Here is a 105169-nt window from a genome sequence, read left to right on the forward strand (position 1 = left end):
GCCTCGTACGCGCCGTCGCGACCGCTCGAGTAGGCGCGGGCGCAGAGGTCGTCGGGCAGCACGCGCAGGTGTGCGCCGTACAGCCTGTGCGCATAGGCGCCCCCGCCGGTCGTGTCGCCCCATCCGGAGACCAGGGCCTGTGTCCCGGGCGTGTAGGCCGGATCGCCCGCACCCGCCATGGCGACGACCGCGCTCTGCGGCAGCGGCTTGGCGAGGGTGAGTACGGCGAAGTCGCCGGCGTTGGTCTCGCTGTTGTACCCGGGATTGATCCGGGCGTCGCGTACGCCGATCTCCTGGCCCTCGCCCGAGAGCAGATCGGTGCGGCCCGCGATGACGCGGAAGTCGCGGACGCGGTTCGCAGGCGCCCCGAGGACGTCCTCGGTCAGGCAGTGGGCCGCGGTGAGCACCGCCGTCGGCGCGACCGCCACTCCGCCGCAGAACTGGCCCGCCCGCGTACCTCCGAACCGGTCACGGCTGGACAGGGCGACCGTCCACGGGGCCTGCGAGACATCGATCGGAAAGCCCCCGACCACCACGTTGCCGGCGGCCGCAGGAACCGCGCCCACCAGGGGTATGGCGGTGATGGCGGCGGCCAGGGCCAGCGGCCTGATCAGGGCCCGCGCAAAGGAACGACGCATGCACACTCCTCACTCTCGGGTGATGCCGGGACACCCAGAGTGATCCACTCGGCCGTCGCGCGCAGCACGAAGGCCCGGCCCTCACGAGGGGAGCCGGGCCTTCGCCGTCGTACGACCGCGACCTAGTCGAGGTAGTCGCGCAGCACCTGGGAACGCGACGGGTGGCGCAGCTTCGACATGGTCTTGGACTCGATCTGGCGGATGCGCTCACGCGTCACGCCGTACACCTTGCCGATCTCGTCGAGAGTCTTCGGCTGACCGTCGGTGAGGCCGAACCGCATGGAGACGACGCCGGCCTCGCGCTCGGACAGGGTGTCCAGAACCGAGTGCAGCTGTTCCTGCAGGAGCGTGAAGCTGACGGCGTCGGCGGGGACGACGGCCTCGGAGTCCTCGATGAGGTCACCGAACTCGCTGTCGCCGTCCTCACCCAGCGGGGTGTGCAGGGAGATGGGCTCGCGGCCGTACTTCTGGACCTCGATGACCTTCTCCGGGGTCATGTCGAGCTCCTTGGCCAGCTCCTCCGGGGTGGGCTCGCGGCCCAGGTCCTGGAGCATCTGGCGCTGCACGCGCGCGAGCTTGTTGATGACCTCGACCATGTGCACCGGGATGCGGATGGTGCGTGCCTGGTCGGCCATGGCGCGGGTGATGGCCTGACGGATCCACCAGGTGGCGTACGTGGAGAACTTGTAGCCCTTGGTGTAGTCGAACTTCTCGACCGCGCGGATCAGACCGAGGTTGCCCTCCTGGATGAGGTCCAGGAAGAGCATGCCGCGGCCGGTGTAGCGCTTGGCCAGGGAGACCACCAGACGGAGGTTGGCCTCCAGGAGGTGGTTCTTGGCGCGGCGGCCGTCCTCGGCGATGATCTCCAGCTCGCGCTTGAGCTTCGGCGCCAGCTTGTCGGCATTGGCCAGCTTGTCCTCGGCGAACAGACCCGCCTCGATGCGCTTGGCCAGCTCGACCTCCTGCTCGGCGTTGAGCAGGGGGACCTTGCCGATCTGCTTCAGGTAGTCCTTGACCGGGTCGGCGGTGGCGCCGGCCGCGGCGACCTGCTGCGCGGGCGCGTCGTCCTCGTCCTCGTCGGAGAGCACGAAGCCCGCGTTCTCGGCGCCTTCGGGCTCGTCGGCGACCTTGGTGTCCTCGAGAACCTCGTCCTCGAGAAGCTCGGCGTCGTCCTTCTTGGCCGTGGTCTTCTTGGCGGCCGTCTTCTTCGCGACGGTCTTCTTGGCGGCCGCCTTCTTGGCGGTCGTCGTCTTCTTGGCCGCGGCCTTCTTGGGTTCGGCTTCCTCGGCGGAATCGGCTGCGGCCGGAGCGATCGGCGCCGCGGGGGCGGCCGTGGTGGCGGTGGCCTTCCTCGTCGTGGTCACCGTCTTCGCCGCGACCGTCTTGGTGGCGGTGCGCTTCGCCGGGCTCTTCGCTGCGACGCTCTTGCGGGTGCGCTTGGGCTCTGCGGCACTGACCATCAGCGTCACACCCTCTTCCTCAAGAATCTGGTTGAGGCTGCGCAGTACGTTCTTCCACTGAGTGGCCGGAATCTGGTCAGCTTCGAAGGCCCGACGCACATCGTCGCCGGCGATCTGCCCCTCAGCCTTTCCCCGCTCAATGAGCGCCATGACAGAGACGGACTCGGCGATCTCCGGCGGGAGCGTACGGGATGTGCTGGCCGACACGAACAACCTCTCGGAACGTTGGAAAACGGCTTCCGGCACCGTCCACTGCGGACAGGAGCCGACCACCGGCCTGGGGATGGGCCGACGGCGCGGGCGGGGGCCGGGAAGATGCACAGCGCCTGTGATGGCGTCCGTATTCCCTCCGCGGCTGTCACCTCTTAGGTCATCGCGCTGTTTCCGCGAGCGTTACGCCCAATCTGCGTGGCCCGAGTCACACCCCGTAAGCGGTCAAAGGCGGTCAGACATGGGCAGAGGAGATCACCATTGTCGCCCTGACCGGTCGCGCCCATGCCCCCGGTGGCCCGTCCCGCCGCTGGACCCCGCCGGACCGCACTGGTCCGGCGGGGTCCAGCGGCGGCCGGCAACGAGCCCGGCGCCGCCACGAGCACCCCGAGGACGCCGCACACGGCGACCGCACCGTCCTGGCCGCGCGAGGTCAGTGCTCGCGCGGGGCGGGCACCACGCGCTCGACCTCGGGGTGGACCGTGAGCAGTTGACGCATGGCCGTCTCGGCGGCCGCGCCGTCGCCGGTGCCGAGGGCGTCGACGATCCGGGCGTGCTGCGCGAGCGACGCCTCGTTCGGCCGGTCGCAACCCGTGACCGGACCGCCCGAGACCTGCAGGGCCGCCGAGACGATCCCGGACAGGTGCTCCAGCATGCGGTTGCCGGCGATCTGGATGAGCAGCGCGTGGAACTCGTTGTCGGCGCGCGAGTACGTCAGCGCGTCGCCCTGTGCCATGGCGTGGCTCATGATCTCGACCATGTCACAGAGTCGCTGCTGTACGTCCTCCCGTCCGTGGCCGGCGGCGAGGCGGGCGGCCAGCGGCTCGATCGTCCAGCGCAGCTCGCTGAGCTCGCGGCGCTGGTCGTCGCGCTGGGGGCCGAACGCCCGCCACTCGATGATGTCCGGATCGAGCAGGTTCCAGTCACTGACGGGACGCACGCGCGTGCCGACGTTCGGGCGGGCGCTGACCAGGCCCTTGGCCTCGAGGACACGGAGGGACTCGCGGACGACGGTGCGGGAGACCTCGAAGCGCTGGCCGATCTCCTCGGGCACGAGCGGACGGTCCGCGCCCAGGTCTCCGGAGACGATCATCTGTCCCAGCTGCTGTACGAGTTGGCCGTGCAGGCCGCGTCCGCGGCTGCCCGCGGCGCGCCGGCCGACGCGGCCCAGGTCCGGGTCCGCGCCCTCCCAGGAGGGTGCTCCGACGCGATCGGCCACCTGGGGCTCTGCGTAGGGGTAGCGGTCGAGTTCGCCCGGGCCGGCCAGACCGGAGTCGGTGGAGCGGGCGGCGGTCATCATGGTGTGCGCAAGGGTACTCACGGATCCTTTGTCGGCGCCGCCTCCAACTCCCTTGAGGTCTTTGGTGAAAAGCACACGAAAGGGTGATCGCTCACCCCGTCGCAATTGACGCCTTATCGGAAAGAAATGGCCTTTCCCCGGGGAGTTGTGCACACTGCGGGATCGGAAGTGGACGCACGCTCCTCACCGGAACCGGGTCCGCAGTGTCGTGAACAGATACGCGCACAGCAACGCCGACAGCGACAACGCCAGTGCGCTGCCCACGGGTTGGGCCAGTACCCGCACGATCCCGAGCAGGTAGCGCTCACCGCCGAAGGGCCACTGCAGCAGGAGGACCTCTCGCATCCGCACCGGGAATCCGGCGTCCATGCGCAGGGCGGGTCCCTCCAGCGCCTTGTGCACGAGGGGGACGACGACAACGGGTACGGCGAGCACCGCGGCCATGCCTCCCGTGGTGGACCGGAACACTCCGGCCGCCAGCACACCGGCCCAGGCGCAGCCGACGAGCAGGCAGAACCAACTCGCGCTCAGCGAGAGCCAGTCCTGGGGAACTTGCGTGAGCTCCCGTCCGTAGACGATGTAGAGCGCTTCGGCATCGCAGCCCACGGTGAGGAACGCGAGCATGGCCGCGGTGGCTCCGGAGACGAGCAGTTTCGCGGTGAGCAGCCCCAGCCGGCGGGGCACGGTGCCGCGGTCCGCCGCCAGGGCGGGGTGGCGGAACTCGTCCCCGAAGGCCAGCGCGCCGAGCAGCCCCGCCGCGAGGGCCGCGGGCGGCAGCGGCAGCTCCCGCGGCCACGCGGCGAACAGCCGCGCCTGCGGGGTGTGCCCGATCCTGGCCAGCAGTACGGCGGTGAGCGCGGACACCACCAGTACGGCACCGCAGGTGAGGAAGCCGACGCCGATGCCGGCGGCGCGCCGGAGCTCGTAGCGAAGAGGGCGGAGGGGGCTGCGGGCGGGACGGACGGAGATGGGCGGCGGGAGGGGGGAGAACGCATCCAGGGCACGTGTACCTTCTGTGCCGACCGCACGACTGGCCTGCGGCTGAGGGGTGCCGGGATTCCTGGCGCCCGGGAGGCGGCTGCGCGGGGCCGAGACGCCCGCTGCGGCGGTGCTCGTGCTGCCGGTCCGCGCTTCCTCGGCGGCCGGGGCCGCATCGAGTCGGGTGTCCGTGGTGGCCGCCGGGTCGGAGGCCCGTCCCCCGCCGGCTGCCGCGAGCGTCTCGGCGGGTGCCGCTTCGGCACCCCCGTCGAGCGAGTCCTCTCCGGCCTGCCGTACATCGCGGAGCGCCGTGGCGCCGGTTCCCGTGGCCGCGTCGTCCGGCGACACATCCCCGACCGGCATGTGCTGGGTGGACTCCGCGTGCCCCACCCCCGGCCGGGCCTCGGGCGTCTCCCTGAGCGACGACTGCTCGCCGCCGAGCGCCTCTGCCCGCTCGGCCTCCGACGCTTCCGCGTCCGTGAAGACACTGGACACAGCCTCGTACGGCGCCGTGTCCGCCGGGGCGTTCTCCCGCTTCTCCACCGAGAAGCCGAACGGCACGCCCCTCCGTTCTCCCCCCGAGGAACCCGACGCCGTGACGCCCGGTGCGCCCGACGAAAGGACGGACGCCACAGGGGCCTGCTCGGACACGGACGCGTCCAACGCCGACGCGCCGGACTCGGCCGCCGACGAACCGGGCGCCGGGACACCGAACGCGGATGCGGCCAGTCCGACCCCCAAGGGGCACGGCTCCACCGTCGGCAGGTCGCACACCGCCGGCTCGGGGTCCATCGGCGACGAACCGGGCGTGGCGTGTTCCAGTTTCGCATGCGGCTCGTTCGCCGCCACCGCGCCCGCCTCCCCAAACGAGGCTTCAGGCGCAGCACCGGGTAGCGGCCCCATGTCGCCGATCTCGTCCGCGAGTTGGTGCACGAGGATTCCGTGGCGAAATGCCGTCTCGCCGACATCGGCGGTCGTGGAGCCGTACACCGAGAGGCGATTGCCTCCCTCCCGCACGACCTCGACGGACCGGCGGGCGGTGCGGGCCTCCTTGGTGAGCAGGGCCGCGAGGCGTGCCGCCTGCGGGCTGCGGACGGCCACGCGTGGCCGCAGCCGGGTCCGGGCGAACTCCCCGGCATCCTGGTCGGCGACGAGTCTGCCGCCGTCGAGGGTCACGACGCGGTCGGCCGTGCGGGCGGCCTCCTTGGAGTCGGCCGTGGTGTACAGAACCGTGCCACCCTGGCCGGCATGGGCGCGCAGCATGCCGTGCAGCCATTGCGCCTCACTGGCGGAGAGACCGTCGGCGGGCTCGTCCAGGACGAGCGTGTGCGGATCGGCCAGCAGAGCGCAGGCCAGACCGAGTCTGCGGTCCAACCCGCGAGAGAGCGTGCCGAGGCGTTCCTCGCGGAAACTGACGAGGCCGACCACTTCGAGCACCTCGTCCGCCCGTCGCGCCGGAACCCCCGAGGCCGCGCACAACATACGCAGGTGCCCGCGGACCGAGCGGGCCGGATGCCCCGGCACATCGCCGAGGAGCACGCCGACCTCCCGTGAGGGATGCGCGATCCGATGCAGTGGCCGCCCTTTGAAGTAGGTGATGCCACGCCCTTCCTGAAGCTCGAGCATGAGTCTGAGCGCCGTCGTCTTGCCCGCGCCCGCGCCGCCGAGGAGCACGGTGACATGTCCCGCGCGCGCTTCGAAGGAGACGTCGTCGACGGCGGGCGGGTGCGCCTTGCGGGGCATGCTGGTCAGTCCGAAGGCTTGGATCACCTGCAGCAAGATAGCGCGCCACGTCCGTTTTTTCGGGTATCGCACGATCTGCTACCACACGTGCTGCCGATCGACCCGGTTCACGTCCGCCGTTCGGGGGAGCCGACGCCCCGCCCGCGCGGTCGGCCCACCTGATCGTCCGGACGGCCGAGCGTGTGTACGCCTCAGACCTCGGGGCGCAGCATCGGCGGGTTCAGCAGGGTGGCGCCGCCCGCCCGGAAGAGCTGTGCCGGCCGACCGCCCTGGCGCGTGGTCGTTCCCCCGGTGGGAACGAGGAAGCCGGGGGTTCCGGTGACCTTGCGGTGGAAGTTGCGCGGATCGAGGGCCACTCCCCACACCGCCTCGTACACCCGGCGCAACTCGCCGACGGTGAACTCGCTCGGGCAGAACGCCGTGGCCAGCGACGAGTACTCGATCTTGGACCGGGCTCGTTCCACCCCGTCGGCGAGGATCTGGTGGTGATCGAAGGCCAGCGGTGCCACAGGCTCGCCGTCGCGGCCGTAACCGCCCTGCTGGAGCAGTTCCTCGACCGGCGCCCAGCGCGCGTTGCTGGCGTCGCCTCCCGCACGCGGAGCGGGCAGGTCGGGCGCGAGCGCGAGGTGCGCGACGCTCACCACGCGCATGCGCGGATCCCGCTTGGGGTCACCGTAGGTGGCGAGCTGCTCGAGATGAGCCCCGTTGTCCTGGGCCGGGGCCGAGGGGTCGTGTGCACGCAGCCCGGTCTCCTCGGCGAGCTCGCGCGCCGCCGCCTGGGAGAGGTCCTCGTCGGCCCGTACGAAACCTCCGGGCAGCGCCCAGCGCCCTTGGAACGGGGGCTCGCCCCTGCGGACCGCCAGCGCACACAGGGCATGGCGGCGCACGGTCAGCACGACCAGGTCCACGGTGACGGCAAAGGGCGGAAAGGCTGACGGGTCGTAGGGCATGCCGCGATCATAGTCGTCTGCCTGACGATAAACACTCCCTTCCCCGGCCGCATCGAGCGCGGTGCCGGTTCGTTGCGGTATGGGACGCAGGAGCGGTTGCTGTTCTTCGCCTCCGTGCGTCGTGCCTGGTCACACTCCCAGTTGCAGGCCGTCCGCCGCCTCCTCGACCATGGCGAGGCCCAGTCGGCTGATGCGCACGGCGAACGGGGCGCCGGCGACCCGCAGCCCGGTCAGGCCGAGTTCGCCGAGCGGGGCACTGCGCACCGGCCGCAGGGTGACCGTGCGGGCGGGGGTGTCGGGGCGGATACCGGCGAGCGAGGTGAGCACCATGATCACGGACGCCGCCGCGGTGGCCGCCGGCCGGCAGGCCGCGGGGTGCGGGAGGGGAGCGCTCCCGGCGGTGCGCTGTTCACCGGCGAACATCTCCGGCAGCCGGTGGCCGAAGTGTTCCGCCGCTTCCAGCAGTCCTTTCAGCAGGCCGCCCGCTTCCTTCTCATAGCCGGCGGCGGCCAGCCCTGCTACGGCGAGTGCGCTGTCATGGACCCGGACGGCTCCCGTGCGGTGGCCGAACGGGTTGTGTCCCGCCTCCCTCACACCAAGACTTCGCAGTCCCCAGCCCGCGTCCATGGCCGGAGCGCCGAGCAGCCGGGCGAGGTGTTGGGTCTGTACGGAATCGAGCAGCCCCGGGGCGATCCGGCCGGAACCGAGCAGGCCGGTGTCGAGAAGGTGGACCACGGCGGAGCTCATGTGTGGCACGGGCCGCCCGTCCGGTGCCAGGGCCGCGACCGGACGTCCGCCGCCGCGGTCCTCCACCCAGAAGTCGGCCCGGAACGCCGCCCGCAAGGCCTGGGCCCACTGGCGTAACTCGGTGGTGCCGGGCCGGTCGTAGACGTCCAGGAGATCGGCACCGAGCAGGGCCGCCCGATACGCGTGGGCCTGTGTCTCGCAGCGGGCCGGGCCCCCGGGCTGGGGGTCTCGGAGGTAGGGGCCGTCACCGGCGGTCGTACGCAGCCAGGTGAGGCACCGCTCTGCCGCGGGCAGCAGGTCCCTCGTCTCCTGCTCGGGCAGTCCCCAGCGGCGGGCCTCGGCGAGCAGGACGGGGAAGAGGAGTGTGGCCTCCGTACCCGTGCAGCCGGGCGGAAGGAGCGGGCCGGCGTCGCGTCGGGGCCCGGGAATCAAGCCGGCCTGTGGGCCGCGGTCCGGGAGCTGGGTGCGGGCCAGAGTACGCAGGGTGCCCGCGGCGAGCCGGGTGCCGAGCGGCAGCGCCATGCGGGCCGCGGCGAGGGCCTCGGCAGGGGCCAATCCGCAGCGCCAGGGCGCGCCCGCAGCCAGATGGGTGTCGGAGGGATGGGCGGGATCCCGCAGGAGCAGCGCGTGGAGATCGGCGACCGCCGAGTCCAGCAGCGGGGCCACCCGGGGGTCGTCGCCGCGCGCCCGGGCAGGGGCGAACGGGCTGGTGGCCTGTCCCGCCGCCCGCAGGGGGCCTGCGCCGTCGAGCCGCACCCTCAGTTCCACGGTTGCCGTACCGCCCGGCGGGAGTTCCAAGTCCCAGCGCAGCAGTCCGGCGGACGCGAGGGCGTCGGAGGGCGGCGGGTCGGCGATCACGGAGGCGGCGGCACCGGCTGTGGCCCAGCGCAGGCCCGAGTCGTGCACAGTGGCCGGGAGTTCGGGGCCTGCCCTGTCGGCGGCGATGGCACCGAGGTCGGCGAGGTCCGTGCCGAGCGCGACCTCGACGGGCAGCCTCAGCGGTCGCACGGTGGCGTTGCGGAGCGTGATCCGTTCGGTTCCGTCGGCACGTCGGTTCCGCTCGACCACGACATCCGGATCGGGACCCGCGGCCGGGGAAGCGCGCAGTGTTCCCACGAAGCGGGCGCTGTCCGCGCCGGTCATCCTGGCCAGCACGGCCAGCGGTTCGCGTCCGGCCACGCGCACCTGGCACCGCGAGAGCAGGCGCCTGCCGGCGCGGTAGTACCCGTCCAGTCCCCGGCCGGACAGCTGCCCGCCGCCGGAGATGGCGAGACCGGGCAGGGCGACACAGATCAAGGCGGTGTGCGTGGGTGGCAACTCGGGCACCGGCCGACTGCCGTGCGACGCGGGCACCGGTGAGGCCGAGGCGGGCCGGCGGCTGCGGGCGGGGACCGGCGCCCACGCCGGTGTCCTGCCCTGGCCTGGGACCGAGGCCGATGCCGATGACCGGCCGTGGCCTGGGACCGAGGCCAGCGTTGTGGACCTGCCGCGGCCTGGGATCGCGCCTGACGCCGATGGCGTGCCCTGGCCTGTCGAGAGGTTCACTCCGAGGTCCTTGTGTGACGGCGGGGCGCCGACGGCCTGCCGTGCGATGACCTCGGCACGGTCCGGCATCGGCCACTCGGCCCTGTCCCAGAGCGGACGTGCCTGGTCTGCGGCGGAGGGCGGAGTCGGCTGCTGGTGCATGGGGTGGCTTCCTCTGCGCTCGCGGCGCCTCGGACATGCTGGGCGATCCGTGGGGCGCCCCGGCGGACAAGGGTCGTACGGCGGCCGGGCCCGTCCGGGCGTTCCGCCACTCAGGTGAACGGAGGGGAACCCGTCCGGGTCACGGCTCGCCTTGCAGAAGCCGGCCGAAAGGCGGCGCAACGCAGGATCCGAGCCGCTCAAGCCGCTCACGAGCCGCTTCCGCCGGCGGGCGGGCGACGGGCCGTCGTGTGCGCACCGAGCAGTCGAGGATGACCGATGGACCCAGCCGGCCACACGGCCAAGGAGTGCTCCACCGCCACGGCTGCCGCTCCGACGCGCGCGAGATCGGTTCCGGAGCGGCCTCCAGGGGCGTGCGCCACATCCGGCGGGTTCCGTTGACACGCCTGGCGTCCCTCTTGGGCAGACCTGCTCGACCGTGTGTCCGTCCCCGCCCGTACTTCCCCGCACAGCGGTCACCCCTCCCCTTCGGGCTTGCGGTGGTCGTTCTTCGGCAGGGCTGTGCCGGTCGTGGTGCCGCCCGGTTCCGCCGCACGCGTGCGCGTACTACCGAGGCCCCGGCTGCCGGGGCGCGAGGGTTCTGCCGCCGACGGGCCGGGGCGGGAACCAGCCGGCCTCCGCCGTCCGCCCGTGGGCCTGGCCACGTGAGAGGCATCGCCGCCGTCGGCCGACCGCACACGGCGCCGTCGGCGCGTGCCCGTCCCTCGGCCCGCTTCGGCAACCTGGTCGTCCGCTCCGGCGCTCGCTCCGTGCGTCGCGTCCCCGGTTTCCGGGACCTCGGCCTGAGCCGGTTTCTTCGCCGCGTGCGGCTGTGAGCCGGTCTCCGCCGGCGTATGCCTCGCGGGGTCCGCACGGTCCGCCCGCAGGCAGCGGCGGATCGCTTCGGGGTCGAGGCCTTCGTTGCAGGCCTGGTGCAGGAGCCGGGCGAACAGATAGTCGGGATCCGCGCCCAGCGCCATGGCCAGCGCCTCACGGGCCTCCAGCTCGTCGCCCGTCGACCAGGCGACCCAGCCGGCCAGGGTCAGCGGGGCCGCGGCGTGCTCGCCGTAGGGTCCGACGCAGCGGCGGCCCAGGGCGCGCCAGAGTCGGAGAGCCGGGCCCGCCTCGTCGCCCTCCATCCACGCGGCCGCCCGGTCGCGGGTCGTGCGGTCCTGGAGCCCGAGGATCAAAGTCGCCGCCTCGTCGTGCGCGAGCAGACGGTCGTCGCGCAGGTCCGCCGGATGCGTGCCGGACACCGGTGCTGCGGCGGCGAAGCGGTGGATGATCCGCTCGGCGAGATCCAGGGTCTCCTGCGCCACTTCCGCACGGGATGCTTCGTCGAGGATGCGGGGCACCAGGGTCATACCGGCCGCGTCCAGGGCGAGCTCCTGCTCCAGGGCCGCGGTCGTCTCCCAGGGCTGCAGCCTGGCGCGCAACTCCCTGAGGGTACCGCGCACTTGGATACCGGCGTAGGTGGCCGCGGCGGCCAGGACGGAGGTGCCGGGGAGGCCCATCGGCGAGCCGTCCTCGGGGCAGCAGCTCTCGATCGGGCAGCAGTACGACCAGAAACGGCCGTCCGAGATGCACAGCGCCTCGATGACCGGCACGTCGAGCTCGCCGCACTGGGTGCGCAGCAGATGGGCCAGCCGCTCGAGCCGTCGTTTGACATCGCGGCCGGACTCCCCCGGGGCCGGTTCCTGGCAGACGTAGGCCACCATCTGTTCGGGCCGGGCGCCCCGCCGTTCGCTGCCGGTCACCAGTCCGTGGGCCAGCTGGCGTGCGGCCGCCTCCCAGTCCTCCTCGCCGGCCGGAATGCCGAGCCGGGCCCGGCCGCCGAACCTGCCCTTGCCTTCGCGGTCGTGCAGCGCCACCAGCACCATGCTGTCCTCCGGCCGGTAGCCGAGGAGGTAGGGCAGGGCGTCGGCCAGCTCGGCCGGGGTGCGCAGTGTGACCTGCGTGTCGTGCGCGGACGGGCCGGTGTACGGCTCCTGTCCTGAGATGCCGCCGTTTTCGAACGGTCCGGTGGTTTCGCTGTGATTCGTCATGCGCAGACGATCTCGCGGATCCTTCGATTCCGGTTGAGCCTGTGGACAAGTCGGATCATGGGCACGACAAGACCGCGGCCGATTGTCCACAGCCCGGCTCAGCGGCTCGCCCGTTCGTCGGTCCCGTCCTGTTGTATGGGACGCATGGAGCACACGAGCAACGCGGATCTCCGGGCAGAGGCGGATGCCGTCCTCGCCCGGCTCGTCGGGGATGCCACGGGCGCGGCCCGCCTGCGCGAGGACCAGTGGCGGGCGATCGAGGCGCTGGTCGCCGAGCGGCGCAGGGCCCTGGTCGTGCAGCGCACGGGGTGGGGCAAGTCCGCGGTGTACTTCGTGGCGACCTCGCTGCTGCGTGCCAGAGGCAGCGGACCGACGGTGATCGTCTCGCCCCTGCTCGCGCTCATGCGCAATCAGGTGGAGGCCGCGGCCCGGGCCGGCATCCACGCCCGCACCATCAACTCCTCCAACACCGAGGAGTGGGACGCCGTCCAGGCCGAGATCGCGGCCGGCCAGGTAGATGTCCTGCTCGTCAGCCCCGAGCGGCTGAACAACCCGGACTTCCGCGACCAGGTTCTGCCCAAGCTCTCCGCCGCGACCGGCCTGCTGGTCGTGGACGAGGCCCACTGCATCTCCGACTGGGGTCACGACTTCCGTCCCGACTACCGTCGGCTGCGCACCATGCTCGGCGACCTCCCGCCCGGTGTCCCCGTGCTGGCCACCACCGCGACGGCCAACGCCCGGGTGACCGCGGATGTCGCCGAGCAGCTGGGCACCGGCGGCACCTCGGACGCCCTGGTGCTGCGCGGGCCGCTGGACCGGGAGAGCCTGAGCCTCGGCGTGCTGCGGCTGCCTGACGCCGCGCACCGGATGGCCTGGCTCGCCGACCACCTCGACGACCTGCCGGGCTCCGGCATCGTCTACACGCTCACCGTCGCCGCCGCCGAGGAGGTCACCGCGTTCCTGCGGCATCGGGGGCACACCGTCGCCTCGTACACGGGCAAGACGGAGAACGCCGAACGGCAGCAGGCCGAGGACGATCTGCTCGCCAACCGGGTCAAGGCGCTGGTCGCCACCTCCGCGCTCGGTATGGGTTTCGACAAGCCGGATCTCGGTTTCGTGGTCCACCTGGGCTCCCCCTCCTCCCCCATCGCCTACTACCAGCAGGTCGGCCGGGCGGGCCGCGGCGTCGAACACGCCGAAGTGCTGCTGCTGCCGGGCAAGGAGGACGAGGCGATCTGGCAGTACTTCGCGTCGCTCGCCTTCCCCTCCGAGGAGCTGGTCCGGCGCACACTGGACGTCCTCGCCCGGGCGGACGGCCCCCTGTCGCTGCCCGCGCTGGAGCCTCTCGTCGAGCTGCGCCGCTCGCGGCTGGAGACCATGCTGAAGGTCCTCGACGTGGACGGAGCGGTCCGACGCGTCAAGGGCGGCTGGATCGCCACCGGGCAGCCCTGGTCGTACGACACCGAGCGCTACGACTGGGTGGCCCGACAGCGGGCGGTCGAACAGGAGGCGATGCGCGCCTACGCGTCCACCACCGAGTGCCGGATGGAGTTCCTGCAGCGGCAGCTGGACGACGAGGGCGCCAAACCCTGCGGACGCTGCGACAACTGTGCCGGCCCTCGTTTCACCGCCGACATGTCCACGGCGGCGGTGGACGCCGCGCGCAGCGACCTGGACAGGGCCGGTGTCGAGGTGGAGCCCCGCCGTATGTGGCCGACGGGCCTGCCGGCCATCGGGATCGACCTCAAGGGACGCATTCCAGCCGGTGAACAGGCCGCCCCGGGACGGGCCCTGGGGCGGTTGTCGGACATCGGCTGGGGCAACCGGCTGCGTCCGCTCCTCGCGCCTCAGGCGCCGGACACCGCCGTACCGGACGATGTGGCGCGGGCCGTGGTCGGTGTCCTGGCCGACTGGGCGAAGGGCCCCTGCGGCTGGGCCCCCGGTGTGGCCGACGCCCAGGCCCGGCCGGTGGGCGTCGTCACCCTCGCCTCGCGAACCCGCCCCTCGCTGATCCGCTCCCTGGGCGCGCGGATCGCCGAGGTCGGCCGGCTGCCCTTGCTCGGCTCCGTGGAGTACGCCGAGGACGTGCCTCGGGTGTCGCGCAGCAACAGCGCGCAACGGCTCAAGGCCCTCGACGGTGCGCTGACGGTACCGCCCGCCCTCGTCTCGGCACTCACGGCGGCCGACGGACCGGTGCTGCTGGTCGACGACTTCACGGAGACGGGCTGGACTCTCGCTGTCGCGGCGCGCCTCCTCAGAAGGTCCGGCGCGCGGGCGGTGTTGCCGCTGGTCCTGGCCGTCCAGGGTTGACCGCGCACCCGCCGCGGCGGCCGCGCGGACACGGCCCGGCACCCGCAGGCGTCATCGGTCGAACCTTTGGGTAGGGATATAAGCCACGCACCACCAGATAACCGTCGGTGGCCCCAATTGCTCGTTGCCGCATCCAAGTTCGGCAGGAAGAATTGAGGTCCGCTCCCCGCGCGGCTCGTCCCGTGATCGGTTGGGCTCTGCTGCGGTGCGCGGTCCCTCTAATCCGACCTCGCCCGTAGTGTGGGCGCGTAGCCGAAGGGAGGAACGTGACCTTCGGATTCGCCTCGTCCTCGGCGGCCTCGTTGTCGACCTCCGCGTCCGCCGCTTCCGCCAGCCGTCTGCTCGAGCCGGCCGAATGGGCCGCCGCCGGAATCCCTCTGCTGCGCAACCCCCGTGAGGTCGTCAGCGGGCTGCACGCCCGCCATCGGCCGAGGCTCTCCACGGCGATCGTGGCAGTGCTCGATCCGGACGAGCGGCTGTGCGCCAGTGCGTCGTTCACACGTCGTCCTGCGCCGGCCGACGGCTGGATGTTCCGCAACGCGCTGCTCGCGCAGCTGCGCCGGGTGATTCCGCACGACCTGAGACGCCGGACCCCGGTGCGCACGGCCATCCTCGTCTACTGCCGTGAGGGAGACGCGCGTTGGACGGAGGAGGACGGCGCGTGGATGTGGGGTCTGCGTGACGCCTGTACGTTGCACGGGCTGCGCTGCGGGGCGTACATCACGCTGACCCAGGACGGCTGGCACGTGCTCGGCGAGGGACGCAGCGGCCGCCGCCCCAACGCCGATTCCGCGCCCATGTCCTTCGCCACGTCCGACACGCCGCCGCTCCCGCCGCGCACCGGCGGCCCGGTCTCCGAGGTCCTGCGCCGCGCGGCGGCCCGCTGAAAGGCTCTGCGGGAGGTCGGTCGGGCCGGCCCTGACCTCTTTCGGCCACCGCCCTGCCCGCAGGCACGGCGAGGCAACCGTCCACCGCCGCGGCGCCACACGAAGCCGTGCCGTGGCCCGCGGAACGCAGGGGCCGCCCCTACCGAAAGCGACGTGAGGGCCCTACCGTGCCGGGGTCGGGAGACAGGGTGTGCCGTGCCGAGTGACCGGCATCCAACCCATCCGGCAGCGGTACGGGCCGTCCGAGAGCCTCACCCAGGTGCCGGCAGCCATGCCCATGCGGGCGGCGGCGTCATGGTCCGGCCCCGGCAGGGCAAACAGCGTGAGCCGGGCCGGGGGGCGATCCCCGCCCCACAACCGCCGCTCGCCACCCGGCGCCTGGGTGCATCGCCGGGACGCCGTGCGCGAGTGAACCTGCCGTCGGTGTGAGCGGGTCGGCCGCCGATCGTACGGGCACGCCATTCGTGCGGGCATGCCAAAGGCCACGCCGTGCGGATTCCACCGGAGCGGTTCCTTCGCCACCCCGGTTCTCGAGGTGCCGGAGGAGGCTCAGACGCCTGCGCCCAGCACCGAGTTGATCTGCTGCGGGTCGCCGCAGACGATCAGCAGGGCACCGGCCCGGGTATGGGCCAGCGAAAGGGCCGAGGCAGCAGCGGAAGCGGGGCCTCCATTGACGGCCACGACGACCACGGGCCGGGACCCGGCGCGTGAGGCGACGGCGGCGTCCGCATAGAAGACGTCGTCACCGGCGTCGTGCTGCGCCCAGTAGGAAGCTTCACCGAAGGACAGCTCGTGCTCCGCCCACGGGTGCTGGGACCCGGTGGTGATCACGAGCACGTCGCCGGGGGCGTGGCCCGAGTCCAGCAGCAGGTCCACCGCCTCGTCGGCGGCGTCGAGCGCACCCTCGGCCGAGGCCGGGATCAGCTGGATCTGCGGGGTGGCCGCCGCGGCGGCAGGAGCGGCCGGGCCGGACTGGCCCGGCTTGGCCGGAGCCACGTCACGCGGCGTGCGCTGCACCGGCGGCGCCGGCCGCGGGGGGCCGGGACGACCGGGGCGGGACGGAGCCGCGGGGCGGGGGCCGGGTACGGGGCGGGGGGTCGGCGCGGTACGGCCGCTGGCCGGAGTGGCGCGCGGACCCTGGGCACTCTCGTGAATCTGAGGCTCCTCGGGAATGAGAGGCATGAGCTGATATTTATCAAACATTGGTGCGGCGTGGGTGACCGGGTGGCACATCAGTGCGAGCGGAACCGTCAGAAATCAAAGCCGAGCTGACCCTCGATTTCCGGAACGCCTCCGTCCACCCAGCTGCGGACCTTCTTGAGGTGCCGCCACTGAGGCAACGCATCAAGATACGCCCACGACAAGCGGTGGAGCGGGGTGGGCCCCCACTCCTCCAGTGCGGCCTTGTGCACGGGCGACGGATACCCGGCGTTGTCCGCAAATCCGAAGTGTGCATGGTCGGCACCCAGTTCGGCCATCATTTTGTCGCGCCGAACCTTGGCGATCACCGACGCCGCCGCGACGGCCACACAGGACTGATCGCCCTTGATCACCGTGCGCACCCTCCATGGCGCGCCGAGATAGTCGTGCTTCCCGTCGAGGATCACGGCGTCGGGGCGGACCGGCAGAGCGTCCAGGGCGCGGACCGCGGCGAGCCGCAGCGCGGCCGTCATTCCCAGGTCGTCGATCTCCTCGGGGGAGGCATGCCCCAGCGCGTAGGCCGTCACCCACGCCTGCAGGACCTCCGCCAGTTCCGTGCGCCGCTTGATCGTCAGCAGCTTGGAGTCGGTCAGCCCCTCGGGTGGGCGGCGGAGTCCGGTGATCGCGGCGCAGACGGTGACAGGTCCGGCCCAGGCGCCGCGCCCCACCTCGTCGACACCGGCAATGATCTTCGCTCCGGTCGTGGCGCGCAGGGAGCGCTCGACGGTGTGAGTAGGCGGTACGTACGGCATGGCGCCCTTAGCGTACGCCGCCGGGATCGCCGGCCGACACCCCGGTCGCCCCCGCGCCCGGCGGATCGCCGGCGTGCGGGATCACCTTCTGTGGGGCCGGAGCAGCGGGAGCATCAACTGGTCGATCATCTCTTCGAGGTCTCGATCGCTCCATTCGCTGGCGCACATTTTTGAGCGATACATCATCATCGCCGGGATGGCATCGAAGACATAGCCGTTGGCCGCGTCCGGACGCACCTCCCCCCGCTCAATTCCGCGAGAAACGACCTCGCGCAGGAGCTTGAGGGTCGGCTCCACCACCCCTCCGACGATCACCTCCTGGAAGCGCTCCACCTGGATCTGGTCGCACTCGTGAATCACCGACCGCAGCGCAACACCGGGGGGCGAGAACATGATCTGCCGCACTTGCCGGCACAGGGCGATGAGGTCCTCGCGCACGCCACCGAGATCCGGGGCCGTCTCCACTTTGGGCAGTCCGGCCACCAGGGCGTCCGCGACAAGGTCCTCCTTGGATGACCAGCGGCGGTACACCGCGGCCTTGCCGGTCTGGGCGCCGGCGGCGACTCCCTCCATGGTCAGCCCTTTCCAGCCGACCTCGCCGAGCTGCTCCAGCGCGGCTTCGAGGATCGCGCGCTCCAGCACCACGCCGCGCCGACGAGGGGAAGCCGCCCGAGCGGGAGCGGCCGTCCAGCGCGAGGTAACCATCTCTGTCTCTCCAACATGCAGGGGAAGCGAGGATTCCGGGGAACGGTGCGCCGCGCTGCAGCAACGGGGGGACGCGAGGCGGCGCGCAAGCTTAAGTGAACGCTTGCGTTCACTGTCGGAGACTCACTACCGTGGACGCGACAGTGGACGCGAGCGTTCACTAACGCCTTCAGGGGGGACCCATAGTGACGACCTCTCAGCTGCTTCAGGAACCAAAGCCGGGCGTGGCCCGCCGGGAGGGGCATCCCGGCATCGCACTCACCGTCATCGCGGCCTGCCAACTCATGGTGGTACTCGACGCGACGATTGTGAACATCGCGCTCCCGCACATTCAAGACGCACTCAAGTTCAGCACCACGGACCTGACTTGGGTGGTCAGCGCTTACACGCTCACCTTCGGTGGCCTGCTGCTGCTCGGTGCGCGGGCCGGTGACATCCTCGGCCGTCGCCGGGTGTTCATGACCGGCATCCTGCTGTTCACGTTCGCCTCCCTGCTGGGCGGTCTCGCCCAGGAGCCCTGGCAGTTGCTGGCCGCCCGGGCCCTGCAGGGCGTCGGCGGCGCCATCGCCTCGCCCACGTCGCTGGCGCTGATCACCACGACCTTCCCCGAAGGGCCCGAGCGCAACCGGGCCTTCGGTGTGTTCGCCGCCGTGTCCGCGGGCGGCGGCGCCATCGGCCTGCTGGCGGGCGGCATGCTCACGGACTGGCTCGACTGGCGGTGGGTGCTGTTCGTCAACGTGCCGATAGGCGTACTGATCGCCTCGCTCGCACCGCTGTACATCAACGAATCCCAGCGGCATCCCGGGCGCTTCGACATCACGGGTGCCCTGACCTCGACGGCGGGCATGGCCTCGCTCGTCTACGGGTTCATCCGCGCCTCGGAGAACGGCTGGCGGGACGGCCTCACCCTCGGCTCGTTCGGTGCGGCCCTCGTGCTGCTGCTCGCCTTCGTCCTCACCGAGGTGCGGGCGAAGGAGCCGATCACGCCGCTCAGGATGTTCGCGGACCGCAACCGCTGGGGCACGTACGTGATCATGTTGAGCCTCGCCGCTGCGATGTTCGGCATGTTCTTCTACATCGTGCTGTTCGTCCAGGACGTACTCGGCTACAGCGCGATCAAGGCCGGTCTGGCCTTCCTCCCCGTGACGGTCGCGATCGCGGTCGGTGCCGGCCTGTCCCAGCGCTTCCTTCCGGCGCTCGGCCCGAGGCCGTTCATGATGGCCGGCACGGGCCTTGTGGTGATCGGGCTGGTCTGGCAGACCTTCATCCGGCCGGACAGCTCCTACCTCGGCGGCGTGCTGGGGCCGATGCTGGTATTCGGTTTCGGCATGGGCCTGAACTTCGTGACGGCCACGGTCACGGCCGTGTCCGGCGTCGCCCAGCACGAGGCGGGTGCCGCCTCCGGACTCCTCAACGCCATGCAGCAGGTGGGAGGTTCGCTCGGCCTGTCCATCCTGACGACCGTGTTCGGCTCGGCCGCCAAGGACGAGACGAAGAAGCAGGTGCCGAGGTTCCTCGCCCATGGCTCGCCGGAGCAGCAGGCCCACTTCGCCAAGACGCACCAGTTGCCCGCGCCGTGGGGACACGAGGTCCTCGCCCACGGCATCTCCACCGCCTTCGTACCGGCTGCCGCGATGGCCGGAGTCGCGTTCCTCACCTCCTGGCTGGTGATCAGGGTCCGCAAGAGCGATCTCGATTCCCTCGCCGGCGTGGCAGGCCCGGGCATCGGCTGATCCGGCCCGAGCCACGCGGAGCCGCGGTCGGCCGGACCGCCCGGGGACGGACGGCGCGCACGACGGTCCGGCCGACCGCGCCGACACCGTCCGCGGCCGCGTGAGAAGCAGGACGGGAACCACCATCACCACCAGCACCATGCAGGCCATATCCACTCCCCCTCCGACCGTCGCACTGCGCCTGTCCGTCGACCTGCCGCCGCAAGCCGCGACGGGACGACGGACATGGAGGGAACGGGCGACGGTCACGGAGAGTTCCCGGCGGCCACGGAGAGTCCTGAGACCGCGCACGCGGAGCGAAGCGCACGGGCGCGGACCGTGAGAACACGGCCGGATGCCCGGGCGGCCACGTCCGCCGGACCGGTCAGAGCCCGGTCGGCACCCAGTCCGGCAGCGCCTCGGAGCGTTCCACCCACTCGGCGGGCGGTGTCCCCGCCTTGCCCGATGCGAGCACACCGCCCACGATCGCGCAGGTGGTGTCCACGTCACCGCCGACCCCGGCCGTCGCCCAGAAGGCCCCCTCGAAGTCCCCCAGGCTCCGCGCGGCCGACCAGAGGGCGAAGGGAACGGTGTCATGGGCGGTCGTACGACGTCCGCAGCCGAGCACCGCCGCGACGGTGCCCGCGTCGCCGTAGTCGAGCATGTCCCGGGCGCGCCGGAGTCCCTGGCCGACGGCGCTCTTCGGCACCAGGGCGATGACGCCGTCGAGGAGCGCCTCGGGACTGGGCGGGCCGTCCGGCGAGCCGGCCAGCGCCGCCGCGGCGGCCACGGCCATGGCGCCGACGACGGCCTCACGGTGCTGGTGGGTGGGGTAGGCCGAGATCTCCGCCTGATGGGTGGCCTGCTCCGGATCGTCCGCATACCAGGCACCCAGGGGCGCGATACGCATCGCCGCTCCGTTGCCCCAGGACCCCTGACCGTTGAACAGTGCGGCGGCCAGTTCACGCCAGTCCTCGCCCTCCCGGACGAGTCTCAGCAGCCGGTTGACCGCGGGGCCGTAGCCCCGGTCGAAGTCGTGGTGCTCGGCGAAGGAGCGGGCCAGCGCGTCCTGGTCGATACGTCCGTGGGCGGCCAGGACGGCGACCACGGAGCAGGCCATCTCGGTGTCGTCCGTCCACTGCCACGGCCCGGCGGGCAGCTCGTGTCGCTTGAGCAGGGGGTAGTTCGCCGGGACGAAGAACTGGGAGCCCAGGGCGTCCCCCACGGCCAATCCGCGCAGGCTCGCCAGCGCGCGCTCCAGGCGCCCGGAGGAAGAGGAGTCAGCGGTCATCGCTCTGCCACTCTATCCGTTCACCCAGTACGGCAGCGGATCCCGCCAGCGCTCGAAAGGCCGGTCGAGCGTGTACTTGCCGTCCTCTCCGAGAACGAGCATCCGCATCTCGGCGTTCCCGGGGTTCGACAGTGACTCGAATTCGGCGACCGTCCAGTGGAACCAGCGCATGCAGAACAGTCGCATCGCCAGTCCGTGCGTCACCAGGAGGACATTGGGCGGGTGGTCCGGCGCCTCGAAGCTGCGGAACAGGCTCTCCAGGAAGCCACCGACCCGGTCGTACACGTCGGCGCCGGACTCGCCCTGCGGGAACCGGAAGAAGAAGTGGCCGTACGCGTCGCGGTAGGCCTTCTGCAGACGCACGTCGTCGCGGTCCTGCCAGTTGCCCCAGTCCTGTTCACGCAGCCTCGGCTCCTCCCGGACCCGTATGAGGTCGGGGTCGAGGTGGAAGGCGCGCAGTGTCTCGTGCGTCCGGCGGTACGGGGAGACGTAGACGCTCACGCGTTCCCGGCCGAAGAGCTCCCGGAGCGTCTTGCCGGTCTCCTCCGCCTGCCGCCAGCCACGCTCGGTCAGCGCGAGAGCGTGGTCGGGCTCGCGCTCGTACACGGAGTCGTCGACGTTGCCCGTGGACTCGCCGTGCCGGACAAGGACGATGCGCCGTGGTCGTGCCATGCCAGAACCCTAGATCGAGCGGGAGAGAGTCGAGCACCCGGACGGGCTCCATACGGCGTAGGTCACATGAATCCCGCCTCGGCGGGCGTTCGTGGACGCACTGAGCCGCACCTTCGGGCCGGTGAGTTTGTTATTCAAACGTACGACGGTGGTGTCAGACCGTCCAGGACGGCTCCAGCTCCACGATGTCACCGGAGAGCGCCGCGACGTCGGCCTCTGTCTGGGCACGCAGCGCGAGGCGTTCCACGCGCTCGGTGCGGTACTTGCCGTGCTCGGCCGCCGACCGCCACATCGACAGCACCAGGAACTCCTGCCCGGGTGCCTCGGCGAACATGCCGCGGATCATGCCGGGCGAACCGGCCATCGCCGGGTTCCAGACCTTCTCCTGCATCAGCGTGAAGTGCTCGACGCGCTCCTCGTGGACCCGGCACAGTGCGACACGGATCAGATCGGAGTCGGTGAACCGCGGCTCGAAGCCCGTCTTCACGTCGAAGCGGTACTCGAACAGCTTGACCTGCGCGTCCTTGAACGTGCCGGACTGGGCGGCCGCCAGGCGGTCGTGCGAGCGGGCCATGAAGGAGTCGTAGAAGGCACGGCTCTCCCAGAAGGCGAAGATGTGCACCACCCCCGGCCGCTGCCGGCTCCAGCCTCCCCCTTGCCCCCGGAAACCCGGCTCCCCCAGAAGCCCCGCCCACTTCCGCTGCCCCCGCTCGAAGCCGCGGCGGTCCACCACGGTGCAGCGAATCCACTTGACCAGCACCGCGCCATCGTAAGGCCACGGGGCGTGGCGTCGGTCACGCTCCGGCGGAGATCGCCCGCGCGTGCGGCCCCCCGCGCGTGGCACGATGGACAAGGAGCCCTGACTGCAGCCGAGTTGGGGAGCATGGCGCCGCCGGGGGAAGGGGAAGCCTGTTGACCGGTTTCAGCAAGGGGATCGGCAAGGTCGAGGTCGGGCTCAAGTGGGACCCCAGTCCTGCGGGTCAGCCGCCCACCGATCTCGATCTCGTCGCCGCGACGTTCCTGTCGGGCGACCCGTACGGGACCCCGGCCTATCTGGTGCACTTCGACAGCCGCTCGCCGGACGGCACCATCTTCCTCAACCGGGACAGCACGGACGGCAGGGGCTTCGGTTGGGACGAGGTCATGACGCTGGAACTGGACCGGCTCGACGGCCGGTACGCGCGCGTGGTGGTCGGTGTCGTCATCCAACAGCGTTTCGGCCACAGGACGTTCATCAATGTGCTGAATCCGGCCATGCGCATCCGGGTGGACCGCTACACCGTGCTCGCACAGGACGACTTCGGTTCGGTCCTCGGTGCGACGGCGGCCACGATCGCGGAATTCGTCCGTGACGCCTCCGGGGAGTGGACCTTCCGTCCCGGCGTGCACGGCTTCGAGGAGGACCCGGCGACCTTCACCCGGGTCATGGGCCGAGCCCAGTAGTCATGGTCGGGGCCCACTGGCGGTAAGGGGCGCCGGCCATTGCCGACGCCCCTTACCTCACTTCAGGAACCGCACGTCGTCAGCTGCAGCCGCTGGTCGAGCCGCAGCCCTCGCAGATGTAGCAGGACCCGGCCCGCTGCATCTTCGTACCGCAGGAGAAGCACAGCGGGGCGTCGGCCTGGATGCCCAGCTGCATCTCCACCAGCTCGGCGCTGGTGTGGGCCTGCTTCGGGGCGGGCTTGGCCGCCTCGGACTCGGACCTCGGCGTGGCGACCGCCTTCAGCTCCTGCGCACGGGGCGCGGACTGGGCCAGGCCCTCGACGTCGACCTCGTCATCGGCCGGCTCGTAGGAACCGGTCTCCAGGTGCCGCTGACGCTCCTCGGCGGAGTGGATGCCGAGCGCGGAGCGGGTCTCGAAGGGCAGGAAGTCCAGCGCCAGGCGGCGGAAGATGTAGTCGACGATCGACTGCGCCATCCGCACGTCCGGGTCGTCCGTCATGCCGGCCGGCTCGAAGCGCATGTTGGTGAACTTCGAGACGTACGTCTCCAGCGGCACGCCGTACTGCAGGCCGACGGAGACCGCGATGGAGAAGGCGTCCATCATGCCCGCGAGGGTCGAGCCCTGCTTGGACATCTTCAGGAAGACCTCGCCGAGACCGTCGTCCGGGTAGGAGTTGGCCGTCATGTAGCCCTCGGCACCGCCGACGGTGAAGGACGTGGTGATGCCGGGACGTCCCTTCGGGAGGCGCTTGCGGACCGGGCGGTACTCGACGACCTTCTCGACCCTGGGCTCGACGGCGGCGGCCTCCTCGGCCTTCTTCTCCTCCGCGGAGTCCTTCTTCTTGGCGGAGAGCGGCTGGCCGACCTTGCAGTTGTCGCGGTAGATCGCGAGCGCCTTCACGCCCAGCTTCCAGGCCTCGAAGTAGATCTCCTCGACCTCCTCGACGGTCGCCGTCTCCGGCATGTTGACCGTCTTGGAGATGGCGCCGGAGATCCACGGCTGGATCGCGGCCATCATGCGGACGTGGCCCATCGGGGAGATGGCGCGCTCGCCCATGGCGCAGTCGAACACCTCGTAGTGCTCGTGCTTCAGGCCAGGAGCGTCGATCACATTGCCGTGCTCGGCGATGTGGGCGACGATCGCCTCGATCTGCTCCTCCTGGTAGCCCAGGCGGCGCAGGGCCTGCGGCACGGTGCCGTTGACGATCTGCATCGAGCCGCCGCCGACCAGCTTCTTGAACTTCACCAGCGCCAGGTCGGGCTCGACACCGGTGGTGTCGCAGGACATCGCGAGACCGATGGTGCCGGTCGGGGCCAGGACGGACGCCTGGGAGTTACGGAAACCGTTCTTCTCACCGAGACGGACGACGTCCTGCCAGGCCTCCGTGGCGGCTGCCCACACCGGGGTGTCCAGGTCGTCCATGCGGACGGCCTGGCCGTTGGCGTCGGCGTGCTGCTTCATGACGCGCTTGTGGGCGTCGGCGTTGCGGGCGTAGCCGTCGTACGGACCGACGACCGCGGCCAGCTCGGCGGAGCGGCGGTAGGCCGTACCCGTCATCAGGGAGGTGATGGCGCCGGCGAGGGCACGGCCGCCGTCGGAGTCGTAGGCGTGACCGGTGGCCATCAGCAGGGCGCCGAGGTTGGCGTAGCCGATGCCGAGCTGGCGGAACGCGCGCGTGTTCTCGCCGATCTTCTGGGTCGGGAAGTCCGCGAAGCAGATCGAGATGTCCATCGCGGTGATGACCAGCTCGACGACCTTCTGGAAGCGCTCGGTCTCGAAGGACTGGTGGCCCTTGCCGTCGTCCTTCAGGAACTTCATCAGGTTCAGCGAGGCCAGGTTGCAGGACGTGTTGTCCAGGTGCATGTACTCGCTGCACGGGTTCGACGCGGTGATCCGGCCGGACTCGGGGCAGGTGTGCCAGTTGTTGATGGTGTCGTCGTACTGGATACCCGGGTCGGCGCAGGCCCAGGCGGCCTCGGCGATCTTGCGGAAGAGCGCCTTGGCGTCGACCTCCTCGATGACCTCACCGGTCATACGGGCGCGCAGGCCGAACTTGCCGCTGTCCTCGACCGCCTTCATGAACTCGTCGTTCACGCGGACCGAGTTGTTGGCGTTCTGGTACTGGACGGAGGTGATGTCGTCGCCGCCCAGGTCCATGTCGAAGCCCGCGTCGCGCAGGACGCGGATCTTCTCCTCTTCCTTGACCTTGGTCTCGATGAAGTCCTCGATGTCGGGGTGGTCGACGTCGAGCACGACCATCTTGGCGGCGCGGCGGGTGGCGCCACCGGACTTGATGGTGCCGGCGGAGGCGTCGGCGCCGCGCATGAAGGAGACCGGGCCGGAGGCGTTGCCGCCGGAGGACAGCAGTTCCTTGGAGGAGCGGATGCGGGAGAGGTTCAGGCCGGCTCCGGAGCCGCCCTTGAAGATCATGCCCTCTTCCTTGTACCAGTCGAGGATCGACTCCATGGAGTCGTCGACGGACAGGATGAAGCAGGCGGAGACCTGCTGGGGCTGCGGGGTGCCCACGTTGAACCAGACGGGGCTGTTGAAGCTGAAGATCTGGTGCAGGAGGGCGTAGGCCAGCTCGTGCTCGAAGATCTCGGCGTCGGCGGGCGAGGCGAAGTACTTGTGGTCCTCGCCGGCCTTCCGGTACGTCTTCACGATGCGGTCGATCAGCTGCTTGAGGCTGGTCTCGCGCTGCGGGGTGCCGACGGCACCGCGGAAGTACTTGCTGGTGACGATGTTGACCGCGTTCACCGACCAGAAGTCGGGGAACTCGACGCCACGCTGCTCGAAATTGACCGAGCCGTCGCGCCAGTTGGTCATGACGACGTCACGGCGCTCCCACGACACCTCGTCGTACGGGTGTACGCCGGGCGTGGTGTGGATGCGCTCGATACGCAGTCCCTTGGTGGCCTTGGTGCCCTTGGTTCGGGAACCTCGTGCCGGACCGCTCGCCGTCTCTGTCATGCCGCCTCCCTGTACGGGCAAAAACGCCCTGAAGTGCCGCGTTTGTTCCCGTGGCACGGTGTTGTGTCTTGTGTTGCGGGCACCCTCAGCTGCCACCCGCAACAGGTCTTCGGTCGCCGCCTCCCGGCCGGAACCCGGCTCTCCTCCGGCTTCCGGGCCGCCGGTCAGTCGGCGGCGCGGGCGGGCACGGGGACCTGAGTGGTCCCGCCGGACCCGCGATCGTCTTCCTGGCTCCCCGCTCCCGCGTCTTCCTCGTCCGCGGCGGGGCCTCGCGTCGCCTCCCTCAGCTCCGCGATGGCGGCCTCGAAATCCTCGAGCGAGTCGAACGCCCGGTACACGGAGGCGAATCGCAGATAGGCGACGAGGTCGAGCTCCTGCAACGGGCCGAGTATGGCCAGTCCCACGTCGTGGGTGGTCAGCTCGGCGCTTCCGGTGGCCCGCAGCGCCTCCTCGACCCGCTGGCCGAGCTGGGCGAGTGCGTCCTCGGTGACAGGCCGTCCCTGGCATGCCTTGCGCACGCCGTTGATGACCTTGGTACGACTGAAAGGCTCGGTGACCCCGGACCGCTTGATCACCATGAGCGAGCACGTCTCCACGGTCGTGAAACGACGGGAGCAGTCGGGGCACTGGCGGCGCCTGCGGATCGCCGTGCCGTCGTCGGTCGTACGACTGTCGACCACACGGCTGTCGGGGTGCCTGCAGAAGGGGCAGTGCATGATCTCCAACCCTCCTCACAGCAGACTCAATAGCCTCACCGAGCCACATGAGCCCCGCGAAGCAGCCCTAAGCATAGGCGATCGTGGGACCGCCTCAGACCGGGGGGACCACAACTTCTGGGCCGGTGTAGCCATCCAACCACTAGATGTGGGGATTGGCTCATACACCGAGGCCAACTCGCGTGTCGTGAGGGACGAAAGCGGACGCCGACCTGGAGAAGGCCCACGCAGGCAGCCCTACGGCCTCCACAGAGACACGCGGGCGCAGAGGCGTATCGCTGTGGGACTTACGGAGATACCGTGGGCGCCGCACGGAGGCCGCGTGGGGCTCCGGCGCAGAAGGGACCCGGAGCCCGGACGAGCGGGTTCCGGATGGCAGACTGGGGTAGCGGCCCACGAGGTCGGCAATCCCAGCGGTGAAGAGTACAACAATGGGCGCTTTTGCCTGCCAGGTGGCGCGTTAGCAATACACCCAGACACATGATCGCGTCAGGTGAATCGCACTTTTTCACTCGAACGTGTGTTTGGCGCAACCTTTCGAAAGCAACTACCGTTGTCCAGCAGGGAGACCATCGAGAGGGGCAGACGTGACCACCACCGCAGACAGTGCCACCATCACCGCCCAGGACCGCTCCCAGGGACGAGTCGAGCCGGTACACGTGATGAACGAAGCCACGAATCCCGAGGGGCACAAGCGCTCCCTGCCGGGCCGACCTCCAGGCATCCGGGCGGACAGTTCCGGACTGACCGACCGCCAGCGCCGCGTGATCGAAGTCATCCGGGACTCTGTACAGCGGCGCGGTTACCCGCCGTCGATGCGGGAGATCGGCCAGGCCGTCGGCCTCTCGAGCACATCCTCGGTCGCCCACCAGCTGATGGCGCTGGAGCGCAAGGGCTTCCTGCGCCGCGACCCGCACCGCCCGCGCGCGTACGAGGTCCGGGGCTCGGACCAGGCCGTGACCGTGCAGCCCACGGACACCGCCGGCAAGCCCGCCGCGTCGTACGTCCCGCTGGTCGGCCGCATCGCCGCCGGTGGCCCCATCCTCGCGGAGGAGTCCGTCGAGGACGTCTTCCCTCTCCCCCGCCAGCTCGTCGGCGACGGTGAGCTGTTCGTCCTCAAGGTCGTCGGCGACTCCATGATCGAGGCCGCGATCTGCGACGGCGACTGGGTCACCGTCCGTCGCCAGCCGGTCGCCGAGAACGGCGACATCGTGGCGGCCATGCTCGACGGCGAAGCCACCGTCAAGCGGTTCAAGCGCGAGGACGGCCACGTCTGGCTGCTCCCGCACAACGCGGCCTACGAGCCGATTCCCGGCGACGACGCGACCATTCTGGGCAAGGTCGTCGCGGTGCTGCGGCGCGTATGACGCCTGCGGCGGGCGGGTCGTACGTTCGGCCCACTCCCTGACCGGGCCCCGGAACCCCTGCGCCGGTTCCGGGGTCCTGCTGTGTCCGGAGGCCGCCCCGTGTTTTCGCATCGGGGTGGTCTGACCGGCACCGGTCGGGCCACCCCGCGATCACTTCTCCTCGGTCTGCTGCGCTTCCGTCGCCTTCGCCGCCGCGTCGATCGCCGCGAGCGACTTGCGCACCTGGTTACGGTCCGTGGTGTACCAGAAGTCCGGCAGTGACGCCTTGAGATAGCCGCCGTACCGCGCCGTGGCCAGCCGCTGATCCAGTACGGCGACCACGCCCCGGTCCCCCGACGCGCGGACGAGCCGGCCGGCGCCCTGAGCCATGAGCAGGGCCGCGTGGGTGGCGGCCACCGCCATGAAGCCGTTGCCGCCCGCGTCCTCCACCGCCTTCTGCCGGGCACTCATGAGCGGATCGTCGGGACGGGGGAACGGGATCTTGTCCATGACGACCAGCTGACAGCTCGGTCCGGGGACGTCGACGCCCTGCCACAGGGACAGCGTGCCGAACAGGCAGGTCTTCGGATCGGCCGCGAAGTTCTTGATCAGCTCGCCGAGGGTCTCCTCGCCCTGGAGCAGGATCGGAAACTCGGGAATCCGGGAGCGCAGCTCCTCCCCCGCGAGCTGCGCGGCCCGCATGGACGAGAACAGCCCGAGGGTCCGGCCACCGGCCGCCTGGATGAGTTCGGTCAGCTCGTCGAGCATGTCGGCACGCTCACCGTCACGCGCGGGCCGCGAGAGGTGCCTGGCGACGTAGAAGATGCCCTGCCTGCGGTAGTCGAAGGGCGAGCCGACATCGACACCCTTCCACTTCGGCAGGTCCTCGCCCTCCACGCCCTCGGGGCCGAGGCCGAGGGACGCGCCGACGCCGTTGAAGTCGCCGCCCAGCTTGAGGGTCGCCGAGGTGAGGACGACGGCGCGGTCGGCGAAGAGCTTCTCCCTGAGCAGGCCCGAGACCGACATGGGGGCGACCCTCAGGGACGCGCCGAAGCGGTCGTGCCGCTCGTACCAGACGACGTCCCACTCCGAGCCGTTCAGGACCCGTTCCGCCACGTCGTGCACCGTCTCCACCGAGGCCAGCGCCTGCTTGCGGACCGCGTCCTCGTCCTGCACCGATTTGTCGCGCGTCGCGCCCATCGCGGAGATGACCGTCCGCGCGGCGTCCCGCAACGCCATCAGGGCGTAACCGAGGTCTTCCGGGATCTCTTCCAAGCGGCCCGGCAGGGCCAGCTCCATCAGCCGCTCGAAGCCCTCGGCGGCGGTCTGGAGCTGATCGGCGGCCTTCTCGTTCACCAGCTTGGCGGCGCGGCGCACCGCTCGGTTGACCTGGCCGGGCGTGAGCTCGCCGGTCGCGACGCCGGTGACCCGGGAGACGAGTTCGTGGGCCTCGTCCACGATCAGCACCTCGTGCTGTGGAAGCACCGGCGCACCCTCGATGGCGTCGATGGCCAGCAGCGCGTGGTTGGTGACCACGACCTCGGCGAGCTTGGCACGCTCGCGGGCCATCTCCGCGAAGCACTCGGCGCCATAAGCGCACTTCGAGGCGCCCAGGCACTCCCGCGACGACACCGACACCTGCGCCCAGGCGCGGTCCGACACGCCCGGAGTGAGGTCGTCCCGGTCACCGGTCTCCGTCTCGTCCGACCAGTCCCGCAGCCGCAGGAGGTCCTGGCCCAGCTTGCTGGTGGGCGCGGCGGCCTCGAACTGGTCGAAGAGGCCGTCCTCCTCGTCCTGCGGCATGCCCTCGTGCAGGCGGTGCAGGCAGAGATAGTTCGACCGGCCCTTCAGCATCGCGAACTCCGGGCGGCGGCGCAGCAGCGGGTGCAGAGCCTCGACCGTGCGCGGCAGGTCGCGCTCCACGAGCTGGCGCTGCAGCGCGAGCGTGGCCGTCGCGACGACCACTCTTTCCCCGTGCGCCAGCGCGGGCACCAGATAGCCGAGCGACTTTCCGGTGCCGGTGCCGGCCTGGACCAGCAGGTGGGATCCGTCGTCGATCGCCTCGGCGACCGCTTCGGCCATGGTCACCTGGCCGGGGCGCTCCGTGCCACCGACGGCTGTGACAGCGGCATGCAGGAGTTCGGGGAGTGAGGGCTTCGTCATAGCCCGACCACCCTACGGCCCGGCACTGACAAACGTGCGCTTGAGACGGGGAGGGAGGGCGGGATCACGGCTGGGCTCCTGGGTGCGGGGTGGGTGGCGGAAGTGGCGGGAGAAGGACTTGGGCGGTGGCGGCGGGCGGAAGGAAGAGCAGGGGGAGGGCAAGTCGGCCGGGCGTGGTGGCGGGTCGCTGGCGGCGGAACGGTGGGGGCGGTGGGGGTAGCGGGCGATGCCGCGGGTGGTCCGTCGGCCTGCCTCGGAAATTTCTCGGATCGGGTGGGAACTCGATCGGTCCGCCAGTCGTACTACATGTGACCGCGTGATCACACGGTGCTACAGAACTTCGCGCAGGACCCGGTCCCGGATCATGAGGGCGGCCCGCTTGCCGGGCAGGTCGGCCTCGTCCGCGTACCGGAAGCCGGCGCTCAGGAAAGCCGCGATGGAGGGGGTGTTGCGAAGATCGGGTTCCGCTACGACCCGTGCGCATGCGGGGCGCCGGTCGAGGATCAGATCGGCCACGGCTCGCAGCAGGGCGGATCCCAGCCCCCGCCCTCGATCCGCGGCCGCGCCGAGGAGGAAGTGGATCCCGGTGTCATGTGGACGGGCCGGATAGTGGCGGGCCAGGGGATCCAGGTCTGCCCGGTAGATCTCCCAGTAGCTCATAGGGGCGCCGTCCAGTACGCCGAGACACGGCATGCTGCGTCCGTCGCCGTCCAGTTGAGCGCGCAGGTGGTCCTCCGTCCGGTTCTGGGGCCCGGCCAGCTCCCAGAATTCCGCGACGACGGGGTCGTTCATCCAGCGATGGATGAGTGACAGGTCTTCATCGATGCGGACGGGAACCAGCTGGAAGGAGCCGACACGAGTGACCACCGAACCCCATGTGTGGAGCTGGTCCAGCAGATAGGCCGTGCCTCCGCCGAAGAGGGCGAGGAAGTCGGTGGGCAGATGCAGATCCAGTGTGTCCTCGCAGTCCCCGTCGTCGTCCTCGATCGCGAACCCGGTGAAGGGGGCACTTCGGGGGCTCGCATGGACCGTTCGGGGGTCGGCGGAGCCCCCGGGGACAGAGACGAGTGTGGGGGCGGGGGCATCCGGACGGGCAGTGGCGGGGCCGGGGCCGGCGTTCGCGTCGGTGGGAGGCATGGTGCGCTCCTCTCAGGAGACGAGGGGGGTCATGGTCCTCGGGGGTGCGGGGAGCAGGTTCGGTTCGTTCAGGAATGAAGGGGGTTGGCGATGGTGACGTAGACGGACTGGGTGTCGACCGGGCCGACGAGCTCGTCGAGACCGTGCAGCCGGGTCAGCAGGTTGGCCTTGCAGCGCAGCACGGGTGAGTCGAGCAGGCGACGGGGCAGGGAGGTGCGCAGGGCGTTGGGTCCTGTTGAGACGTCGCTGAGGAAGCGGCGGAAGGCCGCGAGGAGGAGTCGTTCGTCGGCCAGGCGTTGGGAGCCGAATGCACCGATCAGGCCCAGCACGTTGTTGATGGCGAGGTAGTAGGCGAAGCGTTCGTCGGTGACCTCGTCGGAGACGAAGGTGTCGCTGTGCTCACCGATGCCGGGCAGCCGGGCGTCCAGATCAGCTCGCCGGGACTCGCGGAAGTAGTACCCCTGGTTGTCGCGGTAGTAGCCGCCGGCGGGCCAGCCGTGGCCGTCGAGCACCAGCAGGGTGTTCTGCTGGTGCGCTTCGAGGGCGACGCCTGCCTCGCTGTCCAGCCAGAGGACGGGGCGCACGACCTGCTTCAGGTAGCGGAGGAACCACTCAGCTGCAACGGCTCCGACGGGCCGCCCGGTGCGGGCGGCGAGCCTCGCCACGAGTTCGGCCAGCCGGGAGCGCATGGGCCAAGTCCGGTGTTGTGTCGAGGAGTTGCCGATTCCAGGCTCGGGGGCGGGCCGGGGCGACACGAGTCCGGCGACACAGCCGACTTCGTCGGTCGGGCCGAACGGGTTGTGCCGGATCACCACGTCGAGTCCGGGCACGGGCAGGCCGTCCGGGTCGTCGACGGCGAGCCAGGCCGGGTCACGGACGATGTCGAAGCCGGGGTGTACGGCCTGCCATTGCTTGAACAGGCCGGCGCGCAGCAGCCGGTGCACCTCGACTCCCCGATGGAGTTCCTTGCGCAGGTTCTCGCGGCAGGAGTTGGTGATGCGCACACCGAGCGACAGCTTGAGCATCGCGGGGGCGCCGGATCGGTGGACCGTGCGTACGGAGGAGGTGGGATGCCATTCGGTGCCGAGGGGCCCGAGGTCACGGAGGAGGCCGGAGTCGAGCAGGGCGGCTACGGGTTCGCGATGGCGCAGCTCGCGAGCCTGCCACGGGTGCAGGGGGAGAGCGGCATGGCTGTCGGGCAGGGGCAGGTCGGCTTCGGCGAGGCGCCGGGTGAGGTGGCCGGCGGGGACGGGACGACCGCGCTCGGTCCAGGCCGAGTCGGTCGCGAGGAGAGAGGGGGCGACAGCCATCCAGTGCAGCGGAAAGGAGCCGCGCAGCTCCGGTGAGTAGAGACGTGTTTCTGCCTCGGTCAGCCCTTCCCGGCTCTTCGGAGTCGGATGGAGGGGGTGCCCGAGAAGGAGGGCCTGCTCGGCGGAGAGGAAGAGGTCGGAGGCGTCGGTGGGGTGCTCGCGCCGGTCACGGACGAAGGTCGCGGTGCGGCGGAGGGAGTCGGCCACCCTGGCCACGAGCTCAGCGTCGTCATGAGAGACGGCTGTTCCGGATGCCTGGCCGCGGGAGGCATCGGCCGTGTCCCCGGATGCCTCACGGGCGAGCAGCGCCGCCAAGGTGACGGCGTCGACGTCCGGGGCGGCGTCGGGGGCGCCGGCCAGGCGTGGTGAACCGAAGCGATGCGAGCCGGTCGGCGACCAGTAGCGGACCGGCACGAGCAGAGAGGTGCCGCTGGCCGGAAGCGGGAGGAGGAGGGTGCCACAGGCGGGGGCGACGAGGTTGGTCTCGCGTACCCAGCACCGCAGCAGGTTCTCCACGGCGGCGGCCTCGGCCGCGATGTGCGGGTCGGGATGTTCCAGCAGGTCGGCGCCGGGCTCGGGCAGTCGGGTGAGATCCGCGGTGCGCCTCTTCTGCCGGGGAACGGACTCGGCGAGCGGCACCGGAGAGGCCGGGGCTGCGGAGTCTCCCTGTTCGTCGGGAGCACCGGAGCTGCCGCCGGGAGTGGGAGTGGCGTTCATGACGGCTCCTCTTGGCTGGCTGGGGGTGGTACTGGGCTCGTCCCGTCGCTCTGTCGCCGTTCCACCGCGGCCGATGGTCGCCTCGGCGGCGTCGGCGGCCGGCCTGGCCGCGCCGCCGGGCCAGGTCGGCGGGGAGAGCGGGTGTGGGCGAGAGGACTCTGGATGTGTCATGGGAGGCCGTTTTGGCCTGAATGCCCTTGAAAGGAGGTGCAGTTGGATGAGAAGGGCAGGGGATCGGAAGACCGGTGTCGGTTTCCAGGACCGGTCGGCATCGGTGTGGGCCTCAGCCCGCGCGCCGGCCAGGGCCGTGGTGTCTGCCGTGCTGTGGGCCGTGCTCTTCGTGGTCGCGAGCGACCGCGGCCACCGCGTCCGACAGGCGGTCCAGAACGGCCGCTGCCTGCTCCTCGCTGATCGTGAGCGGTGGAAGCAGCCGGACCACGGCCGAGTGGCGGCCGCCGAGTTCGACGATCAAGCCGCGCTGGAGACACTCCCGCTGCACTGCCACGGCGAGTTCGGGCGCGGCCGGACGGGGAGCGTGAGGGGGTTCCGGATCCGAGGCCGCGGGGTGGTGGTCGAGGGGCTCGGAAACGGCGCCCGCCGGGTCCACCAGCTCGACCCCGAGCATCAGTCCACGCCCCCGCACCTCGCCCACGCACGCGAAGGTGTCGGCGAGTTCCCCGAGGCGGTTCAGCATGCGGGAGCCGAGGTCGGCCGCTCGTTCGGCGAGGCCGTTCTCTCGGACGAACGCAAGGGTCGCGGTGCCCGCGGCCATGGCGAGCTGGTTGCCCCGGAAGGTTCCCGCGTGGGCGCCGGGTGGCCAGACGTCGAGATCGTCGCGGTAGACGATCACTGCCAGCGGGAGGCTGCCGCCGACGGCCTTGGACAGGACCATGACGTCGGGGGTGATGCCGCTGTGGTCGACGGCCCAGAAGGCGCCCGTCCTGCCCACTCCGGTCTGGATCTCGTCGGCGATCAGCGGGATGGACCGGTCCGCCGTGAGCCGGCGCATACGGCGCAGCCAGTCGTCGGGGCCGGGAATCACCCCGCCCTCGCCCTGGACGGGTTCGAGGATCATCCCGGCGGGCAGGGGCACGCCCGACTTGGGATCATCGAGAAGAGACTCGGTCCACCGGGCGGCGAGTTCGGCGCCGTGCGGTCCGCCGACACCGAAGGGGCAGCGATAGTCCTGCGGATAGGGCAGGCGGGCGACCTGGACGTCACGGGCGCCGCCGGAGGCGGCCAGGGCGCCGGCGGTCATGCCGTGGTAGGCGCCGGTGAAGGCGAGGATGCCGGTGCGGCCGGTCGCGGCGCGGACCAGTTTGAGTGCGGCCTCGACGGCGTCGGTACCGGCCGGACCGCAGAACTGGACGCGGGCGCGGTCGGCGAGGCCGGGCGGGAGGGTGCGGAACAGCTCGGTGATGAAGGCGTCCTTCACGGGGGTCGCCAGGTCGAGGACGGAGAGCGGAGCGCCGGAGTCGAGGACCCTGCGGATGGCTTCCAGGACGACCGGATGGTTGTGCCCGAGGGCGAGGGTGCCGGCGCCGGAGAGACAGTCCAGGTAGCGGCGGCCGTCGGCGCCCTCGATGGTGAGCCCTCGCGCCCGGACCGGGACGATGGGCAGGGCCCGGGCATAGGTACGGGCGGAGGATTCACGCGCCGACTGGCGTCTGAGGATCCCCTCGTGCACAGCACGCGCTTCCCCGTGCATGCCCCCAGCCCTCGACTCCGTAACGGCCACGGCTCGCTGTCCTCCCCGCTGTCCAGAGGCGAGTTGATCCGCGGGGACCGGGTGCAGGCAGCTGGCCCCCCACCGCTACAACCGTGGACCGGTCGACGGGTTACGGGTTCGCGCAAGATCATGCCACGACGGGACGGCGGCCGGCCCGGTGCCGCGTCGCGGAGGGCGGTCCGCCGGCGGAATGCACGACTCCGTGCGGCGTGGTCCGGACGGCCGGACGCGCGCCCGGACGGGCGGGCGCGGCCGTCGCAGGGAGGCGGCAACGCGCGAGGCCGTCTCGGTGAGTGGACGTCAAATCGGGCAATTCACAGGTGGTTGGCCTGGTCAGACGGCTTGTAGCCGAACCGTTGCCGTTCCGTCGGAAGTCCCCCACAGCGAGCGCATAGTGTGTGTTGCCGTTCCTAGACGGTCGTGAGACCGGCATGAACTCCTCATGGGTTCCGGGCCGGTGGCGCGGCCGAAGCGCCGAGTACCTTCACAGCAGGGGGAATCACAGCATGCGATCGATACGGCCGTCGTTCACCGTTCGGCGAGGGAGGGGCCCCCGCCGTGCCTCCCCCGCACTGGCGGCGGTCGCCCTCGCCTCGGCGCTGGCGCTGACCGCCACCGCCTGCAACAGCGACGACAAGGCCGACGGCAAGCCGACCGCATCGGCGACCGCGGCCGGCTCCGGCGACGGAAAGATCAGGATCCCGGACGACCTCAAGCAGAGGCTCAAGGAGCACGGGATCGACATCGACAAGTGGAAGAACGGCGCCTGGAAGAACTGGAACAAGGAAGACTGGCTGCGCGAGGCCAACGACTTCATCAACCCGATCATCAAGGGCCTGTGGGACCCCAACCGGATGCGCCACGCCAACGACCCGAACAAGGGTGTCAACGACAACGACATCTCCGGTGACCAGGGCGTGACGGACCCGACCCCGCAGCCGGTGAAGGCTCAGGCGGTCACGCCGCCGTACCACACCAACGCGGCCACCTCGGGGAAGGTGTTCTTCGACTCCCCCGAGGGCCACATGGTGTGCTCCGGCACGGTCGTCGCGGACCCCGCGCACCCGGGCAAGTCCAACCTGGTCTGGACGGCGGGCCACTGTGTGCACGCGGGCAAGAACGGCGGCTGGTACCGCAACATGGCGTTCGTGCCGTCGTACAACAACTCCGGCAAGTCGGTGGCTCAGCTGCAGAACGCCAGCCGGTCCGAGATCGCCCCGTACGGCGTCTGGTGGGCCGATGCGGCGCGGACCTCGCAGCAGTGGATCGACCAGGGCGGTGAGACCGGCGGCAACGGTGCCCCGTACGACTTCGCGGTGATCCATGTGACGCCGGAGCAGGGCAACGGCGGCAAGTCGCTGGAGGAGACCGTCGGCGGGGCGCTGCCGGTGAACTTCGACGCCCCCGCGGTGCCGAAGGTCAGCGGCATCACCGCGTCCGGCTACCCGGAAGCGGCTCCGTTCGACGGGCAGCTGCTCTACCAGTGCACGGACAAGCCGGGCCGGCTGTCCATCGAGCAGTCGGCCCCGACGATGTACCGGATCGGCTGCACGATGACCGCGGGTTCCTCCGGAGGTGGCTGGGTGGAGACCGGTGCCGACGGTAAGCCGGCGCTGGTGTCCAACACGTCGATCGGCCCAGTGTCTTCGGGGTGGCTGGCCGGTCCTCGGTTCGGTTCTGTGGCCAAGGGCGTATACCGGTCGGTCAGCAAGAAGTTTGCCGGGCAGTAGACGGGAAGCGTGGCGCTCTCGCCGTGGGTGGAGCTGCGCGTCGGCGGCTGACGGTCGTCTGCGGCTGGTCGCGCAGTCCCCGCGCCCCTGACGGGGCGCGGGGCGTGGAAAAGGCCCGCCCCCTCATAAGGGGAGCGGGCCTTTCGTACAGCCGGGGGTCAGGCCGCCGAGACCGGTGCGTACGGCGCCAGGTCCGCCGCCAGTTCCTCGTGGACCCGGACCTTGAGCAGGGTGCCCTCCGCGGTGTGCTCCTCGGAGATCACCTCGCCCTCGGTGTGGGCGCGGGCGACGAGCTTGCCGTGGGTGTACGGCACGAGCGCCTCGACCTCGACCGCCGGGCGCGGCAGCTCGTCGTCGATCAGGGCGAGCAGTTTCTCCAGGCCCCGGCCGGTGCGGGCCGAGACGGCGATGGAGCGCTTCTCGACCCTGAGCAGCCGCTGGAGGACCAGCGGGTCGGCCGCGTCCGCCTTGTTGATCACGACGATCTCGGGCACGTCGGTGGCGCCGACGTCCCGGATCACCTCGCGTACGGCGGCGAGCTGCTCCTCCGGGTTCGGGTGCGAACCGTCCACCACGTGCAGGATCAGGTCGGAGTCGCCGACCTCCTCCATGGTGGAGCGGAACGCCTCTACCAGGTGGTGCGGCAGGTGCCGGACGAAGCCGACGGTGTCCGCCAGCGTGTACAGGCGACCGCTCGGGGTCTCGGCGCGTCGGACGGTCGGGTCCAGGGTCGCGAACAGGGCGTTCTCGACCAGGACACCGGCGCCCGTGAGCCGGTTGAGCAGGGAGGACTTGCCGGCGTTGGTGTAGCCCGCGATGGCGACGGACGGCACCTTGTTGCGCCGGCGTTCCTGCCGCTTGATCTCGCGGCCGGTCTTCATGTCCGCGATCTCCCGGCGCATCTTCGCCATCTTCTCGCGGATCCGCCGCCGGTCCGTCTCGATCTTGGTCTCACCGGGGCCACGCGTGGCGAGGCCGCCGCGACCGCCACCCATCTGCCGGGACAGCGACTGACCCCAGCCGCGCAGCCGCGGCAGCATGTACTGCATCTGCGCGAGCGCGACCTGCGCCTTGCCCTCTCGGGACTTGGCGTGCTGGGCGAAGATGTCCAGGATCAGGGCCGTACGGTCGATGACCTTGACCTTGACGACGTCCTCCAGCTGGATCAGCTGGCCCGGGCTCAGCTCACCGTCGCAGATGACCGTGTCCGCGCCCGTCTCGAGGACGATGTCGCGCAGCTCCTGGGCCTTGCCGGAGCCGATGTAGGTGGCCGCGTCGGGCTTGTCGCGGCGCTGGATCACGCCGTCGAGCACGAGCGCGCCCGCGGTCTCCGCGAGGGCGGCCAGCTCCGCGAGGGAGTTCTCGGCGTCCTGTGCGGTGCCGGTGGTCCACACCCCGACGAGCACGACCCGCTCCAGGCGGAGCTGCCGGTACTCGACCTCGGTGACGTCCTCCAGCTCGGTGGACAGGCCCGCCACACGGCGCAGGGCCGCGCGCTCGGAGCGGTCGAACTGGTCGCCGTCCCGCTCGCCGTCGATCTCGTGGCTCCAGGCGACGTCCTCTTCCATCAGGGCATCGGCCCGAAGACCCTCGGGATAGGCGTGCGCGAGGCGCTTGGTGTCCTGGGAAGGGGAAGAAGAGGAGGTCATTGGATCCTTACGTCGATGGGATGCCGTTACGGCGTCGGCAGGGCGGTCCTGCGGGCCCGCACCTGTGTTGTCAACGTATGGGTACCCCGGGAGATTCCCGTGTCCCGTCTCACGCCGACCCGAAGATGGTCGCACGAGGCGGCCCGTCTCGTCACCGTGTTATCGCCGGGCGCGCGGCTTGGCCGCCTTGGGCGGCGACGTGGGCTTCCAGTCCGGGTGACCGGGCATCGGCGGGGTCTTCTCGCCGTACAGCCAGGCCTGGAAGAAGTCGCTCAGGTCACGGCCGGAGACCGTGGAGGCCAGCCGGATGAAGTCGGCGGTGCCGGCGGTGGAGTCCCGGTAGTCGCGGACCCACGTCCGCTCCAGGCGTTCGAAGGCCGGCCGGCCGATCTCCTGCCGCAGGGCGTAGAGCACGAGCGCGGCACCGTCGTAGATGTTCGGCCGGAAGATGCTGATCTTCTGGCCGGGGGCGGGCGCCTTGGGCAGGGCGGGCGGGCCGCCGGCTGCGCGCCAGCGGTCGGAGGCGCCGTACGCCGTCTTCATGCGGTCCGCCATGGGCCGGTGCGCGTGCTCCTCGGCGTACAGGGCCTCGTACCAGGTGGCATGCCCCTCGTTCAGCCAGACGTCGGACCAGGTGCGGGGGCTGACGCTGTCGCCGAACCACTGGTGGGACAGCTCGTGCACCATGATCGACTCGACGTACCACTTGGGGTAGGCGGGATCGGTGAACAGGTCCTTCTCGAAGAGGGACAGGGTCTGTGTCTCCAGTTCGAACCCGGTGGAGGCCTGTGCCATGAGGAGGCCGTACGTCTCGAAGGGGTATTTCCCGACCTTGCTCTCCATCCAGGCGATCTGGTCCGGCGTCTTGGCGAGCCAGGGTTCGAGGGCCTTGGCGTCGGCGCTGGGCACGACGTCACGCATCGGCAGCCCGTCCGGTCCCTTGCGGTGCAGCACGGAGGACCGGCCGATGGACACCTGGGCGAGTTCGGTGGCCATGGGGTGCTGGGTGCGATAGGTCCAGGTGGTGGTGCGGCCGGCCCGGTCCACTCCGACGGGCAGGCCGTTGGCGACGGCGGTGTAGCCCTTCGGGGCGGTGATGTGGAAGGTGAACATCGCCTTGTCGGACGGGTGGTCGTTGCACGGGAAGACCAGGTGGGCGGCGTCGGCCTGGTTGGCCATGGCGAGTCCGTCGGAGGTGCGCACCCACCCGCCGTCGCCGTCCTTGGCGACGGCGGGATCGCTGGTGTGCCTGACCGTGATCAGGGTCCGGCTGCCCTCCGGGAGACCGTGTTCCGGGGTGACGACCAGATCCTCGCCCGCGGTGGTGAAGGTCGCGGGACGCCCGTCCACGTCGACGGACTGCACGGTGCCGTGCGTGAAGTCGAGGTTGATCCGGTCCAGGTCTGCGGTGGTCCGGGCGTCGATGGTGGTGACGGCCTGCAGCGGCTTGTCGTTGCTGCCGGGGTAGGTGAAGGACAGGTCGTACGACGCCACGTCGTAGCCCGGGTTGCCCAGGTACGGGAAGAGCCGGTCGCCCACGCCGAGGGGCTTGGGCGGGGCCGCGGCCGCGAGGAGACAGAGGGAGACGGCGGAGGCGAGCAGGGCCGCCTTCCGGCGCCGGGAGAGCTGGAGGTGGGTCCGGGGCTGGGTCCTGGACTGAGTCCGGGACTCGGAGCAGGCACGGAGGCCGACGCGGGGGTTGAGCAGCATGCACCACCGCTACCAGTGCGTTCCCGGGCTACGACGGCGACTCGCGCCCGGCCCACCCGATCGGGTTCGGTTCCGAGGGCCTTCTGCGCAAGACCGGCAGCCCTCTGGCCAAGGCCCCGGCAGCCTCTGGCCCAGGTCCAGCAGCTCTCTGGCCCAGGCCCAGCAGCTCTTTGATCCCGGACCGGCGCACTCTGATCCCGGCCCGACACCCCTCTGGTCCAGGCCCGGCAGCCCTCTGGCCAAGGCCCCAGCAGGCCTCTGGCTCAGCTCCAGCAGCTCTCTGGCCCAGGCCCAGCAGCTCACTGATCCCGGCCCGACACGCTTCTGGCCCAGGCCCGGCAGCCCTCTGGCCAGAGCCCGGCAGCCCTCCGACCCGGCCCCCGGCAGTCTTCGATCCCACCTGCGGCGCCCGGCCTCGTACCGAGCGCGCCGTCAAGCCCCGGCGCTGCTCACCCGCCCCCGCGCTCCTCACTAGCCTCCAGCGCTCCCCGGTTGCCTCCAGCGCTCCCGGGTTGCATCCAGCGCCCGGGTCGCGAGAAGTACCAACGGTCGCGTTCGGAGCACCCCAGTCACATCGCGCCCCTCAGGCGCCCGGCGCCTGGTGCTGGGCGCGGGCCACGTCGTACACGCCCGGGACCTCCCGCATGGCGCGCATCAGGGCCGGGAGGCGGGCCGCGTCGGGGAGCTGGAGGGTGTAGGTGTGCCGTACCCGCTGCTGGCTGGGCGGTTCCACGGTCGCCGAGACGATGTCGGCGCCCGCCGAGGAGATCGCCTCGGTGAGGTCGGCGAGCAGATGGGGGCGGCCGAACGATTCAGCGACCAGGGTGACCCGGCATTCGGCGGTATCCCCCCAGCGCACACCGATCTCCCCGCGCCCCCTGCCCTTCATGTGCGCCACCGCGGCGCACTCCACCCGGTGCACGGTCACCGCGCCCCCGCGTACCGCGAAGCCGGTGATCTCGTCTGGCGGCACGGGCGTACAGCACCGGGCGAGCCGTACGGCGGCCCCCGGCCGGTCCACGAGGACGTCGGCGCCGCGCGACCGGGCCGGGGTGCCCTCGGCGGGGGACGCGTCCGCCGGGCGGGACGCGGCGGTGACCGCGGTCGCGTCGGTGCGCCGTGCGGGGGCGGTGGCCTCGGTGGTTTCGGCGCGGGTGCCGGTCATGTCCTCCGTGCCGGTGCCGCCGCCCGGGTGCGTCGCCAGCCAGCGCTGGATGGCGATGCGCGCAGCCGGGGTGTGGGCGTGCTCCAGCCATTCACGGGAGGGTTCGGAGGCCGGGTCCTGGCCCATGAGGAGCTGGACGCTGTCGCCGTCCCTCAGCACGGTGCTGAGGGTGGCCAGCCGGCCGTTGACGCGGGCGCCGATGCAGGCGTGCGCGTCCTCGCCGTACTGGGCGTAGGCGGCGTCCACGCAGGTGGCGCCCTCGGGCAGGCCCAGGGTGCCGCCGTCGGGGCGGAAGACGGTGATCTCGCGGTCCTGCGCCAGGTCCTCGCGCAGGGTGGACCAGAAGGTGTCGGGATCGGGGGCGGCCCGCTGCCAGTCGAGGAGCCGGGAGAGCCAGCCGGGACGGGTGGGGTCGGCCCGCTCGCCCTCTGCGGGGGCGGGAGCGTCCGAGGCGGGAGCGTAGGGGTTGCCGAGGGCGACGACGCCGGCCTCGGCGACCTTGTGCATCTGGTGGGTGCGGATCAGGACTTCGACGACCTGCCCGTCGGGGCGGGCGACGGCGGTGTGCAGTGACTGGTACAGGTTGAACTTCGGTACGGCGATGAAGTCCTTGAACTCCGAGACCACCGGCGTCATACAGGTGTGCAGCTCGCCGAGGACGCCGTAACAGTCGGCGTCCTCGCTCACCAGCACGAGCAGGCGGCCGAAGTCGGTGCCCCGCAGTTGTCCGCGTTTGCGGCCCACACGGTGGACGGAGACGAAGTGCCGCGGGCGGATGAGGACTTCGGCCTGGATTCCGGCCTCGCGCAGCACCCCCCGCATCTCGTCGGCGACCTCGGCCAGCGGGTCGTCGGGGCGGGCGGCGTTCTCGGCGATGAGCCGGCGTGTGTGTGCGTACTCCTCGGGGTGCAGGATCGCGAAGACCAGGTCCTCCATCTCGGTCTTCAGGGCCTGCACGCCGAGGCGTTCGGCGAGCGGAATGAGGACGTCTCGGGTGACCTTGGCGATCCGCGCCTGCTTCTCGGGACGCATCACGCCGAGGGTGCGCATGTTGTGCAGACGGTCGGCGAGTTTGATCGACATCACGCGCACGTCGCTGCCGGTGGCGACGAGCATCTTGCGGAAGGTCTCCGGCTCGGCGGCGGCTCCGTAGTCGACCTTCTCCAGCTTCGTGACGCCGTCGACGAGATAACGAACCTCCTCGCCGAACTGTTCCCGCACCTGCTCCAGCGTCACGTCGGTGTCCTCGACCGTGTCGTGGAGCAGAGAGGCCGTCAAGGTCGTGGTCTCGGCGCCGAGTTCGGCGAGGATCAGGGTCACCGCGAGCGGGTGGGTGATGTACGGCTCACCGCTCTTGCGCATCTGGCCGCGGTGCGAGGACTCCGCGAGGACGTAGGCGCGGCGCAGCGGATCGATGTCCGCGTCGGGGTGGTGGGCGCGGTGCGCCTCCACGACATGGCCGATGGCGTCGGGGAGTTTGCCGCGGACGGCGGGGCCCAGCAGCGCGGCCCGGCCGAGTCTGCGCAGGTCGATCCGGGGCCGGGACTTCCTGCGGTCCGCTCTGGGCACCGCGGGGGCGGTGGTCGCCGCGGACGCCGTGGGCGCTACCGGGCCAGGGCTCGCAGGGTTCGTGGCCTCCGCACTCATGGGCACCTCCGGCTCGTGGACCGGCGGACGGGGCCCCAGGGCGTACGCGGCTCAGGGATGGCGACGTTCCCCCGTCCGTGCCGGTGCTTGATGCTACCGAGCCCATCACGTGCGACCGACCGCCTCTGACCCAGCGTGAAACGGATCACCCATTCGAGCGACGAGAAGGAGGTTTAGGGTTTGCGCCAACCGTCTTGGCCTCGACCGCGGTTTCGAACACCCCCGGTCGCCCGAAACCGCTGATCCAGGAGCCGGGGGCCGTGCTCGCCGTGGTGACGCCGGGTCAGCGGAGGGCGTTTTCCAGCCATTCGCCGTCGATCTCGCCCTCGGCGACGATCACGGCGGGTCCGGTCATCTCGATCTCTCCGTCGGGCCGCTCGGTGATGACCAGGCGGCCACCCGGCAGGTCGACGGTGTACGTGGCGGGGGTGCCGGTGACGGCCGGGTCGGCACCGTCGCGCCGGGCGGCGGCCACGGCGACGGCGCACGCGCCCGTGCCGCACGAGCGGGTCTCGCCGGAACCGCGCTCGTGCACGCGCATGGCGACGTGACGGGGGCCCCGGTCGACGACGAACTCGACGTTGACGCCGTCGGGGTAGGCGGCGGCCGGGCTGAACGGCGGCGGGTCGTACAGGTTGCCGGCCTGCGCGAGGTCGTCGACGAAGGCCACCGCATGCGGGTTGCCCATGTTCACGTTGCGCGCGGGCCAGCTGTGCTCGCCGACGGTCACCGTGACCTCGCCCTCCGGCAGGCGGGCGCGGCCCATGCCGACGGTGATGTCACCGTCCTTCGCGATGTGGACGGTCTTCACCCCCGCGCGCGTGGCGATCGCGAGATCGCCTTCGCCCACATGTCCGGCGTGCTGGAGGTAGCGCGCGAACACACGGACTCCGTTGCCGCACATCTCGGCAACCGAGCCATCGCCGTTGCGGTAGTCCATGAACCACTCGGCCTCGGCGGCCATCCCCCTGGCCTCGGGGTGCGCGGCGGACTGTACGACATGCAGCACGCCGTCGGCGCCGATGCCGGCGCGGCGGTCGCAGAGGACTGCCACGGCGGCCTCGGTGAGGTCCAGGGCGTTGTCGGGGTCCGGGACGATCACGAAGTCGTTCTCGGTGCCGTGGCCCTTGAGGAAGGGAATCCGCGTGCGCGTGCTCATTCCTCGATCGTAAGCGACGGCGATGCTTCGCCGGCCCCGCGCCCATTTGGGGGCGTGTGCTAGCGGAGCCGTGCCACGCGCCACACGGCGAGGACAACCACCACGGCCACCAGGAGTACGTATCCGAGTACGACCCGCCAGTCCAGGCGGCGGCCCGAGCCCCGGGCCGGCAGGCCCGGCCATGTGTAGCCCACCCTGCGGGCCGCCATCATGCCCCAGCCCGCCGCGCACGAGCAGATCAGCAGGCCCAGCATCGCGATCACCGCTCCGCTGTCGCCGAAGTCGAAGGCGAGCGGGAAGGCGAACATCAGGGAGCCGACGGCGGACAGTCCCACGATCGGGGCGAGCTGCCAGAGGCGGAGCCTGCGCTGGGGGCGCAGCTCGACCTCGACCTCGGGGCCGCTCTGGTACATCTCCTCCGGCTCCGGCCCGTCGTCGGTCACGCCGTCCGGCGCCTCGTCGGGGCCGTCGTCGGTCAGCCGGTCTTCGGTGAGGGGGATGTCGGGGAGGCGGTTCTCGATGGGCCGGTCACCGGCGAGACGGCCGGCCGCGAGCCCGTCCGTGGTGAGCCGATCCTCGGCAAACCGGTCCGCGGTGAGCCGATCCTCGGCGATGCCGTCCTCAGCGAGCCGGTCGGCGGTGAGGCGGTCTTGGGTGAAACGGTCCTCGGCCGGCCGGTCCCCGGGGCGACGGGCCTCCGGCAGCCGGTGGTCGGCCAGGCCGTCCCCATTCAGGCGCTCGTCCGCCGGCCGGACCTCACCCAGGCAGTCGTCGGTCAGACGGCCGCCGCGCCGGTCCGGTTCGTCACCGGCGGTGGTGACGTGCTCGGCACTTTGTGCGGTGTCGCGAGGGCCGGCCTCCATCGCCACGCGCCCTCCCAACTAGGCTCCACTTGGTCGATCGAAGCTCGATGATGGCACGGCGCCGAAGGCCGGGATGACCGGCGGCGCATCCCGATGCCATGACGTGATCAGGCTGTAACCGGTCGTTCGACCAACGCCAGGGCCTGGTGCGGAAGTTCCCTGCGATCGGCCACGGCTCCACTCAGCCAGTGCACCCGGGGATCACGCCTGAACCAGGAATCCTGACGGCGCGCGAAGCGCTTGGTCGCGCGTACGGTCTCGGCCCGCGCTTCCGCTTCGGTGCACTCCCCGGCGAGCGCCGCGAGCACCTGCTGGTAACCCAGCGCACGCGACGCCGTGCGCCCCTCGCGCAACCCCTCCGCCTCCAGTGCGCGGACTTCGTCCACGAGGCCCGCCTCCCACATCCGGTCGACACGGCGCGCGATGCGCTCGTCGAGCTCCGGGCGGGCCACGTCGACTCCGATCTGGACGGTGTCGTACACGGAGTCGTGACCCGGCAGGTTTGCGGTGAACGGCCGACCGGTGATCTCGATCACTTCCAGCGCCCGGACGATCCGGCGGCCGTTGCTCGGCAGGATCGCGCGGGCGGCCTCGGGGTCGGCGGCGGCCAGCCGGGCGTGCAGCGCGCCCGGGCCGCGCAGCGCCAGCTCCTCCTCCAGGCGGGCCCTGACCTCGGGGTCGGTGCCGGGGAACTCCAGGTTGTCGACGGCGCCACGGACGTACAGCCCGGATCCGCCGACCAGGATCGGCCAGCGGCCCTCGGCGAGCAGTGCGTCGATCCGGGCCCGGGCCAGCTTCTGGTACTCGGCGACGGACGCGGTGACCGTCACGTCCCAGATGTCGAGCAGGTGGTGCGGGATGCCGCCACGCTCCTCGGGCGTCAGCTTGGCGGTACCGATGTCCATCCCCCGGTACAGCTGCATGGAGTCGGCGTTGACGACCTCCCCGCCGAGCCGCTGGGCCAGAAAGACGCCCAGATCGGACTTTCCGGCCGCGGTGGGTCCGACGACGGCGATGACGCGGGGGGTGGAGGATGCGCTGCTCACCGCACCAGTCTCGCAAACCTCCTGGCGGCGCCTCGAACGAGTTACGTGACGGGTGGGGTCCCGAGTCGTTGCCCGTGGCGAGGTACCGCCCTCCGGTCCGCCGGAGGCGGTGACCCGGGCGGCGCAACCGTACGCACCGGGTAACGCGGGAATTCGCCCGCACGAGTACCGTATGGAGTGGATATGGGCGTTTTTGCACGACTCCTCGGCAGGTCGAAGGCGACTCCGGAGGCGTCTGCCGCCGAGGCGCAGACCGGCGCGGAGCCGGCAGGGGCCGAGGCGTAGGAAGCGGAGTCGGTGGAGGCGAAGGCGAAGGCGGCCGGATCGGCGGAGACGGAGGATGCTGCCGGGGACGGGAGCGAGGACGTCGCGGCGCGGTCCGACGCCGCGGCGGACGACGCGTCCGACGGCTCCGGCATCCCCAAGCAGCAGTCCGCCGACGAGGCCGCCGACAACGAGGCCGACGAGGGCGCCCACAGGTAACTGGCCCGCGAGGGAAGGTGGACCATGGGTCTGTTGGACAACATGAAGGCCAAGCTCGGCCCGGCCAAGGACAAGGTGTCGGACCTCGCGCGACAGCACGGGGACAAGGTGCAGCACGGTCTCGACAAGGCAGCCAAGGTCGTGGACGAGCGGACCAAGCACAAGTACAGCGACAGGATCCAGGCGGGCACCGGCAAGGCCAAGGAGGCGATGGACCGCCTCGCCCACAAGGAAGGTCCCGGCCCGGACAGGGCCACCGGCCCCGGCCCGGTGACGGCCGGCGATGCGACGCCCCCCACCCCTCCGGAGGGGCCGCCACCGGCGTCATGAACCTCCTGAAGGGCATGCGACCACACGGATGCGGCCGCATGGCGCACGATTCGGCGGACGGTCGTGGAGCACAACGGCTCCCGGCCGTCCGCCGTTTCTCCTTGTGCTTTCCCTTGCTCCGGGTCCCCGCCCCCTAGGACCAGGTGGCCACCACGTACCCGACCCCGTACGGCGCGTCCTCGTACAGCAAGGCACCGCTGAGATTCGCGCCCTCGGCGGCGCCCGCCAGGAGCTGCCAGGGGGCCCTGCCGGAGGCCTTCAGCTCGTGTGCCAGCCCGGCGTCCAGGGCCTGGACGGCCGCCACGTCCGCCGTGCCCAGCGCCCGCGCGACCTCCGCGTCGAAGGGTGCCGCCCGCTCGTCCAGGTAGCCCGGCGCCTTGACCGTGCGGCACGCGCTGGCGTCGCCCATCACCAGCAGCGCCACCCGCCCGGCCTTGGCAGCGATCTCCCTTCCGGCCTCGGTACACCGCTCGGGCGCGAGCCGCTCCCCGACACCGAGTCCCTCGATCGGGGCATCCGCCCAGCCGGTCCGCTCCAGCAGCCAGGCGCCGACGGCCAGCGATGGCGGCAGTTCGCCCTCGTACACGGTGTCCGCGGCGGGGCCCAGGTGTACGTCCACGGCGACCCCGAAGCCCCGGAAGGACCCCGGGGTGCCCTGCGGAAACGATCCACACCCGCTCTGCCCGGCCGGCCCGACGACCACCAGGAGGTCCGGGCGGGCGGCCGCGAGCACACCGAGCGCGTCGGTGCAGGCCACGCGCGCGGCATCCATCTCGGGAGCGGCGCCCGCGGCCACCTCGGGCACGAGCAGCGGCGGACAGGGACAGACTGCGGCGGCGACAAGCATGATCGGCAGAGTACGCCGTACGACAGCCGCCGGCCGAGTCTCGCTCCTGTGCGCCGGTGTCGCTGCTCCCCGCAGGTGCGGCTGCTCCCCCGCCGGTGCAGCCGGTCCCCGCCGACGTGGCTGGTCCCGCCGGTGCGGCCGGTCCCCGCCAGCGCGGCTGCTCCCGCCGATGCGACCGCTCCCCGCCGACGCGGCCGCTCCCCGCCGGCGTGGCTGGTCGCGGCCCTGTGGCTGGTCCCGTCCGTACTCCGGCGGGCCTCAGTCGCAGCCGCAGCCGCTGCCCGTGGCGACCGGCAGCGGGGCCGGCACGCCGATCTTCGGCAGGCCCAGCATGACGCCGGCCGGCTTGGCGGCCTCGGCGGCGTTGCGCTTCTCCCAGGCGTCCCCCGCGCGCGTGCGGCGCACGGAGAGGACGGGGCCCTCGGCGAGGAGGTGGTGCGGGGCGGCGTAGGTCACCTCGACCGTGACGACGTCGCCGGGGCGGACCTCCTGGTCCGGCTTGGTGAAGTGGACCAGCCGGTTGTCGGGGGCACGGCCGGAGAGCCGGTGCGTGGCGCCGTCCTTGCGGCCCTCGCCCTCGGCGACCATCAGCTCGAGCGTGCGGCCGACCTGCTTCTTGTTCTCCTCCCAGGAGATCTCCTCCTGGAGGGCCACCAGCCGCTCGTAGCGCGCCTGGACGACCTCCTTGGGGATCTGGTTCTCCATGGTCGCGGCCGGGGTGCCCGGGCGCTTGGAGTACTGGAAGGTGAAGGCCTGCGCGAACCTCGCCTCACGGACCACGTGCAGCGTCTGCTCGAAGTCCTCCTCGGTCTCGCCGGGGAAGCCCACGATGATGTCGGTGGTGATCGCGGCGTGCGGGATGGCGGCCCGCACCTTCTCGATGATCCCGAGGTAGCGCTCCTGCCGGTAGGAGCGGCGCATCGCCTTCAGGACCGTGTCCGAACCGGACTGCAGCGGCATGTGCAGCTGCGGCATCACGTTGGGCGTCTCGGCCATGGCGGCGATGACGTCGTCGGTGAAGTCACGGGGGTGCGGGGAGGTGAAGCGGACCCGCTCCAGGCCCTCGATCTTCCCGCAGGCGCGCAGCAGCTTGCTGAAGGCCTCGCGGTCGCCGATGTCGGAGCCGTAGGCGTTGACGTTCTGGCCGAGCAGCGTGATCTCGGAGACGCCCTCGGCGACCAGTGCCTCCACCTCGGCGAGGATGTCGCCGGGCCGGCGGTCCTTCTCCTTGCCGCGCAGGGCCGGGACGATACAGAAGGTGCAGGTGTTGTTGCAGCCGACGGAGATCGACACCCAGGCCGCGTAGGCGCTCTCGCGCCGGGTCGGCAGGGTCGACGGGAAGGCCTCCAGCGACTCGGCGATCTCGACCTGCGCCTCCTCCTGCACGCGGGCGCGCTCCAAGAGGACCGGCAGCTTGCCGATGTTGTGCGTGCCGAAGACGACGTCCACCCAGGGCGCCTTCTTCACGATGGTGTCGCGGTCCTTCTGCGCGAGGCAGCCGCCGACCGCGATCTGCATGCCGGGCCGCGAGGCCTTCTTCGGAGCGAGCCGGCCGAGGTTGCCGTACAGCCGGTTGTCGGCGTTCTCGCGCACCGCGCACGTGTTGAACACGACCACGTCCGCGTCCCCGTCCGACCCCTCGGGGGCGCGCACGTATCCGGCGTCTTCGAGCAGGCCGGCCAACCGCTCGGAATCATGGACGTTCATCTGGCACCCGTAAGTGCGCACTTCGTAGGTCTTGGGTGCGTGAACGTCCACTGCGGGGCTCCGGTCGCTGCTGCTGGTCATGGCTCAAGGGTAGGCGGTTCCCGGAGACACCAGTGCCGCCCTCTTGGCGCATCGACCGTGGGCCGCCGGACGATGGAGCAAACCGTCGCGCCGAGGCGAACGAAGCGGCGGCGTAGCGCCACGTCGAGGAAGTGTGTCGCACGCGGCGATGCCGGGAGTCGCCGGCCTCGCAGGAATCGATCGCGCTGGGCTGACGGCTCAGGCACAGCTCTGCACCCTCGACCCCACCGTCGGTGGCGTGCGGGTCGACCGACCGAGGCGGTCACTCGGCCGCGAAGGCCGGCGCGTCCCGGCGTGGCCGCACCCTGCGAAGACGGGGCGCCACCATGGCCGGCGCCCGGCAGGGCATTCTGGACGACCCCGAGCCGTGAGCCCGGCGCCGCGCGGGCAGACCCGGGGGGCGGTCTCTCCGCCCGGCTCGTCTCCTGTCCCGCCGGACGCGCACACTGTAAGCGGAAGGCCATGCGTCATGAGCTGCACACGGAGGTGAGCCATGAGCACCCTCGAGCTGCATGTCGACGTCGACGTCCCGGTCGACAGAGCCTGGGAGACGCTGCACCGGGTGGAGAACTATCCGCGCTTCGTGCAAGGGGTGCGGGGCGCCCGTACGGAGGCGGGGGGCCGAGCGCACCTGGACCTCGAGGCAGGCGGCCGGGCCCGGGAGGTCGAGGCCGAGGTGACCGACCGCGGGGAGCACGTGATGGAGTGGCTCACCACGAGCGCTCCCGAGCTGACGGGTTCCTTCTCGGTCCAGCCGATCGACCAGAACCACACCCGGATCCAGGCACGGCTGGAGTACGACCCCGGCACGGTACGGGACGCCTTCGGCGGGCCGAAGGGGTTCGCCCAGACCAACGCGATCGAACGGCTCGTCCGCAGCGATCTGGAGCACTTCAAGGAGTACGTCGAACGCGGGTGAGCGGCGCGAGGGCGGCGGTGGGCGCGACGGCGCCGGGCTCCGGCAGGCCGGTCAGGTCTCCATCACGGCATCGCAGTCGGGGCAGACCACGGACGCGTGTTCCTCGGGGTACCAGGGCGCTCCCGGGTGTTCGGAGGGCTTCCAGCCGGCCGTCTCCATCGCGAAGGTGTCCTTGCCGCAGAGGGTCCGCGGTCCGGTGGTCGTGCGCGACCCCGGCGCCGCCGGTGCCGCGTGCACCTTGCGGACGCGTCGTTCCGCGCCGCTCGCCGGTCCTGCGGAGGATGCGGCGGGTGAGCGTGCTGCGCCCGGTCTGTCGAGTTCGTAGACGACGATCTCGCTCATGTCTCCACCGTAGGCGTCGCCGCCGGATGGTGTGGTGAACCTGGCCGTGAACTCCGTACCCGGAGGATCCGTACCGGAAGGATCCGTACCCGGAGGACCGGAGGATCTCGTGCGGGCCCTCACGGCCGCCGGGGTCGGGGACGAGCGGCTGCTCGAGGCCGTGCGGACGACGCCCCGGGCGGAGTTCGTCCCGGCGGATCAGCTGTCCGCCGCCTACGGGGACGTGCCCGTGGCCATCGGGCACGGACAGGTCACCACGCAGCCCTCGCTGTCCGCCCTGATGATCGAGGGTCTCGATCTGGCCGGGGACGAGCACGTCCTGGAGATCGGTACGGGTCTGGGCTTCCAGACCGCCCTGCTCGCGCGGCTGGCCGCGGACGTGGTCAGCATCGAGATACGGCCGGACACGGCCCGCCACGCGCGCGTGAACCTCGCCCGGCACGGGGTGCGGAACGTGGAGCTGCGCATCGGCGACGGCAGCGGCGGTGTGCCGGACCGGGCTCCGTACGACGCCGTCCTCGTGTCGGCCGCGTTCCCGGAGGTGCCCGCGCCGCTGGCCGCACAGGTGCGCCCGGGTGGCCGCCTGGTGCAGCCGATCGGGCCGGGCGGGCGCGAGCGGGTGGTGTGCTTCGAGCGCACCGCGGCGGGGCTGGCACAGGTGCGGGTCCTGGCCTCGGCCTGCTTCGTACGGTTGCGGGGGCGATACGGCTTCCCGCCGGACGAGGCGGGGTGGAGCTGAGGTTCTCCCGGTCGTCAGTCCCGGTCGTCAGTCGTCCGCGACGCGTACGACCGCCAGCGTGATGTTGTCGGGGCCGCCCGCGGCGATGGCGGCCTTCCACAGCTCGAAGGCCGCGTGGCCGTCGTCGTGCTCCCGCATCACCTCGTCGAGCACATCCGCCGGCAGCGGGTCGGTCAGACCGTCGGTGCAGATGAGGTAGCGGTCGCCGGGAGACAGGCGCTCGGCCGTGACATGCGGGTACACGGCGCGGTAGGAGGGGCTGCCGCCCAGGCACTGGGTAACGATGGACGTGGTGCGCTGCCCGGGCTCGAGCGGGGGGTTGTCGTCGACGCTCACCTGGCGCAGCCCGTCGTCGCGGGAAGCCGCGTAGACCCGGCTGTCGCCCACGTTGAACGCCAGCAGTGAGCCGGGCCGCACGACGATGCCGGCGACCGTGGTGCCCATGGCGGTGAGCTCGGTCTCCTCCCCGCCGCCCGCTGCCGCGTACACGGCGCGGTTGCAGGCGGTCAGGGCGTCACGGACGGCGTCCTCGCCGCTCAGCGTGGGGCCGAGGGCCGCCATCCGGCGGGCGACCAGGGCGCTGGCCAGGTCGCCGCCGGGATGCCCGCCGAGCCCGTCGGCCACGGCGACGACAAGCGGCGTGCCGAGCGGGAAGACCAGGGTCTGCGGACTCTCCGTCACCGTGGCGCACAGGGTCCACGGCCCGGCCACGAGGCTGTCCTCGTTACGTTCGCGGACCAGTCCGGGATGGCTCAGCGCGCTCACAGCCACGTACCGCATGGAACGCCACCGCCTTCCCGGACGGGCCACGGCAGTCGGTCGACTCGCTGCCCGCGGCTCCAGGGTAGGCGCTCGCCGGGAGAGGGACACCGGCCGTCCGGTTCCGGTCAGGTGACCGGCGGCGCCAGGGACGCGGTGGTCGGGCCGTCGGGACGGACGGTGATGCCGTACTGCGCCTTGACGGGCGTGGAGTGGAAGGACGGCGTGTGGACCGGCAGCAGGTGTTCCAGGAGGATGGTCGATTCGCGCAGTGCGAACTGGACTCCGAGGCAGGCGCGGGGGCCGATCCCGAAGGGGAGGTAGGCGCCCGGATGGGCGGGCCGGCCGTCCGGGACGAGGAAGCGCCGGGGGATGAACTCCCCGGGATCCGGCCACAGTTCGGGATCGCGGTGCGTGAGGTAGGGGCAGACCAGGATGTCGGTGCCGGCCGCTACGGTGTATCCGGCGAGGACGTCGTCCTCGGTGGTGTGGCGGGGCAGGATCCAGGCGGCCGGGTACAGCCGAAGCGTCTCGTGGACCAGGGCCTGCACGGCCTGGCGGCGTTGCGCCGAGCCTTCGCCGCCGGCGGCCAGGGCTTGTTCGCGGGCGCCGGGGCACTGGTCGAGGAGCAGATAGAGCCAGGTCAGGGTGGTGGCGGTGGTCTCGTGCCCGGCCGCCAGCAGCGTGACCAGCTCGTCGCGGATCAGCCGGTCGGTGTACTGCGGGTGCTCGGCGGCGGCGTCGACCAGGACATGCAGCAGGCCCGGGCCGTCGGGACCGGCCGTCCCGGCGCGGGCGGTGTCGATGGCGTGCCGGGCGACCGCGTCGATCCGGGCGAGATCGGTGGCGACGGCGTCCCCGGCGTCGGTGGCGTCCGCGGGCAGCGTCGGAAGGGCGGCCGCCACGGCGGTCACGGCGGCCAGCTCGCGCTCGGTCCCGTCATCGAGGGCGTGTCCGGTCAGAGAGCGCCAGATGGCGTCGAGGGCGAAACGGCGCATCTCGCGCATGACGTCCAGGGTCTGCCCGCTACGGGCGTACCCCTCCCAGCGTACGGCGGTGGTCCGGGCGGCCTCGGTGATCCGCTGTTCGTAACGGCGCATCCCGGTACCGGTGAACTGGGCCTGCAGCAGGCGCCGTTGCCGCTTCCATGCCGCACCGGTGGCGGCGAGGACACCGTCGCCGATCAGCAGCCGGGCGCGGTGGGAGCGCTTGACGTACCGCTCGGGGTGCCGGGCGAGCACGTGCTGGACCGCCTCCGGGTCGGTGATGAGAACGGTGCGCGCGGGCCCCAGCCGGAACGCGCCGACGCCGCCGCAGCGCTCACGCACCTGGGACAGCAGCTCCACCAGGTCGCCCCCCGCCGAACGCCACCGCTCGACGAGCGCGGGCTCGGCCTCGGGCACCGGCCGTCCCATTTCCGGAAGGCCGGGGAGGGACCCGGGACCGGCTTCGATGTCCATGTTCTCTTCTCCCGGGTTCTCTTCTCGGGGGTTCTCTTCTCGCCGTCACGGACTGTACGGGAGTTGGGACATTTGGTGACAGCCCATCACCGGCGCCCCCCGAAACCCGGTGGAGACCGGAAGCCCGCCGCACCTAGGGTCGCGCCATGAGCACTCGCACTTTCCGGATCACCGTCCGCGGCGCCTTCGACGGCCTCACCGACACCCAGCGGGCCGAGCTGCTGGCCGACGCCGCCGAACACGACGTACTGCGCGCCGAGTTCACCCCCGAGGGCAACCTCACCTACGACATCGCCGCCCGGCCGGCCTTCGTCTTCCGTTTCTCCGACACCGGGGAGGAGGAAGAGGACATCCTGGAGGCGACCGAGCGGGCCGAGGGCACGGCGAAGGCCTGGCTGACCGAGCGCGGCTACGGCTTCAAGAACCTCCGCTCCACCGCCGAGGACCTCTCCCAGGCGCCGATGGGCAAGCGGCAGCGGCGCGCGGCGCGTTCGAACCGGGCATGAACTTGAGTACTCAAGGAGATGGCAATGAGAGGGCGCAGGCGGCCATGCGCGACGCCCTGGACGTGGCACTGCGGCTGGTCCGCGCCCAGGCGGCGCTCGTGCGGCGCTTCGACTCCCGGCTGAGCGGGCTGCACGGCGTGAGCCTCGCCGACTTCACCTTGCTGCTACGACTGAGTCAGGCGCCGGGCGGCCGTATGCGCCGGGTCGACCTCGCCGAGGCACTGGGCGTGACAGCCTCCGGGGTCACGCGCGGGCTCGCGCCACTGGAGCGGATCGGGCTGGTCACCCGTGAGTCGGAGGCCCGGGACGCGCGCGTGGCCTACGCGTCACTGACCGGGACGGGCCGACGCCGGCTGAGGGAGATGCTCGCGACGGCCGAGGAGACCGCCGCCGAGCTCTTCGCCACCCCCGGGTTCAGCGCCGAGGACGTCACTCGGCTGTCGTCCCTGCTGACCCGCCTCGGCGGCACGGGCCTGGCCCGCTCCTGACCGCCGGCGTGTGACCAGTTCTCATCCCGCCATGACGCGAACTCGCCGTGGCACAGGACACCTTGGGATGTGGCCGAATTGTGAGGGGGCCGTGCACGCCGGCATGGCATGATCATGACTCGTCATGAGTTACCGGCCGGTTCTACCGTCAAGTAGCCCGCTCGCCCGGTGCCTCTCTGCCACCCCCCACTCCACACAGGACCGATCATGCGCAGACGCATGCGGCACAGACGTGCCCTGCTGCCCGCCTTCGCCGTGACCACCCTCTTCCTCGCCGCGGCCTGTTCCTCGCCCGCCTCGCACACCGGACCCTCGGCGACCACCGGGCAGGGCCGGCAGGTCGAGATCGCCGACGGGCCCGCCGACGGCACGGACCACTCGCTCGCCGTCGCCGCCGCGCCCACCACGACCGCCACCACCGCGACCGCCACGGCGGGCCCCGCCGGCTCCGGGCGGCGAGCCCACAGGACGGCGCTCGCCATCGGCTCGTACGACAGCCGCACCCGGCGGGCCGTACTCACCAACAAGCCAGCCGCGCACGAGAGTTCAACCCCCTCCTCACCGGCGGCCGCGCCCACTCCCTCCGGCGCCCCGGACCAGGCCACCGTCGGCGATGTGATCGCCAGTGCGCCCGCGCCCGGGGCGCCGGACGGACTGCTCGCCAAGGTCACCAAGGTGATCGGCGAGAGGGACGGCGGCACCGAGGTACAGACGGAACCGGCCACCCTCAACGCGCTGCTCGGCGACGACACGGCCAAGGGCGCGGTGCGGGTCGACCCGTCGTCCTTCACCGTCGACAAGCTGCTGCCCGGGGTGAAGGTGTCCTGGGCGACGGCCGGTCACCTGCACGCCGGCCCGAAGGGTGCCACGGTGCCGCTCGGCAGCCTCCGGCTCGACGTGAGCGCCGACCTGCCGACGGCCCAGGGCGCCCCGGCCTCCGCCACCGCCTCGGTGCACGGCTTCGTCCAGGTCGCCCCGCAGGTCGACTTCGCCTACGGCGGCGCCGGCAACGACGCGCCGCCCGGCTCCGCCTACCTCGGCGTCTCCGGCGACTGGGCCTCCGGCTGGGCGGTCAAGGGCCAGGCGGCCGCGGCCACCGGCGCCCCACTGCGGATCCCGTTCGCCAAGCTGCACGCCGACCCCGTCCTCCAGGTCGGCCCGGTTCCTGTCGTCGTCGACCTCGACCTGACCGCCTACGTCCAGATCAGCGGCGACGGACGGGTCACCGTCGACGTCGAGCAGAACCTCAAGGGCGACTTCAAGGCGGGCGGCACCTTCGGCCCGGCCAGGGGCTGGACGCCGGTCAGCTCCGCGGACATGACGAGCACGCCGGCGCGCGCCTCTGTCACCACCGCCGGGAACGTGAAGACGGCGCTCGGCGCCGAGGCCTCGGTGGGCCTCTACGGCACCGTCGGCATCACCGCCGACCTGGCCCCGTATCTGCGGGGCCAGGCCTCCGGCACGGTCACCGCCTCCGGCGGCGCGGCGAAGACCGCGGGCGCCTGGGGCGTGTACGGCGGGGTCGACCTGTCCGGGACCCTGCGGCTGCAGCTGTCCGTCTTCGGCACACCGGTCATCCAGCGGAGCATTCCGCTGGGCACCCTGAACCGCGAGTGGAAGCTGGCGGGCGGCACCTTCTAGGCGCTCGCCTGCGCGGAGCCGTCCCGCGCCGCCGGTATCCAGCCCTGGCGGCGCAGGACGGACGACACGTCCGGCGCCCGGTAGTGCTCACCCTTGAGGACCTTGCCGTCGGCCCGGCGGGCCACCTGTCCGTCCGGGCCGAGCTTGCTCATGTTGGCGCGGTGGATCTCGGCGATCACCTGGTCCAGGTCGATGCCGTGGACCAGTGCCGTGCCGTACGCCACGTAGACCACGTCCGCCAGTTCGTGCGCGAGCCTGTCCAGCGGGCCGTCGACCGCGACCTCGGCGACCTCAGCGGCCTCCTCGGCGAGCAGTTCCCCGCGGTGCGCGGCCAGTTCGGGATCCACCTCTGTCGGCGTGGTGCGGGCGTCGAGGCCGAAGGCGCGGTGGAATTCTCGGACGAGGTCGGCGGGAGAAGTGCTCATGCGACGACTGTAACGGCCGCCACTGACAGAGCCCTCCGACGGCCTGCGGACCCCGGAGTGACCAGTCAGTGACCCCGGCCCTGGTCAGCGTCGCGTCCGGCCTGGCAGGATCGCCGCATGTCCAAGGTGTTCCCCCGTATCAGCAGGCGCCGGGCGCTGTCGGCCGCGGCCGCCGGTGCCGTGGTGCTGGGGCTGCTGTTGTGGTGGCTGCTGCCGCTGGGCGAGAGGCCGCCGAGCGGGACGATCGTCTTCAGCACGGGCACGCCCAGGGGGGTCTACCAGGAGTACGGCGAGCGGTTGCGCGCCGAGTTCGCCAAGGACATGCCCAATCTGAAGGTGAAACTGCTGAACAGCGCCGGCTCGCAGGAGAACGTGCAGCGGGTGGCGACCGGCAGGGCCGACTTCACCATCGCGGCGGCCGACGCGGTGGAGGCGTACGAGCTGCGGCACGGCAGCGGCGCCGGGCGGCTGCGCGGGGTGGCCCGGCTCTACGACGACTACGTGCACCTCGTCGTGCGCAGTGGCTCGGACATCAGGAACGTCGCCGACCTGCGGCACAAACGGGTGGGGACCGGGCTGCCCGACTCCGGGGTGCGGCTGATCGCCGACCGGGTGCTCAAGGCCGCAGGCATCGACCCCCGCAAGGACATCACCCCGGTCGCGGACGGCATCGACACCGGGCCCGACCAGCTGGAGCAGCGCCGGATCGACGCCTTCTTCTGGTCGGGCGGCCTGCCCACCAAGGGACTCCTCGCGCTGGCCCAGAAGTCCGCCTTCACGTTCGTGCCGATCGACGGCGCCCTCGTCACCAAGCTGCACGAGCAGGGAGAGGCCGCGCGCTACTACCGGGCCACCAATATCCCCGAGTCGGCGTACCCGGCCGTACAGCAGGGCAACGAGGTCCCGACGATCGCCGTGTCGAACCTGCTGATGACCCGCACGGACATGGACCCCAGGCTCACCGAGTGGGTGACCCGCACGGTCATCAAGAGCCGCGACGGCATCGGCGCCCACGTCCACTCCGCCCAACTGGTGGATCTGCGCACCGCCATCTACACCGACCCGCTGCCCCTGCAGGAGGGCGCCCGGCGCTACTACCGCTCGATGAAGCCCTAGACGTGCTGTCCCGGGACGTGGGTGACACGGGTGCTGGGTGCTTGAACAGGTGAGGGCCTTCTGGGTTCGGTGTGGATTGCGACATCTACGACCGGTACTCAGGAGGCCCTCGTGTCCCACCGTAATGCCCCGCTGACGCCGACCGGCAGGCTGCGTCTGGCCCGGTGTGTCGTGGACGACGGCTGGCCGCTGCGGCGGGCCGCGGAACGCTTCCAGGTCAGCCACACCACGGCCGCACGCTGGGCCGGCCGTTACCGGCAGTGGGGCGCCACGGGCATGCACGACCGCTCCAGCCGCCCGCACCACCAGCCACGCCGCACCCCGCCCGCAATCGAGACCCAGGTAGTGCGCCTGCGCCGCGAACACCGGATCGGACCGGTCCGTCTGGCCCCCCGCTGCGGCATCGCCGCCTCCACCGCCCACCGCATCCTGGCCCGCCACCAGCTGACCGTTCTGGCCGCATGCGACCGCGCCACCGGCGAACCCGTACGCCGCTACGAACGCTCCCGGCCCGGCGAACTGGTGCACATCGACGTCAAGAAGCTCGGCCGCATCCCCGACGGCGGCGGGCACCGCACGCAGGGCCGTGCCGAAGGCCGCCGCAACCGCACCGGGACCGGATACGCCTACCTGCACACCGCCCTGGACGACCACTCCCGCCCGGCCTACACCGAAGACCTCCCCGACGAGACCGCCCCGACCTGCGCCGGCTTCCTCACCCGAGCCACCGCCTGGTTCGCCGCCCAGGGCATCACCGTCGAACGCGTCCTGACCGACAACGCCTGGGCCTACACCAAGAACACCTGGCGGCGGGCCTGCCACCAGCTGGGCATCAGCCCCCGCTGGACACGGCCCTGGCGGCCCCGGACCAACGGCAAGGTCGAACGCTTCCACCGCACCCTGCTCGAGGAAGGGGCCTACCAGCGGCCCTACACCACCGATGCCGAGCGGCAGGCCGCGTTTCCAGACTGGCTGGACCGGTACAACTACCACCGACCCCACACCGGCATCAGCGGCCAAACACCAGCCAGCCGCGTCACCAACCTGTCCGAACAGCACACCTAGAGCGAGGCCTGCCTCGGACCGGCGGGCCCCGCGAACGATGGCCTCTCCCCGTCAGGGTCCCGTGTCAGGATCCCCCGTGCCGAGGCACGGTCACCGTCACCCGCAGCCCCCGCGGCTCATGGTGGGCGTAGTCGATCGAGCCGCCGCCGGCCGTGAGCAACGCGCGGACGATGGACAGGCCGAGGCCCGAACCCTTGATGTTCTGGTGACGCCCGCTGCGCCAGAAACGGTCGCCGACGCGCGCGAGTTCCTCGTCGGTGAGGCCGGGCCCGGTGTCGGTGACGACGACCGTGGATCTGTCGCCGTCGGCGGCTACGCAGACCTCCACCGTGCCGCCCTCGGGGGTGAACTTCACGGCGTTGTCGATCAGCGCGTCCAGGGCGCTGGACAGGGTGATCGGGTCGGCCCAGCCGGTGGTGGGCGGACAGTCCCCGGTCAGCCGTACCCCCTTGGCCGCGGCGGCCGGAGACCAGGCGGCGATCCGCTCCTCGGTGAGGGCGCCGATGTCGGTCAGCGTCAGGTCCGCCTCGGCGTGCTCGGCCAGCGCCAGATCCAGCAGGTCGTCCAGCACCTGCGCGAGGCGCTTGCCCTCGGTGCGGACCGAGGCGATCTCCTCATTGTCCTCCGGCAGTTCGAGTGCGAGCAGTTCGATGCGCAGCAGCAGCGCCGAGAGGGGGTTGCGCAGCTGGTGCGAGGCGTCCGCGACGAAGGCGCGCTGCTGCTCCAGCACGTCCTCGACGTTGTCCGCCATCTCGTTGAACGAACGGGCGAGCCGTCTGAGTTCCGGCGGTCCGCCGCCGACCGCGACCCGCGACTTCAGCCGTCCGGTGGCGATGTCGTGGGTGGTGGCGTCCAGGACCCGTACCGGTCTGAGCACCCAGCCGGTCAGCCGCAGTGCCGCGCCCACGGCCAGCAGCATCGCCGCGATCTCGCCGGCCCCGATGATCAGCCAGCCGCGCAGGGTCCGTGAACGCATCGGTCCGGTGGGCGAGTCGGTGACCACGACCGCCACGACATCGCCGTCCCGGATCACCGGCGAGGCCACGACCAGCCGGCTGCGCTGCCAGGGCCACACCTGGCGCGGGTCATGGCTGCGCCGGCTGAGCAGCGACTCCTCGAACGCGTCCCGCACCTCCCCCGTCCGCGGGACGAACCAGTCGTCGGGGGCGTTGGCCATCGCCGAGCCGTTGCGGTAGAAGACGCCCGCGCGGATGCCGTAGACGCCGTAGTAGCTGGCGAGTTCGCTGCGCAGCGCCTGCAGGCGCTCGTCGACGCTGGTGCGGCGCGATCCGCTGGGCCCGTCGGTGACGTACTGGGCGAGGGCCGCGAAGCGTGCCGTGTCGTCGATGCGGTCGACGACGACCTTCTGCTGCTGTGCGGCGGCCACGCTGATGGCGAGCGGAAGCCCGAGGGCGATCAGGACGGCTGCCATCAGGATGATGAGCAGCGGCAGCAGACGTGCGCGCACCCGTCCCCGCTAGGCGGCCGGGGCGACGAGCCGGTAGCCGACGCCGCGTACGGTCTCGATCAGCGCGGGCATGCGCAGTTTGGCGCGCAGGGAGGCGACATGCACCTCCAGGGTGCGGCCGGTGCCCTCCCAACTGGTGCGCCAGACCTCGCTGATGATCTGCTCCCGCCGGAAGACCACTCCCGGGCGTTGCGCGAGCAGGGCGAGCAGGTCGAACTCCTTGCGGGTCAGTTGGACTGTCGAACCATCCACGGTGACCTGCCGGGTGGGCAGTTCGATGCGCATGGACCCGAGGTGGAGGGCGCTCTCGCTGCCGGCCGCCGGGTCCTCGTGGACGGTGCGCCGGCTGACGGCGTGGATGCGCGCGAGCAGTTCCCCGGTGTCGTAGGGCTTCACCACGTAGTCGTCGGCGCCCAGGTTGAGCCCGTGGATGCGGGAGCGGACGTCGGAGCGGGCGGTCACCATGATCACCGGGGTGCTGGTGCGCTTGCGGATCTTGCCGCAGACCTCGTAGCCGTCCTGGTCGGGCAGGCCCAGGTCGAGCAGGACCACGCCGAAACCGTTGCCCTCGGGGACGAGCGCCTGCAGGGCCTCCTCGCCGCTGCGCGCGTGGGTGACCTCGAAACCGTGTCGCGCGAGTACGGCGGACAGGGCCGCGGCGACGTGGTTGTCGTCCTCGACGAGCAGCAGTCTCATCCCGGCCCCCTCCGGTTCAGCGGTCGTACGGTCTGTGTTCGCGTGCGTCGTGCAGGGCACGCGCGCGTGCACCATGGCAGTGACGCCGATGGACAAGGACGGCGTCAAGAGGGTTCCGGTTGCCCGCCGCTTCCGTTATCCGGCCGATACGCACACCTGCGGCAGATGCTACGACACGTGTCCGATTGCTATCGGATCGTGATGCTCAGATCTCCCTCAGATGTGATGACGCAGGTCACAGCCCCTCACTACTGTCCTGCGAAACCGAGGAGGACGGAGCCCGAGAGCGATGACCAATGTATCGGTGACCAAGGAAGACACTGTGGTCACGTCCGACGAACTGGTCGTCCTGAAGAGCGTCAACAAGCACTTCGGCGCGTTGCACGTACTCCAGGACATCGACCTGACGATCGCCCGCGGCGAGGTCGTCGTGGTCATCGGGCCCTCCGGGTCCGGGAAGTCGACCCTGTGCCGCACGATCAACCGCCTGGAGACGATCGACTCCGGCACCATCACCATCGACGGCAGGCCCCTCCCCCAGGAGGGCAGGGAGCTGGCCCGGCTGCGGGCCGACGTCGGCATGGTCTTCCAGTCCTTCAACCTCTTCGCGCACAAGACCGTGCTCGAGAACGTGATGCTGGGCCAGCTCAAGGTCCGCAGGACGGACAAGAAGCAGGCCGAGGAGAAGGCCCGGTCCCTGCTCGACCGTGTCGGCGTGGGCACGCAGGCCGACAAGTACCCCGCCCAGCTGTCCGGCGGCCAGCAGCAGCGCGTCGCCATCGCGCGGGCACTGGCGATGGGCCCGAAGGTCATGCTCTTCGACGAGCCGACCTCCGCCCTCGACCCCGAGATGATCAACGAGGTCCTCGAGGTCATGCAGCAGCTCGCCCGTGAGGGCATGACGATGGTCGTCGTCACCCACGAGATGGGCTTCGCACGGTCGGCTGCGAACCGCGTGGTGTTCATGGCCGACGGCCGGATCGTCGAGCAGGCCGCGCCGGACCAGTTCTTCAGCAACCCGCGCAGCGACCGGGCCAAGGACTTCCTGTCCAAGATCCTGCACCACTGACGACGCAGGCCCCGCCCGCCCCCTGGATCGGTTTTTCCCACCAGCGGGTCGCCTTTTCCAACGGACCTCGTTCCGCACCACTCAAAGGATGTTCACCATGAAGCTCCGCAAGGTCACCGCCGCCTCGGCCGCCGTACTCGCGATCGCCGTGGGCGCCACCGCGTGCGGCGGCGGCAAGAAGGACGACAACGGCTCCTCCGGTGGGGGCAAGAAGATCGCCATCGGCATCAAGTTCGACCAGCCGGGCCTCGGCCAGAAGACCCCGCAGGGCTACGCGGGCTTCGACGTGGACGTGGCCACCTATGTCGCCAAGAAGCTCGGCTACAGCGCGGACCAGATCGAGTGGAAGGAGTCGAAGAGCGCCGACCGCGAGACCATGCTGCAGCGCGGTGACGTCGACTTCATCGCCGCCACGTACTCGATCACCCCGAAGCGTGAGCAGAAGGTCGACTTCGCCGGGCCGTACCTGCTGGCGCACCAGGACGTGCTGCTGCGCGCGGACGAGACGAAGATCAAGTCTCCGTCGGACCTGAACGGCAAGAAGCTGTGCTCGGTGACCGGCTCGACCTCGGCGCAGAACCTCCACGACCGGCTGGCTCCCAAGGCGAACCTCCAGACGTACCCGACCTACTCGGCCTGTCTGGGCGGTCTGCAGAGCGGCGCCATCGACGCCCTCACCACGGACGACTCGATCCTCGCGGGCTACGCCTCCCAGGCCCAGTTCAAGGGCAAGTTCAAGCTGGGCGGCTTCAAGATGACCAACGAGAATTACGGCATCGGCGTCAAGAAGGGCAGCGCCCTCAAGGCCAAGATCAACAAGGCCCTTGAGGAGATGGTCTCCGACGGCTCGTGGCAGGCGGCCGTGAAGAAGAACCTCGGCCCGGCCGACTACAAGAACGAGCCCGCCCCGAAGATCGGCGACATCAAGAGCTGAGGCAACGCCCCGCCGGTGCGCCGCCTGTGAACACGGCGGCGCACCGGGGCATCCCTACACGCGGAAGCGCGGGAGATCGTGTTCGACTTTCTTGACAAGTACGACGTGCTGGGCGCCTTCTGGACGACAGTGCAGCTGACGCTGCTGTCGGCCGTGGGCTCCCTGGTCTGGGGCACTCTGCTGGCCGCCATGCGGGTGGGCCCGGTACCGCTGATGCGCGGTTTCGGCACCACCTATGTGAACATCGTGCGGAACATCCCGCTCACGGTGATCATCCTCTTCTCCTCCCTCGGCCTGAACCAGAATCTGGGCATCAACCTCGGTGCCAAAGACTTCGACACGATCAACTTCCGGCTGGCCGTGCTCGGCCTGATCGTCTACACCTCGGCGTTCGTGTGCGAGGCGATCCGGGCCGGCATCAACACCGTGCCGGTGGGCCAGGCGGAGGCGGCGCGGGCCATCGGGCTGAGCTTCCCCCAGGTGCTGGGGCTGGTCGTGCTGCCGCAGGCCCTCCGCGCGGCCGTCGCTCCGCTGACCAACGTACTGATCGCACTGACGAAGAACACGACGGTGGCGGCCGCGATCGGCGTGGCGGAGGCGGCCTTCCTGATGAAGAAGATGATCGAGAACGAGGCGGAGCTGCTGGCGATCTCCGCGGTCATCGCCTTCGGGTTCGTCTGCCTGACCCTGCCGACCGGGCTGATCCTCGGCTGGGTGGGCAAGAAGGTGGCGGTGAAGCGATGAGCTCGGTCCTGTACGACGTCCAGGGGCCCCGCGCCAAGCGGCGCAACGTCCTGTACACGGCGGTCTTCCTGATCGTCCTCGCGGGCGTCGCATGGTGGGTGTACAAGTCGTTCGACGACAAGGGACAGCTCGCCTGGTCGCTGTGGAAGCCCTTCTTCAGCGGCACCGAGGTGTACTCGACGTACATCTGGCCCGGTCTGCAGAAGACCCTGGAGGCGGCGGCCCTGGCGATGGTCATCGCGCTTCCGCTCGGCGCCGTCCTCGGCATCGCCCGGCTCTCGGACCACCTGTGGGTGCGCGTTCCGGCCGTGATCGTGGTCGAGTTCTTCCGCGCGATCCCCGTACTGGTCCTGATGATCTTCGGGCTCGCGCTCTTCGCCCAGTACACCGACGTGAGTTCGGACGACCGGCCGTTCTACGCGGTCGTCACCGGTCTGGTGCTGTACAACGCGTCGGTGCTCGCGGAGATCGTCCGCGCGGGCATCCTCGCCCTGCCGAAGGGGCAGTCCGAGGCGGCCCTGGCGATCGGCCTGCGCAAGGGGCAGATGATGCGGCTCATCCTGCTGCCGCAGTCGGTCACCACCATGCTCCCGGCGATCGTCAGCCAGTTGGTGGTCATCGTGAAGGACACCGCCCTCGGCGGCGCGGTCCTCACCTTCCCCGAACTGATGGCCTCGGCCAACACGATGGCCGGCTACTACGGCAACATGATCGCCTCACTGACCGTGGTCGCCGTGATCTTCGTGATCATCAACTTCTCCCTGACCTCGTTCGCGAGCTGGCTGGAGGGCCGGCTGCGGCGCGGCAAGAAGTCGACGGGCGCGGTGCTCGGCGCCCAGGACGTCGCCGACATCGCCGGTACGGCGGCGACCGGGGCCGGAGGTACCGCCGGCCCCGTGGACCTCAGCGGTCCCTTCGTCGGCGGTGGTCAGCACGGCGGCGGCCACGGCAGCTGACGTTCATTCAGGTGATATGAAACACCCGGAGGCAGTGGCCTGATCGCCACTGCCTCCGGTCGCTTGACGCAAACTCTGCCAATGGGTTGCATACGTTCTGTGATCGTGCACCCCGCTCCCTCTTCCTGTTCACTTGTCTCCGTCAGGGCATCGTCACGGGCAGGGGGCGCCGCGTCATGGACCCGGTGATCATCGTCGGAGCGGGGCCGGTCGGGCTCGCGCTCGCTCTGGCGCTGGCCCGCCAGGAGGTGCCGTCCGTCGTCCTGGACGAGGGCCCCGGCAAGGACGAACCCCGCCCGGCGCGCACCGTCGTACTGCGCGAGGACACGGCCGCCCTGCTGGAGCGGCTGACCGGGGTGGCGCTCGGTGAGCAGGGCGTGCGCTGGGCCGGATGGCGGTCCGTCAGGCGCAAGCAGGTGATGAGCGAGATCTCTTTCGAGGAGGCGGACCCCGCCGCCCCGCTGCACATCGCCCAGCACGTCCTCACCGGCGCCCTGCGCGCGGCCATCGCCGACGAGCCGCTGGTGAAGGTGGCCGCGGACAGCCGTCTGGACTCGATCGAGCAGGAGCGTTCCGGCGTCACGGCGCACACGCGCGGTGCGAACGGCACGTGGTGGCGCGGCAGTTACCTGGTCGGCTGCGACGGGCCGCGCTCCACGGTGCGCAAACTCCTGGACATCCGCTTCCCCGGCCGTACGGCGGTGGAACGGCACGCGGTCGCGGCGCTGCGCACGGAACTTCCGTGGCAGGGCCGGACGTTGCTCCATCGGACGCCGCCGTGGCGGCAGTCCGGGCCCTCGGCCGGGGAAGTGACCGCCCGCCCCCTCCCGGACGGCGTGTGGCGCCTGGACTGGCTGCTGCCACCGGGCAAGGACCTGGTGACGCCCGAGATCCTGGTGGCCCGGATCCGCGAGACGCTCGCGGGCTGGACGGACGGCTCCACACCGGTGTACGACCTGCTCGACACCGGTGTCCACACGGTGCATCACCGGCTGGCCCGCCGCTGGCGGGTCGGCCGGGTCTTCCTCGCCGGGGACGCGGCCCATCTGCTCGGCGCGCTCGGCACCCAGGGGCTGGACGAAGGCCTCCGGGACGCCGACAACCTCGCCTGGAAGCTGGCCCCGGCCTGGCACCACGGGCCGCACGAAGCGCTGCTGGACAGCTACCAGGCCGAGCGGCGTGCGGTGGTCGCCGCCCGGCTGCGCGCCGCCGACCAGGTGCTGCCGGTGCTGCGCGGCGCCGGCGGGCTGCGCCAGATCGTCCCGGGTGCGGCGCGCGGCCATGACACGCTGATCACCGACGGTCACCTCGGCCGCGGACCGCTCGGTGCGCCGGGGGTCTACGCCGACTCGCCGCTCGCGCCCCGGCAGCTGGAGGGCGAGATCCCGGTCGGCACCCCGCCCGGCGCGGCCGTCACCGACGTACGGGTCACCGCGGAGGATGGTTCCTTCGTCCAACTGCGCGACCGGCTCGGACGCGGCGCCCTGCTCGTCGTGCTGATCGCGCCCGGCACGGGGGTGTGGGACCGCAAGCACTGGGTCTCCGCCGGAGTGATGCCCCGGCTCGCGGCGGCCGTGACCGCGCTGCCGTACCCCGCCGAGCTGCTGGTCGCCGAGAGCTACCCGGGTGCGCCGGCGCACAGCGTGCTGCTCGTGCGCCCCGACGGCCATCTGGTCACCGCCCTCAGCGGCGTCCGGCCGGCCGACCTCTACACGGCGGCGGAGGCCACGGTGGGCGGCGTGGCCAAGGAGGAGGCACAGGCGGCCTCCGGCGCCCGCTGACCCGGGGCAGGTCACCCTCTGTCCACATGGTGACGGTGAGTTGACCGCAGTACACCGGCATGCTGTACTCCGGACCATGACCGACACCTGCGTGCGCCTGTGGCGGAGGGTCCACATGGACCTCGTCCGCTACGCGGGCTGCGTGTGTCGCCCGTCCTGCTGAATTCGCATCCTCTTCCTTCCGGGCGCTTCGGTGCGCCCGTTCCGCGAACCTCCTCAGGACGGTGCACGTGTCTGTCTCCCCTGCTTCCGTGTCCCCTGCTGTCGGCTCGGCGCCCACCCAGGCGGACCTCCTCGACTTCGTACGGCGTACGGCCGCCGACGCCGAGCTGATCGCCTCCCTTCCGCTCGACCCGGAGGGCCGCACCTGGGTGCGGCTGAAGGGTCCGCGCGGCAGCGAGGCATGGCTCATCGGCTGGCCGCCCGGCACCGGCACCGGCTGGCACGACCACGCCGAATCGGTCGGCGCGTTCCTCACCGCCTCGGGCGCTCTCAAGGAGAACTCCCTCGCCACCCGGCTGCCCACCGACGGCTGGAAGACCCTGGAACTCGCCGACGGTGTGGACCGCGAACGCCGGCTGCCCGCCGGCGAGGGCCGTGCCTTCGGCCGCCACCATGTGCACGAGGTCCTCAACGAGTCCCGTACGGAACACGCGATCTCCGTGCACGCCTACTACCCGCCCCTGCCGCGCATCCGCCGCTACAGTCGCAGCGGTCAGGTCCTGCGCCTGGAGCAGGTCGAACGCCCGGAGGACTGGCAGTGAGCGGCGTGCAGGAGACACCGGCGGGCAGCACACCGGCTGCGGCTGCCGTGGGTCAACGGCCGGTCGGCATCGACGAGTTGCTGGAGCGGGTGCGCACGGGCTACCGGCGCATCGAGGCACGGGAGGCGCATGAGGCGGCGCGGACGGGCGAGGCTCTGCTCGTCGACATCCGGTACGCGGCCCTGCGCGAGCGGGACGGGCTGATCCCCGGTGCTCTCGTCATCGAGCGCAACGAACTGGAGTGGCGCCTCGATCCCCAGGGCAGCCACCGCGTCCCCGAGGCCACCGGCCATGACCTGCGCGTCGTGGTGATCTGCAACGAGGGCTACGCCTCCAGCCTCGCCGCCGCCTCCCTCCACCAACTGGGCCTGCACCGGGCCACAGACCTCGTGGGCGGCTTCCAGGCATGGCGGGCGGAGGGCCTGCCGGTGGAACCGCCGAAGCCCTGACCCCGGAACGGTTTCCAGGACCTCAGTCCTCTTCTCCGAGGAACTCCGTGTCCTCACCCTCTTCCTCCAGGGCCTGGCGGACGACACGGAGGGCCATGCCCTCGGGGTAGCCCTTGCGGGCGAGCATGCCGGCGAGGCGGCGGAGACGCTTGTCGCGGTCGAGTCCGCGGGTGGCGCGCAGTTTGCGGGCCACGAGCTCGCGGGCCGTCGCCTCCTCCTGCTCGGAGTCGAGCTGGGAGACGGCCTCGTCGATCAGCGCCGAGTCGACCCCCTTGGTGCGCAGTTCCCGGGCGAGCGCCCGGCGCGCCAGTCCCCGGCCGTGGTGCCGGGACTCCACCCAGGCGTCCGCGAACGCGCCATCGTCGATCAGTCCGACCTCCTCGAACCGCGACAGCACCTCCTCGGCCACGTCCTCGGGGATGTCCCGCTGGCGCAGGGCGTCCGCGAGTTGCCTGCGGGTGCGCGGGGTCCCGGTGAGCAGGCGCAGGCAGATCGCCCGTGCCCGCTCAGCCGGGTCCCCTGAAGACTCCCCCCGCTCGGCCCTCGACGAGGAAGGGGCGCCTTCGTCCTCACCGGGCGCGTCCCCGAAACCGCGCCGCCGCCGACCGCGCCCCCGGCCGGCTCGCGAGCCGGGGCCACCGCGGGAGCCTCGGCCGGGCGAGCCACCCCCGTACGGCTCGTCGCCCGGATCGCCCGGGTGTGCTCCGTCGGCATCCCCGTGTCCACCGGTGCCGCGGTACGCGTCGTGCCTGTCGTGACTCTCGTAACCGTCGTCCGGGTGTCCGTCGGCACCGCCCGGGGCTGACCCCGGGTGGCCCCCGGTGCCCCTCCCCCGTGGGGCACCGGGGGTGGCGTACTCGTACTCGGCCCAGTCGGTTCGTCGTGTCACGGGTCAGCTCTTGGCTGCGGCGGCCTTGGGCTTGGTGGCCTTGGCGGCTGCCGGGGCGGACACCGTCTTGGCGTCGTCGGCGGCCGCGGTGGTGACAGCCGCGTCCCCGCCCGGCTCGGCGGCGGGCTCCTCCGGCCGGACTCCGACGCCCAGCTTCTCCTTGATCTTCTTCTCGATCTCGTTGGCCAGGTCGGGGTTGTCCTTGAGGAAGTTGCGCGCGTTCTCCTTGCCCTGGCCGAGCTGGTCGCCCTCGTACGTGTACCAGGCGCCGGCCTTGCGGACGAAGCCGTGCTCCACGCCCATGTCGATCAGGCCGCCCTCGCGGCTGATGCCCTGGCCGTAGAGGATGTCGAACTCGGCCTGCTTGAAGGGCGGGGCGACCTTGTTCTTGACGACCTTGCAGCGGGTGCGGTTGCCGACCGCCTCGGTGCCGTCCTTCAGGGTCTCGATGCGGCGGATGTCGATACGCACCGAGGCGTAGAACTTGAGCGCGCGGCCACCGGTCGTGGTCTCCGGGGAACCGAACATCACGCCGATCTTCTCGCGCAACTGGTTGATGAAGATCGCCGTGGTCTTCGACTGGTTGAGCGCGCTGGTGATCTTGCGGAGGGCCTGGCTCATCAGGCGGGCCTGCAGACCCACGTGCGAGTCGCCCATCTCGCCCTCGATCTCCGCGCGCGGGACGAGCGCGGCGACGGAGTCGATGACGATGAGGTCGAGCGCGCCGGAGCGGACGAGCATGTCCACGATCTCCAGCGCCTGCTCGCCGTTGTCCGGCTGGGAGAGGATCAGGTTGTCGATGTCGACGCCCAGCTTGCGCGCGTACTCGGGATCGAGGGCGTGCTCGGCGTCCACGAAGGCGACCTGGCCGCCGGCCTTCTGCGCGTTCGCCACCGCGTGCAGGGTCAGGGTCGTCTTACCGGAGGACTCCGGTCCGTAGATCTCCACCACGCGGCCGCGCGGCAGGCCGCCGACACCGAGGGCCACGTCGAGTGCGGTCGACCCGGTCGGGATGACCTCGATGGGCTCCTTCGACCGCTCGCCCATGCGCATGACCGCGCCCTTGCCGAATTGCCGTTCAATCTGCGCGAGCGCGGCGTCGAGCGCCTTCTCGCGGTCGGTTCCTGCCATGGGTTCCACCCGGTTTGCTTGAGTCGATCGCTTCACGTCAAAGACGCTAACGCCTGCCACTGACAATGCGCCCCGACGCAGGCCCAGCCTGTGGATAACCGCGGAACTTCTCCCAGCAAAACGGGACGAAATCCACTTCCAAAACCTCGCCTGAGCCTCCATGAGAATAGATGTTCGATTTTAGTGTCAAGCGCCCCCGCTTCCGGGGCGCACTCCGCTACGCCGACTCCTCCGGCTCGGGCTGCCCGGCCCGCGGTCGGCGCATGCGGGCGAGCACGCCGGGACCGCCGGGGCCCCGGTCGCGGTGCCCGTGCACCCGGGGGTCGTCCGTGACGGCGTACCGCTTCACATAGGCCCCCAGGAAGGCCTGGAGGGTGGCCACCGCCGGAATGGCGATCAGCGCGCCTACGGCGCCCAGCAACGCGGTGCCTGCGATGACCGAGCCGAAGGCCACCGCGGGGTGGATGTCGACCGTCCTGGCGGTCAGCTTGGGCTGGAGCATGTAGTTCTCGAACTGCTGGTAGACCACCACGAAGGCCAGCACCCACACCGCGTACCAGGGGTCGACGGTGAACGCGATCAGCATCGGCAGCGCGCCGGCGAGATAGGTGCCGAGGGTCGGGATGAACTGCGAGACCAGGCCCACCCAGACACCGAGCACGGGCGCGTACGGCACGCCGAGGGCCTGGAGCAGGATGTAGTGGGCGATGCCGGAGATGAGCGCCATCAGGCCGCGCGAGTAGAGATAGCCGCCCGTCTTGTCGACGGCGATCTCCCAGGCCCGCAGCACCTCCGCCTGGCGTGCGGGCGGCAGGACGGAGCACAGGGCGCGGCGCAGCCGGGGACCGTCGGCCGCGAAGTAGAAGGAGAACAGCCCCACCGTCAGCAGCTGGAACAGCCCGCCGAGCACCTGCGCGGAGACGTCGAGGACACCGGCGGCGCTGTTCTGCGCGTACTTGCGCAGCCAGTCGGAGTGGAGCAGGCCCTCCTGGACGTCCACGCGCCGGAGCTCTGTGTGGAAGGTCTCATTGATCCAGTTGATGAGCGAGTCAAGGTATTGCGGGAAACCCTCGACCATCTTGATGATCTGGCCGGCCAGCATGGAGCCGAGCAGTGCGACGAACCCGGCGACGGCGATCGTCAGCCCGAGGAAGACCAGGAAGGTGGCCAGCCCCCGGCGCATGCCACGCGCGGCCATCCGGCTCACCGCGGGCTCGATCGCGAGGGCCAGGAAGAACGCGATCAACACGTTGATCAACAGTCCGGTCAGCTGGTGGAAGGCCCAGCTGCCGAGCTGGAAGGCGGCGATCAGCGCGAGCGCGAGCACCATGGCGCGCGGCAGCCAGCGCGGCATGCGGCCGACCGCGGCGACGGCTCCGGGGGCCGTGGGCCGCTCGGGCGGTGTCGTGCCGGCCGGTGCCGCGTCCCGGGTCAGCGGCTCGTTGTCCTCGTCGATGGGTGCCACGGGCCAAGTCTCGCCCACGCCACCGGCAACCGGCGCCCACCCTCGATCTTCGTGACCGATCGGTGCGGTACGACGGATCTCCTCCCGGACGACCGGGAGATCTCGGACAGCCGGTCAGCCGGTCAGTGGATCAGCGCCGCTCACCCGGCACGTCCATGACCGTACAGACCACGCGCCACACGTCCTTCGCGTCCCAGCCGGCGTCCAGCGCCTCCTTCACGGTGCGCCCGCCCAGCTCCGACATGACGTGATCGCGCGCGAAGGTGTCGGCGTATCCCGGACCGAAGTGTTCCGCCATCCGCTGCCAGAAGACCGTCAACCGCATGAGTTCCGCTCCATACCCGTCATGAGCTGCACGTTTCCAGCCTCTCACGGTCAGCGTGCCTTGCGCGGGTGCCGTTGCGCCCACGCTGCCGTCTCTTGCCGGAGGTAGGCGGGTACGCACCAGCGCGGCCGGTTGAACCAGGCCACCGTGAGCTGGAGGACGACGCCGACCAGAAAGACGACGATCAGCAGGACGGCCACGACGACTGCCGGGGAGGGACCCTCCTGGTGCTGGCCGACACCGGCGGCGACGAACATCAGCATCGCCGGCAGCAGAGCCACGACGCCGGCCGCAAAGGGAGCCCAGCCGCGGACCAGTCCGCGGCTGACGTCCTCCTTGAACCGGAACACGCCTCGGCTCACGACCTGCTGGTAGTAGTCCGGGTCCTTCCACAACCGCTGGGCACGCCAGACCGAGAAGCAGGCGCTGCCGCCCCAGAAGACCAACAGAAAGATCCCCACACCTATCGCCCCGTCCTGGAACCAGCCGGCGGTGTCGGTGATGGCATGGTTGACGCAGCTGCTGGAGAACACGGCGACAGCACCGTCGCACCGATCGCCGCGGCCCGGAAGGCACCCGCCCGTGCGGCGCCCCAGCCTATCGCCGTGTCGGCGACGCCCCCGGACGCCCCGGCCGCCACGGACTTGCGGACGGACATGCCGGCGTCGCGCGAGGTGGCGGACAGCGCGGTGAACGCGCTCGGCGACCACACCGTCTCGGCCTGGCACGGCGGCCCCCACCCGGTCGCTGCCAGAAGACCGTCAACCGGATGACTCCGGTATCCCGCCCCTGGGGGTGGGCCCCGGCCGGGAGCGCTTGCCGAGACCGCTTTCCGTCCTACGGTCTGACGCATGGCCGAAACAGGAGCTTCCCCACTCCCCTCCACGTCCCCGGCGCGCTCCCCGCTCTTCCGCGCCGAGCAGTTCGTGTGGCTCACCGCGCGCGTGCTGGAACAGCGCCTCTTCGCGTACCACTTCCTGCACAGCACCCCGGACGCGGTGGAAGCGGCGCTGGACGCCTACCGCAACGAGGACGGCGGATACGGGCACGCCCTGGAGCCCGATCTGCGCGGCCCGGTGAGCCAGCCCCTGCACACCGCGCACGCCCTGCGCGTCCTGGACGCCATCGGGCGCTGCGGCGGGCAGCGGGTGGAGCGCCTGTGCCGCTATCTGACCTCGATCTCCACCGCGGACGGCGCCCTGCCGGCGATCCACCCCAGCCAGCGCGGATATCCAGCGGCACCGTTCGTCCCGGTCGTCGACGACCCGCCCAGCGATCTGCTCGCCACCGGACCGGTGGTCGGGCTGCTGCACCGCAATGAGGTGTGGCACGCCTGGCTGTTCCGGGCCACCGACTTCTGCTGGCAGGCCGTGGAGTCCCTGGAGAAGTCCCACCCGTACGAGGTGGAGGCCGCCGTGGCCTTCCTCGACTCCGCTCCCGACCGCTCGCGCGCTCAGGCCGCGGCGGACCGGCTCGGTCGCCTGGTGCGCGAGCAGCGGCTCGCGGCCCTGGAACCGGACCGGCTCGACGCGTATCCGGTCGCGTCCGGCTACGCCCCGGGCGAGCACCACTTCCCGCACGACTTCGCCAAGTCCCCAGAGTCGCTCGCCCGCGCGTGGTTCACGGACGACGAGATGGCGCGTTCCCTGGACCACCTGGCCACCGAGCAGCAGGACGACGGCGGCTGGCCGATCCGGTGGCGTCAGTGGGCCCCTGCCCCCGCGCTGGAGGCGCGCCCCCTGGTGACGATCGAGGCCCTGCGCACCCTGCGGGCTTACGGCCGTTTCGTGGGCTGATGCGGTGCGCTGATGCGGTGCGCCGATGTGGTGCCGTACGGCGGCTGATCGCATCCCGCGCCGCGGCCGGGCGCCACCGGTACGCGCGCGGAACCACCCGCGTGAGCCGTGTCGGCCCGCGCCGGTGGTGCGTCAACCGCCGAGCGCCCGTACGCCCGCCGTCACCACCACGGCCGCCGTGACGACCAGCAGGAACGGCGCGCGGAGCACCAGCGCCACGGCGGCCGCGCCGAGCCCCGCGACTCGTGCGTCCAGCATGAGCGCGTGCCCGTCGGCGAACGTCTGCTGAGCCGTGAGCGCGGCGAGGAGGGCGACGGGCAGCAGGGCGGCGAGCCGCCGTACGAACGGCCGCTCCATGGCACCCGCGGGCACCAGCAGCCCGGCGAGCTTGACGGCGTAGCAGCCGAGGGCGGTCAGGCCGATCGCGATCCAGGTGTTCACCGATCCTCCTCCGCCACGGCGTCGCCGTCCGATCCATAATCTCCATTGATCCGGTCAACCTGGTCAATCCGGTCCACTCGGGTCGCTCCGTCCGATCCGGTGCGTCCAGTCGGTCCACCGGTCCAGCCCGGCCCACGTCCTCCGCCCTGTCGGCCACGCCCCGCGCGACGGCCTTCGGCGACGAGAGCCACCGGTGCCGCCAGGGCCGCCACCAGGACCGGAACCCCGGCCGGCAGGACGGGCAGCAGGCCGAGGCCCAGCAGGACCGCCAGGCCCGCGACCGCGCGCTCGGTGGTCGTCCTCAGCATCGGCGCGAGGAGCGCCAGGAACACGGCGGGCCCGGCCGCGTCGAGGCCCCACGCGCGCGTGTCGCCGATGGCCTTGGCACCGAGCGCGCCGAGCAGCGTGGTGAGGTTCCAGAGCGCGTACAGCGTCAGCCCGGTGACGGTGAAGCCGATCCGCCGGGCCCGCCGGGTCGGCTGGGCCAGGGTGACCACCGTGGTCTCGTCGATCACCCACTGGGCGGCGAACGGCCGTACCGCGCGCGGGAGGGCGAGCAGCTGCGACAGTCGCAGCCCGTAGAAGGCGTTGCGGACACCGAGGAAGAAGGCGCCGGCGGCCGCCGTGAACGGATTGCCTCCGGCGGCGAGCGCTCCGACGAGGGCGAACTGGGAGGCGCCGGTGAAGACCAGGAGGCTGAGCACGCAGCTCTGGAGCAGCCCGAGCCCGCTGCCGGCCGAGGTCACCCCGAAGGCGAATCCGGACAGACCCACGGCGACGCCGACCCCGAGGGCGTCCCGTACGACGGCCCGGTCGGGCTTGCCCGCGTCGCCGGCGCTCATGTCCGCGAGTGCTGTCTGCTGTGCCACGCCCCGGACGGTACGGGCGCCGCTCACCCCGGGTCTTGTACGTTCTTGCGCCCGCGCTCGCCCCTCACCCGCCGCTCGCGCTGGTAGGCCCCCGGGGTCACGCCGACGATCCGGGTGAAGTGCCGGTTGAGGTGCGGTTGGTCGGTGAAGCCGACGGCCACCGCCGCCTCGGCGGGAGGCGAGCCCGCGTCCAGCAGGAGCCGTGCGCGACGCACCCGGGCGTCGGTCAGCCAGGCGTGCGGCGGCATGCCGTAGGCGTCCCGGAACGCCCGCAGCAGCGCGAACGGGCTGGTACCGAGGTCGCCGGCCAGCCGTTCCAGGGTCGGCGGCTCGGCCATCCGCTCGTCCAGCACCGCACGCGCGCGTGCCGCGATACCGGCTCCGGCCGTGCGGATCGGCCGCTGTGGCAGGGGCCCGCCGTTCAGCCGCAGCAGCCTGGTCACGGCGACCCGCAGCAGGGTGTCGGCGGCCAGTGCGTTGCCCTCGTCTGCGGCGCGCAGCACCTGGTGGACCAGGTGGACGGTGTAGGGGTCGTCCAGGACGGGGCTGACGAATCCGGGCGTGCCCCGGATGGTGGTGGTCTCGGCCGCGATCGCGGCGACGACCTCGGGTGAGGGATAGACCGCGCCGTACCGCCAGCCCTCGGGGACGCCGGCGCGGCCGGTGTGCGCGGTGTCCGGATTGACGAGGGCGAGGGCTCCCGCGCCCGCGGACACGTCGGAGCCGCGGTGGTGGAAGACCTCGACGCCGTCGGCTATGGCCGCGATCACGAAGTGCTCGTGCGTGTGCCGGACGAAGGTCTTGCGGACGTACCGGGCTCGCAGCAGGTCCACGCCCGGCAGCTCGTCGTACCGCCAGTGCCGCGCACGCTCCACCGGCCGACGCCCGCCCGTCTCCCCGCCCGTCCGTTCCTCGCCCCGCCGAGCCGCACCCGCCATACCCCCCATTCTCCGCCCACCACCCGCGTCCGGCCTCGGCCCACTCCCGTGCAACGACCCGCGGCCATCGTCGGCCCCCCGAACCACCGGCGACCCTCGACCGTCGCCGTCGGCTCCCCGAACCACCCGCGCCCCCGGACCGACGCCGTCGGCCCCCGAACCACCCGCGCCCCCGGACCGACGCCGTCGGCCCCCGAACCCCCCACACCCCTTGACCGACGCCGTCGCCTCCCCGCACAACCCGCCGCGGCCGCCATCTCCCTCCCCGCGCCCGGCTCCCGCCCAGACCCCGGCGGATAGCGTTCGCGCAGGTCAGCGTGATTGTCAGTGGGCGGGTGCAGGATGGACGCATGGTCAGCTCCGCACACCGAGCCCTCGACGGCTTCTCACCCGCGACCCGCGGCTGGTTCACGGGGGCGTTCTCCGCGCCCACCGCGGCCCAGGCCGGCGCGTGGCGGGCCATCGGTGCGGGTTCGGACGTGCTGGTGGTGGCCCCGACCGGCTCGGGCAAGACGCTGGCCGCGTTCCTCGCCGCCCTGGACCAGCTGGCCTCGACCCCGCCCCCGGCCGACCCGAAGAAACGCTGCCGGGTGCTCTATGTCTCCCCGCTGAAGGCCCTCGCGGTGGATGTCGAGCGCAACCTCCGCAGCCCGCTGACCGGCATCCGGCACGAATCCGTGCGCCTGGGCCTGCCCGAGCCCGAGGTCAGGGTCGGCATCCGCTCCGGCGACACCCCCGCGGCGGAGCGGCGTGCCCTGTCCACCCGCCCGCCGGACATCCTGATCACCACCCCCGAGTCGCTGTTCCTGATGCTGACCTCGGCCACACGTGACGCGCTGACGGGTGTGGAGACGGTGATCCTGGACGAGGTGCACGCGGTCGCGGGCACCAAGCGCGGCGCCCATCTCGCGCTCTCCCTGGAGCGGCTTGACGAGCTGCTGCCGAAGCCGGCCCGGCGGATCGGCCTGTCGGCGACCGTCCGCCCGGTGGACGAGGTGGCCCGGTATCTCTCGCCGCGCCGCAAGGTGGAGATCGTCCAGCCGGAGTCCGGCAAGGAGTTCGACCTTTCCGTGGTCGTCCCGGTCGAGGACATGGGCGAGCTGAGCGGCGCACCGGCGGCCGACGCGGGCGAGGGCGCGGAGCGGCCGTCGATCTGGCCGCATGTGGAGGAGCGGATCGCCGACCTGGTCCAGTCCCACCGCTCCACGATCGTGTTCGCCAACTCCCGGCGCCTCGCCGAGCGGCTGTGCAACCGGCTCAACGAGATCGCCTACGAGCGGGCGACCGGCGAGACCCTGGACGAACACCACGCCCCGGCCCAACTGATGGGCGGCTCGGGCGCGGCCCAGGGCGCGCCCCCGGTGATCGCCCGCGCGCACCACGGCTCGGTCTCCAAGGAGCAGCGGGCCCTGGTCGAGGAGGACCTGAAGGCGGGCCGCCTGCCCGCCGTGGTCGCCACGTCCAGCCTGGAGCTGGGCATCGACATGGGCGCCGTCGACCTGGTCGTACAGGTCGAGTCCCCGCCCTCGGTCGCCTCCGGGCTGCAACGCGTCGGCCGCGCGGGTCACCAGGTGGGCGCCGTCTCCACCGGTGTGGTCTTCCCCAAGTACCGCGGCGACCTCGTCCAGGCAGCCGTGGTCACCGAGCGGATGCGCTCCGGCTCGATCGAGTCCCTGAAGGTGCCCGCGAACCCGCTCGACGTGCTCGCGCAGCAACTGGTCGCGATGACGGCGCTGGACACCTGGCAGTTCGACGACCTGCTCGCCATGGTCCGCCGTGCGGCCCCCTTCGCCTCGCTGCCCGAATCGGCGTTCACGGCGGTCCTCGACATGCTCGCCGGCCGCTATCCGTCCGACGCGTTCGCGGAGCTGCGCCCGCGCGTGGTGTGGGACCGCGTGACCGGCGAGATCACCGGCCGCCCGGGCGCCCAGCGCCTCGCCGTCACCTCGGGCGGCACGATCCCCGACCGCGGTCTGTTCGGGGTCTTCCTCGCCGGTGCCGACCCGAAGAAGGGCGGCGGCCGGGTCGGCGAGCTCGACGAGGAGATGGTCTACGAGTCCCGTGTGGGGGATGTCTTCACGCTGGGCACGAGTTCCTGGCGCATCGAGGACATCACCCGCGACCGGGTCCTGGTCTCCCCCGCCCCGGGAGTACCGGGCCGGCTGCCCTTCTGGAAGGGCGACCAGCTGGGCCGCCCGCTCGAACTGGGCCGCGCCTTGGGCGCGTTCCTGCGCGAGGTCGGCGCGCTGCCCAGGGACGACGCGCGGCTGCGCCTGCTGGCGGCGGGTCTGGATGCCTGGGCGGCGGACAATGTGCTGTCGTACCTGGACGAGCAGCGCGAGGCCTGCGGCCATGTCCCGGACGACCGCACGATCGTGGTGGAGCGCTTCCGCGACGAGCTCGGCGACTGGCGGGTCGTCGTCCACTCACCCTTCGGCGCCCAGGTGCACGCCCCCTGGGCCCTCGCGCTGGGCGCCCGCCTGTCCGAGCGTTACGGCATGGACGCGCAGGTCATGCACGCCGACGACGGCATCGTGCTGCGCCTGCCCGACGCCGACCTGATGGGCCTGGACCTGCTCGACCAGGCACCGATGAAGGCCGGCACGGAGTACGACAGCGAACAGGCGCCCGTCGGCGCGGCGGACGTCGCCTTCGACAAGGGCGAGGTCGACCAGGTCGTCACCGACCAGGTCGGCGGCTCCGCCCTGTTCGCCTCCCGGTTCCGCGAGTGCGCCGCCCGCGCGCTGCTGCTGCCACGCCGCAACCCCGGCAGGCGGACCCCACTGTGGCAGCAGCGCCAGCGGGCGGCCCAACTGCTGCAGGTGGCAAGCGAGTTCGGCTCGTTCCCGATCGTCCTGGAGGCCGTCCGCGAGTGCCTCCAGGACGTCTTCGACGTCCCCGGCCTGGTCGAGCTGATGGGCGACATCGAGTCCCGCAAGGTGCGTCTGGTCGAGGTCACCACCCCGGAGCCGTCCCCGTTCGCCCGCTCCCTGTTGTTCGGGTACGTCGCCCAGTTCCTGTACGAGGGCGACTCCCCGCTGGCCGAGCGCCGGGCCGCGGCGCTGTCCCTGGACTCGCGGCTGCTGGCCGAGCTGCTGGGCCAGGCGGAGCTGCGCGAACTGCTCGACGCCGAGGTGCTGACCGAGCTGGAGCGCGAGCTGCAGTGGTTGACCGACGACCGGCGGGTCAAGGACGTGGAGGGCGTGGCCGATGTGCTGCGGCTGCTCGGCCCGCTGACGGACGCCGAGCTGGTCGCGCGGGGCGCGGACCCGCAGTGGGCGCGCGAGCTGGCCGGCGCCCGCCGGGCGATCAAGGTCCGGATCGCCGGTGCCGACCACTGGGCGGCGGTCGAGGACGCCGGCCGGCTGCGCGACGCGCTCGGCACGGCACTGCCGGTCGGTGTGCCCGAGGCCTTCACCGAGCCGGTCAAGGACCCACTGGGCGATCTCCTCGCCCGCTACGCCCGCACCCACGGCCCGTTCACCTCGGCCACGGCCGCGGCCCGCTTCGGCCTCGGCGTGGCGGTCACCGAGGGCGCCCTGCAGCGGCTCGCCGCGAACGGCCGGGTCGTCCAAGGCGAGTTCCACCCGGCGGGCATCGGCCAGGAGTGGTGCGACGCGGCCGTACTGCGCCGCCTGCGCCGCCGCTCCCTGGCGGCCCTGCGCCATGAGCTGGAGCCCGTGCCACCGGCCGCGCTCGCCCAGTTCCTGCCCCAGTGGCAGCACATCGGCAAGGGGCACGGAGTACGCGGTATCGACGGACTGGTGCGCGCCATCGAGCAGTTGCAGGGCGCCTCCGTGCCCGCCTCCGCGCTGGAGAAGCTCGTGCTGCCCTCCCGCGTGGCGAACTACACGCCCGCGATGCTCGACGAGCTGACGGCCGCCGGGGAAGTGGTGTGGGCGGGTGCGGGCGCCCTGCCCGGCAAGGACGGCTGGGTCTCCCTCTATCTGGCGGACGCGGCCCCCCTGCTGCTCCCCCCGCCCCATCCCCTGGAGCTGACCGCGCTCCACCAGTCCGTCCTGGAGGCGCTCTCCGGCGGCTACGGCCTGTTCTTCCGCCAGATCGCCGACCAGGTCCGTGCCACCACCCACCCCGATGTCACCGACCCCCAACTGGCCGACGCGCTCTGGGACCTGGCCTGGTCGGGCCGGCTCACCAACGACACCCTCGCGCCGATGCGTTCCCTGCTGGGCTCGGGCCGTACGGCGGGCTCGACCGCCCACCGCGCCAAGCGCGCCGTCCCGCGCGGGCGCTACGGCTCCCTGACGGCCGCCGCACGCACCGCGTCCCGTACGGGCCCGCCGACGGTCGCCGGCCGCTGGTCACTGCTCCCGGCGGCCGAGCCGGACGCCACCGTGCGCGCCCACGCGCTGGCCCGCACCCTGCTGGACCGGCACGGCGTGGTCACCCGCGGCGCGGTCGCCGCGGAGGGAATCGAGGGCGGCTTCTCGTCGGTGTACCACGTGCTGTCCGCGTTCGAGGAAAGCGGCCAGGCGCGGCGCGGCTATGTGGTCGAGGGCCTGGGCGCGGCCCAGTTCGCCATGGACGGCGCGGTGGACCGGCTCCGCGCGGTGTCCAGCGCACGCGACCGGGGCGAGGGCCTGCCCTCCCCGCCCGACCGGAACGGCTTCCCCGGCGGCTCCGACGGTTTCGCCCAGCCGGCCTTCCCGAACGGCTTCGACGCGCCCGACGGCACACCGCACGATCGCGCGCTCCCCGGCGCGTTCGACCAGGGCGACGGCGGCTTCGCCCACCCCGGACTCGACGGCGACTTCACCTGGCCGCCGACGGACCCGCCGCCCGCCCCCGGCGAATACGTCTCACCTCGCGACCTCGCCGACCCCTTCGCCACCCCCGGCTACGGCGGCCCCAGAGGAGGCGGATCCAGCGCCTACGGCCCACCGGCGAACCGAGGGTACGGAGGGTACGCGGGCGGTCGTACGGGCACGGCCTCGCCCGACCCCCGTGCCGTGGTCCTCGCCGCGGCCGATCCCGCCAACGCGTACGGTGCGGCCCTGTCCTGGCCCGAGCCGCCGACCGGTGCCGGGCACAAACCGGGACGCAAGGCGGGCTCGCTGGTCGTCCTGGTGGAGGGCGAACTGACGCTGTACATGGAGCGCGGCGGCAAGACCCTGCTGGCCTGGCCCGCCGGTCCGGACACTCCGGCCCCGGACGACCCCCGTCTCCGTACGGCCGCGGAAGCCCTGGCCGCGGCAGCTCGCGCGGGCTCCCTCGGCACGGTCACCGTCGAGCGGATCAACGGCGCCCAGGCTCTGACCTCACCCATCGGCAGCCTCTTCGAGGCAGCGGGCTTCGTGGCCACGCCCCGCGGCCTGCGCCTCAGAGCATGACCGCCGGCGACCGCCCCGCCGGCACGCGCCCGCCCCACCCGCCCGTGGCACCCTTGACGCATGCCCGAAGGTGACACGGTCTGGCAGGCCGCGCGGCGGCTGCACGAGGCCCTCGCGGGCAAGGCGCTGACCCGCAGCGACTTCCGGGTGCCGAAGTACGCGACGGTCGATCTCACCGGCCGAGCGGTGCTCAGCACGATCCCTCGCGGCAAACACCTGCTCACCCGGTTCGAGGGCGGCCTGACCCTGCACACGCATCTACGGATGGAGGGCACCTGGAAGGTGTACGGCACCGGCGAGCGCTGGCGAGGAGGCCCGGCACATCAGATCAGGGCGATCCTCGGCACCGCCGACCGCACGGCCGTGGGCTACCGGCTCCAGGTCCTGGAACTGCTGCGCACGAGCGAGGAAGAACGGGTCGTCGGCCATCTGGGCCCCGACCTGCTCGGCCCGGACTGGGATCCCGAGCGCGCCCTCGCCAACCTCCTCGCCGACCCCGCCCGACCGCTCGGCGAGGCCCTGCTCGACCAGCGCAACCTCGCCGGCATCGGCAACATCTACAAGAGCGAGCTGTGCTTCCTGCTGGGCGTCACACCGTGGCTGCCGGTCGGCACGCTGCCCGCGGACCGCGCCGAGAAGCTGCCCGCGCTCGCCAAGAGACTCCTGGAGGCGAACCGCGACCGCCCGATCCGCCAGACCACGGGCCTGCACCGGCACGACCTGTTCGTCTACGGCCGCGCACCCCGCCCCTGTCTGCGCTGCCACACCCCGGTCCGCGTGGCCGACCAGGGCGACGGCTCCCGGGAACGCCCCACCTACTGGTGCCCCACCTGCCAGACGGGCCCCGCCCCGGCCTCCGGCTCACCGCAGCACCGGCAGAACCGCCCACCCCGCCGCACCGCCTGACGCCCTGGCCCCCCACCAGGCCTCCGCCACAAACCCCTCCCGTACCCGAGCCCACCCTCCATACCGGCGACGCCACAGCGACCGGCATCCCCGGCGCCCCGCGCCCCCGGTCACCCCACCCGGCGCCCGACGGCCGGAAGCCGGCAACGCGCGGCAGGCCAAGCCAATCCCCGCCCACTAATTGACGGCCCGTCAGAAGTGCTCGTACCGTCGCTGCATGCCCCTCACGGCGTACGACCTCACCGGACGCACCGCATTCGTCACCGGAGCCGCCGGCGGTATCGCCCGGGCCTCCGCCGTTCTGCTCGCCGAGGCGGGGGCGACGGTGCACTGCGCCGACCGGGACGCGGACGGCCTGCACGGCACGGCGGAGCTGATCGAGAGACGCGGCGGCACGGCCCGTATCCACGTCCTGGACGTCACCGACCGGGCCCGGCTCGCCGAGGCCGTGCGGTCATGCGGACAGCTGGACGTGATGGCGGCGATCGCAGGGATCATGCACAGCAGCCCCGTGCTGGAGACCCGCGACGAGGATCTCGACCGGGTACTGCACGTCAACTTCAAGGGTGTGCTGTACGCCTGCCAGGAGGCGGTCCGCTCGATGCTGGCCCGTGACATCCGGGGCAGCATCGTCACCATGGCCTCGGGCGCGGTCGACACCGGTGGGCCCGGGCTGCTCTGCTACGGCGCGGCGAAGGCGGCCGTGGTCCAGCTGACCAAGACGCTGGCCACCGAGGTCGGGCGGCACGGCATTCGGGTCAACGCGATCGCGCCGGGCTGGATCCGCACCCCGATGACCGACCGCCACGACCGAGAGGCGCAGGCACACACCGAGGGCGTGATGGCCCGGATGGCGCCGCTGGGCCGGGTCGGCGAGCCGGGCGACGTCGCTCACGCGGTGCTGTACCTGGCGTCGGACGCCTCGGCGTTCACGACGGGTCAGATACTTCGCCCGAACGGGGGTGTGACGATGCCCTGGTAGCGTCCCCCGCCCGCCAGGCGGCTGCCCAGCGCCCCCTCGGCACGGCCCCCACGGCCTGCACTTTTGGGACGCAGTGCACGGGCAGCAGGCTCAGCCCCCACCCGCCGGCCGCGACCGCGGCTTCCAGGACGCCCGCCCCCTGCCCCAGGGCGATCCGCAGCACGGCCCACCACCACACGGCCGCGAAGCCCAGCGCGACCGCCCAGCGCACTATCCGCCCCACCATGGCCGCCACCACCTCCTGCGGGACGCTGGACCGCCGCCCGCCCGGCGCGGGAGACACACTCCGGGCTCACCGGTGCACACGAACGAGCCCGTCCGGAGATTCGCCGAGTACAGGGACCGGCTCTGGCCGGGACACCTACGCGTTCTCTGCCTGGAACATCCAGTGATGCTTCTCCAGATCCGCCGTGATCCCGATGAAGATGTCCTGGGACACCGGATCCGGCTCACCCGTCGCCGCGACCCGTTCCCGCATCCGGGTGATCACGGCGCCGAGCGCGTCCACCATCGCCCGGACCGCGTCCCCGTCCTTGATCCAGCCCGCCGGAGTGGTGCCGATGCCGCTGCCGGAGGCCACCGTGGCGGCGCGCCCGTCCGGTGGTACTCCGAGCGCCGAGGCTCGCTCGGCCACGGTGTCGGAGTGGGTGCGTGCGGAGGCGACGACCTCGTCGAGCTGGAGGTGGATGGAACGGAAGCGGGGCCCGACGATGTTCCAGTGGATCTGCTTGGCGACCAGGGAGAGGTCCACCAGGTCCACGAGGGCACCCTGCAGCGCCTCGGTCACGGTCTTCAGGTCAGCGTCGGCCAACGGGCTCTTCACGACGTACATGCGCTTCCTCCGGTGCTTCGGCGCCGTCACGTCCCTCCACCATGGCCGCCTCCCCCAACACCGGCAAACGGACGTAAAAGCGACACACATCACACATGGGCCGGTAAAGCAGAAACCCCGGCCGACGCTCCAGGTTCCCCTGGGACGGCCGGCCGGGGCCTCACAGCGATCGGTGCTGAGCCGCGTACGCGTGCGTCACGCGGCGACCACGTCCACCGCCTCGGCGGGCGCCTTGATGGTCACCCGTTCCGGTGGCACACCGGTCACCGAGACGGAACCCAGCATCGGACGGACCGGCGTGGGCATGGGCTCGGTGGCCGCGGCGGACTGGGCCAGTTCGGCGAGCGCCAGCTCGTCGCTCACTTCCCGCATGAGTTCCGACATCCGTACGTCCAGCGCGTCGCAGATGGCGGCGAGCAGCTCGGAGGAAGCCTCCTTCTGCCCCCGCTCCACCTCGGAGAGATAGCCGAGTGAGACTCGGGCGGACGAGGAGACTTCGCGCAGAGTACGGCCCTGGCGTTGGCGCTGCCGACGCAGCACGTCACCCAGCAGGCGACGGAGCAGAATCATCGGTGGCTCCCTCCTCGGACCGCGTAGCCGCATCCTTCTCGCCCCACCGTACCGCCTCGCGCTGCGGCCGTGCGGGGAGCGATGTCGTGTTCACTCAGGGCTGCAAACATCAAAACCCCCCGTTCCGTTCCGTATCCTGTGCCCGCTCATTACCGGTCTGTTCGCCCGCAAGCTGCTCCAGGAGCACTGCGAGTACGCTCCGTACACTCTCCATACGAATTTCCGCACGGCTGCCGTTCAACCGCAGGGCCTCCACTTTTCCGCCAGCGGCGGAACCCGGGCGGTCGGTGAGGGGCCCGTCGACGGCCACGAAAACCGTCCCTACGGGCTTGCCGTCCTGTGGTTCGGGGCCGGCGACTCCGGTCGTCGCGATGCCCCAGTCGGCGCCCAGCGCCTTCCGCACGCCGGCCGCCATCTCGCCCGCGACCTGCGGGTCCACCGCTCCGCGCTGCGCCAGCAGGGCCGCGTCGACGCCGAGCAGCTCATGCTTCAGCTCGGTGGCGTAGGCGGTGACCGAACCCCGGAACACCTTGGACGCTCCGGGGACCGAGGTGATCTCCGCCGCCACCAGGCCACCGGTGAGCGACTCGGCAACAGCGAGGGTCTCGCCCCTCACGGTCAGTAGTCGCACCAGTTCGGTGGCCTTCGAGCTCACGCTTCCTTCTCCTCCAACGCCGCCGCGCGCTCGGCGATTCCCCGCCTGCGCAGCACAATGGCTTGTCTCACGTAGTCGAGTCCGGTGACGACGGTGAGGACGACCGCCGCGGCCATCACCCAGAACCTCAGCGTGGCCAGCCATCCCGTCAGCGCCAGGACGTACATCCCGACCGCGACCCCCTGGGTGAGGGTCTTGAGCTTGCCCCCACGACTGGCCGGGATCACGCCATAGCGAATGACCAGAAATCGCAGCAGCGTAATGCCGAGTTCCCGGCCGAGGATGACGCCCGTCACCCACCAGGGCAGATCGCCCAGGCCCGACAGACAGATCAGCGCCGCCCCCATGATCGCCTTGTCGGCGATGGGGTCGGCGATCTTCCCGAAGTCGGTGACCAGGTTGTAGGTGCGCGCCAGATGCCCGTCGAACAGGTCGGTGATCATGGCGATGGCGAAGGCCGCCCAGGCCAGTGCGCGCCAGGCCGGGTCGTAGCCGCCGTTCGCCAGCATCAGGGCCACGAAGCCGGGCACCAGCACCAGCCGGAGCATGGTCAGCAGATTGGCCACGTTCCAGACGCTGGCCTGGTTGACGGCCGCGGCCGCGATCTTTCCGCCGCGCGCGGGCCTGCCGCCGCTGTCGGGACCTGGAGCAGAACCGGAGACCTCGGACCGAGCGCCGTCGGCAGGGGCGGCGGAACCCCGCGCGCCGTGCGCGCCGGAGGAGCCGCCCGCGGCGGATGCCGGGACTCCGGTCATCTGCCCGCCTCCTCACTACACGCGGGCGAGCCGGCCAGCGGCTCGGCCACCAGGTCGACACCTTCCGTACCGACCACCTTCGCCTCGACCATACGTCCGACGCTCAGGCCGGCGCCGCTCGTGAGCAGGACCTGGCCGTCGGTCTCGGGCGCCTGGTGCGCGGCACGGCCGTACACGCCCTCTTCCTCGTCCACGGACTCGACCAGGACGCGCACCGTGTCGCCGACGCGCTCCTCGGCGCGCTGGGAGACGAGTTCCTCGGCCAGCCGGGACACCCGGGCCAGGCGGTCGGCGACGACGTCCTCGTCGAGCTTGTTGTCGTAGGTCGCCGCTTCCGTGCCCTCCTCGTCGGAGTAGCCGAAGACACCGATGGCGTCCAGGCGGGCGCCGTTCAGGAAGCGCTCCAGCTCGGCGAGGTCGGCCTCGCTCTCGCCGGGGAAGCCGACGATGAAGTTGGAGCGCACGCCGGCCTCGGGCGCCTTGGAGCGGATGGTGTCGAGCAGCTCCAGGAAGCGGTCGGTGTCGCCGAAGCGGCGCATGGCGCGCAGCACGCCGGGCGCGGAGTGCTGGAAGGACAGGTCGAAGTACGGGGCGACCTTCGGGGTGGAGGTCAGCACGTCGATCAGACCCGGGCGCATCTCGGCGGGCTGGAGGTAGCTGACCCGCACCCGCTCGATGCCGTCGACGTCGGCCAGCTCCGGCAGCAGGGACTCCAGCAGGCGGATGTCGCCCAGGTCCTTGCCGTAGGAGGTGTTGTTCTCGGAGACCAGCATGATCTCCTTCACGCCCTGCTCGGCGAGCCACCGCGTCTCGTTGAGCACGTCGCTCGGGCGGCGGGAGATGAAGGAGCCCCGGAAGGACGGGATGGCGCAGAAGGAGCAGCGCCGGTCGCAGCCGGAGGCGAGCTTCACGGAGGCGACCGGGGAGCCGTCGAGGCGGCGGCGCAGCGGCGCGCGGGGGCCGGAGGCGGGCGCGACGCCCTCCGGGAGGTCGGCCGGGGCGTGCCCGGGCAGGGCTACGGACGCGGCCGATTCCTGCCGCTCGGCCGGGGTGATCGGGAGCAGCTTGCGGCGGTCGCGCGGGGTGTGGGAGGCGTGGATGCCGCCGGACAGGATGGTCTGCAGGCGGTCGGAGATGTCCGCGTAGTCGTCGAAGCCGAGCACGCCGTCGGCCTCGGGCAGCGCCTCGGCCAGCTCCTTGCCGTACCGCTCGGCCATGCAGCCCACCGCCACGACGGCCTGGGTTCTGCCATGGTCCTTGAGGTCGTTGGCCTCCAGGAGGGCGTCGACGGAGTCCTTCTTGGCGGCCTCGACGAAGCCACACGTGTTGACCACGGCGACGTCGGCGTCCGCGGCGTCCTCGACGAGCTGCCAGCCGTCCGCCTCCAAACGGCCTGCGAGCTCCTCCGAGTCCACCTCGTTACGGGCGCAGCCGAGTGTGACGAGTGCGACGGTACGGCGTTCAGGCATGGGCTCAAGAGTACTTCGTCTCACTGACAGCCCACGTCGACGGGGTTGGCCGATCTTGGCCAACCCCGTCACATCCGTTCCGCCGCGGGGACGGGCTACCCGGCGACGGGGTCGCCCTTGGTGTAGGTGAGGCGCTCCACCTGGCCCGGCTGGAAGTTGTCGTCGATCTTCTTGCCGTTGACGTACAGCTCGATGGCGCCGGCGTCGCCGAGGATCAGGTTGATCTTGGTGCTGTCCTGGAAGGTCCTGGACTGGCCCTTGTTCAGCAGCCCGTCGAAGAGCATCCGGCCGTTGTGGTCCTTGGCCGAGATCCAGCTGCGTCCGTTGGGGGCGCTGATCTGGACGGTCACCTTGTCCTGGGGTGCGGCGGCGATGGCGCTGTCGGAGGGCGCGGGGCTCGGCGCGGCAGGCTTGTCCTTCTTCGGCGTGGGCGAGGCCGGCCTGCTCGCGGTGGGCGTCCCGCCGCCCTGGGCGACCTGCGACTTCGCGTCGTTCCCGGAACCGCCGCCCTTGACCGCGGTGAAGCCGACGAAGCCGATCACCACGACGATCGCGGCGACCATGGCGGCGGTCCAGTTCGGCCCGCGCCGCTCGGGCCGGATCCGCTCGGCCTCGAACAGGGGGGCTGCCGGGGTGGGGGCGGGACGGCCGCCGTGCTCGGCGTCGTACTGGGCGATCAGGGGCGCGGGATCGAGGTGGACGGCCTTGGCCAGCGTGCGGATGTGGCCGCGGGCGTACACATCGCCGCCGCAGGGCGCGAAGTCGTCCGCCTCGATGGCATGGATGATGGCGATACGGACACGAGTGGCAGTGCTGACGTCGTCCACGGTGAGCCCGGCCGCGATCCGCGCCTGCTGCAGGGCGCGGCCCACGGAGACACGGGCTTCCTGGGACTCGTCTTGGAACGGACGCTCGTCTTCAGGGGAGTTGCCGATGGACACGGGGGCGCCTTTCGAGCGTGTAGCCACCTGTGCTGGAAGCTCAGTCTAGGGGGGGTACGAAAGGGTGGGGCAACCGGGCGGTCGGACTTTGTGCACCATAGGAATGGCCGGACATTCCTATGATTCGACAGGCAGGTACCCCATGGTGGGACGCCTATCTGTCCTTTCGCTCAACTGGACGTACGACGAAGGGAAACGGTTGCTCGCCGTTCCCTAACGGGTGGATCACGACGAAGCCGCCCGGCGTAACCGGCATCCGCCGAACGGCCCTTCGCCCTACTCCTCAGACTCCCCGCGAATCATGGCGAGCACGCCGTCCAGCTCATCAGGCTTCACAAGAACGTCACGTGCCTTGGAGCCCTCGCTCGGGCCCACGACGCCCCGGGACTCCATGAGGTCCATGAGCCGCCCGGCCTTGGCGAAGCCGACGCGCAGCTTGCGCTGGAGCATGGAGGTCGACCCGAACTGGGTGGAGACGACCAGCTCGGCCGCCTGGCACAGCAGGTCCAGGTCGTCGCCGATGTCCTCGTCGATCTCCTTCTTCTGCTTGGTGCCGACCGTGACGTCGTCCCGGAAGACCGGCGTCATCTGGTCCTTGCAGTGCTGGACGACGGCCGCGACCTCGGCCTCGGTCACGAAGGCGCCCTGCATGCGGGTCGGCTTGTTCGCCCCCATCGGCAGGAACAGGCCGTCGCCCTTGCCGATCAGCTTCTCGGCACCGGGCTGGTCGAGGATGACCCGGGAGTCGGCGAGCGAGGAGGTGGCGAAGGCCAGCCGGGAGGGCACGTTGGCCTTGATCAGACCGGTGACCACGTCGACCGACGGGCGCTGGGTGGCGAGCACCAGATGGATGCCGGCCGCGCGCGCGAGCTGGGTGATGCGCACGATCGCGTCCTCGACGTCACGCGGGGCGACCATCATCAGGTCGGCCAGCTCGTCCACGATCACCAGCAGGTACGGGTAGGGCTGCAGCTCCCGCTCGCTGCCCTCCGGCGGCTTGACCCTGCCCTCGCGGACGGCCCGGTTGAAGTCGTCGATGTGCCGGTAGCCGTAGGCCGCGAGGTCGTCGTAGCGCAGGTCCATCTCGCGCACGACCCACTGCAGCGCCTCGGCGGCCCGCTTGGGGTTGGTGATGATCGGCGTGATCAGGTGCGGGATGCCCTCGTAGGCGGTCAGCTCGACGCGCTTGGGGTCGACCAGGATCATCCGGACGTCCTCCGGGGTCGCCCGCATCATGACCGAGGTGATCAGGCAGTTGATGCAGGACGACTTTCCGGAGCCGGTCGCACCGGCGACCAGCATGTGCGGCATCTTCGCCAGCGAGTGCATCACGTACCCGCCCTCGACGTCCTTGCCGAAGGCGACCAGCATCGGGTCGTCGTCCTCGGCGGACTCCGCGAGGCGCAGCACGTCGCCGAGGTTGACCATCTCCCGGTCGGTGTTCGGGATCTCGATGCCGACCGCGGACTTGCCGGGGATCGGGCTGATGATCCGCACGTCCGGGCTGGCGACGGCGTAGGCGATGTTCTTGGTCAGCGCGGTGATCCGCTCGACCTTCACGGCGGGGCCGAGCTCGACCTCGTAGCGGGTGACCGTCGGGCCGCGGGTGAAGCCGGTGACGGCGGCGTCGACCTTGAACTCGGTGAACACCTGGGTGAGCGAGGCGACGACCGCGTCGTTCGCGGCACTGCGGGCCTTGCCGGGGCCGCCGCGCGTGAGCAGGTCCAGCGACGGCAGCGCGTAGGTGACGTCCCCGGAGAGCTGGAGCTGCTCCGCGCGCGGCGGCAGGTCGCGGGGCTCGTCGGGGGCCTTCTTGGTCAGGTCGGGGACGATCCCGGCCTGGAGCTTCTCCTGCTTGGGGCGCGCGGCCGGGACCGGCGTCGGAGCGGGCGCGGGGGCCGGCTCCGGGGTGGGCACCGGTGTGGTCTCCTCGCGGTCGCCGACACTGACGCCCTGGGTGAGGTCGGCGACCAGCGGGGAGGGCGGCATGCCGTGCAGCACCGCGCCGTCCAGCGCCGCGGCGGCGGCCGCCGCGACGTCCACGGCGTCCATCCGGCGCTGCGGATCCGGCTGGGGCACCGCGGAGCGCCTGGGGCGGCCACGGCGCTGCGAGAGGGCCTCCTCCTCGGCGCCGTCGGGGTCGTACGCCCGGGGGGCGGACGAGCGCTTTCGGGGGCGCGCGGGCAGCGCCTCGCGCCATTGGTCGTCGTAGCGCTCGTCGTCCTCGGTGAACTCCTCCGCCTCGTGGTCGTGCAGCACGCCCAGGCGTACGCCGAGCGCGCGCAGCCGCTGCGGGATGGCGTTGACCGGGGTGGCGGTCACCACGAGCAGCCCGAAGAGCGTCAGCAGCACCAGCAGGGGTACGGCGAGCACGTCGGTCATGCTGTACGTCAGCGGGGTGGCCGCCGCCCAGCCGATGAGGCCGCCGGCGTCCCTTATGGCCTGCATGCCGTCGCTGCGCGCGGGCGAGCCGCACGCGATGTGGACCTGGCCGAGCACGCCGATGACGAGCGCGGACAGGCCGATCACGATCCGTCCGTTGGCCTCCGGCTGCTCCGGGTGCCGGATGAACCGTACGGCGATCACCGCGAGCAGGATCGGCACCAGGAGGTCGAGCCGGCCGAACGCGCCGGTGACGAGGATCTCCACGAGGTCGCCGACGGGACCCTTCAGGTCGGCCCAGGTGCCGGCGGCGACGATCAGCGCGATGCCGAACAGCAGCAGCGCGATGCCGTCCTTGCGGTGGGCCGGATCGAGGTTCTTCGCACCCTGCCCTATGCCGCGGAAGACGGCGCCGACGGCGTGCGCGAGGCCCAGCCAGAGGGCGCGCACAAGCCGGTACACGCCCCCGGTGGGGCTGGGCGCCGGCTTCGGCGGCGCGGCCTTTCGGGCCGGGGCCTTCTTGGCGGGCGCCTTCTTGGCCGGGGCCTTCTTCGCTGCGGCCTTCCTCGCCGGAGCCTTCGAGGGAGCGGCCGCCTTCTTCGCGGGCTGCTTCTTGGCTGCGGAGGGACGTGAGGCCATGGGTGTGAGGTTACCGGGGGAGACGACAGCGGACACGTGTGCCCACAGCTTCACCCGTTCGTGTCGCCCTTGGCGCGGACCGGAACTGACGCACGCTCATGGGCAACCGCCACCTGGGCGTACGTCAGTTCTGCGCGGGTACCGAGGAGCCGCCGGGGCCGGCGCCCGGCTCCAGGGCGTCGAGAGCGCGCCGCAACCCGGTGAGCTTGCGCTCCAGATGGGCCGCCGTGGCCACCGCGGCCGCGTCCGCGGAGTCGTCGTCCAGCTGCTTGGACAGGGCCTCGGCCTGCTCCTCCACGGCCGCGAGCCGCGCGGACAGCTCGGCGAGCAGCCCTGCGGACTCCTTGCCGCCGACCGCGCCCTTGCCGCCGCCCTCCAACTACAGCCGCAGCAGCGCCGCCTGCTCGCGCAGCTGGCAGTTCTTCATGTACAGCTCGACGAACACCGAGACCTTGGCGCGCAGCACCCACGGGTCGAAAGGCTTGGAGATGTAGTCGACCGCGCCCGCCGCATAGCCCCGGAAGGTGTGGTGCGGCCCGTGGTTGATCGCCGTGAGGAAGATGATCGGGATGTCCCGGGTCCGCTCGCGCCGCTTGATGTGCGCGGCGGTCTCGAACCCGTCCATGCCCGGCATCTGGACGTCCAGCAGAATGACCGCGAAATCGTCCGTGAGCAGTGCCTTGAGCGCTTCCTCCCCGGACGATGCCCGCACCAGCGTCTGATCGAGCGCCGAGAGGATCGCCTCCAGCGCCAGCAGATTCTCCGGCCGGTCATCGACCAGGAGGATCTTGGCCTTCTGCACCATGGCCCGCCCTCCTCGCCCCGGCGGTACACCGGGCGCCGCCCCAGGGGACGACTCCCTTTCGCCGCCCGTCCTTGTGCCGGTCATCGTAGCCGCACCCCGCCTGTCGCCACACCCTGTCACCGCGATGTCACTGTGCACATACCGGAAACGCGGCGGGAGCCGGGATGGTTCCCGGAATCCCGCATTCCCATATGCACGCAGGCCACCCTAAGCCGTACGTTCGCCATCACCTCAAGTGGGCAACTCCGGACCCACGCCAAGGGTTCCCGGGTGTTCACATCCCGGTGGCCGGATCTCGTCACTTCCCACCCATCCACTGCTGCATCACGGCCAGCAGATGATCCGGGTCGACCGGCTTGGTCACGTAGTCCGAGGCACCCGACTCGATCGCCTTCTCCCGGTCGCCCTTCATCGCCTTCGCGGTCAGCGCGATGATCGGGAGCCCGGCGAACTGCGGCATCCTGCGGATCGCCGTGGTCGTCGCGTAGCCGTCCATCTCGGGCATCATGATGTCCATCAGCACGACCGCCACGTCGTCGTGCTGCTCCAGCACCTCGATGCCCTCGCGCCCGTTCTCGGCGTACAGCACCGACAGGCCGTGCTGCTCCAGGACGCTGGTCAGGGCGAACACGTTCCGGATGTCGTCGTCGACGATCAGCACCTTCTCGCCGCCGAACCGCACTCCGCGCGCGGCGTGCGGCGCGCTGTCCTGCTCGGGCAGCGCCGCCCAGGGCTCGGACCGCTCCTCGCCCTGCGGCAGGCCCCGGCGCCGGCGCCGGAAGAGCGCCGCCGGCCCGTTCTGCGTCTCCCGGTACGACTTCACCTCGGCCGGGGTCTCGATCTCCACGGCGGACAGCTCCGAGGACTTCTCCGCCTCGGAGGCGGCGACCAGGTCCCCGGCCTCCAGTGGACGCACGGACTGCTGGTAGCCCTGCGGGGGCAGCTCGCTCGGGTGCAGCGGCAGGTACAGCGTGAACGTGGAGCCGCGGCCCGGCTCGCTCTGCGCGTGGATCTCGCCGCCGAGCAGCTGCGCGATCTCCCGGGAGATCGACAGGCCGAGGCCGGTGCCGCCGTACTTGCGGCTGGTCGTGCCGTCCGCCTGCTTGAACGCCTCGAAGATCACCCGCATCTTGCTGGCCGCGATGCCGATGCCGGTGTCGGTCACCGAGAACGCGATCAGCGGCGCGTCCGGATCGGTCAGCGAGCCGGCCTCCAGCAGCTGCTCCCGGATGCCCATCGGCACGTCCGCGCCGGCCGGCCTGATCACCAGCTCCACCGATCCCGAATCGGTGAACTTCACCGCGTTCGACAGCAGGTTGCGCAGCACCTGCAGCAGCCTCTGCTCGTCGGTGTGCAGCGTCGCGGGCAGCTCCGGTGAGACCCGTACGGACAGGTCCAGGCCCTTCTCCGCGGTCAGCGGGCGGAAGGTGGCCTCCACGTAGTCCACGAGCTGGACCAGGGCGATACGTGTCGGGGAGACGTCCATCTTGCCGGCCTCGACCTTCGACAGGTCGAGGATGTCGTTGATCAGCTGGAGCAGGTCGGAGCCGGCGCCGTGGATGGTCTCGGCGAACTCCACCTGCTTGGGCGAGAGGTTGCCCTCGGCGTTGTCCGCGAGCAACTTGGCCAGAATCAGCAGCGAGTTGAGCGGCGTACGCAGCTCGTGCGACATGTTGGCCAGGAACTCGCTCTTGTAGCGCATCGACACCGCGAGCTGCTCGGCGCGCTCCTCCAGGACCTGCCGGGCCTCCTCGATCTCGGTGTTCTTCACCTCGATGTCCCGGTTCTGCCGGGCCAGCAGCTCGGCCTTCTCCTCCAGTTCGGCGTTGGAGGCCTGCAGCGCCTTCTGCCGGTTCTCCAACTCCGCCGAGCGCTCCCGGAGTTGCTCGGTCAGCTCCTGCGACTGCTTCAGCAGCTGCTCGGTCTTGGTGTTGACCGAGATGGTGTTGACGCTCGTGGCGATCATCTCGGCGATCTGGTTGAGGAAGTCCTTCTGGATCTGCGTGAACGGCGTGAAGGAGGCCAGCTCGATCACACCGAGCACCGTGCCCTCGAACAGCACCGGCAGCACGATCACCTGCGCCGGCGGGGCCTCGCCGAGCCCGGAGGAGATCTTCAGATAGCCGCTGGGCGCGTTCTCCACCAGGATCGTGCGCTTCTCCTCGGCGGCCGTGCCGACCAGCGCCTCACCGGGCCGGAACGACGTCGGCATGGAGCCCATCGAGTAGCCGTACGAGCCCAGCATCCGCAGCTCGTAGTTGTCCTCTCCGTCGCCGCCGTCCTTGCCCTCCTCCATCAGCGGCATCGCCACGAAGAACGCGCCGTGCTGCGCGGACACCACCGGCGTCAGCTCGCTCATGATCAGCGAGGCCACGTCCTCCAGGTCGCGGCGGCCCTGCATGAGGCCGGAGATGCGGGCCAGGTTGCCCTTGAGCCAGTCCTGCTCCTTGTTGGCGATCGTGGTGTCGCGCAGGTTGGCGATCATCTTGTTGATGTAGTCCTGCAGTTCCTGGATCTCGCCGGACGCGTCGACGTCGATCTTCAGGTTCAGGTCGCCGCGAGTCACCGCGGTCGCCACGCGCGCGATGGCACGCACCTGCCGGGTCAGGTTCCCGGCCATCTCGTTCACCGACTCGGTCAGGTCCCGCCAGGTGCCGTCGACGTCACGCACGCGTGCCTGGCCGCCGAGCTGTCCTTCCGTGCCCACCTCGCGGGCCACGCGCGTGACCTCCTCGGCGAAACTGGACAGCTGATCAACCATGGTGTTGATCGTCGTCTTCAGCTCCAGGATCTCGCCGCGCGCGTCAATGTCGATCTTCTTCGTCAGGTCACCCTTGGCGATCGCCGTGGTGACCATGGCGATGTTCCGCACCTGACCGGTCAGGTTGGACGCCATCTGGTTCACGGACTCGGTGAGGTCCTTCCAGGTGCCGGCCACACCCGGTACGTGCGCCTGGCCGCCCAGGATGCCGTCCGTGCCCACCTCACGGGCCACCTTGGTGACCTGGTCCGCGAACGAACTCAGCGTCTTGACCATGATGTTGATGGTGTCGGCGAGCTGCGCCACCTCACCGCGCGCCTCGATCGTCACCTGACGCGTCAGGTCGCCGTTGGCCACGGCCGAGGCGACCTGGGAGATGTTCCGCACCTGCATGGTCAGGTTGTTGGCCATCAGGTTGACGTTGTTGCTGAGGTCCTTCCAGATACCGGTGACGCCCGGCACGGTGGCCTGGCCGCCCAGGATGCCCTCGGTGCCCACCTCACGGGCCACCCGGGTCACCTGCTCGGCGAAGCTGGACAGCTGATCAACCATGGTGTTGACCGTCGTGACGAGCTCAAGGATCTCGCCCTTCGCGTCAACAGTGATCTTCTTCGACAGGTCGCCCTTGGCGACCGCGGTCGTGACCTCGGCGATGTTGCGCACCTGGATGGTCAGGTTGTTCGCCATGAAGTTCACGGACTGCGTGAGGTCCTTCCAGGTGCCGGAGACACCCTGCACCTCGGCCTGACCGCCGAGAATGCCCTCCGTACCCACCTCACGCGCCACTCGCGTGACCTCCTGGGCGAACGACGACAGCTGGTCCACCATCGTGTTCAGGGTGTTCTTCAGCTCCAGGATCTCGCCGCGCGCGTCCACGGTGATCTTCTGGGAGAGGTCACCGCGCGCCACGGCCGTCGCGACCTGCGCGATGTTGCGGACCTGGGCCGTCAGGTTGCCGGCCATGCCGTTCACGGAGTCGGTCAGGTCACGCCATACCCCGGCCACACCGGGCACCTGCGCCTGACCGCCCAGCCGGCCCTCCGTACCCACGTCCCGCGCCACCCGGGTCACCTGGTCGGCGAAGGCGGACAGCTGATCAACCATCGTGTTGATCGTGTTCTTCAGCTCAAGGATCTCGCCGCGCGCGTCAACGTCGATCTTCTGCGACAGGTCACCGCGCGCCACGGCCGTCGTCACCTGGGCGATCTGCCGCACCTGCGAGGTCAGGTTGCCGGCCATGAAGTTGACGGAATCCGTCAGCTCCTTCCAGGTGCCCGACACACCGTCCACCCGGGCCTGACCGCCCAGCCGGCCCTCCGTACCCACGTCCCGCGCCATCCGCGTGACCTGGTCGGCGAAGCTCGACAGCTGGTCCACCATCGTGTTCACGGTGTTCTTCAGCTTGAGCATCTCGCCGGAGACGTCGACCGTGACCTTCTGCGACAGATCGCCGTTGGCCACCGCCGTGGTCACCTGGGCGATGTTGCGCACCTGCCCGGTGAGGTTGCGGAACGCGGTGTTGACGGAGTCGGTCAGGTCTTTCCACGCACCGGCCGCACCGGGCACCTGCGCCTGGCCGCCCAGCTCACCCTCGACACCGATCTCCCGCGCGACCCGCGTCACCTCGGCACCGAACGCCGACAACTGGTCCACCATCCCGTTGACGGTGTTCTTCAGCTCCAGCATCTCGCCGGCCACGTCCACCGTGACCTTCTGCGACAGATCACCGTTGGCCACGGCTGTCGTCACCGTGGCGATGTCCCGCACCTGGGTGGTGAGGTTCCGGAAGACCGTGTTGACCGAGTCCGTCAGGTCCTTCCAGGTACCGGCGGCGCCCGGCACGTTCGCCTGTCCGCCCAGCCGGCCCTCCGCGCCGACCTCGTTCGCCACGCGCGTGACCTCGTCCGCGAAGATCCGCAGCGTCTCGGTCATCTGGTTGATCGTCTCGGCGAGCTGCGCCACCTCGCCGCGCGCCGGAACCGTCACCTTCTGCGACAGATCGCCATTGGCGACAGCGGTCGTGACCTGCGAGATCCCTCGCACCTGGGCGGTCAGGTTGCCCGCCATCGTGTTGACGGAGTCGGTGAGCTCCTTCCACACCCCGGCCACGCCCGGCACCTGCGCCTGACCGCCCAGGATGCCCTCGGTGCCCACCTCACGGGCGACCCGGGTCACCTCCACGGAGAAGGACGACAGCTGCTCCACCATCGTGTTGACGGTGTTCTTCAGCTCCAGCATCTCGCCGGCGACCTGCACGGTGACTTTGCGGGACAGGTCACCCCGGGCCACGGCCGTCGTCACCAGGGCGATGTCGCGCACCTGGGCGGTCAGCTGCCGCGCCATGGTGTTGACGGACTCGGTCAGGTCCTTCCACGAACCGGACATACCGCGCACCCGGGCCTGACCGCCGAGCTTGCCCTCGGTGCCGACCTCGCTGGCCACGCGCGTGACCTCGTCCGTGAACGTCGACAACTGGTCGACCAGGTTGTTGACGGTACGGCCGACCTTCAGGAACTCGCCCCGCAGCGGATGCCCGCTGCCGTCGTCCGGGGACTGCGTCCGCAGCTCCATCCGCGGTGACAGATCGCCCTCGGCGACCGCCGTGAGCACCCGGCCGACCTCCGACACGGGCCACACCAGATCGTCGACGAGCGCGTTGGAGGCGTCGATCGCGGACGCCCAGGAGCCCTCGCAGGCCCCCGTCTCCAGCCGCTCCGTGAGCTTTCCCTCACGGCCCACCATCCGCCGCACCCGGGACAGCTCCCCGGTCAGATGCAGGTTCCGGTCGGCCACCTCGTTGAAGACGGCCGCGATCTCCGACATCACACCGTCCCCGGAGACGGTGAGCCGCTTGCGGAAGTTCCCGTCGCGCATCGAGACGAGTGCCGCCAGCAGCCGGTTCAGGGCAGCCGTGTCCACGGTGGTGGTGTCACCGCGCCTGCCCAGGGACGGTCCGCCTTTCGCGCGCGTCTTCGTGCCACGCGTCGCCGCGCCAGACTCCACTGTGTCCCTCCCGGAGGGGTAGACCGTTACTGCTGTGCTCGGCCGCTTCGGGCCGGGGTGCCGCTGATCGGCATACCGGTTACGTCCGCGTACCCGTTACTGCTGCGTATTTCTGCCAGACGAGATCCGGCCACACCAGAGGCTGCTGCCCGCCGTACACGGAACACACGCAGGCTGACCCGACCTTCATCAGAAGCTTGCCCAGTGTTTCACCCCGGCCGAACCAGGCCATAACAGTTCGGCAGCTTCGCACATCGTCCGCACACCCTGGGGGGTAAACACCGGCGACCGGCATCCGCTCGGACGGCGAAGGTAAGTAACCTTGCATGCGGCTGTCCAGCCGCACCGGTCCGACCGGCCTGGGCGGTGGCACGAGCACGAGCGGGCATCGGAGGGGCGGCCGCAGACCATGACCACCGGAGTGATCCCGGGGGAACAGCCCCCGGAGCCACAGCCGACGGGCGAGCTGATGCCGCAGCAGCGGAGCGAGCCGGCCGGCCACGCAGCCCTGCACGTAGACAACCGGCCGAGGAGTTCTGTGATCACCGCGCGCGCGGCCGCCACCTTCGAGCCCGTCGGGCGATCGGTCGCGACCGCCCGGTCCTTCGTCCGCGACACCCTGCAGGGCTGGGGCTTCGCCGACATCGTCGACGACGCCGTGGTCCTCACCAGCGAGCTGGTGACGAACGCGGTCGTCCACGCGGGCACCCACGCGGACGTCCTGTGCCTGCGTACCGAGGACGGCGTGCGCATCGAGGTCTCCGACCGCTACCCCGAGCGCGAGGTCCCTCTCCAGGGCGCCGCGGCCACGATGGGCAGCCCCGACCGCGAGGGCGGCCGCGGCCTGCAGCTGTGCGCCGCCCTGGCCACCCGCTGGGGCGTCGACTACACGCCGACCCACAAGAACGTCTGGTTCCAGCTCAACCTCCCCGAACGCCCGGTCGGCACCCGCACGGCTGGGCCGTCCCTCCCGGCCGATCTGCTTCCGCTGGCCGACGGCCGGGTCCGCGTCGCCGTCCTCCAGGTCGACCGGAAGGGCACCGTCACCTCCTGGAACGAGGACGCCGAAGACCTGTTCGGCCACCCGGCCGCCGAGGTCATCGGCAGGCCGCTGACCGAACTGGCGGCCTGGCCGCACACCCCGGGCACCAGCACCGGCGTGGCCGAGGCCCTGCAGCTCTCCCGCTGGGAGGGCAGCTACGGCATCCGCGGCGCCGACGGCCGGGTGGTCTCGGTCTACGCCTCCCACCTCAGGGTCCGCGACACCGGCGGCGAGCCCTCCACCGTCTGCCTGCTGGTCCGCGAGGACGAGCGCGCCGTCCTGCAGAGCCCGCCGCGCGTCCCGGCCGGCGACCAGACCCAGTCGTCCGACGGCCAGAGCACCGACCCCTTCGAGGTCTTCATCGGCTCCCCCGCCCCGGACGACCTCGACGGCCTCCTGCAGCGCACGGTGGAGCGCGCCCGTGACATGCTCGACGGCGACTCCGCGTTCCTGCTGCTGGCCACCGACGACGAGACCGAACTGGAGGTCCGCGCCTCCACCGGCCTGCCCTCCGCCCGCCAGCGCTTCGCGCGCGTGCCGGTCGAGGCCGGCCCCGGCCGCTACGGCTCCGCACGCATGCCGGCCGTCCACGACGACCTCACGTCCGTGCCGGGCGCCGTACCGCTGCTCGCCGGCACCGGGATGCGCTCGGTCGTCACGGTCCCGCTGAAGGTCGAGGGCCGCCTCACCGGCTCGCTCGGCGTCGCGGCCGAGGCTCCCGGCCGGTACTCCAACGAGGAGGCGCTGCGCCTGCAGTTCGCCGCCGACCGCATTGCCCTGGCCGTCGAGTCGGCCCGTCTCGGCGAGCTGGAGCGGTTGCGCCGCGGCTCCCTGAGCTTCCTGGTCGAGGCCTCCGACCTGCTGGCCGGCACCCTGGACCGCGACCAGACGCTGGCCCTGATGGCCCAGATGACGGTCCCGACCCTGGCCACCTGGTGCGCCGTCTATACGATCGCCGACCAGGCCTCCGAGCCGTATCTGTCGTACGTGCTGCACGAGGACGAGGAACTCATCGACGGCATCAAGTCATTGTTGTCGAAGATCCCGCCGCCCGACCCGGTACCGACGCCCGGCGCCCGCGTCTGGACGGCCCCCGGCGAGGTCGCCCACAAGGCCGCCCTGCGCACCTCCATGCGCAGCCTCGGCCTGTCCGGCGGCCCCACGCACCGGCTCTCCTCCGGTATCGGCCCGACCCTCGCCACGGCCTCCGCGGTGGGCGGTGAGACGGTCGTGCTCCCGCTCGTCGCCCGCAACCGCGTCATCGGCATGCTGGTCCTCGGCAAGCCCACCGACGAACACTTCCGCCAGGAGATCCTGGAACTGGCCGAGGACCTGTCCCGCCGGGCCGCCCTCGCCCTGGACAACGCCCGTCTCTACTCGGAGCGCACGGCCATCAGCCAGGCCCTCCAGCGCAGCCTGCTGCCGCCCGGTACCCCGAACATCGAGGGTGTCGAGGTCGAGGTCATCTACCGCGCGGCCGGCGAGGGCAACGAGGTCGGCGGCGACTTCTACGACCTGTTCCCGATCGGCAACGGCGCCTACGGCTTCGCCATCGGCGACGTCTGCGGTACGGGCCCGAACGCGGCGGCGGTCACCGGCCTCGCCCGGCACGCCCTGCGCCTGCTGGCCCGCGAGGGCCTCTCCGGACCCGCGGTGCTGCAGCGCCTGAACTCCGCGATCCTCGACGAGGGCGACCGCAGCCGCTTCCTGACCCTCCTGTACGGCGAGATGCGCCCGCAGGAGGACGGCAGCGCCGAGCTGAAGGTGGTCTGCGCCGGCCACCCGCTGCCGCTGCGCCTGCGCCAGGACGGCACCGTGACACCGGCCGCCGAACCGCAGCCGCTGCTGGGCGTGATCGAGGACCTGGAACTGCACGAGGAGACGGTCACCCTCGACCCGGGCGACGTCCTGCTCTGCGTCACGGACGGCGTCACCGAACGCCGTGAGGGCACGCGCATGCTGGGTGACGACGGCCTCGCCGACGTGCTCACGACCTGCACGGGTCTCACCGCGGGGGCGGTCGCCGCACGCATCATGCGGGCGGTGGAGCGCTTCGCGTCGGACGCCCCGTCGGACGACATGGCGATCCTGGCCATGCGGGTCCCGGGAATCCACAAGGACGGATGAGAACGAGCGCATGAGAAAGGCCGCACCCGAAAGGGTGAGGCCTTTTTTCTGAGCCCCCAAACGGAATCGAACCGTTGACCTTCTCCTTACCATGGAGACGCTCTGCCGACTGAGCTATAGGGGCCTGTCGTTTTCGAGGTTTCCCTCGCGGCGACGAAGAAACTGTACCCCGAGCAGGCCCGAGTTCCCAAATTCGTTCGGTAGCTGCTCAGTAGGCGGGCTGCAGCAGTCCGCCGAGCGCGTTGCACGCGGACACGATCCGCTGCATCTCCCGCTTGGTGAGCGAGGCGTCCACGGGCAGCGCCAGCGTCTCGTCGGCGGCGAGCTCGGTCTCCGGCAGGGACACGCACCTACGGAACTCCGGCAGCCGGTGCACGGGCGTCTTGACCGGCACCCGGCACTCAACTCCCTTGGCCCGCAGAGCCATCGCGAAGGCGTCCCGGTCCGGCCGGCCGTTCCCCGGCACCCGCACCACGTACTGCTGGTAGGTGTGCCCGTCACCGCCGTCCGGCGTCCGTACGCCCTTGAGCTTGCCGTCGAGATAGGCGGCCCGCTCCCTGCGCTGCGCTATCTCGTCGTACGGCGCCTCCGACTCGCCCTGCTCCAGCACCAGCAGCTCGTGCCGCTGCCCGAGCGCGTGCAAGCGCCGCAGGTCGGCCCGCCGTCCGAAGCGGTGTACGACAACCACCGCGGCCGTACGCGGAGTTACGGCTGCCTCGACAGCGCCGGCGTCGAGGCAGTACGTGACCGGGTCTATGTCGGCGAACACGGGAAGCGCCCCGGCCAGGGTGACGGCCTCGGCGACTTCGACGTTCCCGAAGGCCGGTACGACGACCTCGTCACCCACACCAACGCCGGCGGCCCTGAGCATTGCAGCAGTTCCCATGTGCTGGATGCTGGGTGCGCGACGTGAACGACACGTTAAGGAAAACGTAAAAAGGTCGGACCCTGAACCGAAGTTCAGGGTCCGACCTTTTTGAAAGATTGTTCGGCGGCGTCCTACTCTCCCACAGGGTCCCCCCTGCAGTACCATCGGCGCTGTGAGGCTTAGCTTCCGGGTTCGGAATGTAACCGGGCGTTTCCCTCACGCTATGACCACCGAAACACTATGAAACTGTGAACGCCGCACCGCCCTGTCAGGCGGGGCTGTTCGTGGTTTCAGAACCAACACAGTGGACGCGAGCAACTGAGGACAAGCCCTCGGCCTATTAGTACCGGTCACCTCCACCAGTTACCTGGCTTCCAGATCCGGCCTATCAACCCAGTCGTCTACTGGGAGCCTTACCCCATCAAGTGGGTGGGAGTCCTCATCTCGAAGCAGGCTTCCCGCTTAGATGCTTTCAGCGGTTATCCCTCCCGAACGTAGCCAACCAGCCATGCCCTTGGCAGAACAACTGGCACACCAGAGGTTCGTCCGTCCCGGTCCTCTCGTACTAGGGACAGCCCTTCTCAAGACTCCTACGCGCACAGCGGATAGGGACCGAACTGTCTCACGACGTTCTAAACCCAGCTCGCGTACCGCTTTAATGGGCGAACAGCCCAACCCTTGGGACCGACTCCAGCCCCAGGATGCGACGAGCCGACATCGAGGTGCCAAACCATCCCGTCGATATGGACTCTTGGGGAAGATCAGCCTGTTATCCCCGGGGTACCTTTTATCCGTTGAGCGACGGCGCTTCCACAAGCCACCGCCGGATCACTAGTCCCGACTTTCGTCCCTGCTCGACCCGTCGGTCTCACAGTCAAGCTCCCTTGTGCACTTACACTCAACACCTGATTGCCAACCAGGCTGAGGGAACCTTTGGGCGCCTCCGTTACCCTTTAGGAGGCAACCGCCCCAGTTAAACTACCCATCAGACACTGTCCCTGATCCGGATCACGGACCCAGGTTAGACATCCAGCACGACCAGACTGGTATTTCAACGACGACTCCACACACACTGGCGTGCATGCTTCACAGTCTCCCAGCTATCCTACACAAGCCGAACCGAACACCAATATCAAACTGTAGTAAAGGTCCCGGGGTCTTTCCGTCCTGCTGCGCGAAACGAGCATCTTTACTCGTAGTGCAATTTCACCGGGCCTATGGTTGAGACAGTCGAGAAGTCGTTACGCCATTCGTGCAGGTCGGAACTTACCCGACAAGGAATTTCGCTACCTTAGGATGGTTATAGTTACCACCGCCGTTTACTGGCGCTTAAGTTCTCAGCTTCGCCCCACCGAAATGGAGCTAACCGGTCCCCTTAACGTTCCAGCACCGGGCAGGCGTCAGTCCGTATACATCGCCTTACGGCTTCGCACGGACCTGTGTTTTTAGTAAACAGTCGCTTCTCGCTGGTCTCTGCGGCCACCCCCAGCTCAGAGCGCGAAGCTCATCACCAGGACTGGCCCCCCTTCTCCCGAAGTTACGGGGGCATTTTGCCGAGTTCCTTAACCATAGTTCACCCGAACGCCTCGGTATTCTCTACCTGACCACCTGAGTCGGTTTAGGGTACGGGCCGCCATGAAACTCGCTAGAGGCTTTTCTCGACAGCATAGGATCATCCACTTCACCACAATCGGCTCGGCATCAGGTCTCAGACACATGCAGGGCGGATTTGCCTACCCTGCGTCCTACACCCTTACCCCGGGACAACCACCGCCCGGGATGGACTACCTTCCTGCGTCACCCCATCACTCACCTACTACCAGCTCGGGTCACCGGCTCCACCACTCCGACCTCGTCCGAAGACTCAGCCGGCGGCTTCACGGGCTTAGCATCACTGGATTCGATGTTTGACGCTTCACAGCGGGTACCGGAATATCAACCGGTTATCCATCGACTACGCCTGTCGGCCTCGCCTTAGGTCCCGACTTACCCTGGGCAGATCAGCTTGACCCAGGAACCCTTAGTCAATCGGCGCACACGTTTCTCACGTGTGAATCGCTACTCATGCCTGCATTCTCACTCGTCAACCGTCCACGACTACCTTCCAGTGCCGCTTCACCCGGCAGACGACGCTCCCCTACCCATCACAGCACCCGTTGGGGCTAAAGCTGCAATGACACGACTTCGGCGGTACGCTTGAGCCCCGCTACATTGTCGGCGCGGAATCACTAGACCAGTGAGCTATTACGCACTCTTTCAAGGGTGGCTGCTTCTAAGCCAACCTCCTGGTTGTCTGTGCGACTCCACATCCTTTCCCACTTAGCGTACGCTTAGGGGCCTTAGTCGATGCTCTGGGCTGTTTCCCTCTCGACCATGGAGCTTATCCCCCACAGTCTCACTGCCGCGCTCTCACTTACCGGCATTCGGAGTTTGGCTAAGGTCAGTAACCCGGTAGGGCCCATCGCCTATCCAGTGCTCTACCTCCGGCAAGAAACACACGACGCTGCACCTAAATGCATTTCGGGGAGAACCAGCTATCACGGAGTTTGATTGGCCTTTCACCCCTAACCACAGGTCATCCCCCAGGTTTTCAACCCTGGTGGGTTCGGTCCTCCACGAAGTCTTACCTCCGCTTCAACCTGCCCATGGCTAGATCACTCCGCTTCGGGTCTTGAGCGTGCTACTACAGCGCCCTATTCGGACTCGCTTTCGCTACGGCTTCCCCACCCGGGTTAACCTCGCAACACACCGCAAACTCGCAGGCTCATTCTTCAAAAGGCACGCAGTCACGAGATGCAGCAAGCTGCATCCGACGCTCCCACGGCTTGTAGGCACACGGTTTCAGGTACTATTTCACTCCCCTCCCGGGGTACTTTTCACCATTCCCTCACGGTACTATCCGCTATCGGTCACCAGGGAATATTTAGGCTTAGCGGGTGGTCCCGCCAGATTCACACGGGATTTCTCGGGCCCCGTGCTACTTGGGTGTCTCTCAAGCAAGCCGCTGACGTTTCGACTACGGGGGTCTTACCCTCTACGCCGGACCTTTCGCATGTCCTTCGCCTACATCAACGGTTTCTGACTCACCGACCAGCCGGCAGACTGATCAAGAGAGATCCCACAACCCCGTATACGCAACCCCTGCCGGGTCTCACACGCATACGGTTTGGCCTCATCCGGTTTCGCTCGCCACTACTCCCGGAATCACGGTTGTTTTCTCTTCCTGCGGGTACTGAGATGTTTCACTTCCCCGCGTTCCCTCCACACTGCCTATGTGTTCAGCAGCGGGTGACAGCCCATGACGACTGCCGGGTTTCCCCATTCGGAAACCCCCGGATCAAAGCCTGGTTGACGACTCCCCGGGGACTATCGCGGCCTCCCACGTCCTTCATCGGTTCCTGGTGCCAAGGCATCCACCGTGCGCCCTTAAAAACTTGGCCACAGATGCTCGCGTCCACTGTGCAGTTCTCAAACAACGACCAGCCACCCATCACCCCGAACCAACAGGCTCGAGTTCACTGGGGCCGGCGACTGAGGAAAAACCATTCCCTCAGACACCCAACAGCGTGCCCGGCCAGGCCCTGTCCGGAGATCGTGCGTTCCACGCTCTTGCGAGCAGTACTAGCAGCCCCCGACCCGAGGTCCTGATCGAGTAGTCAACGTTCCACCCATGA

General features: G+C 70.9%; 77 protein-coding genes, 1 tRNA gene, 2 rRNA genes and 2 pseudogenes (1 of these 82 only partly in view). 28 read left to right on the forward strand and 54 right to left on the reverse strand.

The window, feature by feature from the left end; genetic code table 11:
• The 7 genes from FB563_RS04855 to FB563_RS04885 all read right to left on the reverse strand — a co-directional run.
• Positions 1–638, reverse strand: partial view of a serine protease gene (locus FB563_RS04855; protein ID WP_055706110.1) — the 5' portion only. Its footprint begins 220 nt before the window's first position; the window shows 638 of its 858 coding nt (coding positions 1–638); it begins with the start codon at positions 636–638; the stop codon falls past the left edge of the window.
• Positions 639–760: 122 nt separating this feature from the next.
• Positions 761–2305 carry an RNA polymerase sigma factor gene (locus tag FB563_RS04860; protein ID WP_055706130.1) on the reverse strand — a complete coding sequence of 515 codons (1545 nt, stop codon included), beginning with the start codon at positions 2303–2305 and terminating at the stop codon, positions 761–763.
• Between the two features lie 436 nt (positions 2306–2741).
• Positions 2742–3629, reverse strand: coding sequence for a FadR/GntR family transcriptional regulator (locus tag FB563_RS04865; protein ID WP_055706109.1), 888 nt, complete (start codon positions 3627–3629; stop codon positions 2742–2744).
• Positions 3630–3791: 162 nt separating this feature from the next.
• Positions 3792–6356 carry an ATP-binding cassette domain-containing protein gene (locus tag FB563_RS04870; protein ID WP_142218485.1) on the reverse strand — a complete coding sequence of 855 codons (2565 nt, stop codon included), beginning with the start codon at positions 6354–6356 and terminating at the stop codon, positions 3792–3794.
• Between the two features lie 164 nt (positions 6357–6520).
• On the reverse strand, positions 6521–7279 hold the full coding sequence (locus FB563_RS04875; protein ID WP_055709754.1) for an NUDIX hydrolase: 759 nt from the start codon (positions 7277–7279) through the stop codon (positions 6521–6523).
• 129 nt (positions 7280–7408) lie between these two features.
• Positions 7409–9352 carry a glycogen debranching N-terminal domain-containing protein gene (locus FB563_RS04880; protein WP_055709755.1) on the reverse strand — a complete coding sequence of 648 codons (1944 nt, stop codon included), beginning with the start codon at positions 9350–9352 and terminating at the stop codon, positions 7409–7411.
• An 833-nt stretch (positions 9353–10185) separates the two neighbouring features.
• Positions 10186–11754, reverse strand: coding sequence for a DUF4192 domain-containing protein (locus FB563_RS04885; RefSeq protein ID WP_055709756.1), 1569 nt, complete (start codon positions 11752–11754; stop codon positions 10186–10188).
• A gap of 144 nt (positions 11755–11898) precedes the next feature.
• On the opposite strand from FB563_RS04885, the gene FB563_RS04890 reads away from it, so the two are divergent.
• Together FB563_RS04890 and FB563_RS04895 are read left to right on the forward strand one after the other, a co-directional pair.
• Positions 11899–14064, forward strand: a complete 2166-nt coding sequence (locus tag FB563_RS04890) for a RecQ family ATP-dependent DNA helicase (protein WP_055709757.1) — start codon at positions 11899–11901, stop codon at positions 14062–14064.
• Positions 14065–14330: 266 nt separating this feature from the next.
• Positions 14331–14951 (forward strand): hypothetical protein, encoded by a 621-nt coding sequence (locus FB563_RS04895; protein WP_055709758.1) that lies wholly within the window; start codon positions 14331–14333, stop codon positions 14949–14951.
• Positions 14952–15500: 549 nt separating this feature from the next.
• Here FB563_RS04895 and FB563_RS04900 read toward each other — a convergent pair.
• The 3 genes from FB563_RS04900 to FB563_RS04910 all read right to left on the reverse strand — a co-directional run bounded on the left by FB563_RS04900 (position 15501) and on the right by FB563_RS04910 (position 17608).
• Positions 15501–16133: a hypothetical protein gene (locus FB563_RS04900; RefSeq protein ID WP_142218486.1), complete on the reverse strand. Its 633-nt coding sequence runs from the start codon at positions 16131–16133 to the stop codon at positions 15501–15503.
• 68 nt (positions 16134–16201) lie between these two features.
• Complete coding sequence (locus FB563_RS04905) at positions 16202–16903, reverse strand: ribonuclease HII (RefSeq protein ID WP_055710200.1); 702 nt, start codon at positions 16901–16903, stop codon at positions 16202–16204.
• A gap of 81 nt (positions 16904–16984) precedes the next feature.
• The gene (locus FB563_RS04910) at positions 16985–17608 is read right to left on the reverse strand and encodes a TetR/AcrR family transcriptional regulator (protein ID WP_055710199.1); all 624 of its coding nucleotides are present in this window, start codon (positions 17606–17608) and stop codon (positions 16985–16987) included.
• A 185-nt stretch (positions 17609–17793) separates the two neighbouring features.
• Between FB563_RS04910 and FB563_RS04920 the strand changes: the two genes are divergently transcribed.
• Positions 17794–19341, forward strand: a complete 1548-nt coding sequence (locus FB563_RS04920) for an MFS transporter (protein ID WP_107100793.1) — start codon at positions 17794–17796, stop codon at positions 19339–19341.
• 364 nt (positions 19342–19705) lie between these two features.
• Here the strand turns inward: FB563_RS04920 and FB563_RS04925 are convergent, their stop codons facing one another.
• The 3 genes from FB563_RS04925 to FB563_RS04935 form a co-directional block, all read right to left on the reverse strand.
• A complete protein-coding gene (locus FB563_RS04925; RefSeq protein WP_055710197.1) occupies positions 19706–20611 on the reverse strand; it encodes an ADP-ribosylglycohydrolase family protein in 906 nt (301 codons plus the stop codon).
• A gap of 12 nt (positions 20612–20623) precedes the next feature.
• On the reverse strand, positions 20624–21283 hold the full coding sequence (locus tag FB563_RS04930) for a histidine phosphatase family protein (protein ID WP_055710196.1): 660 nt from the start codon (positions 21281–21283) through the stop codon (positions 20624–20626).
• 154 nt (positions 21284–21437) lie between these two features.
• Positions 21438–22043, reverse strand: a complete 606-nt coding sequence (locus FB563_RS04935; RefSeq protein ID WP_142218487.1) for a YdbC family protein — start codon at positions 22041–22043, stop codon at positions 21438–21440.
• A gap of 152 nt (positions 22044–22195) precedes the next feature.
• Between FB563_RS04935 and FB563_RS04940 the strand changes: the two genes are divergently transcribed.
• Positions 22196–22726 carry a TerD family protein gene (locus tag FB563_RS04940; protein WP_055710150.1) on the forward strand — a complete coding sequence of 177 codons (531 nt, stop codon included), beginning with the start codon at positions 22196–22198 and terminating at the stop codon, positions 22724–22726.
• A gap of 79 nt (positions 22727–22805) precedes the next feature.
• On the opposite strand, the gene FB563_RS04945 is transcribed toward FB563_RS04940, so the two are convergent.
• Complete coding sequence (locus FB563_RS04945; RefSeq protein ID WP_055710151.1) at positions 22806–25697, reverse strand: vitamin B12-dependent ribonucleotide reductase; 2892 nt, start codon at positions 25695–25697, stop codon at positions 22806–22808.
• Between the two features lie 164 nt (positions 25698–25861).
• Positions 25862–26413 (reverse strand): transcriptional regulator NrdR, encoded by a 552-nt coding sequence (nrdR, locus tag FB563_RS04950; protein WP_055710154.1) that lies wholly within the window; start codon positions 26411–26413, stop codon positions 25862–25864.
• A gap of 587 nt (positions 26414–27000) precedes the next feature.
• Here nrdR and lexA point away from each other — a divergent pair.
• Positions 27001–27780 carry a transcriptional repressor LexA gene (gene lexA / locus FB563_RS04955; protein ID WP_055710152.1) on the forward strand — a complete coding sequence of 260 codons (780 nt, stop codon included), beginning with the start codon at positions 27001–27003 and terminating at the stop codon, positions 27778–27780.
• A gap of 150 nt (positions 27781–27930) precedes the next feature.
• On the opposite strand, the gene FB563_RS04960 is transcribed toward lexA, so the two are convergent.
• The 4 genes from FB563_RS04960 to FB563_RS04975 form a co-directional block, all read right to left on the reverse strand.
• Entirely contained in the window at positions 27931–29922 is a 1992-nt protein-coding gene (locus FB563_RS04960; RefSeq protein WP_055710153.1) for an ATP-dependent DNA helicase, read from the reverse strand.
• A 330-nt stretch (positions 29923–30252) separates the two neighbouring features.
• Positions 30253–31059: a GNAT family N-acetyltransferase gene (locus tag FB563_RS04965; RefSeq protein WP_142218488.1), complete on the reverse strand. Its 807-nt coding sequence runs from the start codon at positions 31057–31059 to the stop codon at positions 30253–30255.
• 68 nt (positions 31060–31127) lie between these two features.
• Complete coding sequence (locus tag FB563_RS04970) at positions 31128–33086, reverse strand: IucA/IucC family protein (RefSeq protein ID WP_063797153.1); 1959 nt, start codon at positions 33084–33086, stop codon at positions 31128–31130.
• Positions 33087–33369: 283 nt separating this feature from the next.
• The gene (locus FB563_RS04975; protein ID WP_079049074.1) at positions 33370–34794 is read right to left on the reverse strand and encodes a diaminobutyrate--2-oxoglutarate transaminase family protein; all 1425 of its coding nucleotides are present in this window, start codon (positions 34792–34794) and stop codon (positions 33370–33372) included.
• A 527-nt stretch (positions 34795–35321) separates the two neighbouring features.
• On the opposite strand from FB563_RS04975, the gene FB563_RS04980 reads away from it, so the two are divergent.
• Complete coding sequence (locus tag FB563_RS04980) at positions 35322–36545, forward strand: trypsin-like serine peptidase (protein ID WP_199832999.1); 1224 nt, start codon at positions 35322–35324, stop codon at positions 36543–36545.
• A gap of 158 nt (positions 36546–36703) precedes the next feature.
• Here the strand turns inward: FB563_RS04980 and hflX are convergent, their stop codons facing one another.
• The 6 genes from hflX to miaA form a co-directional block, all read right to left on the reverse strand.
• The gene (gene hflX / locus FB563_RS04985; protein WP_055709722.1) at positions 36704–38194 is read right to left on the reverse strand and encodes a GTPase HflX; all 1491 of its coding nucleotides are present in this window, start codon (positions 38192–38194) and stop codon (positions 36704–36706) included.
• 159 nt (positions 38195–38353) lie between these two features.
• Positions 38354–39904 carry a M1 family metallopeptidase gene (locus FB563_RS04990; RefSeq protein WP_142218489.1) on the reverse strand — a complete coding sequence of 517 codons (1551 nt, stop codon included), beginning with the start codon at positions 39902–39904 and terminating at the stop codon, positions 38354–38356.
• Between the two features lie 583 nt (positions 39905–40487).
• Positions 40488–42716, reverse strand: a complete 2229-nt coding sequence (locus FB563_RS04995) for a RelA/SpoT family protein (RefSeq protein ID WP_079048486.1) — start codon at positions 42714–42716, stop codon at positions 40488–40490.
• A 283-nt stretch (positions 42717–42999) separates the two neighbouring features.
• Positions 43000–43875 carry a diaminopimelate epimerase gene (gene dapF, locus FB563_RS05000; RefSeq protein WP_055703678.1) on the reverse strand — a complete coding sequence of 292 codons (876 nt, stop codon included), beginning with the start codon at positions 43873–43875 and terminating at the stop codon, positions 43000–43002.
• Between the two features lie 59 nt (positions 43876–43934).
• Positions 43935–44396 (reverse strand): hypothetical protein, encoded by a 462-nt coding sequence (locus tag FB563_RS05005; protein ID WP_055703700.1) that lies wholly within the window; start codon positions 44394–44396, stop codon positions 43935–43937.
• A 449-nt stretch (positions 44397–44845) separates the two neighbouring features.
• Positions 44846–45784, reverse strand: coding sequence for a tRNA (adenosine(37)-N6)-dimethylallyltransferase MiaA (gene miaA / locus FB563_RS05010; RefSeq protein WP_055703679.1), 939 nt, complete (start codon positions 45782–45784; stop codon positions 44846–44848).
• 297 nt (positions 45785–46081) lie between these two features.
• On the opposite strand from miaA, the gene FB563_RS45155 reads away from it, so the two are divergent.
• Both FB563_RS45155 and FB563_RS05020 read left to right on the forward strand, forming a co-directional pair.
• On the forward strand, positions 46082–46267 hold the full coding sequence (locus FB563_RS45155) for a hypothetical protein (protein WP_055703680.1): 186 nt from the start codon (positions 46082–46084) through the stop codon (positions 46265–46267).
• 24 nt (positions 46268–46291) lie between these two features.
• Positions 46292–46597, forward strand: coding sequence for an antitoxin (locus FB563_RS05020; protein WP_055703681.1), 306 nt, complete (start codon positions 46292–46294; stop codon positions 46595–46597).
• Between the two features lie 133 nt (positions 46598–46730).
• On the opposite strand, the gene FB563_RS05025 is transcribed toward FB563_RS05020, so the two are convergent.
• The gene (locus FB563_RS05025) at positions 46731–47444 is read right to left on the reverse strand and encodes a class III extradiol dioxygenase subunit B-like domain-containing protein (RefSeq protein ID WP_055703682.1); all 714 of its coding nucleotides are present in this window, start codon (positions 47442–47444) and stop codon (positions 46731–46733) included.
• 258 nt (positions 47445–47702) lie between these two features.
• A complete protein-coding gene (gene miaB / locus FB563_RS05030) occupies positions 47703–49232 on the reverse strand; it encodes a tRNA (N6-isopentenyl adenosine(37)-C2)-methylthiotransferase MiaB (protein ID WP_055703683.1) in 1530 nt (509 codons plus the stop codon).
• A gap of 493 nt (positions 49233–49725) precedes the next feature.
• On the opposite strand from miaB, the gene FB563_RS05035 reads away from it, so the two are divergent.
• Positions 49726–50151 carry an SRPBCC family protein gene (locus FB563_RS05035; RefSeq protein ID WP_055703684.1) on the forward strand — a complete coding sequence of 142 codons (426 nt, stop codon included), beginning with the start codon at positions 49726–49728 and terminating at the stop codon, positions 50149–50151.
• 51 nt (positions 50152–50202) lie between these two features.
• On the opposite strand, the gene FB563_RS05040 is transcribed toward FB563_RS05035, so the two are convergent.
• Positions 50203–50493, reverse strand: coding sequence for a hypothetical protein (locus tag FB563_RS05040; protein ID WP_055703685.1), 291 nt, complete (start codon positions 50491–50493; stop codon positions 50203–50205).
• 109 nt (positions 50494–50602) lie between these two features.
• Here FB563_RS05040 and FB563_RS05045 point away from each other — a divergent pair, with 109 nt between their 5' ends.
• Positions 50603–51232 (forward strand): protein-L-isoaspartate O-methyltransferase family protein, encoded by a 630-nt coding sequence (locus tag FB563_RS05045; protein ID WP_234357549.1) that lies wholly within the window; start codon positions 50603–50605, stop codon positions 51230–51232.
• Between the two features lie 27 nt (positions 51233–51259).
• Here the strand turns inward: FB563_RS05045 and FB563_RS05050 are convergent, their stop codons facing one another.
• Positions 51260–52012: a PP2C family protein-serine/threonine phosphatase gene (locus FB563_RS05050; RefSeq protein WP_055703686.1), complete on the reverse strand. Its 753-nt coding sequence runs from the start codon at positions 52010–52012 to the stop codon at positions 51260–51262.
• 107 nt (positions 52013–52119) lie between these two features.
• On the reverse strand, positions 52120–53451 hold the full coding sequence (locus tag FB563_RS05055; protein ID WP_055703687.1) for a cytochrome P450: 1332 nt from the start codon (positions 53449–53451) through the stop codon (positions 52120–52122).
• A 146-nt stretch (positions 53452–53597) separates the two neighbouring features.
• Here FB563_RS05055 and FB563_RS05060 point away from each other — a divergent pair, with 146 nt between their 5' ends.
• From FB563_RS05060 to FB563_RS05070, 3 genes are all read left to right on the forward strand, one after another.
• A complete protein-coding gene (locus FB563_RS05060) occupies positions 53598–53957 on the forward strand; it encodes a DUF6204 family protein (protein ID WP_055703688.1) in 360 nt (119 codons plus the stop codon).
• A 44-nt stretch (positions 53958–54001) separates the two neighbouring features.
• On the forward strand, positions 54002–54445 hold the full coding sequence (locus tag FB563_RS05065) for a MarR family winged helix-turn-helix transcriptional regulator (RefSeq protein WP_055703689.1): 444 nt from the start codon (positions 54002–54004) through the stop codon (positions 54443–54445).
• Positions 54446–54652: 207 nt separating this feature from the next.
• Positions 54653–56086 carry a hypothetical protein gene (locus FB563_RS05070; RefSeq protein WP_055703690.1) on the forward strand — a complete coding sequence of 478 codons (1434 nt, stop codon included), beginning with the start codon at positions 54653–54655 and terminating at the stop codon, positions 56084–56086.
• On the opposite strand, the gene FB563_RS05075 is transcribed toward FB563_RS05070, so the two are convergent.
• On the reverse strand, positions 56083–56511 hold the full coding sequence (locus FB563_RS05075; protein WP_055703691.1) for a pyrophosphohydrolase domain-containing protein: 429 nt from the start codon (positions 56509–56511) through the stop codon (positions 56083–56085). The two genes, FB563_RS05070 and FB563_RS05075, sit on opposite strands and share 4 nt — an antisense overlap.
• A gap of 117 nt (positions 56512–56628) precedes the next feature.
• On the opposite strand from FB563_RS05075, the gene FB563_RS05080 reads away from it, so the two are divergent.
• Both FB563_RS05080 and FB563_RS05085 read left to right on the forward strand, forming a co-directional pair.
• Complete coding sequence (locus tag FB563_RS05080) at positions 56629–57627, forward strand: TAXI family TRAP transporter solute-binding subunit (protein WP_055703692.1); 999 nt, start codon at positions 56629–56631, stop codon at positions 57625–57627.
• A gap of 111 nt (positions 57628–57738) precedes the next feature.
• Complete coding sequence (locus tag FB563_RS05085; RefSeq protein ID WP_055703693.1) at positions 57739–58692, forward strand: IS481 family transposase; 954 nt, start codon at positions 57739–57741, stop codon at positions 58690–58692.
• 64 nt (positions 58693–58756) lie between these two features.
• On the opposite strand, the gene FB563_RS05090 is transcribed toward FB563_RS05085, so the two are convergent.
• Positions 58757–60160 (reverse strand): sensor histidine kinase, encoded by a 1404-nt coding sequence (locus FB563_RS05090; RefSeq protein WP_055703694.1) that lies wholly within the window; start codon positions 60158–60160, stop codon positions 58757–58759.
• 9 nt (positions 60161–60169) lie between these two features.
• Complete coding sequence (locus FB563_RS05095) at positions 60170–60856, reverse strand: response regulator transcription factor (protein WP_055703695.1); 687 nt, start codon at positions 60854–60856, stop codon at positions 60170–60172.
• A gap of 289 nt (positions 60857–61145) precedes the next feature.
• Between FB563_RS05095 and FB563_RS05100 the strand changes: the two genes are divergently transcribed.
• From FB563_RS05100 to FB563_RS05130, 8 genes are all read left to right on the forward strand, one after another.
• On the forward strand, positions 61146–61925 hold the full coding sequence (locus FB563_RS05100) for an amino acid ABC transporter ATP-binding protein (protein WP_055703696.1): 780 nt from the start codon (positions 61146–61148) through the stop codon (positions 61923–61925).
• 97 nt (positions 61926–62022) lie between these two features.
• A complete protein-coding gene (locus tag FB563_RS05105; RefSeq protein WP_055703702.1) occupies positions 62023–62859 on the forward strand; it encodes a glutamate ABC transporter substrate-binding protein in 837 nt (278 codons plus the stop codon).
• A 78-nt stretch (positions 62860–62937) separates the two neighbouring features.
• Positions 62938–63603, forward strand: coding sequence for an amino acid ABC transporter permease (locus FB563_RS05110; protein ID WP_055703697.1), 666 nt, complete (start codon positions 62938–62940; stop codon positions 63601–63603).
• Positions 63600–64559: an amino acid ABC transporter permease gene (locus FB563_RS05115; protein WP_142218490.1), complete on the forward strand. Its 960-nt coding sequence runs from the start codon at positions 63600–63602 to the stop codon at positions 64557–64559. The genes FB563_RS05110 and FB563_RS05115 overlap by 4 nt, the downstream gene beginning before the upstream one ends.
• A 176-nt stretch (positions 64560–64735) precedes the next feature.
• Complete coding sequence (locus FB563_RS05120; protein WP_055710623.1) at positions 64736–66340, forward strand: FAD-dependent monooxygenase; 1605 nt, start codon at positions 64736–64738, stop codon at positions 66338–66340.
• A 76-nt stretch (positions 66341–66416) separates the two neighbouring features.
• The gene (locus tag FB563_RS45160) at positions 66417–66503 is read left to right on the forward strand and encodes a putative leader peptide (protein ID WP_313960178.1); all 87 of its coding nucleotides are present in this window, start codon (positions 66417–66419) and stop codon (positions 66501–66503) included.
• Positions 66504–66570: 67 nt separating this feature from the next.
• Entirely contained in the window at positions 66571–67104 is a 534-nt protein-coding gene (locus FB563_RS05125) for a cupin domain-containing protein (protein ID WP_079049163.1), read from the forward strand.
• Positions 67101–67553, forward strand: coding sequence for a rhodanese-like domain-containing protein (locus tag FB563_RS05130; protein ID WP_055710625.1), 453 nt, complete (start codon positions 67101–67103; stop codon positions 67551–67553). The genes FB563_RS05125 and FB563_RS05130 overlap by 4 nt, the downstream gene beginning before the upstream one ends.
• A gap of 22 nt (positions 67554–67575) precedes the next feature.
• Here FB563_RS05130 and recX read toward each other — a convergent pair whose 3' ends face one another.
• The 5 genes from recX to FB563_RS05155 form a co-directional block, all read right to left on the reverse strand.
• Positions 67576–68442 carry a recombination regulator RecX gene (recX, locus tag FB563_RS05135; RefSeq protein ID WP_142218491.1) on the reverse strand — a complete coding sequence of 289 codons (867 nt, stop codon included), beginning with the start codon at positions 68440–68442 and terminating at the stop codon, positions 67576–67578.
• A 3-nt stretch (positions 68443–68445) separates the two neighbouring features.
• A complete protein-coding gene (gene recA / locus FB563_RS05140; protein ID WP_142218492.1) occupies positions 68446–69573 on the reverse strand; it encodes a recombinase RecA in 1128 nt (375 codons plus the stop codon).
• Positions 69574–69790: 217 nt separating this feature from the next.
• Entirely contained in the window at positions 69791–71038 is a 1248-nt protein-coding gene (locus FB563_RS05145; protein ID WP_208766283.1) for an AI-2E family transporter, read from the reverse strand.
• Between the two features lie 130 nt (positions 71039–71168).
• The gene (locus FB563_RS05150; RefSeq protein ID WP_142218493.1) at positions 71169–71363 is read right to left on the reverse strand and encodes a DUF3046 domain-containing protein; all 195 of its coding nucleotides are present in this window, start codon (positions 71361–71363) and stop codon (positions 71169–71171) included.
• A 50-nt stretch (positions 71364–71413) separates the two neighbouring features.
• Positions 71414–71896: a hypothetical protein gene (locus FB563_RS05155; protein ID WP_142218494.1), complete on the reverse strand. Its 483-nt coding sequence runs from the start codon at positions 71894–71896 to the stop codon at positions 71414–71416.
• A gap of 318 nt (positions 71897–72214) precedes the next feature.
• Here FB563_RS05155 and FB563_RS05160 point away from each other — a divergent pair, with 318 nt between their 5' ends.
• The gene (locus FB563_RS05160; protein WP_142218495.1) at positions 72215–73159 is read left to right on the forward strand and encodes a hypothetical protein; all 945 of its coding nucleotides are present in this window, start codon (positions 72215–72217) and stop codon (positions 73157–73159) included.
• Between the two features lie 132 nt (positions 73160–73291).
• Here the strand turns inward: FB563_RS05160 and FB563_RS05165 are convergent, their stop codons facing one another.
• From FB563_RS05165 to FB563_RS05175, 3 genes and pseudogenes are all read right to left on the reverse strand, one after another.
• Positions 73292–73600, reverse strand: coding sequence for an AzlD domain-containing protein (locus FB563_RS05165; protein WP_142218496.1), 309 nt, complete (start codon positions 73598–73600; stop codon positions 73292–73294).
• A complete protein-coding gene (locus FB563_RS05170) occupies positions 73597–74469 on the reverse strand; it encodes an AzlC family ABC transporter permease (protein ID WP_244329003.1) in 873 nt (290 codons plus the stop codon). Before FB563_RS05170 ends, FB563_RS05165 begins: the two co-directional genes overlap by 4 nt.
• Positions 74470–74501: 32 nt before the next feature.
• Positions 74502–75344, reverse strand: a pseudogene (locus FB563_RS05175) (AraC family transcriptional regulator); the annotation flags it as partial.
• Positions 75345–75757: 413 nt separating this feature from the next.
• Here FB563_RS05175 and FB563_RS05180 point away from each other — a divergent pair.
• The 3 genes from FB563_RS05180 (at position 75758) to FB563_RS05190 (ending at position 82646) form a co-directional block, all read left to right on the forward strand.
• Entirely contained in the window at positions 75758–80758 is a 5001-nt protein-coding gene (locus FB563_RS05180; RefSeq protein WP_142218497.1) for an ATP-dependent helicase, read from the forward strand.
• 60 nt (positions 80759–80818) lie between these two features.
• Positions 80819–81664: an Fpg/Nei family DNA glycosylase gene (locus FB563_RS05185; RefSeq protein WP_142218498.1), complete on the forward strand. Its 846-nt coding sequence runs from the start codon at positions 80819–80821 to the stop codon at positions 81662–81664.
• Positions 81665–81881: 217 nt separating this feature from the next.
• On the forward strand, positions 81882–82646 hold the full coding sequence (locus tag FB563_RS05190; protein ID WP_142218499.1) for an SDR family NAD(P)-dependent oxidoreductase: 765 nt from the start codon (positions 81882–81884) through the stop codon (positions 82644–82646).
• Positions 82647–83007: 361 nt separating this feature from the next.
• On the opposite strand, the gene FB563_RS05200 is transcribed toward FB563_RS05190, so the two are convergent.
• The 9 genes and pseudogenes from FB563_RS05200 to FB563_RS05240 all read right to left on the reverse strand — a co-directional run bounded on the left by FB563_RS05200 (position 83008) and on the right by FB563_RS05240 (position 97458).
• Positions 83008–83478: a Dps family protein gene (locus FB563_RS05200; protein WP_142218501.1), complete on the reverse strand. Its 471-nt coding sequence runs from the start codon at positions 83476–83478 to the stop codon at positions 83008–83010.
• 195 nt (positions 83479–83673) lie between these two features.
• On the reverse strand, positions 83674–84048 hold the full coding sequence (locus tag FB563_RS05205) for a helix-turn-helix domain-containing protein (RefSeq protein WP_142218502.1): 375 nt from the start codon (positions 84046–84048) through the stop codon (positions 83674–83676).
• 109 nt (positions 84049–84157) lie between these two features.
• Positions 84158–84703, reverse strand: a complete 546-nt coding sequence (locus tag FB563_RS05210; RefSeq protein ID WP_142218503.1) for a CinA family protein — start codon at positions 84701–84703, stop codon at positions 84158–84160.
• On the reverse strand, positions 84700–85458 hold the full coding sequence (gene pgsA, locus FB563_RS05215) for a CDP-diacylglycerol--glycerol-3-phosphate 3-phosphatidyltransferase (RefSeq protein ID WP_142218504.1): 759 nt from the start codon (positions 85456–85458) through the stop codon (positions 84700–84702). The genes FB563_RS05210 and pgsA overlap by 4 nt, the downstream gene beginning before the upstream one ends.
• On the reverse strand, positions 85455–86927 hold the full coding sequence (gene rimO / locus FB563_RS05220; protein ID WP_142218505.1) for a 30S ribosomal protein S12 methylthiotransferase RimO: 1473 nt from the start codon (positions 86925–86927) through the stop codon (positions 85455–85457). Before rimO ends, pgsA begins: the two co-directional genes overlap by 4 nt.
• Positions 86928–87022: 95 nt before the next feature.
• The gene (locus FB563_RS05225; protein WP_142218506.1) at positions 87023–87868 is read right to left on the reverse strand and encodes a helix-turn-helix domain-containing protein; all 846 of its coding nucleotides are present in this window, start codon (positions 87866–87868) and stop codon (positions 87023–87025) included.
• A 276-nt stretch (positions 87869–88144) separates the two neighbouring features.
• Entirely contained in the window at positions 88145–90889 is a 2745-nt protein-coding gene (locus FB563_RS05230; RefSeq protein WP_208766284.1) for a DNA translocase FtsK, read from the reverse strand.
• Positions 90890–91013: 124 nt separating this feature from the next.
• Positions 91014–91694, reverse strand: a pseudogene (locus tag FB563_RS05235) (response regulator).
• A gap of 298 nt (positions 91695–91992) precedes the next feature.
• Positions 91993–97458, reverse strand: a complete 5466-nt coding sequence (locus FB563_RS05240) for a HAMP domain-containing protein (RefSeq protein WP_107100779.1) — start codon at positions 97456–97458, stop codon at positions 91993–91995.
• A gap of 409 nt (positions 97459–97867) precedes the next feature.
• On the opposite strand from FB563_RS05240, the gene FB563_RS05250 reads away from it, so the two are divergent.
• Complete coding sequence (locus FB563_RS05250; RefSeq protein WP_055710022.1) at positions 97868–100627, forward strand: SpoIIE family protein phosphatase; 2760 nt, start codon at positions 97868–97870, stop codon at positions 100625–100627.
• 51 nt (positions 100628–100678) lie between these two features.
• Here FB563_RS05250 and FB563_RS05255 read toward each other — a convergent pair.
• The 4 genes from FB563_RS05255 to FB563_RS05270 all read right to left on the reverse strand — a co-directional run bounded on the left by FB563_RS05255 (position 100679) and on the right by FB563_RS05270 (position 104935).
• A tRNA-Thr gene (locus FB563_RS05255) sits at positions 100679–100751 on the reverse strand.
• 84 nt (positions 100752–100835) lie between these two features.
• Positions 100836–101498, reverse strand: coding sequence for a DegT/DnrJ/EryC1/StrS family aminotransferase (locus FB563_RS05260; RefSeq protein WP_055710023.1), 663 nt, complete (start codon positions 101496–101498; stop codon positions 100836–100838).
• Between the two features lie 115 nt (positions 101499–101613).
• Positions 101614–101730 (reverse strand): 5S ribosomal RNA (gene rrf / locus FB563_RS05265).
• A gap of 85 nt (positions 101731–101815) precedes the next feature.
• A 23S ribosomal RNA gene (locus FB563_RS05270) occupies positions 101816–104935 on the reverse strand.
• Positions 104936–105169 lie beyond the last annotated feature (234 nt).

Origin of the sequence: Streptomyces puniciscabiei (assembly GCF_006715785.1) — a bacterium.
GTDB lineage: Bacteria > Actinomycetota > Actinomycetes > Streptomycetales > Streptomycetaceae > Streptomyces > Streptomyces puniciscabiei.

Coding starts and splice junctions, on each gene's coding strand:
- FB563_RS04945 (WP_055710151.1), bottom strand. CDS start 25,697: ATGACAGAGACGGCGAGCGGTCCGGCACGAGGTTCCCGAACCAAGGGC.
- FB563_RS04980 (WP_199832999.1), top strand. CDS start 35,322: ATGCGATCGATACGGCCGTCGTTCACCGTTCGGCGAGGGAGGGGCCCC.
- recA (WP_142218492.1), bottom strand. CDS start 69,573: ATGGCAGGAACCGACCGCGAGAAGGCGCTCGACGCCGCGCTCGCGCAG.
- FB563_RS04910 (WP_055710199.1), bottom strand. CDS start 17,608: ATGGTTACCTCGCGCTGGACGGCCGCTCCCGCTCGGGCGGCTTCCCCT.
- FB563_RS05060 (WP_055703688.1), top strand. CDS start 53,598: ATGAGCACTCGCACTTTCCGGATCACCGTCCGCGGCGCCTTCGACGGC.
- FB563_RS05120 (WP_055710623.1), top strand. CDS start 64,736: ATGGACCCGGTGATCATCGTCGGAGCGGGGCCGGTCGGGCTCGCGCTC.
- FB563_RS04900 (WP_142218486.1), bottom strand. CDS start 16,133: ATGCCTCTCATTCCCGAGGAGCCTCAGATTCACGAGAGTGCCCAGGGT.
- FB563_RS04990 (WP_142218489.1), bottom strand. CDS start 39,904: ATGCTGCTCAACCCCCGCGTCGGCCTCCGTGCCTGCTCCGAGTCCCGG.
- FB563_RS04995 (WP_079048486.1), bottom strand. CDS start 42,716: ATGAGTGCGGAGGCCACGAACCCTGCGAGCCCTGGCCCGGTAGCGCCC.
- FB563_RS05205 (WP_142218502.1), bottom strand. CDS start 84,048: ATGATTCTGCTCCGTCGCCTGCTGGGTGACGTGCTGCGTCGGCAGCGC.
- FB563_RS04875 (WP_055709754.1), bottom strand. CDS start 7,279: ATGCCCTACGACCCGTCAGCCTTTCCGCCCTTTGCCGTCACCGTGGAC.
- FB563_RS05200 (WP_142218501.1), bottom strand. CDS start 83,478: ATGTACGTCGTGAAGAGCCCGTTGGCCGACGCTGACCTGAAGACCGTG.
- FB563_RS04975 (WP_079049074.1), bottom strand. CDS start 34,794: ATGCACGGGGAAGCGCGTGCTGTGCACGAGGGGATCCTCAGACGCCAG.
- FB563_RS05065 (WP_055703689.1), top strand. CDS start 54,002: ATGCGCGACGCCCTGGACGTGGCACTGCGGCTGGTCCGCGCCCAGGCG.
- FB563_RS05190 (WP_142218499.1), top strand. CDS start 81,882: ATGCCCCTCACGGCGTACGACCTCACCGGACGCACCGCATTCGTCACC.
- FB563_RS05260 (WP_055710023.1), bottom strand. CDS start 101,498: ATGCTCAGGGCCGCCGGCGTTGGTGTGGGTGACGAGGTCGTCGTACCG.
- FB563_RS04890 (WP_055709757.1), top strand. CDS start 11,899: ATGGAGCACACGAGCAACGCGGATCTCCGGGCAGAGGCGGATGCCGTC.
- FB563_RS04970 (WP_063797153.1), bottom strand. CDS start 33,086: ATGAACGCCACTCCCACTCCCGGCGGCAGCTCCGGTGCTCCCGACGAA.
- FB563_RS05160 (WP_142218495.1), top strand. CDS start 72,215: ATGGCCGAAACAGGAGCTTCCCCACTCCCCTCCACGTCCCCGGCGCGC.
- FB563_RS05070 (WP_055703690.1), top strand. CDS start 54,653: ATGCGCAGACGCATGCGGCACAGACGTGCCCTGCTGCCCGCCTTCGCC.
- FB563_RS04960 (WP_055710153.1), bottom strand. CDS start 29,922: ATGACGAAGCCCTCACTCCCCGAACTCCTGCATGCCGCTGTCACAGCC.
- FB563_RS04905 (WP_055710200.1), bottom strand. CDS start 16,903: ATGCCGTACGTACCGCCTACTCACACCGTCGAGCGCTCCCTGCGCGCC.
- FB563_RS05075 (WP_055703691.1), bottom strand. CDS start 56,511: ATGAGCACTTCTCCCGCCGACCTCGTCCGAGAATTCCACCGCGCCTTC.
- FB563_RS05115 (WP_142218490.1), top strand. CDS start 63,600: ATGAGCTCGGTCCTGTACGACGTCCAGGGGCCCCGCGCCAAGCGGCGC.
- FB563_RS05020 (WP_055703681.1), top strand. CDS start 46,292: ATGGGTCTGTTGGACAACATGAAGGCCAAGCTCGGCCCGGCCAAGGAC.
- FB563_RS45160 (WP_313960178.1), top strand. CDS start 66,417: ATGACCGACACCTGCGTGCGCCTGTGGCGGAGGGTCCACATGGACCTC.
- FB563_RS04885 (WP_055709756.1), bottom strand. CDS start 11,754: ATGACGAATCACAGCGAAACCACCGGACCGTTCGAAAACGGCGGCATC.
- dapF (WP_055703678.1), bottom strand. CDS start 43,875: ATGAGCACGCGCACGCGGATTCCCTTCCTCAAGGGCCACGGCACCGAG.
- miaB (WP_055703683.1), bottom strand. CDS start 49,232: ATGACCAGCAGCAGCGACCGGAGCCCCGCAGTGGACGTTCACGCACCC.
- FB563_RS04965 (WP_142218488.1), bottom strand. CDS start 31,059: ATGCCTCCCACCGACGCGAACGCCGGCCCCGGCCCCGCCACTGCCCGT.
- FB563_RS04925 (WP_055710197.1), bottom strand. CDS start 20,611: ATGACCGCTGACTCCTCTTCCTCCGGGCGCCTGGAGCGCGCGCTGGCG.
- FB563_RS05095 (WP_055703695.1), bottom strand. CDS start 60,856: ATGAGACTGCTGCTCGTCGAGGACGACAACCACGTCGCCGCGGCCCTG.
- FB563_RS05105 (WP_055703702.1), top strand. CDS start 62,023: ATGAAGCTCCGCAAGGTCACCGCCGCCTCGGCCGCCGTACTCGCGATC.
- hflX (WP_055709722.1), bottom strand. CDS start 38,194: ATGACCTCCTCTTCTTCCCCTTCCCAGGACACCAAGCGCCTCGCGCAC.
- nrdR (WP_055710154.1), bottom strand. CDS start 26,413: ATGCACTGCCCCTTCTGCAGGCACCCCGACAGCCGTGTGGTCGACAGT.
- FB563_RS05185 (WP_142218498.1), top strand. CDS start 80,819: ATGCCCGAAGGTGACACGGTCTGGCAGGCCGCGCGGCGGCTGCACGAG.
- FB563_RS05055 (WP_055703687.1), bottom strand. CDS start 53,451: ATGGACATCGAAGCCGGTCCCGGGTCCCTCCCCGGCCTTCCGGAAATG.
- FB563_RS05150 (WP_142218493.1), bottom strand. CDS start 71,363: ATGCGGTTGACGGTCTTCTGGCAGCGGATGGCGGAACACTTCGGTCCG.
- FB563_RS05050 (WP_055703686.1), bottom strand. CDS start 52,012: ATGCGGTACGTGGCTGTGAGCGCGCTGAGCCATCCCGGACTGGTCCGC.
- FB563_RS05250 (WP_055710022.1), top strand. CDS start 97,868: ATGACCACCGGAGTGATCCCGGGGGAACAGCCCCCGGAGCCACAGCCG.
- FB563_RS05035 (WP_055703684.1), top strand. CDS start 49,726: ATGAGCACCCTCGAGCTGCATGTCGACGTCGACGTCCCGGTCGACAGA.
- rimO (WP_142218505.1), bottom strand. CDS start 86,927: ATGCCTGAACGCCGTACCGTCGCACTCGTCACACTCGGCTGCGCCCGT.
- FB563_RS05040 (WP_055703685.1), bottom strand. CDS start 50,493: ATGAGCGAGATCGTCGTCTACGAACTCGACAGACCGGGCGCAGCACGC.
- pgsA (WP_142218504.1), bottom strand. CDS start 85,458: ATGACCGGAGTCCCGGCATCCGCCGCGGGCGGCTCCTCCGGCGCGCAC.
- FB563_RS05080 (WP_055703692.1), top strand. CDS start 56,629: ATGTCCAAGGTGTTCCCCCGTATCAGCAGGCGCCGGGCGCTGTCGGCC.
- FB563_RS05180 (WP_142218497.1), top strand. CDS start 75,758: ATGGTCAGCTCCGCACACCGAGCCCTCGACGGCTTCTCACCCGCGACC.
- FB563_RS04930 (WP_055710196.1), bottom strand. CDS start 21,283: ATGGCACGACCACGGCGCATCGTCCTTGTCCGGCACGGCGAGTCCACG.
- FB563_RS05025 (WP_055703682.1), bottom strand. CDS start 47,444: ATGCTTGTCGCCGCCGCAGTCTGTCCCTGTCCGCCGCTGCTCGTGCCC.
- FB563_RS05230 (WP_208766284.1), bottom strand. CDS start 90,889: ATGGCCTCACGTCCCTCCGCAGCCAAGAAGCAGCCCGCGAAGAAGGCG.
- FB563_RS05100 (WP_055703696.1), top strand. CDS start 61,146: ATGACCAATGTATCGGTGACCAAGGAAGACACTGTGGTCACGTCCGAC.